The following is a 113921-nucleotide window of genomic DNA, read 5'->3' as shown; positions in this document are numbered from 1 at the left end:
AAGCCCTTTCACGCCGACCTTGAAAATGTTGAAAATTATGATTTATAGATGTACTGTATAAATATACAGTTATGCGATGGGGCTATTATGAAAATTGAATTAACCATTGATCGTACTAAAGAACTTCCAAAGGGCGCTGTCTCTGCTTTGGAAAAGGAGTTGCTGAAACGGCTTAGTGAAGAGTATGAAAATTGCAATCTGGTTATCCGACGGACGGGCTCCGATGGGCTAAGCGTATTCGGTGGTGATAAAGAGGATAAAAAGAAAGTTGAGAAAATCCTTCAGGAGACATGGGAAAGCGCTGACGACTGGTTTTACTGAAATGCGTTGTCACTGAGTTTCCGTGTGAATGAAGGGGGTAGGGGAGTGGAAGAACCAGAAGAATTGCCAAACAAGGGGTATGTAGTCATCAGATGTCACGATGGGGTCATCGTCGCCAGACTGCAAAGTTTTCCTGAATGTGAAAGGGCTTTAATGTACCGCCGTGGTGGGCAGGTATCATTTATGCCTATTCAGGATGATGAGATTATTGGCACACCATCCCTTTTTACACAGATGCTCGAGCGAGCCGGTTACCGGGTTTCTCCAGCTTCTGATATATTGTCTTAGCCAGCCTGAACAACTGGCAGTCTGCTGCGCCACGGAGAAAACCATGGCGCAAAAAAAATCGAAAAACCTCACTTTCCTGACGTCTGTCGACGCCAGCTTTTTTGTGCATCTTGCCGCTGGGCGAGGTTTCGCATGAAAAAAGGCTGGTTCAATCACGTTAACCTCTCCGAAGCACAGGCAAATGAGCTGGTGGCCCGGTACCGCGCCAATGGTGTCGAGACACAAAAGAGCCTTGCTCCCGACTATCTGACATGGATAGTCAGCGCGCTATTACCTGAATCAGCTAAGCCGCCTCGTGCAGATAAAACTTACCAGTGGAGGCACTGGGAGTGAGTATACAAATTTATCCAATCGTGCCGATGGGCAAGCCCCGTATGACTCGCGTCGACAAGTGGAAAAAGCGCCCTGAGGTTATGCGTTACCGGGCGTTCTGCGATGAGGTGCGGCTACGTGGCGTAGCCCTGCCTGAGTCTGGTGCGCATATCACGTTTGTCCTGCCTATGCCCGCCAGTTGGAGCAAAAAGAAACGCCAGCAACATAACGGCCAGCCACACCAGGCTAAGCCTGACTGCGACAACATGTTGAAAGCGTTAATGGATGCCATCTTTGCTGATGATGCACACATATGGGATTGCCGTATAACCAAAGTGTGGGGAGAAACCGGGCAGATCATAATCCGGGAGGCGGCATGCGCGCCTTGCTGAAACCGGATATTGCCCGTGAAATGGGCGTGGTGCTTCTGCGCCCCGGCAAAGAGCTAATGCATATCTTCACTTCTGGTCGCGTACTGGTGGAGCGTCAGCCAGAGAATATGGCTGAGCTTCCTTCGGGCGCAGTAGCTCCTGCCCGGCAGATGCTTATTGATGATCCGGCATTGTGCCCGTTCTTCACTCACCAGAAGGTTATTAATGCGGCTGGTGGTATTAATGGGCTTGAGGCCTGGTTACGGCGCCGCGGTAAACAGTGCCAGTGGCCGCACTCAACTTATCACCACAAAGAGCTGGTTACGCATCGCCATGCCGGTGGCGCCGCACTGCTTTGCTGGCACTGCGATAACCAGTTGCGTGAAGCCCCCAGCCAGGAACTGGATCAAATCGTAGCCAAAAATGCCGCCACCTGGATTTTGCGCGCCATTCGCGGTGAGTTGCGATTTACCGACGACCACGAAGTAACCCTCCCGGAGCTGTGCTGGTGGGCCATTCTCCGGGGAGTTACTGATGTCATACCGGAAGAAGTTTCACGCCGCGTGCTGGGTTTGCCCGTTGAAACAATGCCGTCTGTTATGCGCGAATCCGATATTGTCCCGTCTCTGCCAGCCACCAGCATACTGGCGGAGAAAGTCAAAAAGGCGGCATTACCTCAGCCACCAGCCATAAAGCCCGTGGTTTCAGTCACGGTTGATCCCGTGGCGCCGCAGACACTTTACGCGCGACCAAAACACATCCGCTGGGAAAATCCAAAGTTCCTGGCCTGGGTGAAGACCCAACCGTGCACGTGCTGCGGCAACCCCGCCGATGATGCCCATCATCTGATTGGCTGGGGGCAGGGTGGCATGGCGACCAAAGCCCACGACGCGTTCACCATTCCACTCTGTAGAAAACACCATACCGAGCTTCACAACAGCCCGGCGGCGTTCGAGCGCCAGTACGGCACACAACCTGAACTCATTATCAAATTGCTGGACCGTGCCTTTGCGCTCGGCGTTCTGGCGTAAAGGAGCAAACATGACACCACGTCAACGTCGTCAGCATTTAGCCAGTATGGGTATTGTCGCAACTGCACCGCGCAAAACTTACCTGGGGAAATTCACTCCTTTAACATCTGTTCAGTCAGCCTGGGTAAAGTCTTTACTTACGGTCTGGGGCGAATGCGTCAGGGGAAATACTGGCCCTAAAAAACCTCGCGGGCACTCCTGCTGGAATGGGATGAGAGGGAGGAACTGGTCAGATAAAGCTCTGGAGCGTTTTACTGCTGCGTTGAACCAGGCGCGCAGCGAAGGTTTCAGGGGACAACTTGCAATGAATCGTGCGCATGAAATTCTCTGGCCCCGGCCGTCAGTAAGCGTAATTGATGAGGCAATTCGTAAGGATGACACTGATTTTGTAGAGCAGAGCGTTTTGCTGGCGATGGATTTAAATGACCCGGTCTATCTGGTGGGTCTCCAGTATTATACTACACGGAAAAAAATCTCAGATATTACCCGTGAGCTGCGGGCAATTGCGCCATGGCTGACTATCGACGAGGCCAGAAAGCGTGTCCGCTGGTGTCTGGAAATATTCAGGGCAAGAGTTTTTCTTTCTGCTCGTAAACTTCTGGTAGAAAGCGCATGAATGTTCTTTTTTGCTATTTGTATTGAAAACGGGCCAGAAAAGTGTTTTATTTAGGCATGCTTGGCAGAGCTGCGCCACGATGGCAGCGATGAGAAGCGACAATCTGACATAATCGAAAAGCCCGCACTGCGGGTTTTTTGTTTTCCGGCGATACGACAGGGGTATTCGCGGGGTGCATTGCACCAGTACCCCTGTCACATCGTCGGAAAGGAGACTCATAAAGCCTCGCATCACGCGGGGCTTTGCTGTTTCTGGAGTGTGTGAGTCATTTGACAGTCTGGCGGCTGTGCAACCTTTAAACTCAGCGATAATTCTGACAGGTAAACTGCTAATTTAGTGGCTGCGGTCTATTAGTTAACTGAGTTGTTACAGGGGCAGACGTTGAAAAAGTTAATTTCAATTTGCGTTATGTTTATCATCTCAGGATGTTCCGGCATTTCTAATGTGGGGATGAGCGTTGCTCCCAGCCGTGCTTTTCCTGGTTTACATCAATGTGAAAACAAAGAAGAGCAGAGGGATATTGTTTCAGACAATAAACCTTACTGGGGATCTGACGATGGGCCGGGAAGTGATTATCAGACTTGTGGAAAAAGGAAGTAATAATTAGCTTGTGTAATATCTGAGAATGCCTCGCACACCGCGGGGCTTTTTAGTTTGTTACCATCGATGAAGGCGACGAATTACCCAATCGTAAGGCGCTTGCGCAGAGTTCGCTCTCTTTGGTCGCTGGTCCTTCCCTATAGTGGTCTGGTTGTGATTGCTCCGGTGGTCGAAGCTCAATTGTTGACGCTATATGAATGAAAAGTTACATTATCTGAGTGGTGAATCCCCCTTTGCGGTGGGGCATTACTGGTAGCCTTTGAGTTTAGATGCATGCGGAACGTTGCAGCCAGTCAACGTTTCACCGGGAGGCACCCGGCGCCACATGATAGAAGTCTTTTCCTGATATTTTGCAGCCTGTTCGTCCGAGCAGGCTTTTTTTTATTCTATTTAGAAGGATTAGCAGAAAACGCACCGCAGCACTCTGGATGAAAAAGCTTTAGCGAAATTCCTTTATCACTTTTTGCAGTGCTGCTTCATAGAGTCGAATTTCTTCGACTGAATTGCTGGTTTTATAAATGAGATTGTACTTTTGGGTAAGATGTTCAATCAGCATACTTCTGCTGATTGGTAATGTTGAGCCTGAATGAAGGATCTCAAAGAAAGCTCTGCCGATGATGCTGTCTTCATTTTCCATTATTTATCCGACAGAAGAAAAAGTTAGCATGACAGTATCTCTTAATAATTGAAAGAATTATTACGGCTTAACAGTTAATTCCATCCGTTTTGAACGTTTTTTCATTCTCAGGCCCCGGACAATCGACCCTTACGCCTCGTTGTTAATTGTAGTCCGAGGGCCTGATCTTCCCTTTCTCACATCGCACAGCACTTCCCAAAAGCGGAGGTGGAGTATGTATCGAATGGACAAAATCACAACTGGTGTGAGCTACGGTTTTGCCGGAGCAAACGGAGGGTTCTGGGTGCTCCAGCTACTGGATAAAGTCTCGCCCTCGCAGTGGGCAGCGTTAGGTGTTCTCGCAAGTATTCTTTTTGGTCTTCTGACGTATCTGACCAATCTCTATTTCAAAATAAAAGAGGATCGGCGCAAAGCCGCCAGGGGTGAGTGATGGGTAAAGCTAAAATCGCTGGTGGTGTTATCTGCTCAGTGATGGCAATCATCGCTATCGTCGTGAGCAACGGGCAGGTGCGAACCAATCAGCGCGGACTTGAGCTTATCGGTAATGCAGAATCCTGCCGACGTGATCCTTACGTTTGTCCCGCTGGTGTTCTGACGGACGGCATAGGCAACACTCACGGCGTAAAAGCCGGTACGCGTAAAACTGATACGCAGATTGCTGCTGACTGGCAGGCAAACATTCTTGATGCTGAGTCATGCGTAAATCGCTACGGCAATGGACACAACCTGTCCGATAACTCTTTCAGCGCTGCAGTTTCTGTTACGTTCCGTGCCGGGTGCGGCAATCTTCGTAGCTCTCAGATGTTCGCCCTGTTCCGTAGCGGCAACGTCACCGCAGCCTGTAATCAGTTTTCTCGCTGGGTATGGGGCGGCGGTCAGGTATTACCGGGGCTGGTGGATCGCGCCGGAAAAGAAAAGACTCTCTGCCTGGATGGTGCATGATGCAAGTTCGTTATCTCATTGGGATCAGCGTTTTTATACTGAGCATCTTCGGCGGTCTGGCATGGTCTGCATTTCACTACAGCGACAAAGCCGCAACTGCTGAAAGTGAAAACCGCGTACTCAAGTCAGACAATGCTCTGCAGGGGCAGGTAATAGCCACTCAGGCATTCAACATAAACCGCTTCAATAAAACCGCTGAGACCGCCGCGCTGGCAAACGCAATTGTGGCCGGGAACAGCGAAACAACGGTAATCAAATACCGGGAGATATTACGCCGTGATAAAACCTGCGATCTGCCTGTTCCTGATGATATTTCTGGTGGGCTGCTCGAATACACGAACCGTTTACGTGCCGGGGCAATGCACGCCGATTCCACCAGGGCTGACTCAGCCGATATTAGCGCCACTCCCACCAGCACCCTGACATATTGCCAGGCGGTGTTGTGGATTCAGCCGCTGCTGGCCGCTATCGAAATAGCGAATAACCAGTTAGCAGGTATCCGAGATATCGAGCAACTACGACAAAACCCTCCAGAGGAAAAACCATGACCGTACGTGCCAAGTTCCGCTGTCACTTTATCCAAAAAGCTGACGACAATTCTCATTGCACTGTCCACATGAGCCCCGTTACCGACGACACGCCAGAAAATAAAACCTGGTCGAAGTACACCCCTGGCGGTTTGCTGCAAATGCACATCTCTAACCCTGCTGCGTTCAGCCAGTTTGAGCAGGGCAAAGAGTATTACATCGATATCCAACCGGCAGGTTGATGGGCAGGCATTACAGCAGGCATTCACTGAGTGCCTGCGATAATGCAAGAATGAGCATGGGCTTGCAGCCTGCCCGACTTACTGACGCCGCTGAACGGGATTATTTCACCCTCAGAGAGCGAATCGAAACCATCACCAAACAACTGACGGGCCTGCAAGCGTATGTGCGTGAGCAGTGTCTGAAATAAAAAAAAGCCCCATCGTGGTAGGGCTCAATCATGCAGATCATTTTTATGGGCTTTAAGCGGGCCAGCCAGAACTGATGAGAGGAGTTACACCTCATCCTTGAGAACAGTCCTGGCGAGGCGCTCTTGCCTTATGAGTCGGACTAAGTTTTGGTAGAAACTCAATATTTAACAAGCGTAAGCGCGAGAAGAAACTAATCAGGATATTCTATTCGGATTTATCCTGGGGTGCTGGTATCCATATCGTTACAGCAGGCATTCCCAGAGTGCCTGTGATAATGTCATTTATGGCTAGGGTCGTTCCCGAACGGCGAAACCGTCGCGCCTGCCATTGATAATATGACGAGCAACTTAGTCGAGGTTGTTATGGATATGCCAAAGACATGGCACTTGCGAAAGCAGAAGTGCCATCTCGTTCAAATCATAAAAGACGGAGACGATGAGATCGTTGTATATAAGAACTGGATAAGAAGCAGTCAGCGATGGAATTACGTCGTAGAAGAAAGATGGCAAGTTGAAGTAATGATCCAGCAAGAATAAATCACAGGTCGCTAAGGCGGCCTTTTTTATTGGAGATGCGTGACTCCTTCGAAGAGGGCCGTCGATACAGCCAGAGACATCGCTGCGGGATTATCTCACCCTCAGAGAGCGAATCAAAACCATGACCAATTATCGTAAGGCCTGCAAGCGTATGTATGTGAGCAGTTCCTTTACCAGGATAAACCGAAAGTCAATAACTTATTGATTTTATTATTTTTCTTGATAAATGCGAATAAAATCAAGGTATTGATAAATTTTGACGATTGGTTTGATAAATAAAATTTGCTAATTCCTATTAATGCCATAGTCTCAATGATGGTTCTGTCAGTAAAGCCAACACCAAAGGGCAGAGCCTGTTCTCCCGGCCAGATTTCCTGTCTCCTTTTGGGTGGCTCCAGGGATGCAGGATGCATCTTGCCCGGCTAACACTAACCAAGGCCGCACTGAGTTTGTGCGGCCTTTTCTGATGATATGTATCAGATGCTCAATTACATGCAGCAGACCTGTAGCAAGGTATAAAATGAGAAAGGTATTGGTGTTCTTCAATGCTCAGCCAGTTGTTGTGGTAGAAACCATTAAAGCTGTGACAACTATCCTGCGAAATTATCCAAATGGTGAAGAAATCCATCTCAAGATTATGCGTGTAGGGAGTTACTCGGTTACGGGCGATCAAACTGAAATTTATGTTGCTTCTGACAGAGAACTCTCGTCAGAAGAGATAGTTAGTGCAGCTAACAGGCTTCTTTAGGAAATATCCAGGATGATGATTCCTGAGCGCGTTCTGAGAAGATAACCTATGATTTATAAAAGGTTATGTGGAAAAGGAGATCGTGCATGAAACACGAAGAACTGGAGCGTAAAGCTGAGGAAGAAATTTCTGCTCTTATTACTAAAAAAATTGCTGAGCTGCGCAAAAAAACAGGCAAAGAGGTTTCTGAGATCGAGTTTATCCCGAATGAGACCATGTCTGGCCTTGAGGGTTATCAAGTAAAAATAAAGCTTATGTAAAGTACAAAAGGCTGCTTAGGCGGCCTTTTTTATTGGCATTACAGAAAGCATTAACAAGGCTGTGAGTGATGCTGTTGCTAATTCGATCAAACCGGGTGGTGTGCTGTACGCCTTCCGCACCAGAACCTGAACACCTCCGTTTGAACGTCAAAATACCTCTTCATGCAAATGATATTTATTATCATTTAATGGGTCCTTTCCGGCGATCCGACAGGCTACGGGGCGGCAGACTCGCAGGATTTCGCTATTTATGAGATTTTCCCGGTTTTTGTCGTTTCCGTTCTTCTTCTGCCTCCGGGCCTTTTGGTATCAGCAAATTCATCTTTTTAGAACGGAAATGGGAGTGGCGATTTTTCCGCAAATATCACGCTAACGCTTCCTTACCCCTTTTATCCCGGAGTGGCATATGGAGGTGACGAAAAAACAGCTCGCCGACATATTTGCGGTCAGTGTCAGAACAATCCAGAACTGGCAAGAGCAGGGCATGCCTGTTGCCAGCGGTGGCGGCAAAGGCAATGAAGTGAAATATGATTCTGCCGTTGCAATCGCCTGGTTTTCCGCCCGTGATGCCGGGATTGAAAACGAGAAACTTCGCAGGGAAGTTGAGGATCTTCGCAGAGCGGAAGAAGCCGATCTCAAACCCGGCACAACGGAATATGAGCGTTATCGCCTGACACGCGCACAGGCAGATGCTCAGGAACTTAAAAATGCAAAAGATACCGCTGAGGTGGTTGAGACCGCATTCTGCACGTTCGTGCTGTCGCGGATAGCCGGTGAAATTGCCAGTATCCTGGACGGGATCCCTCTGTCGGTTCAGCGGCGTTTCCCGGAACTGGAGAACCGCCACATTGATTTCCTCAGGAAGGACATAATCAAAGCCATGAACAAAGCAGCTGCGCTCGATGAAATGATACCGGGGTTGCTGAGTGAATACATCGAACAGTCAGGTTAAGGGATTACAGCACTCGGCACGCGCGGGGCTTCGCTCACTGCACCGACCGGAACCGCAGACAGCTGTAGAATGGGCTGATAATAACTATTACCTTCCCAAAGAGTCCGCATACCAGGAAGGGCGCTGGGAGACCCTGCCTTTTCAGCGGGCGATCATGAATGCTATGGGCAATGACTATATTCGCGAGGTCAATGTCGTTAAATCTGCCCGCGTTGGCTATTCCAAAATGCTCCTGGGTGTGTACGCCTATTTCATCGAACATAAGCAGCGCAATTCCCTGATCTGGTTGCCTACCGACGGCGATGCAGAGAACTTCATGAAGTCGCATGTTGAGCCGACGATTCGTGATATTCCGAAACTACTCTCGCTGGCACCGTGGTACGGCAAAAAGCACAGGGATAACACACTCAGCATGAAGCGCTTTTCGAATGGTCGCGGATTCTGGTGCCTCGGGGGGAAAGCGGCGAAAAACTACCGTGAAAAATCGGTGGATGTTGCCGGGTATGATGAACTGGCCGCGTTTGATGAAGATATTGAGAAAGAAGGTTCTCCCACCTTCCTCGGGGACAAGCGTATTGAAGGATCTGTCTGGCCCAAATCTATTCGCGGTTCAACACCAAAGGTCAGAGGAACCTGCCAGATAGAGCGTGCCGCCAGCGAGTCAGAACACTTCATGCGATTTCACGTTGCCTGTCCGCATTGTGGGGAAGAGCAGTATTTAAAGTTTGGCGATAAGGAAACACCCTTCGGATTTAAGTGGACACCTGGCGAGCCTTCCAGTGTGTTTTATCTCTGTGAACATAACGCCTGCGTTATCCGGCAGCAGGAACTGGTTTTTACTGATGCCCGGTACATTTGTGATTCCACGGGCATCTGGACACGTGACGGGCTGAGCTGGTTCTCTTCATCAGGTTCGGAGATCGATCCGCCGGATAGCGTGACGTTTCATATCTGGACCGCGTACAGCCCCTTCACTACGTGGGTACAAATCGTTAAGGACTGGATCAAAACAAAAGGGGACACCGGGAAGCGAAAAACCTTCGTCAATACGACGCTGGGTGAAACCTGGGAAGCAAAAATTGGTGAACGGCCTGATGCCGATTTACTGGCTGAACGTAAGGAGCATTTCACCGCTGCGGTACCTGAGCGTGTCGCTTACCTTACTGCCGGTATTGACTCCCAACTGGACCGTTATGAGATGCGTGTCTGGGGATGGGGGCCGGGTGAAGAAAGCTGGCTTATCGACAGGCAGATCATTATGGGACGCCATGACGATGAAGCCACCCTTCTCAGGGTGGATGAGGCGATCGATAAGCGTTACTCACGCCAGAATGGCGTTGAAATGTCGATATCCCGCGTCTGCTGGGATATCGGGGGTATTGATCCCACGATTGTGTATAACCGTTCCAAAAAACATGGGCTTTTTCGGGTGATCCCGATTAAAGGGGCATCGGTTTATGGTAAGCCAGTCGCGAATATGCCACGTAAACGCAACAAAAACGGCGTTTATCTTACAGAAGTGGGTACTGATACCGCGAAAGAGCAGATTTATAACCGGTTCTCTCTCATACCCGAAGATAACGTTCCCCTTCCCGGGGCAGTTCACTTTCCTCACAATCCTGAGGTCTATGATCTTGCTGAGGCGCAGCAGCTAACCGCTGAAGAACTCGTGGAAAAATGGGTTGCGGGTGAACGAAAAATTCTTTGGGACAGTAAAAAGCGGCGAAACGAGGCGCTCGACTGCTTTGTTTATGCCCTTGCAGCGCTGCGTATCAGTATTTCCCGCTGGCAACTCAACCTGGATTCACTGCTTGCGAGCCTGCTTGAAGAGCAGGGGTGCAAGAAACCTGACAAAACCCTGGCGGACTATGGCCGGGCATTATCTGGAGAAGAATAATGGCGACACAGGCTGATCTGGATGCCGCCCGCGCTGCACTGCATGACCTGATGACCGGGAAGCGGGTGGCAACCGTGCAGAAAGATGGCCGCCGGGTGGAGTTCACTGCCACGTCGGTTGCAGACCTTAAAAAATACATTGCCGACCTGGAATCTCAGGTCGGCGCCACTTCACGGCGCCGGGGACCGGCAGGGTTTTATGTATGAAAATGCCAGCATTAGTAGGGCCGGATGGTACAACGTCGCTTCGCGAATATGCCGGGTATCACGGTGGTGCGGGCGGTTTTGGCGGGCAGCTTCGCGCCTGGAACCCACCCACAGAAAGTGCCGATGCTGCGTTGCTGCCCAATTTTGCCAGGGGAAACGCCCGCGCCGATGACCTGGTGCGTAACAATGGATACGCCGCAAATGCCGTTCAGCTCCATCAGGATCACATCGTCGGGTCTTTTTTCCGTCTCAGCCACCGCCCGAGCTGGCGTTTTTTAGGCATCGCGGAAGAGGAGTCACGGGCATTCTCCCGCGAGGTGGAGGCGGCCTGGAAAGAGTTTGCGGAGGACGATAACTGTTACGTCGATGTGGAGCGAAAGCGCACCTTCACCATGATGATCCGTGAAGGGGTTGCCATGCATGCCTTTAACGGCGAATTGTGCACGCAACCGACATGGGACACTGGCGCCTCCCGCCTGTTCCGCACCCAGTTCAAGATGGTCAGCCCGAAGCGCATCAGCAATCCGGGTAACACGGGAGACACCCGCAACTGCCGCGCCGGGGTCTCGGTCGACAATAACGGTGCGGCGGTGGGTTACTACGTCAGTGAGGATGGCTATCCCGGCTGGATGCCACAAAAGTGGACATATATCCCCCGCGAACTGCCGGGGGGCCGGGCATCGTTTATTCATGTATTTGAACCCATGGAAGATGGTCAGACACGCGGTGCCAATGTGTTCTACAGCGTCATGGAACAGATGAAAATGCTCGATACGCTGCAGAATACCCAGTTGCAAAGCGCCATCGTCAAAGCCATGTACGCCGCAACCATCGAGAGTGAACTGGACACCCAACAGGCGATGGATTTTATCCTCGGTGCCGATGGTTCGCAGCAGAATAAGCTGACCGGGTGGATTGGCGAGATAGCCTCCTACTATTCCGCTGCGCCGGTTCGTCTCGGCGGGGCGAAGGTTCCGCATCTGATGCCCGGCGATTCGCTGAATCTCCAGGCTGCCCAGGACACGGATAACGGCTATTCAACATTTGAGCAGTCATTGCTGCGTTACATCGCCGCCGGGCTCGGGGTGTCTTATGAGCAGCTTTCACGCAACTACTCGCAGATGAGCTATTCGACGGCGCGCGCCAGTGCTAATGAGGCCTGGGCCTATTTTATGGGGCGCCGTAAGTTTGTTGCCTCGCGTCAGGCCTGCCAGATGTTCCTGTGCTGGCTTGAAGAGGCGGTCGCACGGCGTGTTGTGACGTTGCCGTCAAAAGCCCGGTTCAGTTTTCAGGAAGCAAGGAGCTCATGGGGAAACTGTGAGTGGATCGGCTCCGGCCGTATGGCCATTGATGGTCTTAAGGAGGTTCAGGAAGCGGTGATGCTGATTGAAGCCGGGTTAAGCACTTACGAAAAAGAGTGCGCGAAACGCGGTGAAGATTATCAGGAGATATTCGCCCAGCAGGTGCGTGAATCTCTTGAACGGCGGGCTGCAGGCCTTAAGCCTCCCGCATGGGCTGCCGCTGCATTTGAATCAGGGCTGAAAAACAACACGAAGGAGGAGACCAATGACGCCAGAGCTGCGTAATCTCCCGCATATCGCCAGCATGGCTTTCAATGAGCCGCTTTTACTGGAACCCGCCTACGCGCGGGTTTTCTTTTGCGCGCTCGCGGGCCAGATGGGGATCACCCGCCTGACGGACGCTGTCTCCGGGATAAGCCTGGATGCCGGGCAAATGGCTGAGCCTCTGGCTCTTTTCGGTGATGACGAGGATGCAGAGCCTCGCCCCGTGCGGTCCTACCAGGTCACAAACGGTATTGCCGTGCTCCCTGTATCGGGCACGCTCGTCAGCAAAACCCGTTCCCTGCAGCCTTACTCAGGCATGACGGGGTACAACGGCATTGTTGCCCGTCTTCAGCAGGCCATGAGTGATCCGGGCGTCGACGGTATTTTGCTGGATCTTGATACACCCGGCGGCACGGTGGCCGGTGCGTTTGATTGTGCCGACATCATCGCCCGCGTCCGGGATATTAAACCTGTCTGGGCGCTGGCTAATGATATGAACTGCAGTGCAGGGCAACTGATTGCCAGTGCTGCATCGCGACGGCTGGTCACCCAGACTGCCAGAACGGGGTCAGTTGGCGTGATGATGGCGCACAGCAATTACGGCGAAGCACTTAAGACTAATGGCGTTGAGGTCACGCTGATTTACAGCGGTGCCCATAAAGTCGACGGCAACCCTTACGGCAAAATCCCGAAGGCCGTCCGGGACGATTTCCAGTCGAAAATCGATGCCACACGTCAGTTATTTGCTGAAAAGGTCGCCGGGTATATGGGGGTGTCAGTTCAGGCCATTCTGGATACAGAAGCTGCGGTATTTACCGGGCAGGAATCCGTTGAACAGGGTCTGGCTGACGAACTCGTCAACAATATCGATGCGCTGGGCGTCATGCGCGAGGCACTCGATAAACGAAAAGTCACTTTCTCAGGAGTCAACATGTCTTCAACCACTGCATCTGCAGCAGCACTTCCGGCACAGGCGGCCAGCACCTCAGATACTGCAACGGTGAGTAGTGCCACAACGGTGGCCACGCCTGAAACGATCAGTACTACAGCCACCACGGCGTCTGTCGATATCAGCGCAGAGATTGCCGCCGCGGTTTTGGACGAAAATGCCCGAATTATGGGCATTCTCAACTGCGAAGAAGCGAAAGGCCGTGATTCCACTGCCCGCGCACTGGCCGAAACGCCGGGCATGACCGTTGACGCCGCACGGCGCATTCTCGCGACAGCCCCACAAAGCGCCCAGATGCGCTCTGACACCGCGCTCGATCAACTTATGGCGACATCACCAGGTGCGCTTTCCGCTGGCTACGCGTCAGATGAAGCTGGTGATGATTTGTTAAACACCCCCGTATAAGAGGCTCTCATGGCTATTACTGAAAACTTTGAACACGTTCAGCCGCTCGGCAACAGTGATCCGGCGCATACCGGTTATGCCCCTGGCGAACTGGCCGCTGCAACCCCTGCGATGACACCGCTGATGCTGGATGCGACTTCCGGAAAACTGGCGGTGTGGGATGGTGCACATGCGGGCGCGGCAACCGGCGTCCTGGCGATTGCCGCGGATCAGAACAGTACTGAGCTTTGCTATTACAAGTCAGGTTCCTTCCGCTATGAGGATGTGCTCTGGCCGACCGCTGTCACGGATGAAAACATCAAACGTAATGCTTTTGCGGGTACGGCGATCAGTATCATTTAACCCTCGCCTGAACAGCACTCACCAACCATAAGGGCCGCAGACGCGGCTTTTTTTTCGGGAAAAATCTATGTCCATCTACACTACTGCTCAACTGCTGGCGGTCAATGAGAAGAAATTCAAGTTTGATCCGCTGTTCCTGCGGATCTTTTTCCGCGAAAGCTTTCCGTTCACCACCGAAAAAGTGTATCTCTCCCAAATCCCGGGCCTGGTGAATATGGCGCTTTACGTGTCGCCGATTGTCTCCGGCAAGGTCATCCGTTCACGCGGTGGCGCAACATCCGAATTTACCCCCGGGTATGTCAAACCAAAACATGAAGTTAACCCACAGATGACCCTGCGCCGTCTGCCTGATGAAGACCCGCAGAACCTCGCTGACCCTGCCTACCGTCGCCGTCGTATCATTCTGCAGAATATGAAAGATGAAGAGCTGGCGATTGCACAGGTGGAAGAAAAACAGGCCGTTGCGGCGGTGCTGAGCGGCAAATACACCATGACGGGCGAAGCTTTCGAACCGGTTGAGGTGGATATGGGCCGCAGCACCGCAAATAACATTATCCAGGCGGGCGCGGCGGCATGGTCCACCCGCGACAAGGAGACATACGACCCGACTGATGATATTGAAGCCTACGCGCTGAATGCCAGTGGTGTGGTCAACATCATTGTCTTTGACCCGAAAGCCTGGTCACTCTTCCGGTCATTTAAACTCGTCCGCGAACGGCTGGATACCCGTCGCGGGTCAAACTCCGAGCTGGAAACAGCGCTGAAAGACCTTGGCGAAGCGGTGTCTTACAAGGGCATGTATGGTGATGTTGCCATTGTGGTGTATGCCGGGCAATACGTTGAGGACAATGTTAAAAAGAGCTACCTGCCGGATTTTACCATGGTTCTGGGCAACACCCAGGCCCGCGGTCTGCGAACCTACGGCTGTATTCAGGATGTGGATGCCCAGCGGGAAGGCATTAATGCTTCCACCCGTTATCCGAAAAACTGGGTTCAAACGGGTGATCCGGCGCGCGAGTTCACCATGATCCAGTCAGCGCCGCTGATGCTGCTGGCAGACCCGGATGCGTTTGTTTCTGTGAAACTTGCCTGATACCGGCCCTTCGGGGCCGTTTCTTTTATGGAGTCATCCCGATGTCAAAAAAAGAAGACCTGATTGCACGCCTGAAAGCGCTTGGCGCTGAACTGGGGCGGGAAGTGAATCTGTCAGGCTCAAACGAAGAAATGGCACTTCGAATCGCCGAGCTTGAAGAGGAACTTAATGATGACGATGGGCTGCCGGGGCCAGATGTGGTTACTGGTGGAACAGTGGATGCCATCAGTATTAATACCGCCCCTGTCACGAAAGAGCCCGGCCTTGCTGTGCAGGATATTGCAGATCTGGTGACTGTTAAAGCGCTGGTGACCCTGCATATCAATGCCTTGCATGAGACATCAAATGAGCTGGTGGCGATTGCCGAAGCAGGTGTAACGGTCCGCGTGACACAGGATATCGCCGCCGACCTGGACCGGAGCGGACTCGCTACTATTGAGTGAACAGGGGGCGGTGTGGCTGATTTCGATAATATCTTTGATACCGCAATGGCGCGTGCTGATGACACTGTGCGCAGCACGATGGGGACCGACGCCGTCGTCACATCGGGCGCTCAGCAGGGCGATATTTTAAAGGGTGTCTTCGACGATCCTGAAAATATTGGCTATGCAGGCGCGGGTATCCGTGTGGAGGGATCCAGTCCCTCCTTTTTTGTGAAAACGTCAGCGCTGCACGGGCTCATGCGTCTTGATACGTTGAGTATCAACAGTCAGCAGTACTGGGTTGATCGTATCGGTCCTGATGATTGCGGTTCATGTCATATCTGGCTCGGTAGCGGTGAGCCGCCTGCAACATCCCGCCGTGCTGGCAGGGAGGGAGCAAATGTCCGTCAAAGGCCTTGAACAGGCAATAGCCAATCTAAACGCCATCAGTAAAACCGCGGTGTCCCGCGCATCTTCCCAGGCCATCAACCGAATCGCCACACGTGGCGTATCCAGGAGCGTGAAAGTTGTCGCTGCTGATACCCGCGTGCCGCGCAAACTGGTTAATCAGCGCGCCCGGGTTAAAAAAGCCAGCGTATCAAAACCGGTGGCAACTATCCGTGTGAATCGCGGGAATTTGCCCGCCATCAAACTGGGTGTTGCCAGCGTCAGGCTGTCGCGGCGCAAACGAGACAGACAGGGGGCAAACAGCGTGCTGCGCATTGGTGCATTCCGGTTCCCCAATGCCTTTATCCAGCAGCTTAAGAACGGGCGCTGGCACGTGTTACGCAGAACGGCAAAACCGCGTTACCCCATAGAGGTTGTCAGCATCCCACTTGCCGCCCCCCTGACGACCGCATTCAGGAAAGAACTGCCGAAGCTTATGGAGTCCGATTTACCAAAAGAGTTGCAGGCAACCCTCAAAAATCAACTCAGGTTAATTTTGACACGATGAAAAACAGTGACATCCGGCTGGCTGTTATCGATGCCCTTGAGGCAGAAATCGGTGACGCAGCCCTGTATTTCGACGGACGGCCTGCCGTTTTCGAGGAAACTGATTTTCCTGCAATTGCGGTGTATCTGACAGATGCAGCGCCAACAGGCGAGGAAGTGGACGTCGAACTGTGGCAGGCCGTACTGCATATCGAAGTGTTTCTTCCGGCCCAGGCCCCTGATTCTGAACTTGATGAATGGGTCGGGACGCGTATTTTCCCTGCGCTGAATGACATCCCGGCGCTACGAGAGCTGCTGACGCTGATGAATATTCAGGGATATGACTACCAGCGGGATGACGTTCTCGCGCTGTGGGGCTCTGCAGACCTTAAATACACCATTACTTACGAAATGTGAGGCAACTATGGCAACACCTAATCCGCAGGCACCCGTTAAAGGTGCCGGGACAACACTCTGGTTGTACACCGGTTCAGGCACAGCGAATCCGCTGGTCGATACCGACTGGACGCGGCTGGCTCAGGTCAAGGAACTGACGCCCGGCGAACTGACGGCAGATTCATTTGACGACACGTATATTGATGATGCCAATGCCGACTGGACTGCTACCGGGCAGGGGCAGAAATCTGCGGGTGACACGTCTTTTACCCTGGCCTGGAAACCCGGCGAGCAGGGACAAATTGCGCTGGTGCAGTGGTTTGAAGACGGCTCAAACCGCACGTACCGCATCAAATACCCTAATGGAACGGTGGATGTGTTTTCTGGCTGGGTCAGCAGCCTGGGTAAAGCCGTGACGAACAAAGAAAACATTACCCGCACGGTCAAGGTCACTAACAGCGGGAAACCCTCACTGGCAGAAGACACAGCCACACCCGTTATTGCTGTTACCGGAGCGTCGTTTGATAAATCGACAGCGGCTGTGGCCGTGGGGGCAACCACAACCCTGAACCTGTCCGTTCTGCCTGCCAGTGCGACCGATAAATCATTCCGCCTGGCGTCATCCGACCCGTCAAAAGCGACAGTCAGCGTGGCCGGTAGTGTTGTTACCGTCACGGGTGTTGCAGCCGGGATTGCCGAAATTCTCGCGATTACGAATGACGGCTCGTTCGCGGCTGTCAGCAAAATCACCGTATCCTGATCGGAGTCATTCATGTTCCTCAAAACTGAGCCGCTGGAATACAACGGCGAAACCATCACGCTTTATGAATTATCAGCGCTGCAGCGCATTGAGTTCATCGGCTACATTGCTGAGCTGAACAAGTGGGTGCCTGCTGACACCACTGAAATGAGCGAGGAAACGCTCGCAGGGATTGTGACAGCCATTAATGTGAAGATTAGCGCGCGGATCGTCGCCATGTCACTGTGGCAAAAAGCAGGATTAAAGGGGCCATCCGTTGAAGAACTGCATCAGGAAGTTCTTTCTGGCTGGCCTTTGCCTGCTATCTCCGAAGCGGATTTCATTGTCCGTAACCTGTCCGGAATGTTGCCCGTTGCGTCCGCAGTGGGTGACGAGGACGCCGTTGAAAAAGAGGAACAGACCCCGGAAAAGCTTACGCCGCAGCCCTGAACTTCGCCCTTAAACTTGCCCGTGAGTTCCGCAGACCTGACTGGCGTGTGATGATGGCGCAGATGTCCTGCACCGAACTGAGCGAATGGGAGCAATTTTACGACGTCGAGTATTTTCAGACGGACCTGATCGATACCCATTTCTCATGCCTTAGCCACCACATCACCAATATTGTGTGCAAAGACCACGGGCTCACTCCCGCAGATTTCAGCCTGCTCAATCCCCAGACACGTCCGGAACCGGACACCGAAACGTCCGACGAGGCCATGATGCTGGCCGCCGAAGGCATTACAGGAGGAATACGTTATGGCCCAGGCGGTGGGTGATCTCATTGTCAATCTGGATTTAAACGACGCTAAATTTACCGAGCGGTATAACTACGTCAAACGGGGGCTGGAAGGGATCGGGTCTGCGGCAAACGATGCGGCACTGGAAGTACAGAGCGCATTCAGTCGTCAGGAAATTGCTGCAAAAAAAGCGGGAATTTCGATTGGCCAGTACAATGCCGCTATGCGCAGCCTGCCCGCGCAATTTACTGATATTGCGACGCAACTGGCTGGCGGCCAGTCTCCATTTCTGATTCTGCTCCAGCAGGGTGGGCAGATTAAAGACCAGTTTGGCTCCACCCGAGGAGCACTTATAGGTGTCAGTTCTTATCTTCGCACAATGGCTGGAATGATTAACCCAGTCACACTCGGCGTCGGTACTCTTGCCGTTGGTGTTGGTGCGTTGATTTATAACTGGTATCAGGCGCGACAACAATCAGAGGCATTTAGTCAGTCTCTTGCCAAGACGGGAAATGTCAGCGGGCAGACCGCTGACAGCCTGGCTCGAGTGGCTGCTCAGGTCGCCAAAAATGCTGACGTGAGCAAATCGTCCGCCGCCGCCGTAGCGCAGGCAACCAGCATCGGCCTGACAACAAACCAGATAAAGCAGGTCAGCGAGACAGCACTCATTATGTCCAGTACTACTGGCGAGAGTGTTAAAAATCTGGTGAATGAGCTTTCAAAAATTCCTCAGGACCCCTTAAAAGCCTTTGTAGACATCAACCAGCAATACAACTTCGCTAATCTCGCTCTTTATGAGCAGGTTAAACATATGGTTGATTTAGGCGATAAGGCCGGAGCCTCCAAACTCATCATTGATTCTCTCAGTGAAAGCCAGAGGAATTTTAAAGATAACTCTAAATCCAGCCTCGATGAGCTTGCGAACTACTGGCAGGGGCTGATCGATAAACTAAAAAATTATAAATTCTGGTCGGATAACGTTGCGGATAGTGCAACAACAGTAAAACTACCTCAATTCACCCCCGGCACAGGCTCGGTAGTGGTTGATGGTATCAACGACACTATGGCCCAGGGGAATAAAGAACGCCAGCAAGCTTTAGATAACCAGATTGAGAAAGAAAACCATCTTGCTGTGATTAAGGAACAGCAACGCAATGCTACTGCTGAATTAAACCGGCAACAGGTCTCGGCAAATATTGAAGCTGATAAATTTCTGGAATCAGCCAGGACAAACGCTCAGATCCGTAACGACCTGCAGACGAAATATCAGCGGCAACTTGAACAGGGGCTTATCACACAGGACAAGTTCAATAAGCTAACCGCCGCGATCAATGAAAAATATAAGGATCCCAAAACCCCAAAAACAACGGTTCCGGCAGGTGACAAAGCAAGCGACAGGGAAGCGGCTGAACTTATCGCCCTGCAGGCACAGCTTAAAGTGCTGCAGCAGCACACCGGATTAAATGACGTCATCAGTCAGCAGCGTAAAGACCTTTGGAAAACCGAGGCTCAGTTCTCTGTGCTGGAAGAGGCGGCAGGCCAGCGCAAGCTGTCAAAAGAGGAAGAATCGCTGCTGGCAAACAAAGCGCGCATTCTTGCCCTTGCACAGCAAAAAGCCCTTTTAGGCGACCAGATCACCGCACAGGAACAGCTTAACAAGCGGATGGATACCGCGACGAAATACGCCAATCAGATGTCAGCGAAGCAGTCGGCCTTAACCGATTCTGCGACATTAAGCGACCGCGCCGCCGGGCGAAACCTTGCGTATGCACAACTCAGGAGCGGATGGGAAAATGCCGGGGGCAAGACGACTGACGTCGATTATCAGCGTGAACTCGCCGCATTAAATCAGTATTACGCCGCTGAGGACAGTCTTCGCGGTGACTGGCTCAGCGGCGCTAAGAAAGGGTTCGCCGAGTATCTGGATTCAGCAACAAACGTATATTCTGCCATGCAGAATGCCGCATCCAGTGCACTTGGCGGCATGAGCGATATGCTGACTGAACTGGTGACCACCGGGAAGACTTCCTTCAAAAGTTTCACCGTTTCCATCCTCAAATCGATAATTCAAATCATTAATCAGTTGCTGGTGGCCTGGGCCGTTCAGAAAGCCATGGGGTGGGTTGCTGGCTCTTTCGATGGCCCGCAGGGCGGTGGAATAGGTAGTCCCAGCTTTGTTGGCCCGGTACAGGCCTGGAAAGGCGGCTATATCCCTGAATACGACGGCGGCGGTTATACCGGACCCGGCGGTAAATTCGAGCCAAAAGGGGTTGTTCATGGCGGCGAATTTGTCTTCACCAAAGAATCTACTGCTCGCCTCGGCGTGGGAAACCTTTATCGCCTGATGCGAGGGTATGCCTCTGGCGGATTCGTCGGGAATGCCACATCGGGCAGTATGCAGACTGGCGTCAGCGTCTATGCGCCCGTATCTGTCACGACGCCACAATCCTCTCAGGGTCAACAGGGTTCGGCAAATGCTGGTGCGCTTGGTCGGGCTTATCAGCAGGTTGTCGACAAATCTATTCGGGAAGGCATTGAAAGAGAATCCCGACCGGGTGGAATGATTTGGGCTCTGACCAAAACGAGGTAAATATGGCTATTGATGCGTTTGCCTGGAAAATTCAGGCATCGGGACAGCCTGCTGTCACCGTCAAAGATAATATCCGTAAGGTTCAGTTTGGTGACGGTTATACGCAGGTAAGTGGAAATGGGCTTAATTCGGAGACCCTGAATTACGCATTTTCCTATACAGGGAATAAAGATACTGCACTTGAAATTTATGCATTTCTCCGGAGCCATAAAACAAAATCATTTTCTTTTCAGCCCCCCTATGGGGAACTTGCGTTATGGCGTGTTCAGGCTGACAGCCTGCAACTCATCGTTAAAAGTAAAAAACTAATTACCATCACTGCAACCTTTGAACAGGCGTTTGCACCATGAGTCTGAATAATGATTATCAAAAACTGGAGCCGGGAAATGAAATCCGGCTTTTTGAAGTTGATGGTACCTCTTTTGGCGTGGGGGCAGTGCTACGATTCCATAGCCACAATATTGCGCATACCCCGGCAGAAATAACTGCAGCAGGTAGTGATGAATCAACGCTTCCGGCTAAATCCATCTGGTGGCAGGGTAACGAATATAAAGCCTGGCCCTGCCAGATTAACGGACTGGAAAAATCGACTACCGGCAGTGGCGCCACGCCAAAACTGACAGTGGCGAACCTTGACGGCTCCATCACTGCGTTGTGCCTTGCATATGACGACCTGTTGAAAGCGACGGTAACGATACACGACACGCTGGCGCAGTATCTGGATGCGCGTAATTTCCCTTCCGGCAATGCCACGGCAGATCCCACTCAGGAAAAGTTGCAGGTCTGGTATATCGACGGGAAAAATACCGAAACATCAGAGGCTATCGAGTTTCGGCTAACCAGCCCGATGGACCTGCAGGGGGTAATGATCCCGACCCGTCAGCTTCATTCTCTCTGCTCCTGGTGTATTCGTGGTAAGTACCGCAGCGGTGATGGCTGTGACTATGCAGGCACGAACTACTTCGACAAAAACAATAACCCGGTGGCAGATCCTTCACTGGACCAGTGCAACGGCACCCTGACCGCCTGCAAACTTCGTTTCGGGGAAAATAACGAACTTTCTTTTGGCGGATTCCCCGGCACGTCACTCATCAGGAGCTGATATGCGTCAGAAAACCATAGATGCCATCATGGCGCATGCCGCCGCTGAATATCCTCGTGAATGTTGTGGTGTGGTGGCACAGAAAAGCCGCATTGAGCGGTATTTCCCGTGTCGGAATCTTGCCGTGGCGCCGGAGGACAATTTTGTCCTTTGCCCGGAAGACTACGCCGCCGCCGAAGACTGGGGAACGGTAACGGCTATCGTGCATAGCCATCCTGACGCAACGACGCAGCCCAGCGAACTGGATAAGGCGCAATGCGATTTGATGGCGGTGCCCTGGCACATCGTCAGTTGGCCGGAAGGTGACCTTCGCACAATCAACCCGCGCGGCGAATTACCACTGCTGGAGCGTCCTTTTGTGCTGGGGGTTTACGATTGCTGGGGGCTGGTAATATCCTATTATCGGCAAACGTATGGTATTGAACTGCCGGATTACCGCGTTGATTATCCGTGGTGGGAGGACCAGTACCCAGACAATCTCTACCAGGACAACTGGTACGCCTGCGGTTTCAGGGAGGTTACCGGTACGCCAGCACCCGGCGACGTGCTGATCATTCAGGTGCAGGCCAATAAGTGGAACCACGCCGGAGTATTGCTGGAAGGCAACATGCTGCTTCACCATCTGTACGGACACCTAAGCCAGCGGGTACCGTACGGTGGCTACTGGCAGGAAAGAACGATGAAAATTTTACGCTATAAAGATAAATTACAGACTGCTTAAGCGTGATTTTTTTCGTTAACTTCACCAATAAAAATGCTATTCACCGTTGCGATACCTTTTTTCACTGGTAGGATTGGTCCTTTCTATTACTTATGGGAATAGGGATGTGATTAAGTTATTACCAATATTGGCAGCTATTATGCTTGCTGGTTGTGCAACTAAACCTGTTGCGAATGATCAGGCAAAAGACGCTCCATCAAAGCAAATTATCGATTCATCTTTATTATCTCCAAAGACTGGAACAGGGAAGGTAATTATTAAACGCGACTCAGGTTTTATGGGGAGCGCCTGTATGAGCAGGGTCTATGTTGATGGTAAAGAGATTGCGGACTTAGATACCGCTCAAAAGGTAGTTGTATATCCGCCTGTTGGCGAACATATTTTTAGCGCTTGGCCAAAAGGTATTTGCGGAGGTGGAATGAGTGAACAGTCTGGGAAGGTTACCGAAACAAAAACTTTGATGTATCGCATTGGTTACGGTACGAATGGTGACTTTGGTATACACCCTACTGCTTTTTAGTTAATTTCGCAGAATGTTAACCCATCGTAAGGTGGGTTTTTTATTTTGGAGATAAAAATGCAAGAAATAATGACGCAGATAGAATTGGGTGGTTTGCTTGGTAAATATTTTGGTAAAACACATCATCGTTTAATTAGTACTATTCATGAGGCGCCACGTGCTTTGGCCGCTACCATTAAAGGCTTTGAGCAATTCATGCTTTCCAGTAAACGCCGTGGATTAACTTATGCAGTATTCCGAGGGAAAAAGAATATTAAAGAAGATGATCTCGGTTTTCCAGTTAATGAAGAGATAATTCGTATTGTTCCGGTAATTATAGGAAGTAAAAAAGCAGGGTTGTTACAAACTATTCTGGGAGCTGCTTTGGTTGTTGTGGGGGCCGTAACTCAACAATATTACTTAGTAGCAACCGGTGTTTCTTTAGCTGCAGGGGGCGTAATCCAAATGCTTTCACCTCAGCCTGCCGGGCTCACCAGCAAACAGGATGCCGATAACCGTGCTTCCTATGCGTTCGGCAGTGTGACAAATACAGCCACGCAGGGTTATCCTGTACCTCTGTTGTACGGCAAGCGCCGCATCGGTGGAGCAATCATTTCCGCAGGAATTTACGTTGAAGACCAGCAATAAAAACACCTCAATTTAATAACCGCCGACTGGCGGTTTTTTTATGGGCAAAATATGGCAAATAAGAAAATTCAGGGGCGAAAGGGCGGATCTTCATCTCCCCGTTCGCCGACAGAACAGCCCGACGATCTCCAGTCGGTAGCGAAAGCAAAAATCCTGCTGGCGCTGGGTGAGGGCGAATTTTCCGGCGGCCTAACAGGGCAATCTATTTTTCTGGACGGTACGCCGCTGCTGAATGCTGACGGTTCGTCAAATTTCAGCGGTGTGGCCTGGGAATTTCGCTCTGGTACGCAGCCACAGACCTATATTCAGGGGATGCCCGGTAGTGAAAATGAAATCAGCCTGGGCAGTGTGGTTGTTTCCAGCACTTCGCCGTGGACCCGAACACTGACCAATACACTGCTTTCTGCCGTTCGCCTGCGTCTTAAATGGCCGTCAATTTTCAGGCAGGAAGATGATGGCGATCTGGTGGGTTACAGCATTAATTACGCCATTGATCTGCAGACAAACGGCGGCGCGTTCCAGACGGTAATCAACACCTCAGTCAGCGGCAAAACGACAAGCGGTTACGAGCGCAGTCATCGCATCAATTTGCCAGCCGGTGCCACAACGTGGACGGTTCGCCTGCGCAAAATTACGGCAGATGCAAACAGCGCGAAAATCGGCGACACGATGACGCTCCAGAGTTACACGGAGGTTATCGATGCCAAGCTTCGCTATCCCAACACAGCACTGCTCTATATCGAATTCGACTCCAGACAGTTTAACGGCTCCATTCCGCAGATATCCTGCGAGCCCCGCGGGCGTGTTATCCGCGTCCCTGATACCTACGACCCTGAAACACGCACCTACAGCGGTACATGGTCAGGGGCGTTTAAGTGGGCGTGGACTGATAACCCGGCGTGGATATTTTATGATCTGGTGGTAACCGATCGTTTTGGGTTGGGCGACAGGCTGACGGCAGCTAACATCGATAAGTGGATGCTGTACCAGGTTGCACAGTACTGCGATCAGCTTGTCCCTGACGGGAAGGGCGGAGACGGTATGGAGCCTCGCTACACCTGCAATGTTTATGTGCAGGACCGTAACGACGCATACACAGTCATGAGGGATTTTGCGGCTATTTTCCGGGGTATGACGTACTGGGGCGGCAATCAGATTGTTGCTCTGGCTGATATGCCGCGTGATGTCGATTACAGCTACACCAACGCAAATACCCTTGACGGTAAATTCACTTACAGCAGCAGTACCTCAAAAACCCGGTATACCACTGCGCTGGTTTCATACTCCGACCCGGCGAACGGCTACGCCGACGCAATGGAACCTGTCTTCGAGCAGGATTTGGTCAGACGCTTTGGCTTTAACCAGCTTGAACTGACAGCTATTGGCTGCACCCGGCAATCGGAAGCGAACCGCAAAGGGCGCTGGGGCATTCTGACCAATAACAAAGACCGCGTGGTCACCTTCTCTGTTGGTCTTGACGGGAACATCCCACAGCCGGGATACATCATTGCGGTCAGTGACAGGGACCTGGCCGGAAAAGTGACAGGCGGCCGTATCAGCGCGGTAAGTGGTCGTGTACTGACGCTCGACCGTGTGCCGGATGCCGTAGCGGGTGATCGCATCATGGTGAACCTCCCGACAGGCGCATCACAAAGCCGCACCATTCAGGCTGTCAGCGGTAATAAAGTCACCGTTTCGACGGTGTTCACTACAACGCCAGAAGCCCAGGCGGTGTGGGTGGTTGAGTCGGATTCGCTTTATGCCCAGCAATACCGCGTCGTCAGTGTTACGGAAAACGACGACGGCACATTCACCATCGTGGGTGCCGCACATGACCCGGATAAATATGCCCGTATCGATACAGGCGCGGTTATCGATCAGCGCCCGGTAAGCGTCATCCCGCCGGGTAATCAGTCTGCACCTTCGAATATCGTCATTTCCAGCTACGCCGTTGTGAATCAGGGGATCAGCCTGGAGACAATGCGCGTCAGTTGGGACCAGGCACCAAACGCTATTTCGTACGAGGCCCAGTGGCGGCGTAACGATGGCGACTGGGTGAACGTACCCCGCAGTTCTACCGCGTCGTTTGAGGTGCCGGCCATTTACACCGGACGTTATCTCGCGCGGGTGCGGGCTATTAACGCGGCTGAAATTTCCTCCGGCTGGGGATATTCAACCGAGACAACACTGACCGGGAAAACGGGAAACCCGCCGAAACCTGTCGGTTTCACGGCATCGGACAATGTGGTTTTCGGCATTGAACTGAACTGGGGATTCCCTGCGAACACGGACGACACGCTGAAAACGGAAATTCAGTACAGCGCCACGGGGACGACTGATGATGCGTTTTTGCTGGCGGACGTGCCTTATCCGCTGCGCAAATATCAGCAGATGGGCCTCAAAGCGGGGCAGATTTTCTGGTACCGCGCACAACTGGTGGACAGGACCGGGAACGAGTCGGGTTACACCGACTGGGTGAAGGGACAGGCCAGTGTTGATGTGTCTGATATCACTGATGCCGTGCTTGAGCAGATCAAGGACACTGAACTGTTCAAGGATCTGATTGAAAATGCCGTGGAGAAAAGTGAAAAGGTTGCTGAACTGGCAGAGGCGGTAAGTCAAAACGCCGACCAACTGGCGGCGGCAGTGGGTGCGAACCGGCAGACGGCAGAAGCCATCATTGGTAATGCCCTGGCCATCGCTGACATAGTTGTCAGGCAATCTGCACAGAACGGGGCGAACAGTGCAACGTTCACCCAGTTGCGGGAGGTCATCGCCACCGAAACACAGGCCCGCGTTACGGACGTGACGCGCCTGGAGGCGAAAACCGACCAGAACTCGGCACAGGTAACGCAACTCACGCAGGCGCTTACTGACGAGACGCAGGCCCGCGCCACGGCGGTTGATACGCTGACGGCGCAGACGGAAGAGAATACCGCTGACGTAACGCAGCTCACGCAGGCTGTTTCCACGCTTGACAGTTCTACCGCATCCCGTTTCGACGAACTGTCAGGGAAAACGGCTAATGCTGCTGGTGGGGTGCAAAACACGGCGATTGCACTGATTCAGAACACACTGGCGCAGGTCAACACACGGATGACGATGAGCGTTCAGTTTGGCGCTAACGCAGCGGGTATTCAGCGCGTTGATAACGTGATGGTGGATGCAAGCCGCGCCGTTGCGGAGTCTCTGAAAACCCTGGATGCCACGGCTGGCGGTAACGCCAATATCACGGATTTCGCAAAAACAATTTCTGATTTTTCGCAGACCTCTGCAACGAAAATCAACTCACTGAGCGTTACGGTAAACGGCCAGGCTGCGGCAATTACCACGAATGCCCAGGCGGTAGCGGATATCAACGGCAACCTGAACGCGATGTACAGCGTCAAAGTTGGCGTGGATGTGAACGGCGTGCAGTACGCGGCAGGGATGGGTCTGGGTGTGCAGAATACGCCTGGCGGCATGCAGTCACAGGTTATCTTCCTTGCTGACCGCTTCGCTGTTATGAGCCAGGCTGGTTCAGCCGTCACGCTGCCGTTTGTTATTCAGAACGGTCAGACTTTCATTAACGATGCGTTTTTCCGTGATGCCAGTATTCAGTTCGCGAAAATCACCGATTCATTGAAGTCGAATAATTTCGTTTCTGGTCCGAATGGTGTCGGGTGGAATTTGCCAAAAAGTGGCAATGCTGAACTCAACAACGTAACGGTTCGTGGGACTGTTTATGCGACGGACGGGGAGTTTACCGGGAAAATCAATGCGACCAGCGGCTCGTTTAAGGGCACCGTTCAGGCCGACGCATTTGTTGGCGATGTGGCTAACGCTCAGGTATTCGCCGATACATCACAGGACAGCAGTTCGGTATCACGCACTTTCACTTACACGGACAGCACCAACAGCAATCTTGATAAGCACGTCACACTGATGGCTGTTTTTCGGGTGACAGGTTCGTCAGGCTCCGCGACGGCGACATTTAACATTGCAGGCCAGACTAAATCGTATTCCGTGTTATCAACCAACACTACCACGGTGTGTTTGATGTTTTCCGCGCGGGTTACAAGCCGTGTCGTTAACTGCTCGATCTCTTTAACTGCGCAGGTGGGTGTTTCGTCCACGGTGACTATTTTCTCACCTACCATGCTTATTGCTCGCGGCGGCGGCGCGTTCGTACAGACTAACTAACCCCAACTCATATAAATATGAAACCCGCCCCGGCGGGTTTTTTTATGTCTGGAGAAAATATGATTTACACAACTGGCACCATAGCCATCAGCGGCAATACGCTGACGGGTACTGGCACGAACTTTACAGCGGCAGGCTCACTGATCCGCGTTGGGTGCACCCTGGTCACTCTGGCGAACCCGGTACAGGTATTCCAGATAACGGCAATCAACAGCGCAACCCAACTCACCGTAACGCCAGCGGCAAACCCGGCAATTGCAGCCGGTACCGCTTACGCCATCCTGCTGAGCGATTCGCTGAGCGTTGACGGACTGGCGCAGAATATTGCTGAGACGCTGACGCTGTATCAAAAAAATATGAGCGGCTTCGCTGACGTGATGAACGGGGCGGGTGACGTCACTATCACGACTAACGGTGTACCAGTAACAGTTCCCGGCCAGAAATCGCTGGCAAAAAAAGGGGCTAACTCAGATATCACAAGCCTGTCGGGGCTAACGACCGCATTGTCACTTTCACAGGGAGGGACCGGGGCGACAACCAGAGACGCTGCGCTGTCCAATCTGGGTATCACCTATGTCGGCTCAGGAACAAACGCCAGCGTGATAAAAATTGGCAATATTTATCAAATGGATTTCCTCATAAGTGGCGGGGCACCAGTAGGAGCATATAATCCATCAGTGGTGGGAGGTCTGACTTATTACACTCACTACTATAAATTAGCCCTGCCGATGGCATTACCAAACGGCATTATGGTCGCTCTGGCAAATATCATAGGTGACAGGTTTGGTAATCAAAACCCCGGATACAATGCAGACGTAAAAACATGCAGAGACAACGATAACGGCACCGGGCTATTGACAACATATTTAACTGTCAGCGTTAAAGCAGTTCAGACAGGCTGGATCCCGTATTTTAATGTAAGAGTGGTGGGGTATTGATATGAAATATTTTTACAGCATCAGCACGCAGGGATTTTACCTCGATAACGGTATGCTGGATGCGTATAAAGCGGCTGGCTCACTACCTGCGGACCTGAGAGAAATCAGTGAGGCTGACTATCTGGCGTTTTTTAATCCTCCTGCTGGTTACGTGGGGATATTTGATGAGAACGGCCCACGCGTTTCGCGACTGCCAGAACTGGACCCGGTGGCGATAGCAGAAAATCAGCGGCGGCTGTTGCTGTCAGAAATCGCCCCGACCATTTCTGTATGGCAGACAAAAATCCTGGTGGGTATGAAACTGAGTGATTCAGAGACTGCAGCCCTGCATGCCTGGTTGAGTTACAGTGATGCGCTGAATGCGCTGGATATCACCGTGCCAGATATTCAGTGGCCTGAAAAACCCGACCCAACCTCCTGAACAGCACATTGCGCTGCACTGAAACCAAAAAAATCTGCTGCTTGAGGGCAACAACAATCAGCTCTTGGTTGAATCGTGATTTTTCATCAGCGCCACAATCCGTTCAGAAAAGTGTTTATCATGCCGGAATTCTGTTTCTGAATAGATCAGAATTTTAGAGTAGTGTCATAGCTAACTGTGCAAGGAAATGAGAAAACATGTAATATTGCAATTCCTTCATTACATTGAAATGTGTATCTTCGATTTTTATGACTAATTCTTCTTTTAAGGGTGTACAGGCGTTGAGAGGATTTGCAGCGCTTAGCGTCGTGTTGTTTCACTTCCGGTGGAATATCAATGCGGTTAATCCAGGTTTAGGCGATAAGCTTTTCGGCTGGGGGGCAACCGGTGTAGATCTGTTCTTTCTTATAAGTGGCTTTGTCATAACTCTGAGTGCGGCCAGATCCCCTCAGGGAATAAGAGGAATGCTAAGTTTTTTGAAAAAAAGAGCATTGCGAATATTACCTGCCTACTACATTATTTTGTTGTTCACTTTTTTCCTAACGGGTGCAATGAGTACGTTTCACTATCAAGACAAAACAGCTAATTTAATAAGTGCAATTACTTTTATGCCGATTATGTCTGACCACGCACCTTTCTATGTAGATGACAACGGAGTGTATGGCATAAGATGGACATTGAATTATGAAGTTATGTTTTATATTTTCATTTCAGTAGCTTTGCTTTTTACAAAGCGTTGGATATGGAGTGGGGTTTTCTTTGCGATAAGTTTAATTATACTTCCTATATTGTTAGGGTACTCATTAATTTTAGAGCCAGAAGGTTATAAAACATCACATCCATTACTCGGCCTAATAACGAATCCAATAATCTGGTTGTTCATTGTAGGTATGATGCTTGGTTTGCTCCTACCTTACCTGAAATGGGTCTCTCCTAAGATTATGGCGTGCGCTACCTTTTTTAGCATAGTTTCCGCAGCATATTTTTTCAGCCATGGTTTGTTTACGGGGCATGGAATACTTAGTTCAGGATGGATTTATGCTTTGATACTAATCAGCGTAGTGCTGTCGGAGGATGTCATTGGTAAATATGTTCCGAGTGTTTTACTATGGCTGGGAAATATATCATTCTCACTCTATCTTATACATACCTTAATGAATAATGGAATTGGGAGTCGCTTTTCAATTATCGGTCTAGAAGACGGCTACGGAAGATTTTTACTTTCACTGGCTCTCTCTATCGCACTATCCTGGCTATCGTGGCTTTATATTGAACATCCACTTTCACATGCAAAAAAAAGGACGGGCAACCTTAGGGATACATTGCCTTAAATAATCATCATCGAGCATTTATTAATGCGTTAGAGAGATAATTATTAATACAGAAGCAATAGATAATGCCCATCATGATTTATTTGTGATGGGTATTACGCTTATCAATTACAGGTCCATTAAATCTGTAATTAATGCTGCTATCGTAGATACGCCCTTCGAGTCAACATTAATTCATCGTCTGGTAGTACTAGTAATGATTCCCTTTCCGACAGCGAAAGAATCAATCTTCTTGTGACCTACCCCCCATTGCTTAAGATACCTCGATGTAAGTATGCATTTCGAACGTCTGCCCCTCGCTCATAGCAGACGGCTTAGTATATCTTGTAAGTATTAACGAATCGGGTCGATTAACTCCCATCCTTGATTTTTAACATTACCCACGGCACGTGTAACAGCGTGCCAGACAAAGTTATCAGCCGATACTGCACCATCGGCTGCAATTTCTCCCGCTTCCTTCCCGCCATTGTCCTGTCGCATCCATTCCCGGGCTGCTTCCGGCGTCAATACCAACGGTCTCCTGTCGTGAATATCGACCATGCCTTTATCAGCAGCGGAAGTCACAATGAGAAACCCCTCAGCCTCGTCGCCACGTTCGAACGGGGTGCTGCCGATCGCAGCCATGAAAATCGGTTGGCCGTCAGCGCGGTGAATGAAGTATGGCTGTTTCTTGTCGCCTTCCTTTTTCCATTCAAACCAGCCGTCAGCAAAACAAATAGCCCGGCCATGCTGCCATAACGGTTTAAACATTCTGCTGGTGGCTGCCGTCTCGACGCGAGCATTAATCAATGGTGCTTTATCCCACCACCCGGGAGCGTAACCCCAGATTACAGGATCAAGATGTAGTTTCTCGTCACGTTCAGTGAGCAGGAGAACTTTCGTGCCAGGAGCGACGTTATATCGGCCAATCGGCTCGGGGTCATAAGCTATGTCGCGTTCGGCTTCTTCCACTAGGTATACCAGATATTCTTCACGCGTTTGCGCCTGGGCAAATCGTCCGCACATGTGCACCTCCAGCCAGTCAGACTAAAAGTATAGAGAAAGAGAAAAAAGCGGCGCGCACCCGTAAGCGGATTAAGATTTAAAAGTGGTTCGGAATGTAATTTTTTGGCTCTAATCAATAAGCAGTCGGGGCAAGCTTTAGGAAATTAACACGGGCCGAAAATAGGTTATTTCAGTGAAAAAACCACACTAAGTTTGTCCGATTTTGGTCCGAATATGTCCGAATTACTTAGCAACTTGCTGATTTTAAAAGGGCACAAACACATGCTTGATTGGTTAATTAATGTGCAGATTGCCTATTAACTTATTGAAAATAAAGGGTTGTGATATATCTAGGCGAGAAAAGGAATCGTATTCGGTCTTTTTTTGGCTCTTAGTTTCCCAAAAGAGCCAAATCAGGGCATACAGAAAACAGTCAAAATTTCCTGCATACGATCTAAACCATAACATACTCTGCACCGCGGGCGTCCAGGTATTTTTGGGCATTTTAAGTTCTTATAGCCAGAAGACGTTGCGCGAAATTCTCGTCCCGCTCCTTAACGATAGGTCAACAGCGCCATTCCTGTAGGTTGAGACGTTCTGCTATGGGGCTCGCCCCGGTCGTCTGGCATGATAAGCGCGGCCTCGATGTTGTGATGATGATTCGAAATCTGGTAAGTCGTGCTGCTGTGGAAAGGCAGCGCATCAGAAAATTCATTTGCGCGGCGTCTGAGGTGTCAAAACATGTATCTGAGGGGCAACCTTATGTCTGTGGTGTTATCTCAGGGGAGACGAACCCTGGACGAAAAATAGGCGTGCGATTCATTACTGCAGAACCCTATCATCTGGTTATTGGCTTTAAATACTCACGCCGGCCCATTGCATATAGCGGTAACGACCAGTTCACGATTGATGAATATCATCGACAGATCGAGACCTTCAATAAGCTCAACAGCGAAATTTGTAAATAAAAATCCCTCAGGAGAAGGAAATCCGCTCTTCTCCTGAGGGAAGCAATTGCTTGAAAGCTAATAAATTCTTCGTTACGACCCTTAGTTTGCTAATTATAAAGAATATATGCTTTGAGAATCGTCCTGGTTTTCATTAAGCAACAATTAGCCAGCTATAGTCATTGCATCCATGCTTCATTATTATTCCCTGGTAAGCTTCATTCACCGCTCTGTCCGAGCGGTTTTTTTTTGCCTGAACAAGCGTTAGACAGCAGGCCTGGCTGGCAAAGTCTCGAAGAGAAATGGGTGAGCGGTGAGTGGGTTTCCATAATGGCGCCGCCGCTTTCTCCTTCAACCTTGTCATGATGCCTGAACATAACAAGAGACGATGACCGAAAGGCTGTGCTAATGTCGTATGCAATTTAAACAACTGAGGATAACGACATGAGCAAAGATGTTGTGGTAATACTCCCCGGTGGAAAGGTCGATCACATCTCGGTGGCGGACGACCTAAAGAAGGTCAGCTACAGAAATGATCAGCGCTCCTTCCTTGATATGCCGATCGAAACGTATGTGCTGGATGGCAAAGAGTTCCTGATAGCCAAGTTTTCTGAATTAGTCACTACGCGTGAAACTGAACAGGCCATTCGTCAGTTTTATTAACCTGCCACCAACAACTGGATTAAACCGTGGTCTGTACGGGAAAATGATTTTCCCGTGTTCTGCAGATGGCGCATAAATTATTTTGCACGTGTTAGAAAGGCCTCACGTCGAGGCCTCACATCAGGAGGCTTTTTTAGGCCATCTCCGTCTGACTGGAATACAGGCTTTTGCCGTAAGACGTGAACCACACCCTGAACAAATTGCACCGTGAGGGTAATTTTTATCCGGGCAAAATTGCGTGAAAAAAAACGAATTTCCTTTGCAGACAGGACAAACGAATTTTAAGGTTGGAATAGCCCCTCCGGGCCGTTAAATGGAAAAACCACAGTAGCATGAAAAAAAAGCCTTGAAAGATATATCGTTACGTTTTAGCCGTATCATCTCGTTTTTTACTATATGAATGCGCTGCATCAATTTGTGTGCTGACCAGCAGAACCGCTATGCGCGCCAGACAAGAGCACGTTATTGGTTGAATGTTGGTGTGGAGATATTTAGTAAATAATAGGAATAAAATAATAATTACTGGCAATGAAAATGAGAATAAAAAAGGTATTGATACCAACAGTAATAACAAAGAGCAGTGGTGATGCCACTGCTCTCAATATTTAGCGGAAAAAATCGGCCAGACTGCTATTCATATCGTCGAGTAACTGGAAGCGGCGGCGATATTCGGCACGTTTCTTACTTGGGATACTCTCAAGCGGTTTCCGTTCCAGCATTAATGGCAAACGCCAGCGCCAGGCATTATCTTTCTCACCATCAATAGAGGCCCAGAACTCATCATAGCTGGCATGGAAATGGCGGCCTTTGCTAAAGCGGTAACGCAACGCGCGAAAGACGTGACCATCATCGCTAACGCCATAAACCGCGCTAATGCCGGTGTGCGCGCACATCTGCCACAGCACTTCTATCAGCAAACGTTTAGGGAAAATACCGTAGCAGGCACGTGTTGCCACTTTGATGACTTCATGGGAGATGTTTCTGCGGGGACCCTGCAGACCGCCAATCACTAAGGCACGCTGGCCTTTTTCCTCGATCACGCTGAATGTGGCGCTCGCCAGCAGGACATTGTTGCCGTCATACAGCCACAGGGTGCTTTCGCCTTCACGCTCTGCTTTATGGGCGCAGGAGGCAAAAACGTTAAATTCGGTATCATCTTTACCTTTGCACTGCAAGATGTGCTGATGGTTGACGGCGGTCATTGCATCGGCAGCCCTGGCTGACAGGCAACTGTCAACCCACTGATAGTGGCTAACAATCGCATCGGCACGCTTTGCCGCATTGAGCCCCAGCGTCAGATATTGACGATGCGATTTACTCGGCAGTGTCACCTGAGCATTCAGTAAACGCTCAAATCCCGGACGTTGCGATAATGCGCTCAGCATTTTTACCGTTGAAGACCAGAACAACAGCGAACGGAGCAGGAATTTAAGGCGATAATTTCGTTTAGTCCAGATAGGGCCAGGAACCAGACGTCCGGAGACCAGCTCGCGAATAATATGCTGATGGTGATTTTGCAGGTGTTTTTCTTGCAGACTGATATTAGACACGGTAGGGCCCTCTGAATGTTCAATAGCTATTCTAGGGATTACGCCGTGGCAAATTAACCTGAACACTGTGGTTTATTTCGGGTTCGTTTAACGAGGATTTAAGTTGCACCGAATTTGAACATGATTACGCAGAGTCAAGTCCCCTTTCTATACTAAAAATAAGGGGGAGTTATGTATCAACGTATCGATGGGAATACCTGGCGGCATATCTGGATCGTAGGTGATCTGCACGGCTGCCATCAGCGTCTGTTGAATGAACTGCGCGAGCGCCACTTTGATCCCTATAAGGATTTACTCATATGCGTTGGCGACTTAATTGATCGTGGCCCTGACAGTCTGCAGTGCCTACAATTGCTTAAACGACCGTGGTTTAAAACGGTCAGGGGAAACCATGAGCAGATGGCTATCGACGCGCTTAACGCGGGGGAGATGACTCTCTGGTCATTCAATGGCGGCACCTGGTTCAGTAACCTCAGCGAAAAGGAACAGCACAGGGCTTACAATGCGCTACGGGAATGCGAGCAATTGCCTTACATTATTGAGCTCCACTGCGCCAGCGGGGTCAATATTATCGCCCATGCCGATTACCCGTCCGATCATTACGCGTGGCAAAAACCCGTAGACAAAGAATCGGTACTCTGGCGTCGTGAGCGTTTGAGTGAACATCTGGCGGGGAAGGGGGGAGCCATTGCCGGTGCAGACCACTTTTGGTTTGGCCATACGCCGCTTAAACATCGCGTAGATGCCAGCAATCAGCATTACATTGATACCGGCGCCGTCTTCGGCGGTGAAATGACGTTAGTGCAGGTACAGTAGTTAAAAATCACTGTACTCCTGGGCAGGGCGCCAGAAGCCGTCAATAAAATCTTCTACCGGATAGCATCCGCCATAGCGCAGACGTTGTACTTCCATAGCGACAAGACACTGTTGTTCGGTATTAAAGACATCCACAACGATGTCCTCACACCCACCGTCCAGGTAGCAAACAAACAAGACCAGAGCGAACATTCCATCCTCGGTTCATTACAGCATGATGTAATTGTAGGGGATGATTGGAGGCAGGGGAAATGAGGCAGGTAAATAACCCGTCTCATGGACGGGTTCCCATTGAATCAGGCAAGACGCATGACCCAGGTATCAGATTTCTGATCGTAATGCTCGCGGTATAAAACTGAATGTTCGCCGTCAAGGATCGCCGGAATGCTGGTTTCCGCGTCCCAGGCGTCAAGCTGCATACATAAATCCGGGTCGGATTTACAAGGGATACGCAACGTTCGCTCACCCTGTTTTTCTCCTTGCAGCTCGGCATCATCGATTTCGAATGCGCCAATGCGCACGTTGGCTTTCGTCATAATGCTCTCCGTTGATGGTAGTCATGTGGTACGACCAGTGCAGCCGCCCAACATTCAGCCTGGTACAACACAGAGCAAGATGCCAGTCAGAAAATGCTGTTTTTTTGCTCGCCGTCACGTATTGCTGGCGAACAAACGACCATCCCTTACCAGTTCGCGTGGATAGCTGTTTTTAAGTCTGCTGCCCACTTTTTTCGCCAGACCCAGCGGTTGGCGCTGATAAGTCACGATAACATCATCTTTTGCCGGAGGGGTTTCCGGATAAACATCGCGCCCGCGATACCACTCTTCCGCCTCCTGATGCGTGAGTTCAAAGGCGAGCGGGTTATCCACTCCCGCCAGGGCGATGACGGCCTCATGCTGCCAGCGATAACCTTTATTATGGCTTTCAGCGAGCTTGATACCAGGCCGAGAGAAGCGCACTTTGCCTATAAGCGGCTCGATCTGTGCCGGGAAGAGCCAAACCTCTTTATCCCGTTGCCACAGTACCAGGTCTTCGTGCCAGTGCAGGCCAACGGCGGCCGCTGCGTTAACTAACTGAGCCTCTTCCTTAGGCTTCATACGGGCAAACGGGAAGTTACCTACTTTGTAGCCTGGGGAGGGCAGCGGTGCGATTGCCGCGGTTTTACGCAACCGTGCGACAAAGAACCCTTCGCAGTCATATATTTGTGGGAAGACATGTAAAAAACCTTCCTCCGTCAGCGCTTGTTGCGCGCCCGTAAACAGCGTATCAAGGGGCAAAAATTCCACTGCGTCAGGATATTGCGCTTTTAGCCAGTGGCATATGGCTTCGTTCTCGTCGCGATTTAGCGTACAGGTTGAATAGACCAGCGTGCCGCCCGGACGCAGGGCATGAAAAGCACTATCGATCAATTCGCGTTGGGTTGCGGCAATCTCAAGATTACTGGCATGCGACCAGTTCTTTAATGCATCCGGATCCTTACGCACCACACCTTCGCCAGAACAGGGCGCATCAAGCAAAATGGCATCAAACATCTCTGGTAGCGCGGGGCCGAAGACGCGGCCATCGAAATGGGTTAACGCGACATTAGATACACCGCAGCGGCTGATATTGGCGTGCAGTACTTTCACGCGGCTGGCGGAATACTCATTGGCGAGGATGGCGCCGCGATTGCCCATACGCGCGGCAATTTGGGTGGTTTTTGAACCCGGGGCCGCCGCAACATCCATGACTCGTTCCGGCATTTCGCCATCGGCAAACAGGGCGCTAACCGGCAGCATGGAACTGGCTTCCTGGATATAAAACAGGCCGCTTAAATGTTCCGCGGTGCTACCGAGCGGCAACGCCTCTTCATCATCCCGCTCAATCCAGAACCCTTCGGCACACCACGGAATTGGCGTCAGTTGCCAGCCATAAGGCGCAATCAGCGTCAGAAAATCCTCAACGGCAATCTTGAGCGTATTAATTCTTATACTGCGTCGTAAAGGCCGCTGGCAGGCCGCGATAAATGCGTCGAAGGAGAGATGGGCTGGCAGCAAATCACGCATTTGTGCCAGAAATTCGTCAGGAAGATAAACAGCGTTTTGAGCCACAGGTTATACCAAGGAAAGCAGAGAGGTGCGCAGTGTAACATACTCGCTCCGGCGCGGGCACGCCGGAGCGGTAGGGCATTAACGTGGCAGGGCGGTACCCCATTGACGCCACTCTTTAGGCTCGCTTTCCTGCAACAGGAAATGTTTGCCTGGTTGCGCTTGTGGTGCCAGCGGGATCCCCGGCGGCGTGGCAAAGGCCACACCACCGCGAATAAACTGGTTAAAGGTACCGGTTTTCACCACGCCGCCGGTCAGGCCAAAGTCCAGCGAATAGCCGGAAGCCAGCCAGAAGACGGAATTATTTCGCACCAGGTGCTGATAACGTTTACTGATCCGCAAGCCAACCATTACTCGATCTGACAGGGAACCGAGCATCAGGCCTGTGACAGTACCCACTTCGATCCCACGGAACAGCACAGGCGTGCCAATATTCAGCGAACCGGCCTCCGGTGCTTCAACCACCACGTTCAAACCGTCCAGATAACGGGAGTCGGTGATTGTGGTTTCCTGGATTTCAAAATCGCGACGCGCCTCGCCGTGACCGGGTTCAACATTGATATAGGGCTGCAGGATCGTATCAAGATGCTCAACACCCGCCGCAGAGATTTGCGGTGTGACAACAGAAAAACGGGTGCCGCCACGGGCAAAAGTCTGTACATATTCAGGGTAAAGCACCCCGGTTGCCTGGACTTCGCTTCTGTCGGCAATGAGCTGGAGATTCGAAATCTGTCCGATATCAATGCCCAGATAGCGAATCGGCATACCCGTAGCCAGTTTCCCGGCATCATAGGTGTGCAGGGTTATCTGACTTCCCACGGCGCGTGCGGCGGTTTCTGAGGCGTAAAGGATACGTTTGTCACCTTTGCGTGCGCTGGCACTGGCGCCGCTGAGATTATCGAAACTGATGGCTCCTTTCAGAGCACGGGATAATGGCGACGCCTGCACCGTCAGGCCGCTACCGTTCAACTGTACTTTCGCCCCGCCTTCGGCCCAAAAAACGCTATTGCTGGTCAGCAGCGAACGATATTCCGGCTTGATATGTACCTCGATATCAAACGCATCGGCGCGGGGGCGCACGGTAATGATCTCGCCGACTTCAAATTTACGGTAGAGCACCACCGAGCCTGCCTGCACATCCGGCAGAGTATCTGCGGTGAGCGTCAGGGTGGTTGTCGGCAGGTCGCTCAGGCTGTTTTCCAGGGCTTTATCGAGATTAGCGAACAAGGGATAGCTGGACTTCATCTCGCCTTTGCTGCCGGGCAGAATACGAATACCGCCGCTGAGCCATTCGTTGGCGCTGGCGGCGAGAAACTCCACGCCATCCAGCCCCATCTTGACGTCAATACGACTGTTGACCACAAACTTGCTATCACCGTGCACCAGTTCGCGGTACTGCGGATCGATAGCCAGCGCAAACGAAACGCCTTTATTGGTTAAATTTCGCTCCAGCACCTGGCCGACTTGTACGCCATGTAAAATCAGCGGTTGTCCCGCGTCAATGCCATAGCTTTCCGGTGCGGTGAGCGTCAGGGTGATGACCCCGGGTTGCTGCAACAGATTTTTTGTCGCCGGAAGCACCACAAAGTGATTGCGAGGTTCACCTTCGCCAGGAACCAGCTCCAGCGTAGTGCCTGTCAGAAGCGAACTGACATTGGGGTTATCAAGTGAAATTTTGGGGCTGCGCATTTCGATACGCGTATTGTCGCGCAGTAAATTAACGACGCCCGGATCCACCGTCATTTCACCGGTCACTGCGCCACCAGGGTTGAGATTGAGTTTGGTTAACTGCCCCACCTGTAACCCCTGATACATCAGGGCAGTCGAGCCCGCTTTCAGCCCATCTCCGCCTGGGAGATCAAGCTTGATCAACACGCCGCGTTGGCTATGGGCGAGATCTTCGTAAAGACCGTACTCATCATCCTGGGCCGCTGGCTGTGATGAGTCCGGAGAGTCGAATGCAATCGCGCCATTAACCAGCGCGGCGAGGCTTTCAAGCTCGACTTTTGCGCCACTCAGGCTCACATCCGCTTTGACACCGGAAATATTCCAGAAGCGGCTGCCTTTTTTCACCAGATTGGTAAACCGTCGCTCTATCAGCACATCAATAGTGACGCCTTGTTTGTTGTTATTGATGGAGTAATCGTAAACGCGCCCGACCGGAATTTTTCGGAAATAGACCAGTGACCCGCTGTTAAGCGAGCCCAGATCCGGGGCATGAAGATGAATCATCAGTTCGCCATTATTCAGGCGATATTTAGGCTGCGTGTCGAGGGCGGTGAAATGCTCTTGCGGCTCCCCTTTACCGGGCATCATACCGATATAGTTACCCCCGACCAATGCATCCAGCCCGGAAACGCCCGCCAGCGAGGCTTTTGGCGTGACCAGCCAGAATTGCGTCTCACTGCGTAAGGCATCTTTCATATTGGCTTTGATGCTGGCGCGCACTTCGATTTTTTTCAGGTCATCGCTCAGGCGAATATCCTGAACGGTGCCCACTTCAACACCCTGATAACGAATCGGCGTTCTGCCTGCGACGATACCGTCGGCAGACATAAAATCGATGGTGATGGTATTACCGCGATCTTTATAGCTTCCCCAAACCAGCCAGCCTGCAATCAGCAGCGCAATGACCGGCAGCAGCCAGAAAGGTGAAATGCGGCGTTTTGTTTTTATACGCGCTTCAGTCGGCGAAGCGGGGGTTTCCTGACTCATGTGCATCCCAAAGTAAGCGGCTGTCCAGCCATTCCACAGCAAGAATAGTCAATATTACGGCTGCGCCGAAATAAAACGCAGCCGGTCCCATGGTAAAAGCAAGTAACTGGTCGCGGTTAATCAGTGACATTGTCAGTGAGATGACAAACAGATCGAGCATGGACCAACGCCCAATCCAGGTCACAAAGCGCAGAAGCAGGATGCGTGTACGTAACCCCTGTTCAAATTTGAAGTGGATGCTAAGAAGCAGTGTAAACAGCACGATAACTTTGGTAAACGGCACCAGAATACTGGCGATAAACACGACGCCTGCAACGGCAACATTACTGTTTGCCAGTGACATAATGCCGGACAAAATCGTGTCTTCCTGTCGTGCCCCATTGACGTAAACCACCGAGATGGGAAGAAGATTAGCCGGAAACAGAAAAATTAACGACGCGATAAGCGCAGCCCAGCATTTTTGTACGCTCTGACGGCGGCGATAGCGCAAAGGGATATGGCAACGCGGGCAGCGACCTCGCGGATCCGGGAAGCCGGTGAAGTGACATCCCAGGCAGATGCGCAACTTTTCATCAGGACGATTTGCCGGTCGTTGCGGGTAGAAACGCTCCCAGAGCTGCTCCACGTTCAAGTGAATCAGCGTCAGAATGCTTAAAATCACCAGAGCAACAAAAGCGATAAGGCCAACACCTGGTTGCAGAAAGGCATAGTCCTGCACTTTGATCGAGGCAACACCGATGCCCACCAGATAAATATCCAGCATGACCCATTCTTTTAGCTTTTCCAGCATCAGCAGAACCGGGCGGAGATTCATCCCCAGTATGTTACCGAACCATAAGTAGGCGATCGCGGCGACCAGCACCAGCGGGGCTCCCACGGTACAAAACAGTACCATCGCGGCCGTGAGCGGATCGCCCTGTGCGGTCATCTGCCAGATCCCCTGGAGCAGGTTAGCGTCGATGCGTGTTCCCAGCAGGTAGAAGTGCAGCAACGGCTCGCTCCATGCGAATGGCATGAGCAGTATCATCGTCACGGCCATTGCGGCCAGGCGGGTTAATGACCAGTCTCGACCGTCGCGAATTTTCGCATCACAACAGGGGCAGAATGCACTTTGGTGCGATTTCATGACCGGAAGGGCGAAAAGCGTATCGCATTGCGGACATCGCTGATAATGTGCGCGGGGCAAGGCGTCGCCGATGGCGTGGACGGCCATTTTTTTAGCAGGCGTTATCTGTCGGTTTTTCAGGGCCATTGCATGCATATGAATAAATCAGGAATAAATCTATCTTAACTCATGATGGGAACTTCTTGAGCATCAATGCATTTAATGCTTATTTTAATAGGCTAAACTGCATGACCGAAGTAAGACATAAAGTGATTGGATAATGAACAAAATAGAATTTTACGCGGATTTAAACCGTGATTTTCAGGCGTTAATGGCAGGTGAAACCAGTTTCTTAGCGACACTCGCTAACACCAGCGCGCTGCTTTTTGAGCGACTGAGCGACGTGAACTGGGCCGGTTTCTATCTCCTTGAAGGGGATACGCTGGTATTGGGGCCGTTCCAGGGCAAGATTGCCTGCGTGCGTATTCCGGTTGGACGCGGCGTTTGCGGTACTGCTGTGGCACAAAATAGCGTGCAACGCGTGGAAGATGTTCATCAGTTCTCCGGGCATATTGCCTGTGATGCTGCCAGTAATGCCGAAATCGTACTGCCCATTACACTGAATAATCAGATTATTGGCGTACTTGATATCGATAGCGTCGCGTTCTCGCGCTTTACTGCAGAGGATGAACAAGGGTTGCGTGAACTGGTTTCGCACCTGGAAAACACGCTTGTACAGACCGATTATAAAAAATTCTTTGCGAGCGTCGCAGGATAATCAACGGATAACGTAGCATTTACGGATAGCGTCATTATAATGACGCCTGTTCATGCCTGCGGCTTGTTGGCAACGTCCGTTGTAATCAGGAAATTTCATGGAAAATCAACCTAAGTTGAATAGCAGTAAAGAAGTTATCGCCTTTTTGTCCGAACGTTTTCCTCACTGTTTCAGTGCAGAAGGCGAAGCGCGTCCCCTGAAAATCGGTATTTTTCAGGATCTAGTAGCACGAGTTGAGGGCGAGATGAATCTCAGCAAAACTCAGCTTCGTTCCGCTTTACGTCTTTACACTTCAAGCTGGCGTTACCTGTACGGTATCAAAGCTGGTGCGACCCGTGTCGATCTCGACGGTAACCCGTGTGGCGTTCTGGATGAGCAACACGTTGAGCACGCCCGTAAACAGCTTGAAGAAGCCAAAGCTCGCGTTCAGGCGCAACGCGCTGAACAACAAGCGAAAAAACGCGAAGCCGCCATTGCAGCAGGTGAGACGGAAGAGGCTCCGCGTCGTGAGCGTAAACCTCGTCCGGCACCGCGCCGTAAGGAAAATAGCGAGCGTAAACCTCGTACTGACAAACCTGCCGCAAAACCCCAGCGTGCGCCACGAGAAGAACGTCATACGCCAGTTTCAGATTTATCTGCACTGACCGTAGGTCAAAACCTCAAGGTTAAAGCGGGTAATAATGCGATGGACGCCACCGTCCTGGAAATCACCAAAGATGGCGTTCGCGTACAGCTTACTTCGGGTATGTCGATGATTGTACGCGCAGAACATTTGATGTTCTGAAACGGAGGCCTGGCCTGGCATGAACACTTTGTTTAAGCGCACAGCGTTGGCTGGTCTGTTATTAGTAACAGGCCAGGTTTTCGCAGTGGAAGATATTACCCGAGCCGATCAAATTCCGGTGTTAAAGGAAGAGGCTCAGCACGCGACGGTGAGTGAACGCGTGACCTCGCGGTTTACCCGTTCTCACTACCGTCAATTCGATTTGGAGCAAGCCTTTTCGGCAAAGATCTTCGATCGTTACCTCAATTTGCTGGACTACAGCCATAACGTGCTTCTGGCCAGCGATGTTGCACAATTCGCGCAGAAAAAAACGCAGTTAGGTGATGAACTCCGCACCGGCAAACTCGATGTTTTCTACGATCTCTACAATCTCGCGCAAAAACGCCGTTTCGAACGCTACCAGTACGCACTGAAAGTGCTGGAGCGTCCGATGGATTTCTCTGGCAACGACACTTTCAACCTTGACCGCAGCAAAGCGCCATGGCCGAAGGATGAGTCTGAGCTTAATGCTCTGTGGGACGGCAAAGTCAAATATGACGAGTTGAGTCTCAAGCTCACTGGAAAAGATGACAAAGAGATCCGCGATACTCTGACGCGTCGTTATAAGTTTGCCATTCGTCGCCTGGTGCAAACCAACAGTGAAGATGTGTTCTCGCTGGCGATGACCTCGTTTGCCCGCGAAATTGATCCGCATACTAACTATCTGTCGCCACGCAATACGGAACAGTTCAACACTGAGATGAGCCTTTCTCTGGAAGGTATCGGTGCCGTTCTGCAAATGGATGACGACTACACGGTTATCAATTCGATGGTAGCGGGCGGTCCGGCATCGAAGAGCAAAGCCATCAGCGTGGGCGATCGTATCGTTGGCGTTGGTCAGACGGGCCAGAATATGGTCGATGTCATTGGCTGGCGTCTCGATGACGTAGTTGCGCTGATCAAAGGTCCGAAAGGCAGCAAAGTTCGCCTCGAAATTCTGCCTGCGGGTAAAGGAACGAAGACGCGGATTGTAACGCTGACGCGTGAACGTATTCGTCTTGAAGACCGTGCAGTGAAAATGTCGGTGAAAACGGTCGGCAAAGAAAAAGTTGGCGTACTGGATATTCCTGGCTTCTATGTGGGTCTGACGGATGACGTCAAGGTTCAGTTGCAGAAGCTTGAAAAACAGAACGTTAGCAGCGTTGTGATTGATCTGCGCACCAACGGTGGCGGAGCATTAACGGAAGCGGTTTCCCTTTCCGGTCTGTTTATTCCGTCAGGTCCTGTGGTTCAGGTTCGCGACAATAATGGCAAAGTCCGTGAAGACAGCGATACCGATGGCGTAGTCTATTATAAAGGCCCGCTGGTGGTGCTGGTTGACCGCTTCAGTGCCTCGGCATCTGAAATATTTGCTGCGGCGATGCAGGATTATGGCCGTGCGTTGATCGTGGGTGAGCCCACCTTCGGTAAAGGTACCGTTCAGCAGTATCGTTCGCTGAACCGTATTTACGACCAGATGTTGCGTCCGGAATGGCCTGCGCTGGGTTCAGTGCAGTACACGATCCAGAAGTTCTACCGCGTCAATGGCGGCAGTACACAGCGTAAAGGCGTTACACCGGACATCATCATGCCGACGGGGACGCAGGTGACGGAAACGGGCGAGAAGTTTGAAGATAACGCCCTGCCGTGGGATAGCATCAATGCGGCTAACTTTACGAAGTATGGCGATATGAAGCCGTTTGGTCCGCAGTTGCTGCAGGAACATGATGAGCGTATCGCGAAAGACCCGGAATTCCAGTACATCATGAAGGACATTGCTCGCTTCAATGCCCTGAAAGATAAAAAGAATATCGTGTCGCTAAACTATGCGCAGCGTGAAAAAGAGAACACCGAAGACGATGCTATTCGTCTCAGTCGCCTCAACGATCGCTTCAAACGTGAAGGCAAACCGCAGCTGAAGAAACTGGAAGATCTGCCGAAAGATTACCAGGAGCCGGATCCCTATCTGGATGAGACCGTCCATATCGCGCTGGACCTTGCCCATCTTGAAAAAGATTCCCCGGCGGCTGACCCCGCTCCCGCAAAATAACCCTCCAGCAGGCACAAGAAATTGTGCCTGTTTTTTTAACAAGCTCCACATGGCGTAAGCATTGTGCTACAAAATGTAAAGTTGTGTCTTTCTGGTCACTTACGGCTCTCTGATGCTTGAAAATAGCCGGATTAACCATACGATGTGGGTAATCGCATAGTGCGTTTTGTTAATTAGAGGTTAAAAGAAAATTATGATGCGTATCGCGCTCTTCCTGTTGACTAACCTTGCCGTCATGCTTGTCTTCGGCCTGGTGCTTAGCCTGACGGGCATTCAGTCGAGCAGCGTGCAGGGATTATTGATTATGGCGCTGCTGTTTGGTTTTGGCGGCTCTTTTGTTTCACTGCTGATGTCGAAATGGATGGCACTGAAGTCCGTAGGCGGTGAGGTTATTGAACAGCCGCGTAACGACATGGAACGTTGGCTGATGAATACCGTTGCTACTCAGGCTCGCCAGGCGGGTATCGCTATGCCGCAGGTGGCTATCTACCATGCGCCGGATATCAACGCATTTGCGACAGGTGCCCGCCGTGACGCATCGCTGGTTGCTGTCAGTACCGGGCTTTTGCAGAATATGAGCCGTGATGAAGCCGAAGCGGTTATTGCCCACGAAATTAGCCATATTGCAAACGGCGACATGGTCACGATGACCCTGATTCAGGGGGTGGTGAACACCTTCGTTATCTTCATCTCGCGTATTCTCGCGCAGATTGCATCAGGCTTTCTTAGCGGCAACCGTGATGATGGCGAAGAGAGCAACGGTAACCCGTTGATTTACTTTGCGGTAGCGACCGTGCTGGAGCTGGTCTTTGGTATTCTGGCCAGCATCATCACGATGTGGTTCTCGCGTCACCGTGAATTCCATGCCGATGCGGGTTCTGCAAAACTCGTTGGTCGTGAAAAAATGATTGCCGCTCTCCAGCGTCTGAAAACCAGCTACGAGCCGCAGGAAGCCAGCAGCATGATGGCATTTTGCATCAACGGTAAAGGCAAGTCGTTAAGCGAGCTGTTTATGACTCACCCGCCGCTGGACAAACGTATCGAAGCGCTGCGTAGCGGGGCTTATCTCAAATAAGGCGTAAGCCTGAAATGAAAAAGCGCGTCATATGACGCGCTTTTTTTATACCGTACGCGGCTGTGTGATCCGCAAGCCGCTGACAATAGCGGCGACGGTCGCCAGTATGCCTGCCAGCAGGAGTGATGTATGCGTCCCGCTCTTATCAAACACGTTGAAGAGTAACGCCACCAGTGCCGCCCCGGAACTCTGCCCTAAGAGGCGCGCGGTACCGAGCATACCGCTGGCGCCACCGCTACGTTGACGCGGCGCGGAACTAATAATCGTATGGTTATTGGGCGACTGGAACAGACCAAATCCCGCCCCACAAAGGGCCATTCGCCAGATAATATCCGCATCCGTAGGGGCTGTGGGCAGCATCGCAAGCGCAAACAAGCCGCACGCCATCATGGCCAGCCCAAGCGCGCCCAATAATCCGGCATGGACACGTTCAATCAGATAACCCGCTAACGGTGCCATCACCATGGTCGCTAACGGCCACGGGGTTAACAACAGACCGGTTTCCACTTCGCTGCGCCCAAGCACCGATTGCATAAAGAAGGGGAGGGAAACGAGAGCCAGCATTTGTGCGCAAAAAGAGCAGATTGATGTACAGATCGATAATGAGAACAGCGGGATACGCAACAGGTCGACGGGTAACAGAGGCACCGGCAAACGCAATTGCCGACGTACAAAGAAGGTGCCGATCACCAGCATGGCGGCGATTTCAGCGAGCACCAGTGTGGTGGATTGCCCCTGGGCGAAGCCACTCATCGCGGTTATCAGTAAACCAAACGTTAGCGCGTTCATCACTGCGCTTGGGAGATCGAATTTCGGCATTGCACTGCGTGAGCCATTGGCGGGCAAATAGCGCAGCGCCAGGACCAGCGAGAGTATGCCCAGTGGCACATTAATCAAAAACAGCCACTGCCAGGAGGCGACAGAGAGAATAGCCGCAGCAATCGTCGGGCCTGCCGCCGAGGAGACAGCAACCACGAATGAGTTGATTCCCATCCCGCGTCCCAGTTGACGCTGGGGGTAAATCAGGCGAATTAATGCAGTATTCACGCTCATTAGCGCCGCGCCACCAAAACCTTGCGCGACACGAGCAAGCGTCAGCGTGAGTAATGAATCTGACAGCGCGCATAACAGGGACGTCAGCGTAAAAAGCACCAGCCCGCACTGGTAGACGCGACGGTAGCCGAACATATCACCGAGGAAGGACAACGTCAGCAGGGAGATGACAATCGCTATCTGATAGGCGTTAACGACCCATATTGAGCTGGCTGGTGAGGCGTGCAGATCCCGCGCAATTGTAGGCAGAGCAACGTTCGCAATAGCGCCGTCGAGTACGGCCATGGTAATGCCAATAACAATTGTTAAAATTGCCCCGTAGCGTTGTGGGACCGGTAAGCCGTCTGGTGTGGATTTATTCATGGGAAAAGCTGGGTTTTGCTTGTTCAATGATTTGTATAATGATTCTATCACCCGCATTTCGGTTTTATATCGCAGATTTGTAACGAAGTGACCAAACTCGGATTGCGACGGGCAGGCGAGAAATTTATAATAAAAAACTATTCTGATTTTTATAAAACACGGGCGATGAGGTGACTAATGGCTATTGCAGATTTGGATAAACAGCCAGACTCTGTGTCTTCTGTACTGAAGGTATTTGGCATTCTGCAGGCGCTTGGCGAAGAACGTGAGATCGGGATCACCGAACTTTCGCAGCGCGTCATGATGTCAAAAAGCACCGTATATCGCTTTTTGCAGACGATGAAATCACTGGGCTATGTTGCTCAGGAAGGGGAGTCAGAGAAATACTCTCTCACCCTTAAACTGTTCGAACTCGGTGCACGGGCGCTGCAAAACGTAGACCTGATCCGCAGTGCCGACATTCAGATGCGTGAACTCTCTCGCCTGACCAAAGAGACTATCCACCTGGGCGCGCTGGATGAAGACAGCATTGTCTACATCCATAAAATCGACTCTATGTATAACCTGCGCATGTATTCACGCATTGGTCGCCGCAACCCGCTGTATAGCACCGCGATTGGTAAAGTATTGCTGGCGTGGCGTGACAAGGAAGAGGTTGTGCAGATCCTTGAAGGCGTAGAGTACAAACGCAGTACCGAGCGCACAATTACCAGTACCGAGGATTTATTACCGATGCTCGATATCGTCCGCCAGCAGGGTTATGGTGAAGATAATGAAGAGCAGGAAGAAGGGTTACGTTGTATCGGTGTGCCAGTCTTTGACCGTTTCGGCGTCGTCATTGCCGGGCTGAGTATCTCCTTCCCGACGCTGCGTTTCTCCGAGGAACGCCTGCATGAGTATGTCAGTATGCTCCACCATGCTGCGCGTAAGATTTCTGAACAGATGGGTTATAACGATTACCCGTTCTGAGTGTGAAAACGCCGCCTTGATGGCGGCGTTTGTTTATCCATTATCGACAACGGTTTCGCTTTTGCGCAGTACCGGACATTGCGTGAGCCCGATAATTCCGCTGCTTGAGTGAACATATTGTGCTGTGCTGACGCCCCGGGCCGTCAGATATTTACACTGTAATCCCAGACCTGCGGCATTTTCATGGCTGCCAATCAGCACGCCATATCCACTTAGCAAAATACCAACCCAGACCAGTGCCACGACAATAATTGCCCGAATAAGAGTGCGCATTTTCATTCCTTGCGTTTGGATACTGTTTTCAGGCTACCGTTTTGGCGGTATACCGCACACCCGAGCATTCCTAAAAACTCCGATTAGAGATACAGTTAGTCGCGGTTTAAGGAACTAATGCTAACCTGGTAACATAGAGTGGAGTATCGGAGAGTGGAGTGAAAAAGTTTAGATGGCTAATACTGATCGCCGTACTGGTGGTCTGCCTGTTGCTCTGGACTCAAATGCTAAATGTGATGTGCGACCAGGATGTTCAGTTTTTCAGCGGCATTTGCGTCATCAATAAATATATCCCCTGGTAGGGGCTTTTTTGTCGTTAATGATGTCCTTCTGTCTTGCCAGTGGTAAAATGTACCTCTTTGGTTGAGGTGGTAAAATGAACGAATTAATGAATTCAGGCGCGCTTAATATCGCGTCTTTTGTCGTTTCGGTGGTGGTGTTGCTGGTTGGGCTGGTGCTGTGGTTCTTTATCAATCGTGCAAGCTCGCGGACGAATGAGCAAATCGAATTGCTCGAAGCAGTGTTAGATCAGCAAAAGCGTCAGACCGCATTGTTGCGTCGTTTGTGCGAATCGAACGAACCGGAAAAAGAAGTCGCTGCTCCGGCACCGGTTGTTGAGGAAGAAGGCAAAGACGACGAATTTATTCGTCTGGTTGCCGAGCGTTAATTCCGTAGGGTGAGGGGCTGTATGGCGCGTAAAAATCTCTGGTTTAATGCCGCACTTCCTCATCATCGTCCCGACGGATTTACTAATCTCACGCCAGGTGGTCATGCGCCTGGCGATGTAAAGCGTTGGCGGCAAGAGCGCAAAGCCGCAGGATTACCCCGTCCCCCCGCAGAGGGCTATGCCAGTTTTACTGCCCAGTGGTGGCAGCATGCAGAAATTCAGGGCGACGATGACAGGGTCTGGTGGTTAGGCCACTCGTCAATTCTGTTGCGCCTGATGGGACAGTATATTTTGACCGATCCGGTATTCTCAGATCGGGCATCGCCACTACGTTTTGCCGGACCGCAGCGACGAACACCGCCTGCACTGACCATTTCCAAACTCCCTTCGCTCGACACTATCGTTATCTCGCACAATCACTATGATCACCTTGATGTCAGAACGATGCGCGCGCTTATCCAACGTTTTCCACATGTGACGGTTTTTGTCCCCCTCGGGCTGGGAAACTGGTGCCGTCGTTTGGGGGCGAGCAATGTGACGGAACTGGACTGGTGGCAAAGCGTGGTATTCCAGGGGCTTGTGTATACGGCTGTGCCAGCTCAGCACTGGAGCATGCGCACCCCCTGGGATCGCAATAACGCCTTATGGTGTGGTTGGGTTGTGGAAAATAGTGCACATCGTTTCTGGTTTCCGGGAGACACGGGTTACTGCGAGGCGTTATTGACTATTCCCCAACGGTTAGGGCCGCTCAGCCTGGCAGCGCTCCCTATTGGTGCATACGCTCCTCGTTGGTTCATGGCCTACAACCATATGGATCCGCAACAGGCGGTAACGTTATGGCAGCAGTTGGGCAAACCGCTAACATTTCCTATTCACTGGGGTGTTTTTGAACTGGCGGATGAATCACTGGATGAGCCGCTGCGCGAGTTGCATAACGCATTAAGCGAAACGGCAGATGACATTACGAACTTCATGACGCTGAAAATTGGTCAGTCTTTTTCTTTGCAAAATACGGACGAGTAGCACTGGTACTAATTTATTATTTAGAAGAAGTTAAATATTTTTTATTTTTATCGAAACGTTTTTATTGCCTTTTAATGAGGCACTGTCATCAGACTTTCATTATTTTGGTGCATACTCCTGCTTAATTGCACAACAAATATTCGATGGTAAACCAACACATTTGATTAGTTACAAGAGGGGCGCATTTCAGACCTTCCTGATTAGCGAAAATTGGCATAGGTATGCGTTAATGCTGTTACTGATATAAGGTATGCCGGAATATTTTTATCCCCCCACGTGGACGAATGGAACTCATTGAGCTATGGTAAAAAAGATGGGTTATCAAACGGAGCCAGAAGGCGGGCTGCCTGTCGTTACGAGGTTATCTTGTATGCATAAATGTGCATCGGTTGTATTGATAACCTTAGAATTTGTGCGACGGATCCAGGCCTTTTTAAAAATGGCTTGCCATAATTTACGTTGTGTGTGATAACACGTTTTGGGTCAAACGAGGTACAGTTCTGTTTATGTGTGGCATTTTCAGTAAAGAAGTCCTGAGTAAACACGTTATCGTTGAATACCGCTTCTCTGCCGAACCTTATATTAGTGCCTCAAGCAGTAATGTCTCAGTTTTATCTCAGTTAATGCCTACGGGCGAAGTATATACATTAAGGAATATTGCAAATGGCAAAGATTAAAGGTCAAGTTAAGTGGTTCAACGAGTCCAAAGGTTTTGGTTTCATTACTCCTGCTGATGGCAGCAAAGATGTGTTCGTACACTTCTCTGCAATCCAGGGTAACGGCTTCAAAACTCTGGCCGAAGGCCAGAACGTTGAGTTTGAAATTCAGGACGGCCAGAAAGGCCCGGCAGCTGTTAACGTAACTGCTATCTAATTTCAAAACCACTGGTACTTGAGACGCCACTGGCGTATCAATGTCAGCGAAAAGCCTCGCCACCGTGCGGGGCTTTTTAATTTCTGGCTTCGCATTCCCCGATGCGCCGAATGGCGGTAAACTTGCGTCCTTTAAAGAGTCCCGGAGTTGCCATGCCCTTCTGTTGCCCACTTTGTCACGCCCCCTTGACGCGTTCCGAACATAGCTTTTCCTGTCCACAACGTCATCAGTTCGACATCGCGAAAGAAGGGTACGTCAATTTACTGCCCGTGCAGCATAAGCGTTCGCGGGATCCGGGTGACAGTGCGGAAATGATGCAGGCGCGCCGTGCGTTTCTTGATGCCGGACACTACCAGCCGCTGCGCGATGCGATCGCTTTACAGTTACAGACGCGCCTCCCTGCGCAGGCAGAGGCGATACTGGATATTGGCTGTGGGGAAGGGTACTACACTCAGTCCTTTGCTGAGATCGCGCAGCGTAAAGAGGCCCGGACGTTTGGCCTCGATGTTTCAAAAGCCGCCATTCGGGCAGCCGCGAAACGTTACCCTGAGGTGATGTTTTGCGTTGCCTCCAGCCATCGCCTGCCTTTCCAGAATGACAGCATTGACGCTGTCGTACGCATTTACGCGCCCTGCAAAGCAGAAGAACTGGTACGTGTGGTAAAACCGGGGGGATGGGTCATTACCGCAGCGCCTGGGCCACGCCACTTGATGGAGCTGAAAGAGTTAATTTACCGCGAAGTACAGTTACATGCGCCTGATAATGGCGAGATAGAAGGGTTTCGCGTCGTAGAGCAGCAATCACTGAGCTATCAGATGGAATTAACCGGTGCCGAGGCCGTCGCGTTACTGCAAATGACGCCCTTTGCGTGGCGGGCAAAACCGGATGTCCGGGAGACACTGGCAGCGAAAGCGCGCTTTAACTGTCAGACCGATTTTACCCTGCATTGTCTGCAGCGCGTTGATTAAGGCGCGAAGTGTGACCAGAGGATCTCAATACCGATCCCGATAAGAACGATACCGCCAAGAATTTCTGCCCGCTTGCCCAGCAGCGGGCCAATAAACCGACCAATCATCATGCCGAGTGTGGACATCACCAGTGTGGCGCAACCAATCGCCAGCGCGGTCGTCAGAATATTCACCTGCAAGAATGCCAGACCCACCCCTACGGCCATCGCATCAAGACTGGTCGCAATCGCGGTAGTGACCAGCAACCAGAAACCGTGGCGATGCGGCGCTTCCCCTGTGTCATCCGCCTCTGCGCGAAAACCTTCCAGCACCATTCTGCCGCCAAGGAACATCAGTAAGATGAAGGCAATCCAGTGATTCCACTCCAGTACAAACTGGCTGGCAAGCATCCCCAGACCCCAGCCAATAAGCGGCGTCAGCGTTTCAATAACGCCAAAAATCAGGCCAGTGCGGAGGGCTTCGGAGAATTTTGGTTTATGCAGGGTCGCCCCTTTACCGATTGATGCAGCGAAGGCATCCATCGACATGCCAAAGGCGAGAAGAATTGTGGCGGATAAATTCATGCGAGCGTCCTGACCGGGAGTTCCATATAACACACCACTGCCCCCAGTAAACAGCAGTTGATGTGTCAATGGTCTCGCCTGACTGGATAACTCTCAGTCCGTACGTGCCACGTTTTGCAACGAGTATGTTGACACGTACATTTCCAGCAAATGGAAATCGGCTACTCCCCAACGACGGGCGCAACATTAACATATTTTGAGAATATAAAACAACAACAGAGAATTATTAATCCATTTACCAATTGATAACGATTAACATTTAGATTTATAGGTGAATATAACGTTAAAAAGATTAAGCACTTTCCCGTGGGAAATATAGCAAAGGCTATAAGTGTGCTTATTTAATATACATTGTGGATGTAGGTGATTACATTTAACTTATTGAATTTTAATCATTAATTTATATATCCTTTCCAGGTCATCAATATTTTTCACCCGAATAAGCAAGCGCCTTTGTTCTAATTGCATCACCAGCACGCCATCCTCGGATAAGTTCATCTCCTTAATTCGGTTATATTCTATCCATACGCTGGAAAAGAAAAACCCCCGCGATTTGAAGATGATCTTCGGTGTGCGAATCCAAAAAAGGTAAATGGCTAATAATGCCAGCGCGGATAATAACCATGTGGTTAATGGCGTACCGTTATTTGTGACATTGTTGTAAATAAGGATAACCAACAGGCCAACAAAAATAGCCGCATCAACACGGCTGCGACGCAGCAAGGGGAGGGCAAGCAGGGTATCGCCGTGACGGCGGGGCAGGATAAGTTCATCGTAAATGGCAAATGCCAGCAGGGCGGCGATAAACAACATCAGTATGCTGTCCGTGAGCGTCATGGTTCCTCCTGATAATAAAAAACCGGGGCAAAGCCCCGGTTATAACACAACGGATTACAGACCTAACAGGCCAACCGCATACCCAACGATCCCGATGACGAAGAAGCCAACGATGATCCACAGCGGGTTCACTTTCTTACGTAACAGCCACATACAGGCGAAAGTCAACAGTAGCGGAACCAGACCTGGCATCAACTGATCGAGGATGGTTTGCACTGTCGTGACGTTTTGTTTACCTGTCTGGTCGGTAATACGCGAGACCACCAGCGGAATGTTAACGTGTGTCCACTTATTAACCAGTGCCCCCATAACAAAGAGGCCGAGAATGGATGCCCCTTCTGTCAGTTTCTGCAGGAAGCCGCCGCCCATATCCTGAACGATATCAATACCCTTACGATAACCATAGGCTACACCGTAATAGCGGGTTGCCAGGCGCACCAGGTTAAACAGTAAGAAGAACAACAGTGGCCCAAGCAGGCTGCCGCTCATGGCAATACCCGCGCCAAGCGCTGCGAATACCGGACGTACGGTACCCCAGAAAATGGGGTCACCCACGCCCGCCAGCGGCCCCATCAGACCCACTTTGATACCGTTGATGGCACCATCGTCAATCTCAGCCCCGTTCGCACGCTGTTCTTCCATCGCCAGCGTTACACCCAGTACCGGCGCTGCAACATAAGGATGGGTGTTAAAGAATTCCAGGTGACGCTTGATAGCTTGTTTACGCGCGTCGTTGTTCTCCGGATACAGGCGTCTGATAGCCGGTACCATCGAGAAGCAGAAACCCAGCGCCTGCATACGTTCGAAGTTCCATGAACCCTGAAACAGGTTAGAACGGATGAACACGCCACGAATATCACCCGGAGTGAGTTTTTTCTCAGTGGTAGTTTTAGTCGTCATATCAACCATTTCGCTCACCTGTTAGTCCAGTTCGTTATCGAGATCGTTATTACCAGCAGCCTGTGCAGGCCCGCCAGCAGAGCGGTTATATTTCGGGCTCAGTTGGATATAAAGGATGGCCATCACGGCACCAATCACACCCAGCGCAACGAGGTTGAAGTTAGTAAACGCCGCCGTCACGAAACCAAGGTAGAAGAACGGCATCAGGTAGCCTGCGCGCATCATATTGATAACCATCGCATAACCAACCACCACGATCATGCCGCCAGCGATGTTCAGACCACTGGTTACGACTTCCGGAATGGCGTTCAGCATACCCTGAACTTCACTGGTCCCGACGGAGATAGCAACGATAACGGCCGGGATAGCGATACGCATGGCCTGAAGGAACAGGGACGAGACATGGATCCAGGACAACGCCGTGAGGTTGCCGTTGTTTGCCGCCTTATCCGCCGCGTGCTGGAAGGCCACGGTGATGGTACGCACGATAATGGTCAGTACCTGGCCTGCTGCTGCCAGTGGGATAGCCAGCGCAATACCAGCGCCGATACTTTGATGACCCGCGATAACCAGGACGGTTGAGATAATAGAGGCGAGCGCGGCATCGGGCGCGACCGCCGCACCGATGTTCATCCAGCCCAGCGCAATCATCTCCAGGGTACCGCCGATGATAATACCGGTTTTCATATCCCCCAGGACGATACCCACCAGCGTACAGGCCACTAACGGACGGTGAAACTGAAATTCATCGAGTACCGATTCCATACCGGCAATACACGCGACGACGAACACCAGCACAATCTGAAGAGTGGTAATCTCCATTGTACTTCTCCTATGCTAAACAAACGTAAGTGTGAAACTGAGTCAACCAACCCGGCGCGGTTACTTCGCGACCTTATTGATCAAATCCATCATTTTCAGTTTCGGGTCGTTAGAAACTTTGCGAACTTCCAGCTCGATATTGCGTTCGTTGAGCTTTTTGAAGGCCGCAATGTCTTTTTCATCCACCGAAACCGCGTTGTTCACCTGAGTTTTCCCCTGCCGATAGGCCATACCGCCGATATTGACGGTGGTGATTTTCACACCCTCTTCAACAATGCGCAGTACGTCAGTTGGATTGGTAAACAACAGCATCACCCGCTCACCCGCGTATTTCGGGTTGTTGTAAACACGGATCATCTTGGCAACGTCCACCACGTGCGCCGTCACCCCGGGAGGCGCAACCTGTGTGAGCAGCGTCTTACGTACGTTATCGGCTGCAACTTCATCACTGACGACGATAATGCGCGTCACGTTTGTTTCTTTGGTCCAGCGTGTTGCGACCTGACCATGGATCAAGCGGTCATCAATACGTGCAAGACCAATGACCATATAGTCATTCGGTCCCATCGGTTTTACTGGAGCCGTAGGTTTAGGGGGCGCAACGGGCGTCGGTTTTTCCACAGGTTTGGCTTTCAGCGCTTTCACGCCTTCGCGTCCTGTTTCCACCGCGACAGCTACCAGTTCATCAAAGGTTGGGTTGTCGTCTCGCGCCATCAGTGTTTCCACGAGCATAGGAATATTGACGCCAGCCACCACTTCATAATGCTCTTTATCGACGACAATGCGGCTGGCAGCATTGAACGGGCTACCACCCCATGTATCAACGAGAAATAGCACGCCCTGATGTGTATCGAGCTTTTCCAACTGCGCGTTGTATTTCTCGATTAACGTCTCGGCGTTTTCACCGGGAACGAAATCGATCCAACCGACGTTCTCTTGCTCACCCAATAGCATTTCGGCGGTTTTGAGTAACTGTTCCGCAGCCCAACCATGTGTGCCTATCACAATAGCAATGGTCACTTGCTACCTCCTTCGTTTTTGTCGTTAACACATCATTAACTGATGCGTTCTGAATCTCTCTGACAGCCCGAATCGATTCAGACAGGGCTTAGAAAGAAAAAACTAAGACTTCCGGGAATTATTTTAGATAGTGAAAAAATAATTTATGTGATGAACATCCGTAATTTAGCTTTAGCGTACGGGAAATTTCGGAGCGAAAAATATCTCTCAAAATGCAAATTCAGGTAAATCTTTGCAAAACCCAAAGTCTCTCTGATATGTTTAACATCCGTTTACATTATCAGGAGTACAGGGCATCAGCCCGCCGTATGGACCGTCACCGACGCCAGTTCCCCCTTTGGCCTGTTTGCGCCAGCCATTCTTTAACCTTGAACCCCCTTGTTGTCATCATGCCTGCGCACCCCTACGCGCGGACTCATCATGCCTTTAGCAGGAGCTTGCCATGGAATTCTTAATGGACCCCTCAATATGGGCGGGGTTGTTGACACTTGTTGTTCTGGAAATTGTTCTTGGTATTGATAACCTGGTATTTATCGCCATCCTCGCCGATAAATTGCCGCCAAAGCAGCGAGATAAAGCGCGCCTGATTGGCCTCTCTCTGGCGCTGGTGATGCGTTTAGGCCTGTTGTCTCTGATCTCCTGGATGGTCACGCTGACAAAACCGCTCTTCTCCGTCATGGATTTCACCTTCTCTGGCCGTGATTTGATCATGCTCCTCGGGGGGATATTCCTGCTCTTTAAAGCGACGACCGAGCTACATGAAAGGCTGGAGAATCGTCAACACGACGAAGGACAGGGTAAAGGATATGCCAGTTTCTGGGTGGTAGTAGTACAGATTGTTATTCTTGATGCTGTCTTCTCGCTTGATGCGGTGATCACAGCGGTCGGGATGGTGAACCATCTGCCGGTCATGATGGCAGCCGTGGTCATTGCCATGGCGGTGATGCTGCTGGCATCCAAACCGCTGACCCGCTTCGTTAACCAGCATCCAACGGTGGTGGTGCTCTGTCTGAGCTTCCTGCTGATGATTGGTCTGAGCCTGGTCGCGGAAGGTTTTGGTTTCCATATTCCGAAAGGCTACCTGTATGCGGCGATTGGTTTTTCAATCATTATCGAGCTGTTCAACCAGATTGCCCGTCGCAACTTTCTTCGTCATCAGTCAACGCTGCCGCTGCGTGCGCGTACCGCCGATGCGATTTTGCGGCTGATGGGCGGCAAACGTCAGGCCAGCCAGACGCAGGATACAGACAGTCAGTCGCCGGTATCGGTGCCGGAAGGCGCGTTTGCCGAAGAAGAACGTTACATGATCAATGGCGTATTAACGCTGGCTTCCCGCTCGTTGCGTAGCATCATGACGCCGCGCGGTGAAATCAGTTGGGTCGACGCTAACCTGAGTGTGGAAGAGATACGCCAGCAGCTTCTTTCCTCACCACACAGCCTGTTCCCGGTCTGTCGTGGGGAACTGGATGAGGTGCTGGGTATTGTTCGCGCGAAAGAGATGCTGGTGGCGCTGGAAGAGGGAACGGACGTTGCAGCAATGGCGTCGGCCTCGCCCGCGATCGTCGTGCCGGAAACGCTGGACCCGATAAAACTGCTGGCCGTATTGCGCCGTGCCCGTGGCAGCTTCGTCATCGTGACCAACGAATTTGGCGTGGTACAGGGGCTGGTAACACCGCTGGATGTGCTGGAGGCGATTGCCGGTGAGTTCCCTGATGCTGACGAAACGCCGGAAATCGTCGCTGACGGCGATGGCTGGCTGGTTAAAGGCGCCACCGATTTGCATGCTCTGCAACATACTCTTGGCCTGGACACTTTGGTTAACGAAAACGAGGATATCGCCACCGTTGCGGGCCTGGTGATCGCCATTAATGGTCAGATCCCCCGTCCGGGTGACAAGCTGGAGCTTGCGCCGCTGCATATCAGCGTTATCGAAGCCAATGACTATCGCGTCGACCTGGTACGTGTTGTTAAAGAGCGACCGCTTCACGACGAAGAAGAGTAATTTCCCTATGGCATAAGCGGCATCATTAGCCCTTTACGCCGTGCTGGCGGGGAAGTCCACCCTGCCAGCCAACGCGGAAACTCTTTAATTGGCATAGGCTTCGCGTACAGAAATCCTTGCAATATATGCACCCCCCGTTGCCGCAGATGCTGCGCCTGACGGGGGTTTTCTACCCCTTCCGCCACCAGTTCAATATTCAGACGTTGCCCCAGGGCGATAATCATATCCGTCACCGTCGAGTTCACCGCATCCGTACCGATAGCCATGGTGAAGGACTTATCAATTTTTAAGACATCCGGGCGCAGTCTCTCCAGCCAGGACAGTGAACTGTTGCCCGTGCCGAAATCGTCAATGGCGATTTTGGCCCCTCTGCGATGAAGCTCGCGCACCATACGGTAATCCACGTCATGCAGCGCATCGCGCTCGGTAAGCTCTATGGTTAATTGTTGCACCGGGTTCGCGTGATACCAGAGGCGATTAAGATCCTGGAGCAACATGCCATGGCGCAAGTGGCTCGGCGCGACATTGATACCAATCTGAAATGTACTGTCCGCCGGAAAAAGCCCAAGCTGGCGCTGGGTTTCCGCCATCACATAGCGTGTCAGTGGGGCGATTAAATTGTGCTGTTCGGCGATGGGAATAAAAACATCGGGAGGGATCCAGCCCTGACGAGGGTTGTTCCAGCGCAGCAGTATTTCGACGCCAATACAGGTGTTATTGTTCGCCTCCAGAAGCGGCTGGCAAAATAGCTCAAATTCCCGTGCGGCAAGGCCCAGATTGATCTCGCCGGAAAAGCTCATACGGCTGGCCGTGGCCAACCAGGCAATATAACCAATCAGTAAACTCAGCAGCAGCCCCAGCGGTAATTGCGACGGCAAATGACGCCATGCCAGTGCGCCTGCTCCCGGCCCGGTCACGCTGACGATAAAGGGAAAATGTTCTGATTCCTGTTGATAACGCTCTTCATTATTCAGCTCCGGCAGACGATTACTGACGCCGCTACCATAGGTCAGATGACGGTCATTCATGCTCAGGCTGGCGGACGTAATCAAGGGCTCATCAGGTTCCAGCATTAAATTGGTCAGCAAATCGATATTAACAACCTCGATAATGCCGCTCTGACCGTCGGTGGCGGCGGGATACCACATGATCATCACCGGGCTGTTTTTTAAAAGCGACTGATCGGTGGAAAGCATCATGACTGGTTTCGTCGACGGTAACGCGGGTTGCAGTTGCTTAATGGGCACATCCCGATAACCAAAAATGCTCGAGCAGTACAGAATCCCGTCTTTTATAAGCCCGATGTCACGCACGGTCTGCAAACTGGCGGCCTGAGTGCGCAATTGCAGGTGAGCATTGGCGCAAGATGTCCCGACGAGGGGCAGAATCACGTCACGTTTGTGTTCAAGAGGTAAGAGTAATTTATCCAATGATTCAACAGCATGTGCGGTGAAAGCGACAATTTTCTGCTGATTAATATTGCGCTCCGAAATAAAGAGAATGGCGAGAGTGGAAATGAGCGTCACCATTGCCAGAGCTACGCAAATTGCTAAGCGCTTGCGCAGATAGCTTTTAATAATTCTCTGTGCTGTTTGCATGCCGTGACCGCCTTAAAAGCCACTGGCCTGGAATTTCCGCCAGAACAAAGAAAGTGTAGTTGGGAAAGCGGGAATGCGATGAGAAAAGGCACGGAATTTAGCCCTTCCGTCGTAGAAGGGCTGGAAAAGAGTATTAGTCGCACTGAACCTTAATGGCGAGGCCGCCACGAGAGGTTTCACGATACTTAGCGTTCATATCTTTGCCGGTCTCGTACATGGTTTCGATAACCTTATCCAGTGAGACTCGGGGGGCGCTGGTACGGCGCATGGCCATACGGGAGGCATTAATGGCTTTGACGGAGGCGATAGCATTACGCTCAATGCAGGGCACCTGTACCTGACCGGCTACCGGATCGCAGGTGAGGCCAAGGTTATGCTCCATGCCGATTTCCGCCGCCACGCACACCTGTTCCGGGCTGGCGCCCAGTAACTCCGCAAGGCCCGCCGCCGCCATTGAGCAGGCGACACCCACTTCACCCTGGCAACCCACTTCGGCACCGGAAATCGATGCGTTCATTTTGTACAGTGCGCCAATCGCGCCTGCGGCAAGGAAATAGCGGATATAAATGTCCGGGCTGACGGATTCGATAAAGTGGTCATAGTAAGCCAGCACTGCCGGGACAATACCACAGGCACCGTTTGTCGGCGCTGTCACCACACGCCCACCGGCAGCGTTCTCTTCATTCACTGCCAGCGCGAACATATTGACCCAATCGATCACATTCATTGGATCACTGGATAATTTATCGCTGGCGACCAGCATACGGCGCAGCGCCGAGGCGCGACGCGGGACGCGCAGTGGGCCAGGCAGCACGCCTTCTGTATTCATCCCGCGATCGATACAGGCACGCATGGTCGCCCAGACATGACCAAAGTACGCTTCGATCTCCTGCCTGCTATGCAGCGCGAGTTCGTTTTGCATCACCATGCCAGAGAGTGACAGGCCGGTCTCTTTGCAATAATTCAGCATATCGCTGGCGGATTTGAACGGGTAGGGAACGGTCACTTCGTTGAGCACTTCTTTACCAAAATGCTCTTCATCGACAATAAAACCGCCACCGATGGAGTAATAGGTCTTGCTGTAGACTTCGCGCTCACCATTCCACGCGTGGATGCTCATGGCATTTTCGTGCAACGGCAGGTTGTCGCTGTGAAAACGCATGCCGTTATCCTGCGGGAAATCGACTTCCCGGCGGCCCTGCGCCAGCAACAGGCGGCCCCGGTTTTCCACATCGCGAATAAACGCAGGGATGGAATCAATGTCTACCGTGGCCGGCTCATTGCCAGCCAGACCCATAATAATGGCGATATCGGTATGGTGGCCTTTACCTGTCAGCGACAGTGAGCCATAAACGTCCACCGCGACGCGGGTAACGCTTTCCAGTAATCCTTTTTCGACCAGGTCATCGACGAACTGTTTCCCGGCTTTCATCGGGCCAACAGTGTGGGAGGAAGAGGGACCAATACCCACCTTAAACATGTCGAATATACTAATCACATTAACACTCCTGACAGGGTTACCGGGGGTTCCAGTAACGATGTAATAACTGCGCATAGTGTAAGAGGGAAGCGTGCAGGCAGCTTAATTATTCACATGAATTAAACTAATGCCTGACCTCGATTTTACTAATAGCGCGCGGCCACATTCCGCTGTCTTAAAAATGCTTCGTGATAAGTATAGTCAAGGGCGAAGCCCCACCTGCAGCGCCAGCTCACGAATTATGCCTGCGGTCATGCCCCAGACAAAATAATGCTGATACCAGGAGAGCCAAACCCGGTGCGCGTTGCCCTGACGGTGAATGTCCAGCGGGTGATAGCGCCCCAGGCGTAACGCCTCGGCAAGCGGCATTTCAAACACCGAAGCCACCTCATCTTCGCTGGCATGGTAGTGCAGGTCAGGGGGAATGATCCCCACAACGGGCGTCACGCGAAACCCGGTGACGCTGTCAACCGGCGGTAGCACACCGATAACCTCGACGGAGTCGGGCGGGATGGCGACCTCTTCTTGCGCTTCGCGCAGTGCCGCGGCAATCAGCGAGGTATCGGTATCATCAACGGCCCCGCCGGGAAAGGCGACCTGCCCGGCGTGTTTTCGTAATCGCGGCGAGCGCTGTGTCAACAGTAACCCTGGCTGCTCGCGCCGCACTACCGGCACCAGCACTGCCGCCTGCCGCGCATTTGCGGCGGTGGGGTGTAGCTGGGGGCGTAAAAGCTGAAAACGCGAGAGAAAATCATCGAGGGTTAAGTTTGGCTGCGCCACGGTTTAGCTCTCCAGTTGCTGCAAGATACGGTTAACTTTATCAAATGTTTCCTGATATTCAGCCTCTTCGTTGCTGTCCGCCACGATGCCGCCCCCCGCTGAGCAGAAGATTTGCCCCGCCCACGCCGTCAGGGTACGAATGGTGATGCTGGTATCCATGGCGCCGCAAAAACTGATGTACCCAATGCTGCCGCACCAGGCATTACGCCGTTGCGGTTCCAGTTCATCGATAATCGCCATGGCGCGAATTTTGGGCGCACCGGTAATCGACCCACCCGGAAACGCGGCGCGTAGCACATCACTGGCATGCAATGTGGCAGGCAGCTTTGCTGTCACCGTACTGACCAGATGGTGAACCGCCGGAAAGGGCTCTACGGCAAACAGCGTCGGCACGCGCACGGAGCCGGGCACGGCCACCCGACCAATATCATTGCGCATCAGGTCGACAATCATCAGATTCTCGGCCCGGTCTTTCGTTGATGCGGCCAGTTTTTGCGCCTGTTGCGCATCGTCCCGGGCGTCAGGCAAGCGCGGGAGCGTGCCTTTAATGGGACGCGTCTCGATAACATCATCCTGAAGCTGAATAAACCGCTCCGGCGACAGGCTTAAAATCGCGCCTTCTTCCAGGCGTAAAAAAGCACTGAACGGAGCGCGATTCGAGCGGTTCAGGCGGCAAAAAGCCTGCCATTCATCACCGACATAATGCGCCTGAAAGCGCTGTGCAAGATTAACCTGATAACAATCGCCGCTGTGCAGCCAGGCCTGTACCTGACGAAATTTCTCACCATATTCAGAGCGCGTCATGTTTGCCTGCCAGGGGGAGGTCAGGCTAAACGGGACGACGGACGGCGGCGTTTGGGCGTTAAGCCAGGCCAGACGTGTCTGCGGCTCCCGGTAGCTCAGCAGCGTGACGTGCTGTTTATGGTGATCCACCACCACGGCCCAGTCATAAATCCCTATCGCCATATCCGGCAGCAAAATGTCTTTTTGCGCGAATGCGGGCAGTTTTTCAAAGCGACGCCCTAAATCGTAACCGAACAGTCCGAGCGCCCCGCCCTGAAACGGCAGATCGTCGTTAGCCTGTGGGCGGATCCCGGCCTTGTCGATGGCCTGCTTCACCAGGCTAAACGGATCCTCTGTGGACTCGCGCGCGCCATCCGCATCGGCGATGGTGGTCTGTTCACCCCGGGTGACAAGCGTTGAGAGAGGATCGGCGACCAGAATATCAAAACGGTTGCAGGCATGGTCCGCGTGACCAGAGTGCAGCATCATCGCCCACGGCAGATGATGTATCAGAGAAAAATAGTGCTCTGCGGCATCGGGATGCCACGGTAACGGTATAACAGCGGGGGAAAACGTCTTCATCAGTCCTGGCTCTTTACGCGATCGCTGGCGCATAGCCACGGCGCATGAAATAATTAGCGCGAATAATTTAGCAGGAGTTCACGATGTTTGCAGGTTTACCTTCCCTCAGCCACGAACAGCAGCAAAAAGCCGTCGAGCGTATTCAGGAATTAATGTCACAGGGCATGAGCAGCGGTCAGGCCATCTCGCAGGTGGCGGATGAATTACGCGCCACCCATAAAGGCGAACGTATTGTGGCGCGCTTTGAAGACGAAGATGAAGACGAGTAAACCCTGAGTGCGGAGGCGGTGAATGGAAAACGTGATGCCTGAGACAGTACCGGATGCGATCCTTGCGTTTATCACCGAGGCCGTTATCCCCGGCGATCTCACGCTTCCTTTTCACTACCCACAGCCAGAGCAATGGCACGCGTGGCATTGCGGTTTTCGCTGGCACGGCGTCACCGGGGAAAGCCTGGTGGCTGACACCGCCGGGATGTGGCAACCCGGCTGGTATTTGATAGCCCTTAATGGCCTGGACGATCCGTTCTTTATCGATTTGAACGAAGCGGCAGACGGCTACCCGGTCTATTATGCCGCACACGGCGCGGGTCGCTGGCAGGCAGAACGCATCGCACCCGGTTTGCACGCCTTCCAGTCCCTTTTACGTCAACTATGCCATGCCGATGAGGCGACCACGCTGGCGTTACTTGACGCGCATACCGAAGCGGACAGTCCATTCTGGCTTGAGGTTCGGGAAGCGCGCCAGGCAGACGATGGCGACGACGATAACGTCCCTGACGTAGATCCGCAGGACTGGCAGGCGGGGCGTCTGCTCATTACCGATATCGGCCCGCAGAAAATCAAAGTGGTTCAGGTCCTCAGAAAAGCGCTGAATTTACCGCTGGCTGACGCGCTGAGTTTTGTCGCCAGCCCGCCGATTTGTGTGGGGGAGGATTTTCGCCTGCGCTTGCGCCCACTGGAGCGCGAGTTACAGGCCACTGGCGCACGCGTTACCTTTGTGCCTGCGGGCCCGGTGCTGGAAACTCTGCGGTTAAATATGGCGCTTGGCATCGACGCGCTGATTGCCTGCGTGAAGGCCGGGCAGGGTAAATCGCTCTACTATGATGTGTATTCAACACACGACGGGGCTTTTCAGGTGGGCGATGCGCTTTATGTGGTTGCCAGCGATGACGCCGAAGCCGCGGCAGCGACGGGGCGATACCACCACTTTGCCTGTATGGGCGAGCATTTTCAGTCCGTTGTGGAACTGGCGATCCAGCAAAAACCTGACGCCCGCGACAGTGAAATTATCCGCGCACTCAACCATTACCTTGAGTACGACGACTTTTTGGATATGGAATAAATTCCGGCGCGGGATGCGCGCCGGATTGTGTCCTGTCAGACGGCGGCAACAATTTTAATTTCGACTTTGTACTTCGGGTTCATCAACCCGGCCTGAACGGTGCAGCGTACAGGCGCATGACCGGCGACAACCCACGCGTCCCAGGCTTTGTTCATCGCCGCGAAATCACTTTTATCCACCAGAAAGATTGTCGCATCCAGAATGCGCGTCTTATCGCTACCCTGTCTGGCCAGCACGGCGTCAATCTGCGCCAGGGTGTTGGCGGTTTGTTCAAAGGCGTCGGCATCAAGATTTTCCGGCACACCCGTGTAGTAGAGCGTCTGGTTATGGATAACTGCGTCTGACCAGCGGGCGTCGGCATCAATGCGGGTAATGGTCATATTTTATTCCTCATGGTTTTCCTTATGATTGCGGGCAAGACTGCCACAGACTGGCGCAAAACCCAATGCCCTGACATAATCGCTGGCGATTTATCCAGTGTGGGGGCAGTGTGACGGACGATTTTGCAACAGACGGTCAGTTGGCCAAAGCGATACCGGGTTTTAAACCCCGTGAACCACAACGTCAGATGGCCCATGCCGTCAGTGACGCAATTGCCCGCACACAGCCGCTGGTGGTAGAGGCGGGCACCGGGACCGGGAAAACTTATGCCTATCTGGCTCCGGCGTTGCGCGCCGGCAAAAAAGTGATCATCTCAACGGGATCGAAAGCCCTACAGGATCAGCTTTACAGCCGTGATTTACCGACCGTGGCAAACGCGCTCAAATTCACCGGCCATACCGCGTTGCTTAAAGGACGTTCAAACTACCTCTGCATTGAGCGACTGGAACAGCAGGCGCTGGCGGGGGGCGATCTGCCGGTGCAAACCCTCAGTGACGTCATTTTATTACGCTCCTGGTCAAATCAGACCAAAGATGGCGACATCAGCACCTGTGTCAGCGTGGCGGAAGATTCTGCCGTCTGGCCGCTGGTGACCAGCACCAATGACAACTGTCTGGGCAGCGACTGTCCGATGTACAAAGACTGCTTCGTGGTAAAAGCGCGCAAAAAAGCGATGGATGCCGATGTGGTGGTGGTCAACCATCACCTGTTCCTGGCAGACATGGTGGTGAAAGAGAGCGGTTTTGGCGAGCTTATCCCGCAAGCCGAAGTGATGATCTTCGATGAAGCGCATCAGCTTCCGGATATCGCCAGCCAGTATTTCGGCCAGTCTATCTCCAGCCGCCAGTTACTGGATTTAGCCAAAGATTTCACCATTGCCTACCGCACCGAGTTACGTGATACCCAGCAGTTGCAAAAATGCGCCGACAGGCTGGCGCAGAGCGCACAGGATTTTCGCCTGCAATTGGGTGAACCGGGGTATCGCGGCAACCTGCGGGAACTGCTGGCCGATGCCCATATCCAGCGGGCGTTGCTGCTACTCGATGACGCGCTGGAACTCTGTTATGACGTGGCAAAACTGTCGCTTGGACGTTCGGCCCTCCTCGACGCGGCGTTTGAGCGCGCAACGTTGTACCGCGCACGGCTCAAACGGCTAAAAGAGATCAATCAGCCCGGTTTTAGTTACTGGTATGAGTGCACCTCTCGTCATTTTACCCTGGCGCTGACGCCGCTTACCGTGGCGGACAAATTCAAAGAGGTGATGGCGCAGAAAAGCGGTAGCTGGATTTTTACCTCGGCGACGCTCTCGGTGAACGATGATCTGCACCACTTTACTGCGCGGCTCGGCATCGAAGAAGCGCAAACGCTGCTGTTGCCAAGCCCGTTCGATTACGCCCGCCAGACACTGCTTTGTGTGCCACGAAACCTGCCGCAGGCTAATCAACCAGGAGCGGCCCGCCAACTGGCGGCAATGCTCAAACCGATCATTGAAGCGAACAATGGTCGCTGCTTTATGCTCTGTACTTCCCACGCCATGATGCGTGATCTCGCTGAGCAGTTCCGCGCCACCATGACGTTGCCCGTTTTGCTGCAGGGAGAGACCAGCAAAGGGCAGTTGTTGCAGCAATTCATCACCGCGGGAAATGCCTTGCTGGTGGCGACCAGCAGTTTCTGGGAAGGGGTGGATGTGCGTGGCGACACGCTGTCGCTGGTCATTATCGACAAACTGCCGTTTACCTCGCCGGACGATCCGCTGCTCAAAGCGCGGATGGAAGATTGCCGCCTGCGCGGTGGCGATCCATTTGATGAAGTCCAGCTTCCGGATGCGGTGATTACCCTCAAACAGGGGGTGGGGCGCCTGATTCGTGACGTTGATGACCGGGGCGTGCTGGTCATTTGCGATAACCGTCTGGTGATGCGCCCTTACGGCGCGGTGTTCCTCGCAAGCCTGCCGCCCGCACCGCGTACGCGGGATATTCGCCGCGCGGTTGCCTTTCTTGCGGCCTCTGTGACGGAGTAATTTGGCGCAGACTGTGTTAATATGCGCGCCATTTTGTTTTACCGGGACTGCGATTACCCATGCGAATTCTGGCCATTGATACCGCCACAGAAGCCTGTTCCGTCGCGCTGAACAACGACGGAACCCTCTTTGCTCATTTCGAACTTTGCCCACGTGAACACACGCAACGTATTCTGCCGCTGGTGAAGGATGTTCTCACCGAGGGCGGCGTTGCGCTGTCTGAACTGGATGCGCTGGCCTTTGGCCGTGGTCCGGGGAGCTTTACCGGCGTGCGCATTGGTATTGGTATTGCACAAGGGCTGGCGCTGGGCGCGGAGTTGCCGATGATTGGCGTCTCTACGCTTGCGACGATGGCAGAAGGCGCCTGGCGTAAATCTGGGGCCACCCGTGTGCTGGCAGCCATTGATGCCCGTATGGGCGAAGTCTACTGGGCGGAATATCAGCGTGATGCCGACGGCGTCTGGCACGGCGAAGAGACCGAAGCGGTCCTCAAACCGGACGCGGTGACCGCGCGCCTCAGCGCGCTCTCCGGCGAGTGGGCAACCGTCGGCACCGGCTGGCAAGCGTGGCCGGATATGGCAAAAGATACCGGCCTGACGCTGACAGACGGCGGCGTATCGTTGCCGGAAGCACAAGATATGCTGCCTATCGCGCACCATCAGCTTTCGCTGGGGCATACCGTTGCCGTTGAGCATGCCGAGCCGGTTTATTTGCGTAACGAAGTGGCCTGGAAGAAACTTCCGGGCCGGGAATGAATCTCAGTAATTACAAGGCTGAGTGAAGGAGTCGCATCATGGCGAGTCAAAAAAGAGGTATGCGCTGGTTACTGGTGGGTGTGGTCGCCGCAGCGTTAAGTGGGTGTGTTTCTGTGCCTGACGCGATCAAAGGAACCAGTCCGACGCCGCAGGATGATCTGGTGCGCGTGATGAATGCGCCAAATCTCTATATCGGTCAGGAAGCCCGTTTCGGCGGCAAAGTAGTGAAAATTGAGAATCAGCAAGGGAAAACCCGCCTTGAGATAGCCACCGTGCCGTTAGATGATGGGGCGAGACCGATCCTGGGCGCAACCTCTGTCGGGCGTATTATGGCCGACGTGAACGGTTTCCTCGACCCGGTGGACTTCCAGAACCAACTGGTGACCGTCGTCGGGCCGATTACCGGCATCTATGACGGCCAGGTGGGCGGCGCTGCCTATAAATTCGCGGTGATCCGTGCTGATGGCTATAAACGCTGGCATATCACAAAGCAGGTCGTACTGCCGCCGCAACCGATGGATCCGTGGATGATGGGGCCACACCCGTGGCATCGCGGGTACGGCGGTTGGGGCTGGTATAATCCCGGCCCCGCCTATGAACAGAGTGTTGTAACAGAGTAACGCTCTGTTCTGCATGAAAAATGAAACAGCGGCTGGTCCGCTGTTTCTTTATTTGAAAACCATAACAAAAATAATTAGTGATGCGCTTCGCAACCTTCAATTCGAACAATTAATAAACTGGTACGCTGAGTTAATATAATGTTAACGACTTGTTTATTAACAGGGGTTGTGATGACGACAAATACACAGTTTAGAGGTGATGCATTGAAGAAGGTTTGGCTAAACCGTTATCCCGCCGATGTGCCTGCGGATATTAATCCCGATCGTTATCAATCCCTGGTTGAACTCTTTGAACACGCGACGGCGCGATACGCCGACCAACCTGCGTTCGTCAACATGGGGGAGGTGATGACCTTCCGCAAGCTGGAAGAGCGTAGCCGCGCTTTTGCCGCATACCTGCAACAGGGCTTGGGGTTGCAAAAGGGCGATCGTGTGGCGCTGATGATGCCGAATCTTCTGCAGTATCCGGTGGCGCTGTTCGGTATTCTGCGCGCGGGCATGATAGTCGTGAACGTCAACCCGCTGTACACACCGCGCGAACTGGAACATCAGCTTAACGACAGCGGCGCATCCGCCATTGTGATTGTCTCCAACTTCGCCCACACGCTGGAAAAAGTGGTCGACAAGACGCAGGTTCGCCATGTGATCCTGACCCGCATGGGGGATCAGCTCTCTCCGGCGAAGGGCACACTGGTTAACTTTGTCGTCAAATATGTGAAGCGCCTGGTGCCGAAATACCATCTTCCGGATGCTATCTCGTTTCGCCGTGCGCTGCAGGCGGGCTACCGTTTGCAGTATATCAAGCCGGAAGTCACGACCGACGATCTGGCGTTTCTGCAATATACCGGCGGGACGACCGGGGTAGCCAAAGGGGCGATGCTGACGCACCGCAATATGCTGGCCAACCTGGAACAGGTGAATGCAACCTACGGTCCGTTGCTGCATCGCGGTAAAGAGTTGGTGGTCACCGCGTTGCCGCTCTACCACATTTTCGCCCTGACCATGAACTGCCTGTTGTTTATCGAGCTGGGCGGACAGAACCTGCTCATTACCAACCCGCGCGATATTCCGGGGCTGGTGAAAGAGCTGGCGAAATACCCTTTCACCGCCATGACCGGGGTAAACACCCTGTTTAACGCATTGCTCAACAACGACGATTTCCACAAACTCGATTTTTCCTCGCTGCACCTCTCTGCGGGCGGCGGCATGCCCGTACAGCAGGCCGTTGCCGAGCGCTGGGTGAAACTTACCGGCGAATACCTGCTGGAAGGCTACGGTCTGACAGAATGCTCGCCGTTGGTGAGCGTCAACCCGCATGATATTGACTACCACAGTGGCAGTATCGGCTTGCCGGTCCCGTCGACAGAAGTGAAGCTGGTGGACGATGCCGGCAATGAAGTTCCACCGGGTGAACCGGGTGAATTGTGCGTGAAAGGCCCGCAGGTCATGCTGGGTTACTGGCAGCGCCCGGCGGCGACCGATGAAATCATCAAAGATGGCTGGTTGTACACCGGCGATATCGCGGTGATGGATGGCGAAGGCTTTATGCGTATTGTCGATCGCAAAAAAGACATGATCCTGGTCTCCGGCTTTAACGTCTATCCGAACGAAATTGAAGATGTCGTAATGCAGCATGAAGGCGTTAAGGAAGTGGCGGCCGTAGGCGTGCCTTCCGATGCCAGCGGCGAAGCGGTTAAAATTTTCGTAGTGAAAAAAGACGACTCGCTGACCGAAGAAGCGCTTATCGCGTTTTGTCGCCGCCAGTTAACGGGTTACAAAGTGCCGAAAAGGGTGGAATTCCGCGCTGAGCTACCGAAATCCAACGTCGGTAAAATTTTACGACGAGAATTGCGTGACGAAGCGCGCGGCAAAGTAGACAATAAAGACTGAGCTATGCGTTAGTCGCCAGAACGCCGGTTAATCCGGCGTTTTTTGTGGGCGCAAACTAAAGAGAAGACGATTTGAATTACCAGATGATCACGACGAACGAGGCGCTGGCAGCGCTGTGTGAAGCTGCGGCTGGCACCGATGCTATTGCGCTTGATACTGAATTTGTCCGCACCCGTACCTATTATCCCCAGCTTGGTTTAATCCAGCTTTATGACGGGGAGAATGTGGCGTTAATCGACCCGTTAACCATCACTGACTGGGCACCGTTCCGCGATCTGATTACCAATACTCAGGTAATAAAATTCCTCCACGCCGGTAGTGAAGACCTCGAAGTCTTCCTCAACGCTTTCGGCGCCATGCCGCAGCCGATGATCGATACTCAAATTCTCGCGGCCTTCTCCGGGCGTGCGCTCTCCTGGGGTTTTGCGGCAATGGTGGAGCAGTACACCGGCGTGGCGCTGGATAAAAGCGAGTCGCGCACTGACTGGCTGGCCCGTCCGTTAACGACACGTCAGTGCGATTATGCGGCGGCCGATGTCTGGTATCTGCTGCCTATCGCGCGAAAATTGCTGGCTGAAACCGAAGAAGCAGGGTGGCTCAATGCCGCACTGGACGAATGCCGCCTGATGATGCAACGTCGTGGCGAAATTCTGGCGCCGGAAGAGGCATGGCGTGACATCAGCAACGCCTGGCAGTTACGTACCCGCCAACTGGCATGCCTGCGTTTGCTGGCGGACTGGCGTCTGCGTAAAGCCCGCGAGCGTGACCTGGCGGTCAATTTCGTTGTTCGTGAAGAGAATCTGTGGGCCGTGGCGCGTTATATGCCAGGCAGCATGGGTGAGCTCGACAGCATTGGCCTTTCCGGTAGCGAAATCCGTTTTCACGGTAAAACGCTGCTGTCTCTGGTTGCACAGGCGCAGGCACTGCCGGAAGACGCGCTGCCGGAGCCGCTGTTGAACCTGGTGGATATGCCCGGCTATCGCAAAGCCTTTAAAGCTATCAAGGCACTGGTGCAGGACGTTAGCGAAAGCAAAGGGCTGAGCGCAGAATTAATTGCTTCTCGTCGGCAAATTAATCAGTTACTTAACTGGCACTGGCAATTAAAACCGCAGACAAATTTACCGGAATTAATCAGTGGCTGGCGTGCGGAATTGATGGCTGAGCGGCTCAACGCATTATTAACGGAATATCCGCGTTAATCCCTGTATATAAAGACAGGGGTTAAGCGTTAATAAAAGAAAAAAGGCAGAGGGTTTCTGCCTTTTTTATTACTCCTGGCGCAGCGATCTACTGCCGGATTATTTCGTCTCTTCTGGTTCTGGCAAGGTAACGTTGAGTTCCAGAATGGAAATATCGTCACCACGTTGTTCCAGTTGGACTGAAACCATTTCCGGATCGATTTGAACATATTTACAAATCACCTCCAGAATATCCCGCTTTAGCTGCGGTAAATAATGTGGTTCAGCGTCACTGCGACGGCGTTCCGCAACAATAATTTGCAGACGCTCTTTGGCGATGCTGGCGGTGTTCTTTTTTCTGGAGAGAAAAAAGTCGAGTAATGCCATAACTTATCCTCCGAACAGGCGTTTGAGGAAACCTTTCTTCTCTTCATCAATGAAGCGGAAAGGACGATCTTCTCCCAGTAGACGTTCAACGGTATCTGCGTACGCTTTGCCTGCATCGGCAGTGGTATCCAGAATAACCGGTTCCCCCTGGTTGGATGCGCGAAGGACTGACTGATCTTCGGGGATCACGCCAACCAGCTTAATGCGCAGGATCTCCAGCACGTCTTCCATGCTGAGCATATCACCTTTATTAACGCGCCCCGGGTTGTAGCGGGTCAACAACAGGTGTTCTTTAATCGGTTCCTGGCCGTTTTCGGCGCGGCGTGATTTGGACGCCAGGATGCCGAGGATACGGTCAGAGTCACGGACGGAAGAGACTTCCGGGTTGGTGGTGATGATCGCTTCATCCGCGAAATAGAGGGCCATCAGCGCGCCGGTTTCAATCCCCGCCGGTGAGTCGCAAATAACAAAGTCGAACTCCATTTTCTGCAGCTCATCAAGCACCTTCTCAACGCCTTCACGCGTTAACGCGTCTTTGTCGCGCGTCTGCGAAGCCGGGAGAATATAAAGATTTTCCGTACGTTTATCTTTAATCAGCGCCTGATTCAGCGTCGCATCGCCCTGAATGACGTTCACGAAGTCGTACACGACGCGACGTTCACAGCCCATGATGAGGTCGAGGTTACGCAGGCCGATATCAAAATCAATAACGACGGTTTTCTTTCCCTTCTGGGCCAAACCGGTTGCGATGGCCGCGCTGGAGGTGGTCTTACCCACGCCCCCTTTACCCGAAGTAACAACAATAATGCGTGCCATAGGAGTTCCTTGTTAAAAGGGCTTAATCTAACGGTTGAATAGTCAAAGCGTTATTCGCTAAACGTAAGCGCGCCGCTTTGCCATAAAAATCGGCCGGGATTCGATCGCTCAGCCAGTATTCCCCTGCGATGGATACCAGCTCCGCCGTGAGGTGAGTACAAAATATTTGCGCATCCTTGTCGCCGCTTGCGCCAGCCAGCGCGCGGCCACGCATCATGCCGTAAACATGGATATTGCCGTCGGCAATCAACTCTGCGCCTGCGCTGACGTGACTGGTGACAATCAGATCACAGTTTGGCGCATAAACACGCTGCCCGGAACGAACAGGAAGATCAATCAAGCGTGTTTTTGTGACCGGAGTAACAATGGGGGCCTCGGGGACAGGAACAGCAACCTGACGTTGCGGCTTTTCTTTGCCTTCGGTCAGAAGCGGCAACCCGGCACGTTCGATGTCGGCTTTCAGTTCGCTGTCTTTACAGCCGCTGATACCGACAACCCGTAACCCCGTCGCCAGAATAGTCTGTTGAATCGGCGACCAGTTGACCGGGCCCTCAAGGTCAGAAACATTAATAACAACAGGAGCATGTTTTAAAAAAGCGGGAGCCTGAGCGATTTTGTCTTCTAACGCCTGGCGAATAACCTCGGGTTTTGCATCATGCAAGTGAACCACAGATAAGGTAAAACTACTGCCTTTTAGCTCGATGGGCGTGTTTGACATCCTGACCTTACTCATTTTGCTATTATCACTCATGAGTGAGCGATATTCCGAAGACTATCAAGCATGTTATAGTCACTATTATATTCAGGCAAGTAACCACCCCTTAATTCAGAGCAAAAGTATGTTTTGTGTGATCTACCGAAGTTCCCGACGTGAACAGACTTATCTGTATGTCGAAAAAAAAGACGATTTTTCACGCGTGCCGGAAGAATTAATGAAAAGCTTTGGCCAGCCTCAGTTAGCCATGTTATTGCCCCTCGACGGACGTAAAAAACTGGCCAGTGCGGATCTGGAAAAAGTAAAAGAGGCGTTACGTACGCAGGGATATTATTTACAGATTCCACCGCCGCCAGAAAATTTGTTGAAACAACATTTAGACAGCGAATGATAGCCATCCCCGCCAGTCAAAGTGGCGGATCGATTCCGCCATTTGCTTTCCTCTTGCATACGCATTGAATGACAAAGTTTGCTATTTGACAAACCGCCATGTGGCGCGGATAGTCATTTTTCGCACTTGTTCAATGCGTTACTTAGGGGAAAGACATGTACCAACATCATAACTGGCAGGGCGCACTCCTGGATTACCCGGTGAGTAAAGTCGTGTGCGTTGGCAGTAACTATGCGAAACATATTAAAGAAATGGGCAGCGCCACGCCGGAAGAGCCGGTGCTGTTTATTAAACCGGAAACCGCCCTGTGCGATATTCGCCAGCCGCTGGCGCTGCCACAGGATTTCGGTTCCGTACATCACGAAGTTGAACTGGCCGTGCTCATTGGGGCAACGCTGCGTCAGGCTACCGAAGAGCATGTACGAAAAGCCATTGCCGGTTATGGTGTGGCGCTGGATCTCACGCTTCGCGATCTGCAGGCCAAAATGAAAAAGGCGGGTCAGCCGTGGGAAAAAGCGAAAGGCTTTGATAACTCCTGCCCGATCTCCGGTTTTATTCCGGCGGCAGAGTTTACCAGCGATCCGCAGAACACAACGCTTGGGCTCAGCATCAATGGTGAAGTCCGCCAGCAGGGGACCACTGCCGATATGATCCATAAAATTGTGCCGCTGATTGCTTACATGAGCCGCTTCTTTACGCTCAAAGCCGGGGATGTCATTCTGACCGGTACGCCGGAAGGTGTTGGCCCGCTGCACGGCGGGGACGAACTGGAAGTGAGCTTCAACGGCCTCTCGTTAAAGACCCGCGTATTATAAGTCGATTTGCCGCCTGAACGGCGGCAAAACTTGCATCCCCATGCCAGACTGGTTATAAGGTGCTCCCTGGTTTTAAATGGCGAACTGATTTATGAGCGACACACCTTTCTGGCAAAGCAAAACTCTTGAACAAATGACGGACGCGGAGTGGGAATCGCTGTGTGACGGCTGCGGTCAGTGCTGCCTGCATAAGCTAATGGATGAAGATTCCGACGAGATCTATTTCACCAACGTGGCCTGTCGCCAGTTGAACATCAAAACCTGCCAGTGTCGTAACTACGAGCGTCGCTTTGAGTATGAGCCGGACTGCATCAAGCTGACGCGCGATAATTTACCCACCTTTGAATGGTTGCCGCCCACTTGTGCCTATCGTCTGCTGGCCGAAGGGAAGGCGCTGCCGGTGTGGCATCCGCTGCGTACCGGTTCGAAGGAGATGATGCACAAACAGCGCATCACGGTTCGCCATATTGCGGTAAAAGAGTCCGAAGTCCGCGACTGGCAGGATCATATCCTCAACAAGCCAGATTGGGCGCAATAATCTCTTTTGTTATACCGCGACTTGCCTGAGATGATTAAAAAGTCATTTAAAACAAGACCCTAAAATGTTTTCATGTCTTAAATAAGCTAAAACATCAATGGGGTCTGTCATGAATAAATTCATTGTGCTGGTAGCGGCAGGTGCTCTGCTCGCAGGATGTACGGCGTCTAAACCCTCTCCACAGCGGCACGCTATCGCCTTTACGGAAAATCACAGCTCAACGGACGGCGGTGTCCGGTTCTCGGCAAGTGGTACATATCGCAACATCATTCCCGCCTTTGAAGAAGCGTACGATAAAGGAAAATTGGACCGCATAGTGGGTCATGATGTGCATTACGCCATTAAGTATGCCGGAATACTCAGAGAGCAGGCCAGCCGTCATCTCACCGAAACATATGACAGATCTGGCGATAGGGTACAGGCGGATTCGAAAGATGCCGACTCGATAGGCAATGAATTATCGGCAACGTATCTGGATGGTTATAACGGGGTGTATTAGACCAGTCTTATCAAGGGTGTATCGCGCCGCTCGGTGAAGTAACACCTACGGGAAGCGTATGCAATTTCGCGGCAATAAAAAACGCTCCCGAAGGAGCGTTCTGTTAACGACCGAAGAGGTCGCGTTTTTTCGGTTTGAAGGGCTGTGCGATGAGCACCAGCGCCGCCACAACAAAGTAAGCGACAAAGATACCTAACAGCCATTGCGGCATTTCCAGCGACAGGAACTGCCACTGTTTTTCAGCACAATCGCCCGAAGCAACAAAGACCTGCGGAAGCCACTTATCCAGTGGCAGCCACGAAGGGAAACGCGCAGCAAAGTCGCAGGTCATAAAAGGAGAAGGGTGAAGCTGGATCATGGTGTGTTCATACGTCAATTGGATACCGCGCCAGGCGCTGTACAACCAAATTAAGATGGCGACGTAGCGCAACGGCGTCTTCGGCGCAATCGCACCGACGATACCCGCACCCATCACACCAAAAAGGGCAGAACGCTCATAAATACACAGGACACAGGGTTTCAGCAGCATGACGTGCTGGAACCACAACGCCACTAATTCAAGTGCCAGTGCGGTGAACGCCATTAATAGCCAGGCGCCGCGCCCGCGAGAGCACTTGTTTAAATATCGCAACATAATCATTTCCCTGGGACATGCGTAGACACAGCAGTGTAAACGAAATCACTTAGCAAGCCACTATTGCATAAGAAAATAATACGTAATCGGATGTTTATCATGCGAAAAGTCAAATCTTGCTGTCAGGAATGTAAGCAAAGCGCTAACAGGAAAAGCATTTATGATAAATGTGGTAAATGACTTTCAGTAAAGAGGGAATAGCCGTGAATAAAATGGGGAGTAAACCGTACATCGGGTGAATCTTTCAAATTGGATCGGCGATCCCCTTTTTCTTCATTTCGCCTGCTATCTGCCCCCGAAGTGGTCTGGTATGATGAGTGATCTTTGCTTAGTTGTATAATGGAAATCTCACTATGGTTATAAAGGCGCAGAGCCCGGCGGGTTTCGCGGAAGAATACATCATTGAAAGTATCTGGAATAACCGTTTCCCTCCGGGGTCGATACTTCCAGCAGAGCGCGAACTCTCCGAACTGATTGGCGTCACTCGTACTACATTGCGTGAAGTGTTACAGCGTCTGGCCCGCGATGGCTGGCTTACTATTCAGCACGGTAAGCCCACAAAAGTAAACAACTTTTGGGAAACGTCCGGGCTCAATATTCTGGAAACACTGGCGCGTCTGGACCATGAGAGCGTTCCACAACTCATCGATAACCTCCTGTCGGTGCGTACCAATATCGCGACCATCTTCATCCGTACCGCATTCCGCCAGCATCCAGAAGACGCCTTAGCCGTGCTGGCCAGCGCGCGCGAAGTGGAAGATCACGGCGATGCGTTTGCTGAACTGGATTACAACATTTTCCGTGGACTGGCTTTTGCCTCCGGCAACCCGATTTACGGCCTGATCCTCAACGGTATGAAAGGGTTGTATACCCGCATTGGGCGTCATTACTTCGCAAGCCCGGAAGCACGCAGCCTGGCGCTCGGTTTTTATCACCGTCTGGCAGAAATCTGTGAGCAAGGTTTGCATGACCAGGTGTACGAAACCGTGCGTCGTTATGGGCATGACAGTGGTGAGATCTGGCAGCGCATGCATAAAACACTGCCTGGGGATTTGTCCATCAACGGGCGTTAAGCAAAGCGAAGCCCCTCCGGCGGAGGGGCTTTTTGCTATCAGAGGGTATTGCTGCGGGCAGGGCAGCGGTCCAGCAGTTCTACACTGCCATCTTCGTTTTGCTGTTCCAGCAGTACATCAAACCCCCACAGCCGATGCACATGTTTGAGCACTTCCCGGCGGCCTTTGTCCAGCGGGGCGCGATTGTGCGGAATATAACGCAACGTCAGAGAACGATCGCCGCGCAAATCCACATTCCACACCTGGATATTGGGCTCCAGGTTGCTCAGGTTGTATTGAGATGACAATTTCGAGCGGATCTCACGATAGCCCTCTTCGTTATGAATCGCGGCAATCTCCAGATAATTATTGCGATCGTCATCCAGCACGGTAAAGAAGCGGAAATCACGCATGATTTTGGGCGACATAAACTGGCTGATAAAGCTTTCATCTTTAAAATCGCGCATGGCGAAGTGCAGTGTTTCCAGCCAGTCGGAACCGGCAATGTCCGGGAACCAGTATTTGTCTTCCTCCGTCGGTGACTGACAAATCCGTTTAATATCCTGGAACATCGCAAACCCTAGGGCATACGGGTTAATGCCGCTATACCACGGACTGTTGTAAGGCGGCTGGAACACCACGTTAGTGTGGCTGTGCAGGAATTCCAGCATAAAGCGGTCTGTCACTTTCCCTTCGTCGTACAGATGATTGAGAATGGTGTAGTGCCAGAAAGTGGCCCAGCCTTCGTTCATCACCTGGGTCTGTTTCTGCGGATAAAAATACTGGCTGACTTTACGCACGATGCGCAAAATCTCACGCTGCCATGGCTCCAGCAGCGGGGCGTTTTTCTCCATAAAATAGAGCAGGTTTTCCTGCGGCTCAGAAGGGTAACGGCGCGCTTCGACAACGGCTTTCTCTTCTTCACGTTTAGGCAGGGTGCGCCATAGCGTGTTGACCTGGCTTTGCAGGTACTCCTCACGGCTTTTCTGGCGGGCTTTCTCCTCCTGCAGGGAGATCTTTTGCGGACGTTTATAACGGTCAACGCCGTAATTCATCAGCGCGTGGCAGGAATCGAGCAGTTTTTCCACCTCTTCCACTCCGTAGCGCTCTTCACAATCGGTGATGTAGTTACGGGCGAAAATCAGGTAATCGACAATCGAGCTGGCATCCGTCCAGCTACGGAACAAATAGTTATTCTTAAAGAAAGAGTTATGCCCATAGCAGGCATGCGCCATGACCAGCGCTTGCATGGTGATGGTGTTCTCTTCCATCAGATAGGCGATACAAGGATTGGAGTTAATGACAATCTCGTAGGCCAGACCTTGCTGTCCATGCTTATAAAGTCGCTCGGTTTCAATAAATTTTTTACCGAATGACCAGTGGGGGTAGTTAATGGGCATCCCGACACTTGAGTAGGCGTCCATCATCTGTTCGGAGGTGATGACTTCGATTTGGTGCGGGTAGGTATCCAGGCGGTAAAGTTTCGCCACCCGGTCGATCTCTGCGAGATACACATCCAGTAGATCGAAGGTCCAGTCAGGTCCATCACTGAGACGTATGGTGTCCTTATTCATGGAATCAATCGTAGCCATTAGCGCGCCCTCGTTGTTAGCAACTCTCTCTGTATGGAGAGTCTCATTTCAAGCATAGAACACACAATAAAAACTGTACGTGACGTCGCTTTTTTTCTTCGCGATAACACCTTGCAAGAGAGGGGTAAAAAGCTTCTTTGGCAGAATTTTATTCTGCGGCGAAATGTCGCGCAGCAGGAGATTCTAAATATCCTGACGCCTTTATTTACGGAAAGGTGTGAGGGGTGTCACCATAAAAAAGCCATATGTTGAATAACATTTTCATCTGAGTTATCAATTTGTAATCAGATGATTGTGCTTTACACATGGGAGCAGGTTATGCGAGTCGTTGTACTGGGAAGTGGCGTGGTGGGGGTTACCAGTGCCTGGTATCTGAGTCAGGCGGGACATGAGGTGACGGTCATTGACAGGGAATCTGGCCCGGCGCTGGAGACCAGTGCGGCGAACGCAGGGCAAATCTCGCCTGGCTACGCAGCGCCCTGGGCGGCACCAGGCGTACCGTTGAAAGCGATTAAATGGATGTTCCAGCGCCATGCGCCGCTGGCAATTAGTCTCGATGGCACCTCCACTCAACTCAAATGGATGTGGCAGATGCTGCGTAACTGCGACACTCGCCATTATATGGAAAACAAAGGCCGCATGGTGCGGCTTGCAGAGTACAGCCGCGACTGTTTAAAGCTGTTGCGTGAAACCACCCAAATTCAGTACGAAGGGCGTCAGGGCGGGACGCTACAACTGTTCCGTACCCCAGAGCAGTACGAAAACGCCACCCGGGATATTGCCGTACTGGAAGACGCCGGGGTGCCTTATCAACTGCTGGAATCGGCCCGGCTGGCAGACGTGGAACCGGCGCTGGCGCAGGTTGCGCACAAGCTCAGTGGTGGTCTGCGTTTGCCAAACGATGAAACCGGCGACTGCCAGCTCTTTACTCAGCAACTGGCGCAGATGGCGGCGCAGGCGGGCGTCACATTCCGCTTCAACACCCCGGTCGACAGGCTCCTGTACGAGGGCGAGCAAATTTACGGCGTCAAATGTGGCGATGAAGTGGTGAAAGCCGATGCTTACGTCATGGCGTTTGGTTCCTATTCCACGGCGATGCTAAAAGGAATTGTCGATATCCCGGTCTATCCCCTGAAAGGTTATTCGCTGACTATACCCATTGCGGAGGAGGCGGGCGCGCCGGTTTCGACTATCCTCGATGAAACCTACAAGATTGCGATTACCCGTTTTGATAACCGTATTCGTGTTGGTGGAATGGCGGAGATCGTCGGCTTTAATACCGAGCTCCTTAAACCACGCCGCGCCACGCTGGAGATGGTGGTCAAAGATCTCTTTCCGCGCGGCGGACATGTGGAGCAGGCAACCTTCTGGACCGGGCTGCGTCCGATGACGCCAGACGGTACGCCGGTGGTGGGGCGTGCTCCGTTTAAAAACTTATGGCTGAATACCGGGCATGGCACGCTGGGCTGGACGATGGCCTGTGGGTCAGGGCAACTGTTGAGCGACCTGATTTCCGGCCGCACGCCAGCCATTCCCTTTGAGGATTTGAGTGTGGCGCGCTACCAGCCGGGTTTTACCCCATCGCGGCCGCAACATTTGCACGGTGCTCACAACTAAACCGTCCACATTAAAACAAGGAGAACGTATGTCTCGTCCTGTCCAGGCGACTGTCGACTTACACGCACTTCGGCAGAACCTGCAGGTAGTCAGGCGTGCCGCACCACACAGCCGCGTCTGGTCAGTGGTGAAGGCTAACGCCTACGGTCATGGAATCGATCGTATCTGGCGTGCGCTGGAAGGCACCGACGGTTTCGCGCTGCTTAATCTGGAGGAGGCGATCCTCCTGCGCGAGCGCGGCTGGAAAGGGCCGATTCTGATGCTGGAAGGCTTTTTCCACGCCGATGAGCTGCCGCTGTTTGATAAATATCGCCTGACCACCAGCGTGCACAGCAACTGGCAGGTTAAAGCCCTGCAGGATGCCCGGCTTCATGCGCCGCTGGATGTTTACCTGAAAATGAACAGTGGCATGAACCGGCTGGGCTTTCAGCCTGAGCGTGTGCAAACCCTCTGGCGGCAACTGCGGGAGTTGAGCAATGTGGGCGATATCACTCTGATGGCCCATTTTGCCGATGCGGAAAAACCGGACGGGATTGCCGGGGCGATGACACGCATTAACCATGCGTCGGAGGGGCTTGATTGCCCGCGTTCGCTGTCAAACTCCGCCGCCACGCTTTGGCACCCGGAAGCTCACGGCGACTGGGTGCGCCCCGGCATCGTGCTGTATGGCGCGTCCCCGTCCGGGGAGTGGCAGGATGTGGCTGGCAGTGGCATCAAACCGGTCATGAGCCTGACAAGCCAGATTATTGCCGTGCAAACGTTGCGTGCGGGGGACTGTGTGGGCTATGGCAGCCGCTATCGTGCCTCACAGGAGCAGCGTATCGGCATCGTAGCCTGCGGTTATGCGGACGGTTACCCGCGTCTCGCCCGAACCGGTACACCCGTGCTGGTGGACGGCATTCGCACCGGGACGGTAGGCGCCATTTCGATGGACATGCTGACGGTTGACCTGACGCCGTGCCCGCAAGCGGGCATCGGTACGCCAGTTGAACTTTGGGGTAACGAGATCAAAATTGATGAAGTGGCCGCTTGCGCAGGGACGGTTGGCTATGAATTAATGTGCGCACTTGCACCGCGCGTCCCCGTTGTGACAGTGTAACAATGGTGAGGCGGTCACTCCGCCTCGTCATCCGCGACCCGGACACCGACCTTACGCACCGCGTCCTCTTCTTTCTCTGCAACCGTCCAGATCATGCCGGCAAACTCCACCTGATCGCCTACCACGGGCGCTGCCCCGAGCAGTTGCTGAACAATCTCACCGAGTGTTTGTTGTTTATCACGGTACTCCAGTCCCTCTTCCAGACCATAAATCAGCGCCACATCGGCAAACTTCGCATCGGCTTCGAGAATAAAATCCCCAAAGAAACGCTGATCCAGCGAGACGGGAGGAGACTGGCTAAACAACTTACCCAACGCGGGCAGGTCGCGTTCACGACCAATCACGCACAGCACGTCACCTTCACGCAACCGCGTGCTACCGGTCGGATGGAGCAGCGAATTATCGCGAAACAGGGCGGCAATACGCGTTTCGGAAGGCATGTGCAGGTCGCGAAGGGCGGCACCCACGCACCATTTATCGGCGCTCAACTGGTAGACAAACTGCTCCCACGGATTTTCCGGATGGATATCCAGCCCGACGCGGGAAACCGGCCAGCCCACGGGTGGGACCACGACTCTGGCTTTTTTCGCCGCCCACGACAGCGATGTCCCCTGGAATAGCAGCGAAATCAGCACCACAAAGAAGGCGACATTAAAAAACAGCCGCGCATTGTCCAGACCGGCCATCATCGGGAAGACGGCAAGAATGATCGGCACCGCGCCCCGCAGCCCCACCCAACTGATGAAAATGCGCTCGCGCAGATTGAAACCGCGAAACGGCAGCAGCCCGGCGAATACTGACAGCGGACGGGCGAAAAAGATCATCCACGCCGAGAGGATCAGCGCCGGAATGGCAATCGGCAGCAAATCAGATGGCGTGACCAGCAGCCCCAGGACAAGGAACATGCCGATTTGCGCCAGCCAGGCCAGACCATCGAAGTTTTGCTGAATGGCGTAACGATTACGTATCGGACGATTGCCCAGCACAAAACCACACAGATAGACCGCCAGTATCCCGCTGCCTTCAATGGCGGTGGTCACCGCGAACACCAGAATGCCGCCGCTCAGCGCCAGCAGAGGATAGAGCCCGGCGGGCAGGGAGATGCGATTGATCATCTGTTGCAGCAAATAGCCGCCCGCGAGACCTAACACGATACCCAGCCCAAACTGCTGAATAATGTGCACGACAAACATCCAGCTCAAGCCCGCATGATGCTGCTGAATCATCTCAATCAGTGTGATGGTCAAAAAGACCGCCATAGGATCGTTGCTGCCGGACTCAATTTCCAGCGTTGAACCGACACGCTCGTTCAGCCCTTTCCCGCCAAGCAGTGAGAACACCGCAGCCGCGTCCGTCGAGCCAACAATCGCGCCGATCAGCAACCCTTCCATGATATCAAGGTGGAACAACCAGGCCGCCATCATCCCGGTCAGCCCGGACGTGATAAGCACTCCCACCGTCGCCAGAGAGAGGGCGGGCCACAGCGCCACGCGAAAGGAACTCGCCTGGGTTCGCATCCCGCCATCAAGCAAAATCACCGCCAGCGCGAGGTTACTGACCATATAGGCGAACGGATAATTGTCGAACGGAATGCCGCCAATACCGTCAATGCCTGCCAGCATGCCAATGGCGAGAAAGATAACGAGGATCGGGATACCAAGACGGGAGGAGAAAGAACTTAATAAAATACTGCAGGTTACAAGTACTGAACCCAAAATAAACAGACTAATTACCGCCGCTGCATCCAATGTCGTGCGTCTCCTCTTACCCGGAAAATGGTGAAACCCATAACCGCTCAGTGCCTGAATACGCTGAGCAGTTATGGTTTAAAAACCCGATATATATTAACGGCAGAAATACAGATTTAATCAGTCGGTTAAACGTTTTTTTATGCGCCCAATACGGGATGACCGGAAATAGTCAGTCGTGAGCGCTCATCATGCTCTAATACCGCATGCGCGCCGAGAGGCAGCGTGACGGTCTCTTGCTCGTGACCAAATGCAAGCCCCGTTATCACCGGGATCGAGAGCCTGCTTCGCAGGTATTCCACCATCGTATTAAGATTGTAGCCCGCATCGTATTCATTGGGATCGGCGCTGGTGAAACTGCCCAGTACGAGCGCCTTCTGACGCGCGAGAATGCCGCAATGCAGCAACTGCAACAGCATACGTTCCACGCGGAAAGGATGCTCATTGATATCCTCAACCACCAGAATACCTCCCTCAATGGCCGGAAGCCACGGGGTGCCAATAAGCGAAACCAGCATCGCCAGATTCCCACCCCATAACGTGCCCTGGGTGTGACAACGTGGGCCTTCGCCGCGCCACTCGACGGTCAGTTCAGGCTGGCGCAGCGCCTGCCAGAAATGGCGCCCGGTAAATTCATTCAGTGTTGGTGCGCCGAAATTGCCAGCCAACATCGGGCCGCTAAAGGTGATCACGCCGCCACGGGCTAATAAGCCCATCTGCACCACCGTAAAATCGCTGTGTCCACAGATAAGTAACGGCTGGGATTGTTGTCGGCGAATAAGGCCCTGCCAGTCGATATCTTCCAGCAGGCGGCTTGCGCCATAGCCGCCGCGAACGGGGAGAACGATAATATCCGCGCCTTCGAGCGCGACCAGGCTGTTGAGATCATGGAGACGTTCGCTCTCCTGACCCGCAAAGCGTTGGTCGCGGCGGGTAATGACACCACGGTTATCCACCTGATGTCCCTGTAACTCCAGCCGTTGAACCCCAAGCGCTGCCGCCTGCTGATTAATGCAGTAACCGGAGGGCGCAATCAAATGAAACCTCGACATGGCAATTCCTTGCTGACATCTAATTGGAAACGGTTATCATGCCGCTAACCCTGTTTGTTGTCATCCATAGTGATGCGTTCACCAAAGAAGGATTGCGTGTGAAATTGAGATGGTTTGCTTTTTTAATTGTGCTTCTGGCGGGTTGTAGCTCGAAACGCACGGACTACCGTAACCCGGACTGGAACCCGGAAGTCCCGGTAAAACGGGCCATGCAGTGGATGCCAGTCAGTGAAAAAGCGGGGGCGGCGTGGGGCGTCAGTCCGCGTCTGATTACCGCGATGATTGCGGTTGAGTCAGGCGGCAACCCCAACCTTGTCAGTAAATCAAACGCCGTTGGGCTGATGCAGTTAAAAGCTTCCACCTCCGGGCGCGAAGTGTATCGCTATATGGGCTGGAGCGGTGAACCTACAACCAGCGAGCTGAAAAACCCGGAGCGCAATATCTCCATGGGGGCTGCGTATTTGAGCATTATGGAGCACGGCGTACTGGCGGGAATAAAAGATCCGCAAGTGATGCAATATGCGCTGGTGGTCTCCTATGTGAACGGTGCAGGCGCGCTGCTGCGGACATTCTCATCCGACCGGAAAAAAGCGATCGACAAGATTAACGACCTGAGCGCTGACGGCTTTTTTGAACACGTGGTAGAAAACCACCCGGCACCACAGGCGCCGCGCTACATCTGGAAAGTACAGAAAGCGATGAACGCCATGTAAACGCCATATCAATATGAAAAGACCCGCCTGGATAAGCGGGTCTTTTTTTTAGCGTACGCGGCTGGCGCGTTCGCGGGCCTCGCGTTCGAGCGCAAAAATAATACGCTGGAGTTCACGCTCAACGCCGGGGCTGACGTTAAGAAAGCGAAAACTCAGACGCGGCGTGGTAATGGTTTCGTTTTTGCCGTCTACCACTTTTCGCTCACCGATGGCGATAAGCTGTGCGTCAAAATAGAACTGTCCCCATGAGGCCATATCGAGCTCTATCTGGGAAAAGCGCATACCTGCCTGCAATCCTTCCGGAACAGTGCCATCCAGTAACGCGCCCATACCGCCGAGTGAAAGGTCGAACAGGCGGAAACGCAGCTCCGTCTTCTTGTCCGGCATTTTGGCTTTACAGAAATAGGCGGGGTGTAGCGGGGCGTTGATGCGAAAGTATTCGCGACGCTGAATGAAATAGAGGCTTTCTGGCAGTTCAGAAATGAAAGCGGGCAAAGCCTGATAATCGCCGCTGTGCAGTGTGGGAAGGGTAAATTCGACTTTGGCACCCTGGGTTTCGGCGGTGATGGTCACTTTTGTGGCGCGTTGCACTGCTGTGTTATCAAACTCCTGACTACCAAAGTCCATGATCAGTTCTTCGGGGTTCACTTCGAGGATCTTACTGATGAATTGCCCGCTCGACCACGCAATGCACACAGGTACCTGGCTCTTTTGCAAATCACGCAAGACGCCGAGTACGGCTAATGGACTATTTTTCAGGAACTGCTCACTGTACTTACTCACGCCGAAAGGCTCCTTGATCACTGACAGACAGTCTTGATGCACTATCGGCAATTCCGGAGAATTCTTAATACAAATTCATAAAAATTTTCTGAGGAATTGCAATTAAGTCCGTGAGATGAAAATGCTTTTCACGCTATCGCCTATACTCTAGTCAACGTGCGGGAATTATGCACGATACGTACATATGACGTTGTAGCAGGAGAAAAGTAAATGGGCATCATCGCGTGGATTGTTTTTGGTCTGATTGCAGGAGTTATCGCAAAATTAATCATGCCTGGCCGGGATGGCGGCGGATTCATTTTGACCTGTCTACTTGGGATAGTGGGGGCGGTAGTCGGTGGTTGGCTGGCGACCCGCTTTAATTTTGGCGGCGATGTAACGGGTTTCAACCTTCATAGCTTCCTGGTTGCGGTGGTGGGTGCCATCATTGTACTGGCTGTCTTTAGGCTGTTACGGCGGGGTTAATTGTTTCCGTAAATGAATAAGGCCGGTGAGTTTGTTCACCGGCCTTTTCTTTTATTATGCTTTTATTGTGTTACTGTGCCGCCGCTTTTTGCGGTTCGGCTGCCGTCTGGGTAACCGGCTGACTGGCAGGCAGACTGTCACAAGGCTGCTCTTTCGGACAGACCAGATCGAGCATTTTCAGCGTCACGCCGTTTGTCCAGCCGAAACCATCCTGCAACGGGTATTCTCCGCCGCCGCCACCTGTCCCGGTGCTGCTGACATCATACTTCTCAACCAGCTTTTTCTCGCGGTCATAGGTATGTTGCACGTTTGACAGGAAGCGCCATGTGACATCCATCGACAGTTTTTTCTGGTCGTAGTTTTGCAAACCGGCGACCGCGACCCATTGCAGGGGCGCCCAGCCATTTGGTGCATCCCATTGTTGACCACTGTTGACGGTGGTTGTGGAGATCCCGCCTGGTTTCAACAGCCGCGACTGCGTGGCTGCCGCTACTTTCGTCGCGCGATCTTTCGCCGCCGCATTCACATACAGTGGGAAGAGGGCGGCCGCCGTCAACTGATTACGAACCTTTTTGGTTTTCAGATCGTAATCGGCATACCAGCCCTCTTTATCATTCCACAGGTTGGCTTCTATGGCTTTCTGGCGGGCCGAGGCCAGCGCTTCATACTGGCTCGCTTTAGCGCTGTCGCCGGATGCCTGGCTGGCGCGGGCGATCATTTTTTCCAGCTTGAACATCAGCGCATTCAAATCCACCGGTACGATGCTGGTGGTGCGGATAGTCCCCAGTTGTTCGGGGTTATCCATCCAGCGTGAGCTGAAATCCCAGCCCGATGCCGCAGCGGAGCGCAGATCCCGGTAGATCTCTGTTGCCGGACGATTGGGGTTGTTCTTCGCGGTGGTAACGTCATCCAGCCAGGATTCCGGGCGCGGAGTGTCTTTATCATCCCAGTAGCGGTTCAGCACCGAACCGTCATCAAGCTTAACGACCCGCTTGCTGGCCTGACCGTTTTGCAGCCCCTCCAGCCCGTCCATCCAGTAGTGGTACTCTTTTTCCATCTCTGGCAGGTAGGTCTTGAGCACGTCATCACCGTCATGGGATGCCAGTAATTCAACCATAAATGCAAAGAAAGGCGGTTGGGAGCGGCTCAGATAGTAACTACGGTTGCCGTTGGGAATGTGGCCCCAGGTATCAATTTCATAGGCGAAGTTAGCCACCATATCTTCAATTTTGTCCCAGTGTCCGCTCTCCGCCAGGCCCAGCATGGTGAAATAACTGTCCCAGTAGTAGACCTCGCGAAAACGGCCTCCCGGCACCACATAAGGTTTCGGCAGGGGGAGGAGAGAGTCCCATTTACCGGCTTTGTCCGTCGTGCGCGTCAGCACGGGCCACAGGCCATCAATATGCTCACGCAGGTTTTGCCCTTCCGGGGGAACATACTTTTCCCCTTCTTTTGGCAGATCAAAATTGACGTTAACAAAGTGGCGAAGATCAAAGCTGGTCTGGTTTCGCTGCATACGGTAATCCGCAAGGATCATCAAGGGGTCACCCTTGGGAACGGCATCGGCGAAGGTTTTTTGATCGGGAAAGAGTTTGGCGCTTTGCACATCGCTAAACAAAGGGCCGAGCAGGATATCCGGCGACTGTGGGGTGTTGGGCGCATCTGCCGCCAGAGCCGACGGGATAAGTGAAAGCAGGGCGCCACCCAGTGCGATATGCATAGCAAGATACAAGGTGCGCTGACGGCGCAAATCTGGTCTTGTCATTAAATGTTCTCCTTAGCGGGTGAAAAGCGAGGCCGCAGTAGCCAACCTTGTGAAAACCTTAGTCGAATATCAGCCGAACGGCGTGCCCTGTGTGGCATTTTCCGCCCTTCCAGACAATTTACCTTGTTGCCCATCCCTATAAGTAAAAATTATGCCTTAATAGCTCTTTGCACGCATTTTGATCATTTCTTTAACTCAAATTAGGTATAAAACAGGTATTTCCGCAAATAAATAAGATTTCCGTCAAATAAAATAACGGTGATTGATCAGTTTTTCTTATTGAAAACGAATTGTCATATTTGTTTTGCATCAAATAAGCTGAATTGATTCATTTACTGGCCGTTCACATTGAGTTAGCGATGCTAAATAGTGTCGCACTGAAAACAATTTATTTAGCGGGGATAAAATATTTTCGCAGTTGATTATTTCGCTATGGTCAGACCAGGTGAATAATATTCACTTTGCAGGGTTTTGATATTTCACTTTATCGACCTGACGGGTCTTGACTTATCAGGCGTCATTCAATATTCCGCACAGTAAATGTGGCTTTTTGGCTACTAATAATGAGGGGTTAAATATGCAAAATTAGCTTTTTAGGATTTATCTGATAACAGGGAGGGTGTGATATATTCTCACTGCGGTTTGATGGATAAAATCATTAAATACAGTGGCTTGATCTTCATTCGAAGGGGCTTTCGGCTCTGCCTGGCTATGATTTCTACTATCAGAAGACCTAAGTGAAATTATTTCTTGAGAATTATCTTAATTTAGATAAATTTTAAATATTCATTTTTCATTAAGGCTGAGATGATATTGAATTGTATCGTCTCGTCTGTAAAATTTAGACACGATTATCATTGATGAAGTCATATTTCGCTGCCTTGCTGGTGCAACGGCTCGTGCGGTAGCTATGCCTTTAATTCATTATTTGATCGGTTTGCAGGGTAAGGGAGAGACTTATTTTGAAAGAATGAAAAAGTTCTTTCCTAAACGTTCCAGTTCCACACAGTAATATATTTGCAATGGAAATCACCGTTATGAAAATGCGAAATGTATTAGCCCTTCTGTTTGTTTTTGCACTCTCCGCATGTAAAGCACCACCGCCGGCGACGCCCACAGACGACACGATTGTGACCAGCGAGGTGAATGGCACCACACTTACCCACCGCTATGCGGTAAAACCACCGAAAGAGTTTCAACCCATCAAAGAGAACTACCGTGCACTCTATCCTGCGTCGCTGATGAGCACGCCGGATTACGGCGGCAAAATGATCCGTCAACTGCAAACCGGTAAAACCTACATTGTACTGGGCCAGGTTGAACACTTCTGGATGGCTCTGGCCGATGAAGGTCAGGAAGAGTTGATTGGTTATGTCCCGATGCGTGCTGTGGTGAAAAGCGAGTTGTACGACGAAACGGTACGCAAGCAAACCCCGCGCCTGAGAACCCGCCAGAAACAGACCTGCGTGTCGGTTGATGGTAGCAGCAAAGCGTGTAAAAACAGCAACTCAGGTACCTGGATTCTTAACTAATTCGCCATCATGAGCGATGGATATGAAAACTAACTTCGTGGTACGCCAGCTCATCCTGGCGTTTTTCCTTACGCTGACCACCCTGGTCAGCGGTTGTGGATCGACTTCACATAGCGTACCTGCCAGTTACACCCTTCAGTTCCAGGCGCACCCGCAGGTCAACGCATCCGCGCCGCTCAAAGTCAGGGTTTTGCTGTTGAAATCCGACGCGACATTTATGTCCGCCGATTTCTGGTCGCTACAAAACAATGCGGGAAACACCCTTGGGGGTAACCTGCTCAACAGCGATGAGTTCTTCTTACTGCCCGGTCAACTGACAAAAACACTCACCGGCCAGGCTACCCCGGAAGCACGCTATATCGGCGTGATGGCGGAGTATCAGGCGCTGGATGGCAAAAAATGGCGGATCTCCATTCCGCTTCCCGTGCAGGGTGAAAGTCGCTTTTATGAATTCTGGAAATGGTCGTCTGACTCACTTGAAGCCAGCGTTTTTCTCGACGTGAACGGGATCCGCGTCGTTTCCAGATAGCGCCCAGTCTTAACAGGAAAACAGCATGAACAAAGCAGAAAAGGTCGTCTGGACCGAGGGTATGTTTCTGCGTCCTCATCATTTTCAACGTGCGGAAAGCCACCTGCATAGCCACATTCGTGAATGGGGGGCGTTACAACGGCCCTGGCTATGGGGCTTTCTGGACCTTGAACTGGATGACGCAATGTTGCGCCAGGGCTGTATCGCGCTGAGTTATGCCAGCGGTCTGCTACCGGATGGCACCTTTTTTTCCTTTCACGATCCGCGCCATGCGCCCGCGCCATTAGCCATTGGGGATAACGTGACCAATGAGCGTGTCGTGCTGGCCTTACCTGCCCGCCGGGGTGGGCGTGAAGAAGTTATCTTCAGCGAAGATAAAGAGTCACTGGCGCGCTACGTGGCCTGGGAAGCCGAAGTGGATGATGACAACGCCATTTCCGTTGGCCCGGCGGCCGTGCAGTTTGGTCGTTTACGCCTGAAACTGATGCTGGAAAAAGATCTGACCGCCGAGTGGACGGCGATGGGTGTGGTTCAGATACTGGAAAAGCGAAACGATAATCACATTCGTCATGATTCGGCCTATATTCCGCCGATGCTCAACGCCACCAACAGCGCGCCGCTGTACGCGATGATCAACGACCTGCAAAGCCTGCTCTCCCAGCGTAGCCAGCAGTTTGCCCAGCGTCTGCGCCAGCCTGGCCGCTTCAATACCACGGAAATGGTCGAATTCTCTCTGCTGGCGTTGATCAATCACCACGTCGGCTTGATTTCGCATCTGAAAACCTTGCCGCTGCTGCACCCGGAAGAGCTGTGGCGCGAATGGCTGGCCTTTGCCACCGAATTAACCACCTGGACATCCGCGCGTGCGCCGGAAGAGGTACTACCGGTTTATGACCACGACAACCTCGCCGGCTGCTTTAGCCGTCTGGTGCTGATGTTACGTCAGGGGCTGTCGCTGGTGCTGGAAGAGCATGCCATTCAACTGCCGCTTACCGAACGCACCCACGGACTCAATGTCGCGACGCTGCCGTCCACCAGCATGGCGCGGGAGTTTGGTTTTGTCCTGGCGGTGAAAGCCAATGTGCCGGGCGAGATGCTGCAAACCCATTTCCCGGCGCAGATGAAAGTCGCCCCGGTCACCAAAATCCGCGATCTGGTGCAACTCCAGCTTCCCGGTATGAAGCTGCGGGCAATGCCCGTCGCGCCGCCGCAAATTCCCTGGCATGCGGGCTACAACTACTTCGAACTGGAAAAAGGGGGCGAGCTGTGGAGCGAAATGGAGAAATCCGGCGCCTTTGCGCTGCATCTGGCAGGTGAATTTCCAGGACTGGACATGGAATTTTGGGCCGTCCGTAGCCCGAAAGATTAATAGCGAGCGCAAGATATGCAGGAACAACACGCTAACGGCCGTGATGCCGATGTTGCGGGCGCGGGGGGTAACAACCCTCTGGTGACCGCCGCTAACCCGCTGCTTAACGCGATACCGCAGATTCGCCACTCTGTTTCACACGACGACCAGGCCGGTCTGCGCCAGCAACTGATTGATGAAATTCGCCGTTTTGAAGTGCGCTGCCAGCAATCGGGTCTTGCGTATGAAGTGATTGTCGGGGCGCGTTATTGCCTGTGTACCGCGCTGGATGAAGCGGCGGCGCTGACCCCCTGGGGAAGCCGTGGCGTCTGGTCCGGCAGCGGCCTGCTGGTGACCTTTCACAACGAAACCTGGGGTGGCGAGAAATTTTTCCAGTTGCTGGCGCGCCTGTCGCAAAACCCGCGTGAGCATATCGTCCTGCTGGAGCTGATTAATTTTTGCCTGTTGCTGGGCTTCGAAGGTCGCTATCGGGTCATGGACAATGGGCGAACCCAGCTTGAAACCATCAAGCAGCGTTTGTGGCAGATGATTCGCGGCGTACGGGGAAATTATCCGCCGCCGTTGTCGCCGCATCCGGAAGATCAGCCGGTGCTGCGCAAACTCTGGCGCCCAATGATCCCGCTGTGGGCCTGTGTGGCGCTGGCCGGGTTTCTTGCCTGCCTGTTTTATATCGTTCTTAACTGGCGACTTGGCGATAACACGAACCCGGTACTGGCAAAAATTTACCAGACCACATTGCCAGAAGCGTCCATTGCCCAACCTGCGCCATCGTTGCCGCCTGTGCTTAACCTGCGCGGCTTCCTGAAACCGGAGATCGACGCCGGGCTAGTCGCGGTGCGCGATGAAACGGATCGCAGCGTTGTCACCCTGAAAGGCGACGGGCTGTTTGCGTCGGGGTCAACGGTGGCACGTGAAAACTACGCGCCGGTGATTGACCGCGTCGCGCAGGCCATGAACAACGTCAGCGGCAAAATTCTGGTGGTGGGCTACAGCGATAACGTGCCGATCCGCAGCGCACGCTTTGCTTCCAACTATGAACTGTCCCTCGAACGCGCGCGCTCTGTACAGTCGCTGTTGCAAAAACATTTAAGTCAGCCGGATCGCGTGAAAGCGGAAGGGCGGGGTGAAATGAACCCCATCGCGCCGAACAATACGGCGGAAAACCGCGCCCGCAACCGCCGCGTGGAGATAACGTTACTGGTTTCGCCGGGTAATACGGCAGCCGAACTGAACGGATTGCCACAAGGAAACTAAGGATGAATAGTCTGCTTTCAATTCTGACGAACCGCATATTGTGGGGTTTTCTTGGGATGACAGCGCTGGCAGCGGTGATATGGATGATAGGTCCGCTGCTCTCTGTCGTTGATTCACGCCCGCTGGAATCTGAACAAAACCGAATTATCACCATCGCGGTGATGTATTTCATCTGGGTGCAAAGCCACATTATTCCGCGTCTTTACAACGCGTGGCTGAACCGCAAACTGATGGACAACCTGAAAAGCGACAATGCGCCGAAAGAGACGGCGGATCACAAACGGTTGAACAGCGAAGAGCAAATCCTCGCTGACCGTTTTGAAGAAGCGTCTCAGGTGCTGAAAAAAGCGCATTTCAACCAGCCGGGTCAGCGTGGCGGGCAATGGACCCAGCGTTTCAGCACGCAGTACCTGTATCAGTTGCCCTGGTATGTCGTCATTGGTGCGCCGGGCGCCGGGAAAACCACCGCGCTGGTCAACTCCGGGCTGCAATTTCCGCTGGCCGACAAATTTGGCAAAACGGCGCTGCGTGGGATTGGCGGTACGCGCAACTGTGACTGGTGGTTTACCAATGAAGCCGTTCTGCTGGACACCGCCGGGCGTTACAGCACCCAGGAGAGCGAGCAGGCGCAGGATGCCAGCGAATGGCTGAAATTCCTCGGCCTTCTGCAAAAATACCGTCGCCGTCAGCCCATCAACGGGGTGATTGTCACCGTGAGCGTTGCCGACCTGCTCACCCAGTCAGGCGATGCCTCACGCGAACAGGCGCTTAATTTACGCAAACGCCTGACCGAACTGCATGAACAACTTGGCATCCGTTTTCCGGTCTATGTGCTGGTGACGAAAGCGGATCTCCTGAAAGGCTTTCGCGCCTATTTTGCCGGGTTCGATAAAGCCCAGCGTGACCAGATCTGGGGTTTTACCTTCCCCTGGCAGGAGGGCAAGCAGGCCGATTTTGACCTGATGGGGCGTTTTACCCAGGAGTACGCGTTACTGCAACAGCGCCTCGATGCGGCCTTACCGGATATTTTACTGCACGAGAGCGATCCGAAAGCGAGAGCCGAAAGCTACCTGTTCCCTCAGGAATTTGCCGCGCTGCGTCCGCTACTGGCCGATTATCTGCAAACGCTGTTTGCCCGCTCGAACTTTGAAACCGAATTTTCACCGCGCGGTATCTATCTGGCGAGCGGTACCCAGGAAGGGTTGCCGTTTGACCGGGTGATGGGAGAACTGGGACGTTCACTCTCGCTTCCTCGTGGTAATACCGGTGACAGTTGGGATAGCGTCAGTAAAGAGGAGCCGGTACCCGGCGGTAAAGGACAAAGCTTCTTTATCAAAAACCTGCTGCAAAACGTTATTTTTCAGGAAGCCGGTATTGCCGGGCAGAATCGCTGGTGGGAAATGCGCAACCGGGCGGTCATGTGGGCCGGTTATGCCGCGCTGCTGGTTCTGCTGGTGGTGATTAGCGGTCTGTGGCTGACAAGTTACAACAACAACAAAACCTATTTGCAGGAAGTCGAAGCCAAAGTGCCTGGTATCAGCCAGGAGATTAAAGCGCTGCGCGAGCGTTCGCAAGGCGATGTCTTTGCCTTACTGCCGCTGCTAAACAGCCTCGCGGCGCTGCCGCAAAGTGAGGACTTCGATGTTAACAGCCCGCCACTGACTCGCCGTATGGGGCTGTATCGTGGCTATGACGTCTCTGACGCATCGCAGGCGTTGTACCAAAAAGCGTTGCAGGAGCTGCTGTTACCGGATGTGGCGTCACGCATCACCACCTGGCTGCGAAATGATAACGGCAGCGATGTGGAATACAGCTACGAAGCGTTAAAAGCGTATCAGATGCTCTACCAGCCGAAACATTATGACGGCAAGTTCCTGCATCAGTGGGTCATGCTCAACCTGGAGCGCAATCTGCCGCAGAACATGACGCAGGCCCAGCTTCGTCGTCTGGAATGGCATTTGACCCAACTGCTGGAGCCGCAAATTCAGTCCTCGCCGTTTGCCAAAGATGAAGCACTGATTGCCAGGGAGCAGGCGTTAATCAACCAGCAACCGCTCGCGGCGCGCGTCTACGGACGCCTGAAACGTCTGCTCGCGGCGGATGAAAACCTCAAGCCGGTTTCGCTGACCTCGCTGGGTGGCCCGCAAAGTGAGCTGGTGTTCTCGCGCAAGAGCGGTAAGTCGCTCAATGACGGTATCCCCGGTTTATATACCCCGGACGGTTACTGGCAGCATTTCGATAAGCAGATTGGCACTGTGACCAACGCGCTGCATACCGATGATGCCTGGGTACTTGGTTCCACCGTCAAACAAGAAGATCAGCAGCAGACGGATAACGCGGTACGCCAGCTTTACGCGCGGGATTTTATCAACCAGTGGGACAGCTTCCTGAGTGATATTGCGCTCAACAACAGTGCCAATCTTTCACAGCGTATTAATACAGCACGGCTGCTATCGGGCAACAGTTCGCCGCTGCGCCAGTTGGTGGTTAACTTAAGCCAGGTATTGACGCTGACCCGTGACACCCCGGAAGAGGGCGAAAAAAAGCCGGAGGAGGGCAACAGCACCAGCCGCACACTCAACGTGTTGTTTGGCAATCGTGATAACGCGAACGCTGCGCCTGCCGCCGCGACGGCACAGACGCCGGAACAGCGGGTAACGGAACACTACGCGCCGATTATCGAACTGGCTAAGCCGCTGGAAAAAGGCGGCAAAACCATCGTGTTTGATGATTTTTTAAAACAGGTTGATGAACTTTATCGCTATCTGACAGCGGTACAGGATGCGGCCAACAGCGGCATGCCTGCCCCCGGCGGTGAAGCCATCAGTCGCCTGCAGGCCAGTGCAGGGCGTCTGCCCGGCGGGTTGCAGTCCATGTTCAGCAATATGGCGGTGGGCGCCAGCAGCGATACGCAAAGCCGCGAGCTGGAAAATGTCCGCAAGCGTATCAGTGTCGAAGTGGGCGGTTTTTGCCGCCAGGCCATCGCCGGTCGTTACCCGCTGGTTCGTAACGCCAGCAGTGAAGTGACGCCAGACGATCTGGCGCGCATGTTTGCCCCTGGCACCGGCCTGATGGACAGTTTCTTTCGTGACAACCTGACCAGCAAAGTGGATACCACCCAGTCACCCTGGCGCTTTATGCCGGGCATTGATGGTAAGACCTTGCCAGGTAGCGAAGGATTACTGGCGCCGTTTCAACAGGCGCAATCTATTCGTGATGCGTTTTTTGCCGGGGGAAGCACGACGCCCTCTTATCGTGTGACGGTGCGTACCGTGAGCATGGACAACGCGATTTTGAACCTCACGCTGGATGTGGATGGGCAGATTCTCCGTTACAGCCACGGTCCACAGGCGGTGCAACTGGTGAACTGGCCAGGGCCGGGCGGAACCAACCAGGTACGGATGCAGCTTGGGCTGACGAACGGCACCACCTCGACGCTGGTGACCAATGGAGCATGGGCGCTGAACCGCTTTGTTGACAAGGCGCGTGTGACACCGGGCAGCAGTAGCCTGAGCCGCCAGGCAACCTACAACGTTGATGGACACCAGGTCACGCTTGAGTTCATCCCTGGCAGCATTCGCAACCCGTTTCAGCTTCCCCGTTTCGCATGCCCTTAACCGCAAGGAAAGTCGAATGACTACGACGAGTGCAATTAGCTGGTATGGAAAATTGCCCAGTGCCGGCGACTTCTTACAGCGACGTTTCCCGGACGCGCTCCAGCGTCAATGGTCCCACTGGTTTCAGGTGGGGCTACTAAACTGGCAAAAAGAGCAAGAGCGTGCGGCGGACAGGCAATTCGGCAATGCGCCGATATGGAATTTTGTCGTGCCGCCAATGTTAGGTGGTCAGCAGGTGCAGATGGGCTGTCTGTTACCCGGTCGCGACAGCGTCGGGCGGCAATATCCGCTGTGCGCACTGCTGGCGATAAACCCGCTGGAGTGGTCTCCACGCCAACTGGCGCAGTCGGGGGACTGGTATGAGCAACTGGGGCGAACCCTGCTGCATGCGATCCGCAACAGTTACTCCGCTGAACAACTTGATCAGGCGCTGCTGTCGATTCCCACGCCGCAGCCCGTGGTAGAAGAAAACCGCTCGGAAATCCTTGATGTTATCGGTTACGAAGGCGACGCGGCGCCGACGTTGAGCTGGCGTCAGGCAGCGGAATGTTTTGACCCGCTGCGCCAGACCAGTTTCTGGTGGACCAACCGTAGCGATGGCTATCCGCTCTATACGCATGTGCACAGCGGCAATTTTACCGGGCAGCTTTTTACCATGCTGTTCGATCCGGCAGGCGGTGCACGACCGGGGCGCCATGGTCTTTATCCTCCGATGTTTGATTAAGCGAATCTGTGTATGACTCTTGAAACCTTACTTGAACCCATCAGCCCGACGCAGCCCTGTGGTGAAAACCTGGAGTATGACGCTGAGTTTCAGGCGCTGGAACAGGCAAGCCAGGGCAAAGCGGAACAGCAATTTGGTGACACCATTATTCCCGCAGAGCCGGCAGACTGGACGCGTGTTGAAAAGCTGGCCACCGCGCTGCTGTCACGCACCAAAGATCTGCGCGTCATGCTGGCGCTGACCCATGCCTGGACGCGTCGCCGTGGTCTGGAAGGGTATGCAGACGGGCTTTCACTTATTGGCCAGGCACTGGCCCTCTACTGGGATGATCTGTGGCCCGCGTTGACAGAAAACGGTGAAGAAGATCCGTTTTACCGTATTAACGCGCTGGCAGAACTCAGTGATAAATCCACACTCACCGCCACGCTGCGCCAGTCCATTTTACTGCGTAGCAATGGCGATGAGCTGACAGTCCGCGACGCTCAGGCGCTACTGGACGGCAGCAAAACAGAGTGCCCCAATTTTCCGGGCGGACGCGTACGGCTGGTTGACGAACTGGCGCGCGCCGGAAAAGAGGCCACCAGCGTCATGATGCAAATCGAAGGGCGGTTGCTCACCATCCGTAGCTGGCTGGTGGAACGTCTTGGGGAGAGTGGTGCGCCGGAAATGGAACAACTCATTAAGACCGCAACCTTGATTAACCGCGCAGGTCGCGCAGGCGACGAGGCGCAGCCCGACGAGACAGCAACAACTTCTATTCCTCAGGCGTCGGCGACGACACCCGCCGCAGCGCCTGTCAATCATACGGACTGGCGGAGCGTGCAGCTTAACAGTCGCGCCGATGCGCAACTGATGCTGGAAAAAGTGAAGCTCTATTTTGCTCAGCATGAGCCAAGCCATCCCGCCCCGCTGATGATTGACCGCGTACAGCGGCTGATCGAACTGGATTTTATGGCGATCGTTCGCGATCTGGCGCCGGATGGCGTGCAGCAACTGGAAAACATATTTGGGCGTCACCCATAACCTTTGACGACAGGGTGAAACAATCCCGATAGCGTCACCGCGCATCTTCGATGGAGAACATCATGGCAACGAGTAACAGTGGACAAAAATTTATCGCGCGTAACCGCGCGCCACGCGTTCAGATTGAATACGACGTGGAAGTGTATGGCGCGGAGCGCAAAATTCAGCTTCCGTTTGTGATGGGGGTGATGGCCGACCTGGTGGGTAAACCGGTTGAGAATCTGCCTTCTGTTGACGAACGTAAGTTCCTTGATATCGATATCGACAACTTCGATGAACGCATGAAAGCCCTGAAACCGCGCGTGGCTTTCCAGGTGGACAACACGCTGACCGGGGAAGGCAAATTGAACGTCGATCTGACCTTCGACAGCATGGAAGATTTCCTGCCGGATGCGGTGGCACGCAAAGTCGAGCCGCTGAATTCCCTGCTCGAAGCCCGTACTCAGCTCTCCAACCTGCTGACCTATATGGACGGTAAAAACGGCGCGGAAGAGTTGATTGCTAAAATCCTGAAAGATCCGACACTGCTGAAATCGCTGAGCCAGATGCCGGACAACCGCGATAGCACGTCAGGTAAAGAGGAGTAAATCATGAGCAATGTAACCCAACAGCAAGACTTGCCGCAGGGCGAAACATTCAGCCAGGACGAGTTTAGCGCGCTGCTCAGCAAAGAGTTTCGCCCGAAAACGGAACAGGCGCGTTCAGCGGTCGAGTCTGCGGTACAGACGCTGGCCCAGCAGGCGCTGGCTAACACCGTCACCTTCTCCTCGGACACTTACCGCACGATTCAGAATCTGATTGCCGGGATTGATGAAAAACTCTCTCAACAGGTCAATGAGATCATTCACCACGAAGAGTTTCAGAAACTGGAAAGCGCCTGGCGTGGGTTGAGCTATCTGGTCAACAACACTGAAACCGACGAAATGCTGAAAATCCGCTTTATGAGCATTTCGAAGCCGGAACTGGGCCGCGTTCTGAAACGCTACAAAGGTGTCGGCTGGGACCAGAGCCCTATCTTCAAAAAAATCTACGAAGAAGAGTACGGTCAGTTCGGTGGCGAACCCTTTGGCTGCCTGGTTGGCGATTACTATTTCGATCACAGTCCGCAGGATGTGGAACTGCTGGGTGAGATGGCGCGTATCGGCGCGGCGGCGCACTGTCCGTTTATTACCGGTACCGCACCGAGTGTGATGCAGATGGAATCCTGGCAGGAGCTGGCGAACCCGCGCGACCTGACCAAAATTTTCCAGAACACCGAGTACGCAGCCTGGCGTTCGCTGCGTGAATCGGAAGACGCCCGCTACCTGGGGCTGGTGATGCCGCGCTTCCTGTCACGCCTGCCGTACGGTATTCGCACTAACCCGGTTGATAGCTTCGACTTTGAAGAAGAGACCGATGGCGCTAACCACAGCAACTACTCGTGGGCGAACGCGGCGTATGCGATGGCGACGAACATCAACCGCTCCTTCAAAGAGTATGGCTGGTGTACCTCGATTCGCGGTGTCGAATCCGGCGGGGCGGTGGAAAACCTGCCATGCCACACCTTCCCGAGCGATGACGGCGGCGTGGACATGAAGTGCCCGACTGAAATCGCCATCAGCGACCGTCGTGAAGCCGAGCTGGCGAAAAATGGCTTTATGCCGCTGATTCACCGCAAAAACTCTGACTTTGCCGCCTTTATCGGTGCCCAGTCGCTGCAAAAACCGACGGAATACCATGACGCCGATGCGACCGCAAACGCGCGTCTGGCCTCCCGCTTGCCGTACCTCTTCGCCTGCTGCCGTTTTGCGCACTATCTCAAGTGCATTGTGCGCGACAAAATCGGCTCTTTCCGCGAGCGTGATGAAATGGAGCGCTGGCTGAACGACTGGGTGATGAACTATGTCGATGGCGACCCGGCGAACTCCTCTCAGGAGACCAAAGCGCGCAAACCGCTGGCCGCCGCCGAAGTGCAGGTGCAGGAGATTGAAGATAACCCCGGTTACTACACCGCGAAATTCTTCCTGCGTCCGCATTATCAACTGGAAGGACTGACTGTCTCACTGCGTCTGGTATCAAAACTGCCGTCGCTGAAAACCAAAGAGGCATAAGAGCGGAGACGCCGCAGGCTGGCCGTGAACATGCCTGCGGCACCGTGCATCATACATACTGTTTCATCCATTGGTTAGCAAGGAGCACACCATTATGTCTGGTTCACCCGTTCAGATAGCGGAGGGGATGTTAAAGATTTTAAATCCCGAGAAGCAAAGCGCAGCGGATATCGTCTTGCAGGCGGCCATCGATAGCTTTGTCTCTTTACCACAGGATATGTGGACCCTGGCAAAGGACATGTTTGATACCGAGAACAGTGGCCTCAATGAGAGGGAGCGCATTCGCCTGGGCGAGCTAACGAAACGTGGGGTGACGTCCAAAGACTTCTGGCAACTTATCTATATTGTCATCAATCGCTATGTCCACGGCTTAAATCACGAGCAGTTGGAAAAAATAATGCTAAAAGTGGCTGGCTCTCAATTAGGTAAGTTGGCCTTTAAAACGGTTTTTGCCAGTGAACTGGCCTCCTGGTTCGGCACATACATCATCCCGCGCTTTTTACTTTCTGCCAAAATAACCGGTGTGCTGGGTGTCGGGGCCATGATTTCACGGTCCATTTATAGCTCACGGGATCTAAAAGAGCTTAATGAATCTATTTACTATGCCTTGCGCGAGGCGGGCGATCTGGATTTGCTTTATTTTATGGTAGAGGACGTACTGGAACCGTGGATTGAGGCGATTAATTATCTCAGTACCAACAGAATGTTCACCGAGCAGATCATTGACCATTTTGTTGCCAGGGCGCCAAAGGCGTGAAGAATACAGCAAACGGTATTTTCATCCTTATGCCTCAGGCACCACAGAAGCAGGGTGGTTGGCCCTTAACGATGAGTGAGTTTATTCTTATAAATCCTGCGAACAAGAAAAAACAAACCGCAGACAACCAGGAGAAACAGCACTTTTCCTGTTAATGCGCCGGTGGAGTAGGGATTGAGCGATTCATATTTAAGAACCAACCAGAGCGATTGAATGATATCCACAAGGGTATACGCTCCGGCAAGCAGTAAAATAAACATTGCAGTCAGCGCGAGGAATTTTTTCATTTTCAATCCTTAAATTTGAAAGGGCAGGGAGTGAAAGAATAATAGCATGTCATTCGATGTAGTAAAAACCAGTGTACAATATGAAAAGTGTTATTCGGACTCATGCGATGCTGTTGCCATAGAAGTACTTTTCAAAAACAATAATCATCATTAACGAAAAACAGACAGTATGGTTATTGATATGTTTTTTAAGGACGACGGTCATATTTTCCCCGGTTGCGCTGCGCTTACCGGGGCTACATAAGGAACAGGTTCGGTGAGGTTTGCCGCATCCGGGAACAGGGAGCTGGATATGAAAAAACGTTACATCGCACTTAGCCTGCTGTGTTGTTTCGCGACGGGACTGGCAAACGCTGAGACCTATGAATACCCGCGAGCAGAGCCGCTACCCCAGGATGACACCGCGAATTTTCTGCGAGATACCGGGTTATTGACAGGGTTTGACGTCAATATGAGCAGTGAGCGTTTTGCGCAAGCCTGGTTCTCGAAAACCAACGAACGGGAGCGGATCAAGGCTGAAATGTATTTTCTTGGCGTGATGGATGCGACGGAAGGAAAAACCTGGTGCAGTTATCAACGGCTACTTCCCTCCTCAGCCCATGAACATCTCTCTTCCCGTTTTGCGAATTTAACACCGCAGGAGCGTAAAACCCGGGCATCAACCCTTATTGTTGAATCACTGTCTGCTGTTTTTCCCTGCAAAAAAGAGCAGAAAAAATGAGCTTGTTTTATAAAACGTTAAAACAGCATCATTATTCTTTGGCGCGGCGTAAAGAACGCACGCGTAGCGATATATGTAGTGATATATCTGGAACTGCCCATCACAATAATGTTATGTAAATTAAACTCTTCCCAGGCTATCCGGAAAACGGGTTTCGGGAACACAATATAATCTATTTTTAGAATTATTTTATTAGACAATTCACAGCGTTAATCTTCGCGACCCTTGTTGTTCAGAGGGTGCAAAGCATATCCGTCAGGGTCATGATGGCGGATATGAGGGAGAGGTAAAATATGGACGGTTTTAGCTGGCCCCATATTTACCCATTAGTTCTATACCATCAGCGATGACTGGTATATACACGCTTTTTCGAAAGCAATAATCATCATTAACGAAGAGTAAATATTATGGCTATTGATATGTTTCTGAAGGTCGATGGCGTTACGGGTGAGTCGAAAGATTCTAACCACACCGGCTGGACTGATATTACTTCTTTTTCCTGGGGCGCTTCACAGCCAGGGAATATGAGCGTCGGCGGCGGCGGTGGTGCCGGTAAAGTTAATTTCAATGACCTGCATGTAAACGCATTAATTGACAAATCCACAACGGCAATCCTGAAACACTGCGCCAGCGGCAAGCACTTAACCAAAGTTGAGCTTTCTGTCTGCAAAGCGGGCGGTCAACAGGTTGAATATGCGCGCATTACGCTGGAAGAAGTGTTAGTAACTTCCGTGCAGTACACCGGTGCGGATAACGGCGACACCGTTGGCGTAACTTACGCATTCCAGGCTGCGAAAGTGAAACAGCAGTACTGGGAGCAGTCTTCTTCTGGCGGTAAAGGCGCTGAAACCAGTGCCGGCTGGAATATCAAAGAAAACAAAGAAGCGTAAGGTCTTTTGCAGCGATCCCGAAAGGGATCGCTGAAAGCGTTAAGGGGAGTGTATGGCAAATTATCTCATCTCCATAAAGCGTCTCTGGCAAACTGACAGTTCAACGATCAGTACCTATGATATTTCCGGCAGTACGATAAGTGGTTATATCCTTGAACGCCCCGGGCCTGATACGACGGAATCCGGGCTAAGAAAAAGGATTCCGGAAGGATCTTATAGATTGCAGTGGCATAATAGTAATATTCCCACTGTACAATCACATAATCCTGTTCCTTTGCTTTATAACTCATCCGTTCCAGTCTCACGTTATATCTTAATTCATAATGGGAATTACCCTGACAATACAGATGGCTGCCTGCTTATTGGCGCATCAAAAGGTGATAACTTTGTCGGCAACAGCGTAACGAAATTGAATGAGCTGAAAAATTTCCTGACGCAAGAAGGTATTGAGAATTTTACAGTAACGATTACATCATGTTATGTAAATTGCAGTAATTAGAAAGGGATGGGTCATGCTCAAGACATTTATTGTTATCAGCACGTTGTTTTTTGCTTCACTCTCCACCGCCGCAGAACAGACCCTGCACCAGGGTATTCTTCAGGTCTACTGGCTGCCCGTATGGAGCGACGATGGTCAGCGAAATACGCCAGAACTGAAATACCGTTATTTCGTCACTAAAGATGGCGACAATGTCGAGAAGGTCATCAACCTTAATGTTGACAAAAAAGACGCTGAACCTGAGCAACTCAAGCGTTACTTTACCCATCTTCCATCTGAGTTTTTGACCTGGAAAGAGGGGCACATTGAGCGTGCTGGTGCTATTACGGTCGATAAACTTACCGGATCAACAGAGTGCGATCATCGTTACTTTACTGGCGAGTTGAAGCATTTCACACCTGCGGTTAAAAACGCTGTTGATACCAATATAATTGAAAAAAACGCGGGTTGTGAAGCCTTCCCCTGGATGATGACCTATACCCTAAAATCAGGGGTAGAGAATAAGCACTTCAAGCAACAACCCGATGACGGGGCGAAAGATTTACAGCCTGTCACTCCCGGAACGCCACTGGTAAAAATAAAAACAATCAACGCTAACTGGATTCAGGTTGCGGTACGTGATGAAAATAAACCCGGTCTGCTGGGCGAGGCGCGGGGATATATTAAACTTAATGATTTACAACCCATTAATTAAGCCACTGAGGCTTCACTGGCATTTTTATTTTCCAGCACCAGCGTTATCAGAACTGACCCTTTTCGGAACGCTAATAACTCCAGCAGGAATACGCTATGCGATTCACAATAGTTACCAATAAACCCGGCCATCAACCTCCGCAAAGCCGCTGCGATTTTTATCCGCCGGGAGGCACCATTGGACGCGGAACGGACAATAACCTGGTGCTGCCGGACAATGAGCGCGCCATTTCGCGCCTGCAGGCGATCGTACATATCGCCGGGAATGGTGAATGCCGCATTACTAACCGTGGCAATGTGACCCGAGTCGTACTCAACGACATTCCGCTGGAGCGGGGCCGCCAGGTTGAACTGCAGGATGGCGATATCCTGGATATTGACGAATACCGCATTGAAGTGACCGATTTGATCCTGGACACCCAGCCAGTCAGCCGTATGGCGGCGAATGTGCAGGCAGGACTTACGCCCGATCCGGCCCCGGTGGAGAAAAAAGAGAACGCCACCACCGCCGTGCCAACGGAGATCTGGGACAGTCTGATGCAGGAGTTTTCCATCTCCGACAGCATCTCCAGTAACCGTGCGAAACCAGAGCCCCAGGCGCTCAATCCGTTTGCCGCGCCGAAAGAGCCGGAACGCAACCCGGAAGACCCGCTGGCCTTATTGAGTAAAAACGAATCCGCTGCCGCGCCGCGTACCATCGACACGGACAAGCTGTTTAACGACGAACCGCTGTTCAAAAACGACAGCATTTTCGCCGATGTCACGCCGTCAACGCTGGTGCCGCCCGTAGAACCCACGGCTAAACATGACGCACCCGCGCCGGATGAACTGGATCCGTTAGCTCTCTTTGGCGGTGCCGGGGCGAGCACGCAGCAGGCACGAGATGACGACCCGCTGGGGCTACTCAGTGGCGCCGTGCCGCTAAGCCATGTAGATGATGTTGCCCCGTCTGAGCCGAAGAAAGCGGAACCGGCCTGGCAGGCACCTGTCCCGCCGCAGCCTGAACCGGTCGTGCCGCATGACGATATCGTGCCGCACACCGAGCCAGAGGATGTGCAGCCGCTGTTTGTTGCGCCGGAACCCGTGGCGCCGGAAGCCAACAGCGAGATGCCGGAATATGTCCCCATCACGTTACCCACGCCGCAAACCGTACAGCGTGCCGCCGCCCAGACGCCAAAAGGCCGCTTGCGTATCGACCCGGTACAGAGCGAAAGCGCGCAATCTGCAACGACCAGCAGCGGTGAGAGCAGCGGTGATGTCCTTAAAGGCGAACTGCTGGATGCGCTGCTGGAAGGGATGGGGCTCAGTGATATGCAGCCCACGCCGCAGTTTGATCGGGAAAACATGCGTCAGCTCGGACAGATGTTGAGCATGTTTTCGCAAGGGACAGTGGCGCTGTTGTCATCACGCTCAATCCTTAAACGTGGGGTAAAAGCGGACATGACGATGGTGCTTGATGACGCCAACAACCCGTTTAAATTGCTGCCTTCCGGCAAAACCGTGTTGATGCAGATGTTCGGTACCCGTATGCCCGGCTTTATGCCGCCGAAAAAGTCGGTGCGCGATGCGTTGATCGACTTACAGGCCCACCAGTTAGGGATGATCTCCGGTATTCGCGCCATTATCGCCGCCATGCTGCAATCCTTTAACCCGGAACTGCTGGAAGAGGACGCTAAACGCGACGGCGCCACTGCGCGTCTTGGCATGCTCTCCAATCGCAAAGCGGCGCTGTGGGACTATTTTGTGCGTTCTTACGCTGAAACGGCTGGTGAAATCGATGACGACTTCCACACGCTGTTTGGCGAGGCGTTCCTGCACGCCTACGACATGGAAGTAAACCAGTACAAAGATTCACAAAGCGCATCGGAAGAACAACAATGAATATCAGCACCGCCTCAATGTCCCGACAGGGCGCGCGTGCGAGTAACCAGGATCAAACCGGTGAAAGCATTGGCGAGCGCGCCGCATGTTTCGTGGTATGCGACGGTATTGCCGGGCTTCCCGGCGGCGATGTGGCGGCCGAGCTCGCCCGCAATGCCATCATCACCCGCTTCGATGGCGACCAGCATCTGAATGCGCAATACATTCGCGAGTATATCAACGAAGCCAACAATGCCATTCGCACCGAACAAAAAGCGGCTGAGCAGTTTCAGCGTATGGGCACCACCATGGTGAGTCTGTTTATTGACCGTGATTACCATCTTGCCTACTGGGTACATGCGGGAGACAGCCGACTTTACCTGTTTCGCCGCGGGTGGCTGTACCACGTCACCACCGATCACAGCCTGGTACAGCAGATGAAAGACGCCGGACACCAGACCGAGGGTATCAACAGCAACTTGCTCTATTTCGCGTTAGGGCTGGGTGATGATGAGCGCGAAGCCAGCTACAGCGATGTGGTACCGATTGAAGATGGCGATGTGTTTTTGCTCTGCACCGACGGTTTCTGGCACGGGGTGAGCGAAGAGCAGATGAAACAGTCCCTGCATATGGTCAATACCCCCCATGAATGGCTGACATTAATGAATCAGATACTGCTGCGCACCAACGTGGAAAGTCATGATCAGCAGGACAATTACAGCGCCGTAGCGGTATGGGTTGGTGCTCCACAGGACACCACGCTTCTGCACTCGCTGGCGCAAGCGTCGCAGTTTTTCCCTCTTCGTGATTGATACAGGCTTACAAGGAATTTTATGAAACTTTGGCTTCCGGGGCTGGCGCTGTTCGCGGTCTGTTTTGGCGCTCAGGCTGAAAACTACCGTATCGTGCAGTCTCCTACACAAAAACTGGATATCTGGATCGACGACATCGCGGATAACTCGCCGAAAAGCTGGTGTGCGCGGGAATTACCGCTGCGTATCGTGGCGAATGGCGATAAAAAAGTCACCGTGCTCGACAGTTTTATGCCGCGTCTGGGCGCGCTGCTCGAAAATCAGTGCGGCACGCTGGCGCTGGTGCGCTGGAAATTGACCGATGCGCAAAACAACACGCTGGCCCAGGGGACCGCAAGCAAAGCGAAAGACTGGGCGCCGGTTGTCACTCCGGCGGCTGCGGCGACAAGTACGCCGCCTGCGACCAATACCGCCAGTGGCTTACAACTGCCGGAAGGACGTCCGGAAGATAACTCCCCGGCGGCGAACCGCACGCCGTGGCAGGAGTTTACTCTCCAGGATGGCTGCCATCTGCGGACATTCTGGCAGGGTGATAGCAGCAGCCCGGCGCTGTTTATCCCGGCCAAAGACGACGGCAAATGTGAGAAGGGCGGCTGGCTCAATGGTCGCAGTGATGTTAGCCAAATCACCAACGGCATTGAGCGTAAAACCACCATGACCTTTGTCCACGGTTTCCCGGTAAGCGGTCTGAGCGAGAGTGCGGACGCCGACCGTCTGTTGATCACCACAGTGAACAACGAGCGAATGGTGGCCAGCGAAGGCAGTCTCGGGCAGAGCTGGATGATCCTGCCTTATGTGCCTTCTCTGAGCGGCTGGCAGGCGAACGGCACCGTCGCCGTCGAAGTTTCTCGCGAGCTGGTCAACGATCAGGCCCGGCTGCAGGCACGGCTTGACGAGGTGCGTAAGGTCTGGACCCCGTGGTTCGCTCCCGGTACGACCCTCAACATTTTGCTGATTGACTCTCTGCGTCCACAACTGCGCGACCCGGCGGTCGGTACGTATAAGGCTGTGCACTAGTTTTCCCCCTAATCCTCAAGAGGGGACCGAGCGAGCACCTTACCGCGTAGGCCACCAGTGGCGCGATACTTACCGGGGCTACGGTACGAGGGTATGCGCTGAGCGCAAAAAACCACAATTTCATTCGTTTTACACAGAGGAGCGGTGATGAACACACTAGAGCAACAACTCGCGGGAGAATCCCTCCGGGAGAGTCTGGGGCAACTGGAAAACCGCATTCGCACGCAGCCCACCGATGCCGACCTGCGTGCGGCCTTTACGCAAATGCTCTGCCTTGAGGGCAACTGGCCACGCGCCCTGGCACAGCTTAAAAGCTGGCTGGCGCTGACGCCACAGGCGCAGCCGACCATCACCCTGCTTGAACAGACCATCAATGGTGAACGTCAGCGCGCAGAAGTGATGGCCGGACGGGCGCGTCCTGCGATGCCGGACAAACAATGGCCGTGGCTGGCGGCAATGGTTGCCGCCCTCGATCTTTCCGCTACCGAAGCCTGCTCACACCGCATTGGGGCGCTGGAACAGGCCGAGGCCATTCCCGGCGAACTGACCTTACAGGATGGCACCACCCACAGCTTCGACTGGCTGATGGATGGCGACTGCCGCTTTGGCCCGGTCTGCGAGGCCATCGTCAACGGACGCTACTTCTGGCTGCCGTTCAGCGCGATTGAAGAGATGGAGTTTCAAGCCCCGGCGAGCGTCATCGATCTGGTCTGGCGACACACCCGCATTCGTCTGCATGACGGTAGCGAGCAGGTGTGCCAGATCCCGGCGCGCTATCCGCTGGACAATCAGGTTGAAGACCGCTTCTTGCTCTCACGCACCACCGAGTGGCAGCCGCTGCCGGGCGAGGAGCCCCATTACATGGGGCGCGGCCAAAAAGTGTGGCTTAACGATACGGCGGAATTTCCGCTGCTCGATTTAGCCAGCCTGCGTTTTGCCAAAGGCGATGCGCATGAGTAGTCAGCCTCAGGACGACCGCGATCTGCTGCGTAGCGGCTGGCGCGCCAGAACCGGCAAAGAGTCGCCGGGGGCGCGCGACAAAATGCAGCCGTCATTGCTGGACCGCCTGACCGATGACGCGCCGGACAAAAAGCAGGAGCCGCTCAACAGCAATCTGGTCTCGCACAATGCGCTGCGTCGCCACGTACTGCGTGACCTGCAGTGGCTGTTCAACACCATCAATAACGAGGCGCAAAACGATCTCTCAAAATTGAGTCACGTGCGCCGCTCGGTCGCCAATTTTGGCGTGGCGCCACTGGCCGGTCAGCGCATGTCCGACATTGAATGGCAGGATATCCAGCGCAAGCTTACCGACGCGATTTTGCATTTCGAACCGCGTATTTTGCCTCAGGGGCTGATGGTGCGCTGCATCTCCGATACAAAGTCACTGGATCTACACAACGTCTTGTCGATTGAAATCAAAGGCCGCCTGTGGTGCGTGCCGTATCCGTTATCCTTTTTGTTTCGCACCGATGTCGACCTGGAAAATGGCCATTTCGAGTTAAAAGATGTGGGGTAAGCGTGGAGAGTAAATTACTCGAGTATTACAACCGCGAACTGGCCTGGCTGCGGGAAATGGGTCAGGAGTTTGCGGGCCGCTATCCGAAAGTAGCGGGGCGGCTGGGAATGCAGGGCATGGACGTCGCCGACCCGTATGTCGAGCGTCTGATGGAAGGGTTCGCCTTTCTGACCTCCCGCGTGCAGCTCAAGATGGACGCCGAATTTCCCCGGTTCTCTCAGCGTCTGCTGGAGATGATCGCGCCAAACTACCTTGCGCCCACCCCGTCAATGGCGATTGCCGAACTGCAGCCTGACCCGGCAAAAGGCGATTTAAGTAAAGGCTTTGTGGTGCCGCGCGGCACCATGATGGACAGCCAGACGCTCAAGAAAAATGGCGTCACCTGCAGTTACACCACCGCACATGATGTGACGTTACTGCCGCTGAGCATTAGCGCCGTCGAACTGGGCGGCGTATCCGCCGACCTGCCGCTGCTGCGTATCGGCCTCGGCCAGAGCGGGGCGGTCAGCGCACTGCGGATCCGGCTGCGCTGTGACGGTCCGGTGAAACTCTCACACCTTGATTTTGACCGCGTGGAGTTCTTTTTAAGCGGCCCGGATATGCAGGCACTGCAACTGCTGGAGCTGCTGATGGCGCACCAGGTCGGGGCACTGGCGCTGATTCCCGGTACTTCAACCGCGCCGCTGGTTCTGCCGGAAGACGCACTACGTCAGGAAGGGTTCGAGTCCGACCAGGCGCTGTTGCCGGACGACTTGCGTAACTTTGACGGTTACCGTCTGCTACAAGAGTATTTTGCTTTTCCGTCGCGCTTCCTCTTTTTCAGCCTGAAAGGGCTGCGTCCACTGCTGGCGCAGAGCGGTGATGCCACCACCTTTGACATCATCATCCTGCTGGATAAAGCCGATGATCAGCTTGAGCGCGTGGTGGATAAAAACCATCTGGCGCTGCACTGCACCCCGGTGGTGAACCTGTTCGCCAAAGTGGCGGAACGGCAAAAACTGAGCGACAGCCAGCACGAATACCATCTGGTGGTCGATAACATTCGTCCGATGGATTACGAGATTTACGCCGTTACCCGTATTCATGCCAGCGTTGACGGGCAACGTGATGATCAAGAGTTTCGTCCGTTCTGGCGCAGCCAGAGCCAGGATAACGGCAACTACGGCGCCTACTTTTCACTGCGCCGCGAACAGCGCGGCCTGTCCGAACATGCCCAGCGCTACGGTACGCGTACCGGGTATATCGGCTCGGAGGTATTTGCCTCGCTGGTGGATGAACAGCACGCGCCCTGGCGCGATGATCTGCGTTACATCACCGCCGAAGTGCTCTGTACCAGTCGCGACCTGCCGCTGATGCTCCAGCAGGAGATGGGCAAATTTGTGCTGCCGGACTCACTGCCGGTTAAAAATCCGCATCTGCGCAAAGGGCCAACGCCGCCGCGTCCGGCGCTGGCGGAAGGGTTCAGTACCTGGCAACTGGTGAGCCAGCTACAGATGAATTACCTGAGCCTGATGGACGGCGAAGAAGGGCAAGGGGCGGCGGCGCTTCGCCAATTGCTGGGTCTCTACACCCGGCTGGCGGAAGCTCCGGTGGCCAGACAAATTGACGGCGTGCGCAAATGCGTGTTGCAGCCGGTACACCGCCGGGTACCGGAGCCGGGGCCGATTGTCTTTGCCCGTGGCGTGAGTATCTCGCTGACGGTGGACGAACAGGCGTTTTCCGGTTTTAGCCCGTGGCTGTTCGGTAGCGTACTGGAGCGTGTCTTTGCCCGGCTGGTGGCGATGAACAGCTTTACCGAGTTCACGCTCTACAGCCAGCAGCGCGGCGAGGTGGGCTACTGGCCACCGCGGATGGGCAAAAGGGCGCTGATATGAGCGAAACGCTGACCCGTCTTTCGCCCGTGACGCGGGCAACCGCCATGCCGCCGTCGTTCTGGCAGAACGTGATGGCGGCGCCCTGGCGTTACGATCTGTTCACCCTGTTGCGCCGTGTTGATGCCCAGGGCGGCGAGCGTTATCCGCTGGGGCGCGCGCCGCTGCCGCGCTTTGAACCTCTGCGTATTGGTCAGAAACCGTCGCTCGGTTTTGCCCCTTCGACCCTGGCAGAGGTGCGTCAGCGCGACCAGTCATCTCTGTATGATGTGTCGATTTTAAGTTTTGGTCTGTTCGGGCCGAACGGGCCGCTGCCGCTGCACCTGACAGAGTATGCGCGCGAGCGGCTGGATCATCATCAGGATGAGAGCCTGACGGCGTTTGCGGACCTGTTTCATCACCGCCTGACGCTGTTGTTTTATCGCGCCTGGGCCGATGCGCAACCCACGGTTTCACTGGATCGCCCGGACAACAAACGCTTCGAGCGGTATATCGCTTCGCTTATCGGTATGGGGCAGCCGGGGCAACTGGAAAAGGGGTCTCTTAGCCCGCATGCCCGTTTCGCCCTGGCCGGACATTTAACGCGTAATGGCCGTGACCCGGAAGGGCTGGAGAAGATCCTGCGTGCCTACTTCAACGTGCCGGTGAAGGTGGTGGCGAATGTTCCACAATGGATGCCTCTGGGTGAGCGAGAAAGAGCGCGGTTACAGGGCGGGCGTCGTGCGCCGCGTCTTGGGGAATCGGCCTTTCTGGGGGCGGCGGTACGCGATGTCGCCCATAACTTTCGCATCGAGCTGGGGCCGCTGGATGCTGAAACCTACCGCCATTTTCTGCCCGGAGAGGCCTGGGTAACCCGGCTTCGCGACTGGGTTCGTCAGTATCTCGGCATTGAGTATCAATGGTCCCTGCGCGTGTTGTTACAGAGTCAGGATGTGAACGGCGCGGCGTTGGGCGGTTCAGGGCGCCTGGGCTACAGCGCCTGGCTGGGTATGCAGCCGCAGCCGCTTGCTCGCGGTGATTTGGTTTTCAGTCCGGAGCGGTGATCCCTCACCGTCTCCCAGGCGTTATCTCTTACATTCACGGAATCGATCATGTCAGAAATTAGCCGTGCCGTGCTCTTCGGCAAACTGGATACGCTGTTATTTTCCTCGCTGGAAAGCGCCACCGCCTTTTGCAAACTGCGCGGTAATCCGTATGTGGAACTGGTTCACTGGTTGCATGCGTTAATGCAACAAGACCAGGGCGATCTTCAGCAGGTGATTCGTCATTTTTCATTGAGCGAGGAAGCCTTAACGAAGGATATCGTCCACGCGCTGGATAGTCTGCCACGCGGTGCAAGCTCCGTCTCCGATCTGTCTGAGCATATTGATAACGCGGTCGAACGCGCCTGGGTCTACGGTTCGCTGAAATTTGGCGTCAACCGCATTCGCGGCGGCCACCTGCTGATTGGCTTATTAAAAACCTGGAGCCTGGCAACGGTCTTAAAAGGTATCTCGTCGCAGTTTGAACGGGTGCGCGTTGACGCGTTGCTCGATGATTTTGACGCCATATTTGCCGACAGCAAAGAAGCCGCGCAGTCTGTTGCTGTGCCGGAAAACGCAGCCGCCGCACCCGCACGTCAGGGGAGTCTGGCGCAGTACGGGCAGGATCTCACCGCACGGGCGCGTGACGGCAAAATCGACCCGGTGGTCGGGCGTGATGAGGAGATCCGCCAGATGGTGGATATCCTGATGCGCCGCCGCCAGAACAATCCGCTGCTCACCGGTGAAGCCGGGGTTGGTAAAACGGCGGTGGTGGAAGGGCTGGCGCTGCGCATTGCCGCAGGCGATGTGCCGGAACCGCTGCGTGATGTGCAGTTGTGGTTGCTGGATATCGGCATGTTGCAGGCCGGCGCGAGCATGAAAGGGGAGTTTGAGGCCCGTCTGCAGGCGTTGATCAACGAAGTGCAGTCCAGCCCGGTGCCGATCATGCTGTTTATTGATGAGATCCACACCCTGATTGGCGCGGGTGGCCAGCAAGGAACAGGCGATGCCGCTAACCTGCTCAAACCGGCGCTGGCGCGCGGCCAGTTGCGTACCATTGGCGCAACGACCTGGGCTGAGTACAAAAAATACATCGAAAAAGACCCGGCGCTGACCCGTCGCTTCCAGACGGTACAAGTGGCCGAGCCGG

General features: G+C 52.8%; 119 protein-coding genes, 2 pseudogenes and 1 riboswitch (1 of these 122 only partly in view). Of the genes and pseudogenes, 91 read left to right on the top strand and 30 right to left on the bottom strand.

The features are described 5' to 3' along the window. Window positions 1–87 precede the first annotated feature (87 nt). The 7 genes from C5523_RS16780 to C5523_RS27295 all read left to right on the top strand — a co-directional run bounded on the left by C5523_RS16780 (window position 88) and on the right by C5523_RS27295 (window position 3539). Entirely contained in the window at window positions 88–321 is a 234-nt protein-coding gene (locus C5523_RS16780; protein ID WP_108701581.1) for a DinI-like family protein, read from the top strand. Window positions 322–366: 45 nt separating this feature from the next. After that, window positions 367–609 carry a hypothetical protein gene (locus tag C5523_RS16775; protein WP_108701580.1) on the top strand — a complete coding sequence of 81 codons (243 nt, stop codon included), beginning with the start codon at window positions 367–369 and terminating at the stop codon, window positions 607–609. Window positions 610–741: 132 nt separating this feature from the next. Continuing rightward, window positions 742–942, top strand: a complete 201-nt coding sequence (locus C5523_RS16770; protein ID WP_108701579.1) for a hypothetical protein — start codon at window positions 742–744, stop codon at window positions 940–942. Window positions 943–944: 2 nt separating this feature from the next. After that, window positions 945–1313, top strand: coding sequence for a RusA family crossover junction endodeoxyribonuclease (locus C5523_RS16765; protein WP_108702346.1), 369 nt, complete (start codon window positions 945–947; stop codon window positions 1311–1313). Further along, window positions 1298–2323: a DUF968 domain-containing protein gene (locus C5523_RS16760; RefSeq protein WP_108701578.1), complete on the top strand. Its 1026-nt coding sequence runs from the start codon at window positions 1298–1300 to the stop codon at window positions 2321–2323. Before C5523_RS16765 ends, C5523_RS16760 begins: the two co-directional genes overlap by 16 nt. A 10-nt stretch (window positions 2324–2333) precedes the next feature. After that, window positions 2334–2939 carry a hypothetical protein gene (locus tag C5523_RS16755; protein WP_108701577.1) on the top strand — a complete coding sequence of 202 codons (606 nt, stop codon included), beginning with the start codon at window positions 2334–2336 and terminating at the stop codon, window positions 2937–2939. 381 nt (window positions 2940–3320) lie between these two features. Then, a complete protein-coding gene (locus C5523_RS27295; RefSeq protein WP_155525410.1) occupies window positions 3321–3539 on the top strand; it encodes a hypothetical protein in 219 nt (72 codons plus the stop codon). A gap of 439 nt (window positions 3540–3978) precedes the next feature. On the opposite strand, the gene C5523_RS27290 is transcribed toward C5523_RS27295, so the two are convergent. Beyond that, window positions 3979–4176: a hypothetical protein gene (locus C5523_RS27290; RefSeq protein ID WP_139223091.1), complete on the bottom strand. Its 198-nt coding sequence runs from the start codon at window positions 4174–4176 to the stop codon at window positions 3979–3981. A 214-nt stretch (window positions 4177–4390) separates the two neighbouring features. Between C5523_RS27290 and C5523_RS16750 the strand changes: the two genes are divergently transcribed. The 31 genes and pseudogenes from C5523_RS16750 (at window position 4391) to C5523_RS16595 (ending at window position 30688) form a co-directional block, all read left to right on the top strand. Beyond that, window positions 4391–4606, top strand: a complete 216-nt coding sequence (locus C5523_RS16750) for a class II holin family protein (RefSeq protein WP_047369739.1) — start codon at window positions 4391–4393, stop codon at window positions 4604–4606. Further along, window positions 4606–5118, top strand: a complete 513-nt coding sequence (locus C5523_RS16745) for a lysozyme (RefSeq protein ID WP_108701576.1) — start codon at window positions 4606–4608, stop codon at window positions 5116–5118. The genes C5523_RS16750 and C5523_RS16745 overlap by 1 nt, the downstream gene beginning before the upstream one ends. Beyond that, complete coding sequence (locus C5523_RS16740; RefSeq protein ID WP_108702345.1) at window positions 5118–5666, top strand: hypothetical protein; 549 nt, start codon at window positions 5118–5120, stop codon at window positions 5664–5666. The genes C5523_RS16745 and C5523_RS16740 overlap by 1 nt, the downstream gene beginning before the upstream one ends. Further along, the gene (locus tag C5523_RS16735; RefSeq protein ID WP_108701575.1) at window positions 5663–5887 is read left to right on the top strand and encodes a hypothetical protein; all 225 of its coding nucleotides are present in this window, start codon (window positions 5663–5665) and stop codon (window positions 5885–5887) included. Before C5523_RS16740 ends, C5523_RS16735 begins: the two co-directional genes overlap by 4 nt. Before the next feature lie 74 nt (window positions 5888–5961). Next, a pseudogene (locus tag C5523_RS16730) lies at window positions 5962–6075 on the top strand (lysis system i-spanin subunit Rz); the annotation flags it as partial. A gap of 1057 nt (window positions 6076–7132) precedes the next feature. After that, the gene (locus C5523_RS16720; protein WP_108701573.1) at window positions 7133–7360 is read left to right on the top strand and encodes a hypothetical protein; all 228 of its coding nucleotides are present in this window, start codon (window positions 7133–7135) and stop codon (window positions 7358–7360) included. 86 nt (window positions 7361–7446) lie between these two features. After that, window positions 7447–7620, top strand: a complete 174-nt coding sequence (locus tag C5523_RS16715) for a GnsA/GnsB family addiction module toxin (RefSeq protein WP_079496527.1) — start codon at window positions 7447–7449, stop codon at window positions 7618–7620. A gap of 406 nt (window positions 7621–8026) precedes the next feature. Next, window positions 8027–8572 carry a terminase small subunit gene (locus C5523_RS16710; protein ID WP_108701572.1) on the top strand — a complete coding sequence of 182 codons (546 nt, stop codon included), beginning with the start codon at window positions 8027–8029 and terminating at the stop codon, window positions 8570–8572. After that, window positions 8547–10469, top strand: a complete 1923-nt coding sequence (locus C5523_RS16705) for a phage terminase large subunit family protein (RefSeq protein WP_108701571.1) — start codon at window positions 8547–8549, stop codon at window positions 10467–10469. Before C5523_RS16710 ends, C5523_RS16705 begins: the two co-directional genes overlap by 26 nt. Beyond that, window positions 10469–10675, top strand: a complete 207-nt coding sequence (locus tag C5523_RS16700; protein ID WP_041852400.1) for a phage head-tail joining protein — start codon at window positions 10469–10471, stop codon at window positions 10673–10675. The genes C5523_RS16705 and C5523_RS16700 overlap by 1 nt, the downstream gene beginning before the upstream one ends. Continuing rightward, complete coding sequence (locus C5523_RS16695) at window positions 10672–12261, top strand: phage portal protein (RefSeq protein WP_108701570.1); 1590 nt, start codon at window positions 10672–10674, stop codon at window positions 12259–12261. The genes C5523_RS16700 and C5523_RS16695 overlap by 4 nt, the downstream gene beginning before the upstream one ends. Next, window positions 12242–13594 carry a S49 family peptidase gene (locus C5523_RS16690; RefSeq protein WP_108701569.1) on the top strand — a complete coding sequence of 451 codons (1353 nt, stop codon included), beginning with the start codon at window positions 12242–12244 and terminating at the stop codon, window positions 13592–13594. The genes C5523_RS16695 and C5523_RS16690 overlap by 20 nt, the downstream gene beginning before the upstream one ends. Before the next feature lie 9 nt (window positions 13595–13603). Beyond that, window positions 13604–13936, top strand: a complete 333-nt coding sequence (locus C5523_RS16685) for a head decoration protein (RefSeq protein WP_108701568.1) — start codon at window positions 13604–13606, stop codon at window positions 13934–13936. A 67-nt stretch (window positions 13937–14003) separates the two neighbouring features. Beyond that, window positions 14004–15029: a major capsid protein gene (locus C5523_RS16680; protein WP_108701567.1), complete on the top strand. Its 1026-nt coding sequence runs from the start codon at window positions 14004–14006 to the stop codon at window positions 15027–15029. A 41-nt stretch (window positions 15030–15070) separates the two neighbouring features. After that, window positions 15071–15472 carry a DNA-packaging protein FI gene (gene gpFI / locus C5523_RS16675; RefSeq protein WP_108701566.1) on the top strand — a complete coding sequence of 134 codons (402 nt, stop codon included), beginning with the start codon at window positions 15071–15073 and terminating at the stop codon, window positions 15470–15472. A gap of 12 nt (window positions 15473–15484) precedes the next feature. After that, entirely contained in the window at window positions 15485–15871 is a 387-nt protein-coding gene (locus C5523_RS16670) for a head-tail joining protein (RefSeq protein WP_108701565.1), read from the top strand. Then, the gene (locus C5523_RS16665; RefSeq protein WP_108701564.1) at window positions 15852–16406 is read left to right on the top strand and encodes a phage tail protein; all 555 of its coding nucleotides are present in this window, start codon (window positions 15852–15854) and stop codon (window positions 16404–16406) included. Before C5523_RS16670 ends, C5523_RS16665 begins: the two co-directional genes overlap by 20 nt. Next, entirely contained in the window at window positions 16403–16801 is a 399-nt protein-coding gene (locus C5523_RS16660; protein WP_108701563.1) for a phage minor tail U family protein, read from the top strand. Before C5523_RS16665 ends, C5523_RS16660 begins: the two co-directional genes overlap by 4 nt. A gap of 7 nt (window positions 16802–16808) precedes the next feature. After that, window positions 16809–17540 (top strand): phage tail protein, encoded by a 732-nt coding sequence (locus C5523_RS16655; RefSeq protein ID WP_108701562.1) that lies wholly within the window; start codon window positions 16809–16811, stop codon window positions 17538–17540. Window positions 17541–17552: 12 nt separating this feature from the next. Next, window positions 17553–17969 (top strand): phage tail assembly chaperone G, encoded by a 417-nt coding sequence (gene gpG / locus C5523_RS16650; RefSeq protein WP_108701561.1) that lies wholly within the window; start codon window positions 17553–17555, stop codon window positions 17967–17969. A gap of 50 nt (window positions 17970–18019) precedes the next feature. Then, window positions 18020–18295, top strand: coding sequence for a phage tail assembly protein T (locus tag C5523_RS16645; RefSeq protein ID WP_255423150.1), 276 nt, complete (start codon window positions 18020–18022; stop codon window positions 18293–18295). Next, entirely contained in the window at window positions 18276–20846 is a 2571-nt protein-coding gene (locus tag C5523_RS16640) for a phage tail tape measure protein (RefSeq protein ID WP_108701559.1), read from the top strand. The genes C5523_RS16645 and C5523_RS16640 overlap by 20 nt, the downstream gene beginning before the upstream one ends. Window positions 20847–20848: 2 nt before the next feature. Beyond that, entirely contained in the window at window positions 20849–21196 is a 348-nt protein-coding gene (locus C5523_RS16635) for a phage tail protein (RefSeq protein ID WP_103279693.1), read from the top strand. Further along, entirely contained in the window at window positions 21193–21948 is a 756-nt protein-coding gene (locus C5523_RS16630) for a phage minor tail protein L (protein WP_108701558.1), read from the top strand. The genes C5523_RS16635 and C5523_RS16630 overlap by 4 nt, the downstream gene beginning before the upstream one ends. A 1-nt stretch (window position 21949) precedes the next feature. Then, entirely contained in the window at window positions 21950–22669 is a 720-nt protein-coding gene (locus tag C5523_RS16625; protein ID WP_108701557.1) for a C40 family peptidase, read from the top strand. Window positions 22670–22775: 106 nt separating this feature from the next. Continuing rightward, window positions 22776–23189: a hypothetical protein gene (locus tag C5523_RS16620; protein WP_223878716.1), complete on the top strand. Its 414-nt coding sequence runs from the start codon at window positions 22776–22778 to the stop codon at window positions 23187–23189. Between the two features lie 57 nt (window positions 23190–23246). Then, window positions 23247–23816 carry a tail assembly protein gene (locus C5523_RS16615; RefSeq protein ID WP_108701556.1) on the top strand — a complete coding sequence of 190 codons (570 nt, stop codon included), beginning with the start codon at window positions 23247–23249 and terminating at the stop codon, window positions 23814–23816. A 51-nt stretch (window positions 23817–23867) separates the two neighbouring features. Continuing rightward, complete coding sequence (locus C5523_RS16610) at window positions 23868–27998, top strand: DUF1983 domain-containing protein (protein ID WP_108701555.1); 4131 nt, start codon at window positions 23868–23870, stop codon at window positions 27996–27998. A gap of 59 nt (window positions 27999–28057) precedes the next feature. Further along, complete coding sequence (locus C5523_RS16605) at window positions 28058–28936, top strand: hypothetical protein (RefSeq protein WP_108701554.1); 879 nt, start codon at window positions 28058–28060, stop codon at window positions 28934–28936. A gap of 1 nt (window position 28937) precedes the next feature. Beyond that, window positions 28938–29357 (top strand): tail fiber assembly protein, encoded by a 420-nt coding sequence (locus C5523_RS16600; protein ID WP_108701553.1) that lies wholly within the window; start codon window positions 28938–28940, stop codon window positions 29355–29357. 248 nt (window positions 29358–29605) lie between these two features. Beyond that, a complete protein-coding gene (locus C5523_RS16595; RefSeq protein WP_108701552.1) occupies window positions 29606–30688 on the top strand; it encodes an acyltransferase in 1083 nt (360 codons plus the stop codon). Between the two features lie 333 nt (window positions 30689–31021). Here the strand turns inward: C5523_RS16595 and C5523_RS16590 are convergent, their stop codons facing one another. After that, window positions 31022–31693, bottom strand: coding sequence for an SOS response-associated peptidase (locus C5523_RS16590; RefSeq protein ID WP_108701551.1), 672 nt, complete (start codon window positions 31691–31693; stop codon window positions 31022–31024). 581 nt (window positions 31694–32274) lie between these two features. Here C5523_RS16590 and C5523_RS16585 point away from each other — a divergent pair. Together C5523_RS16585 and C5523_RS16580 are read left to right on the top strand one after the other, a co-directional pair. Beyond that, window positions 32275–32640, top strand: coding sequence for a hypothetical protein (locus C5523_RS16585; protein WP_108701550.1), 366 nt, complete (start codon window positions 32275–32277; stop codon window positions 32638–32640). A 423-nt stretch (window positions 32641–33063) separates the two neighbouring features. Beyond that, window positions 33064–33282: a hypothetical protein gene (locus C5523_RS16580; RefSeq protein ID WP_039078747.1), complete on the top strand. Its 219-nt coding sequence runs from the start codon at window positions 33064–33066 to the stop codon at window positions 33280–33282. Between the two features lie 605 nt (window positions 33283–33887). Here the strand turns inward: C5523_RS16580 and C5523_RS16575 are convergent. Continuing rightward, window positions 33888–34832 carry a VirK/YbjX family protein gene (locus tag C5523_RS16575; protein WP_071195201.1) on the bottom strand — a complete coding sequence of 315 codons (945 nt, stop codon included), beginning with the start codon at window positions 34830–34832 and terminating at the stop codon, window positions 33888–33890. 171 nt (window positions 34833–35003) lie between these two features. On the opposite strand from C5523_RS16575, the gene pphA reads away from it, so the two are divergent. Then, window positions 35004–35648, top strand: coding sequence for a protein-serine/threonine phosphatase (gene pphA / locus C5523_RS16570; RefSeq protein WP_108701549.1), 645 nt, complete (start codon window positions 35004–35006; stop codon window positions 35646–35648). On the opposite strand, the gene C5523_RS16565 is transcribed toward pphA, so the two are convergent. The 5 genes from C5523_RS16565 to yebS form a co-directional block, all read right to left on the bottom strand. Next, on the bottom strand, window positions 35649–35840 hold the full coding sequence (locus tag C5523_RS16565; protein ID WP_039078749.1) for a YebW family protein: 192 nt from the start codon (window positions 35838–35840) through the stop codon (window positions 35649–35651). It lies immediately after the preceding gene. 104 nt (window positions 35841–35944) lie between these two features. Continuing rightward, window positions 35945–36184, bottom strand: coding sequence for a YebV family protein (locus tag C5523_RS16560; RefSeq protein ID WP_039078750.1), 240 nt, complete (start codon window positions 36182–36184; stop codon window positions 35945–35947). 114 nt (window positions 36185–36298) lie between these two features. Then, entirely contained in the window at window positions 36299–37738 is a 1440-nt protein-coding gene (gene rsmF / locus C5523_RS16555; protein ID WP_108701548.1) for a 16S rRNA (cytosine(1407)-C(5))-methyltransferase RsmF, read from the bottom strand. Window positions 37739–37816: 78 nt separating this feature from the next. After that, window positions 37817–40450 carry a PqiB family protein gene (locus tag C5523_RS16550; protein ID WP_155525409.1) on the bottom strand — a complete coding sequence of 878 codons (2634 nt, stop codon included), beginning with the start codon at window positions 40448–40450 and terminating at the stop codon, window positions 37817–37819. After that, complete coding sequence (gene yebS, locus C5523_RS16545; RefSeq protein WP_039078784.1) at window positions 40419–41702, bottom strand: membrane integrity lipid transport subunit YebS; 1284 nt, start codon at window positions 41700–41702, stop codon at window positions 40419–40421. The genes C5523_RS16550 and yebS overlap by 32 nt, the downstream gene beginning before the upstream one ends. A gap of 133 nt (window positions 41703–41835) precedes the next feature. Between yebS and C5523_RS16540 the strand changes: the two genes are divergently transcribed. The 4 genes from C5523_RS16540 (at window position 41836) to htpX (ending at window position 46260) form a co-directional block, all read left to right on the top strand. Continuing rightward, window positions 41836–42333, top strand: coding sequence for a GAF domain-containing protein (locus C5523_RS16540; protein ID WP_039078753.1), 498 nt, complete (start codon window positions 41836–41838; stop codon window positions 42331–42333). A gap of 97 nt (window positions 42334–42430) precedes the next feature. Then, a complete protein-coding gene (proQ, locus tag C5523_RS16535; protein ID WP_039078754.1) occupies window positions 42431–43117 on the top strand; it encodes an RNA chaperone ProQ in 687 nt (228 codons plus the stop codon). 19 nt (window positions 43118–43136) lie between these two features. Further along, window positions 43137–45185, top strand: a complete 2049-nt coding sequence (gene prc, locus C5523_RS16530; protein ID WP_108701546.1) for a carboxy terminal-processing peptidase — start codon at window positions 43137–43139, stop codon at window positions 45183–45185. 193 nt (window positions 45186–45378) lie between these two features. After that, a complete protein-coding gene (gene htpX / locus C5523_RS16525; RefSeq protein ID WP_039079541.1) occupies window positions 45379–46260 on the top strand; it encodes a protease HtpX in 882 nt (293 codons plus the stop codon). Window positions 46261–46305: 45 nt separating this feature from the next. On the opposite strand, the gene C5523_RS16520 is transcribed toward htpX, so the two are convergent. Beyond that, window positions 46306–47676: an MFS transporter gene (locus tag C5523_RS16520; protein ID WP_039079540.1), complete on the bottom strand. Its 1371-nt coding sequence runs from the start codon at window positions 47674–47676 to the stop codon at window positions 46306–46308. A 177-nt stretch (window positions 47677–47853) separates the two neighbouring features. On the opposite strand from C5523_RS16520, the gene kdgR reads away from it, so the two are divergent. Next, window positions 47854–48645 (top strand): DNA-binding transcriptional regulator KdgR, encoded by a 792-nt coding sequence (gene kdgR / locus C5523_RS16515; RefSeq protein ID WP_039079539.1) that lies wholly within the window; start codon window positions 47854–47856, stop codon window positions 48643–48645. 33 nt (window positions 48646–48678) lie between these two features. Here kdgR and C5523_RS16510 read toward each other — a convergent pair whose 3' ends face one another. Then, window positions 48679–48918, bottom strand: a complete 240-nt coding sequence (locus C5523_RS16510) for a YobH family protein (RefSeq protein WP_039079538.1) — start codon at window positions 48916–48918, stop codon at window positions 48679–48681. A gap of 158 nt (window positions 48919–49076) precedes the next feature. On the opposite strand from C5523_RS16510, the gene mgrB reads away from it, so the two are divergent. The 6 genes and pseudogenes from mgrB to rlmA all read left to right on the top strand — a co-directional run bounded on the left by mgrB (window position 49077) and on the right by rlmA (window position 52449). Beyond that, a complete protein-coding gene (mgrB, locus tag C5523_RS16505; RefSeq protein WP_072039749.1) occupies window positions 49077–49220 on the top strand; it encodes a PhoP/PhoQ regulator MgrB in 144 nt (47 codons plus the stop codon). 74 nt (window positions 49221–49294) lie between these two features. After that, entirely contained in the window at window positions 49295–49585 is a 291-nt protein-coding gene (locus C5523_RS16500) for a YebO family protein (RefSeq protein WP_039079537.1), read from the top strand. 21 nt (window positions 49586–49606) lie between these two features. Next, entirely contained in the window at window positions 49607–50608 is a 1002-nt protein-coding gene (locus C5523_RS16495; RefSeq protein ID WP_108701545.1) for an MBL fold metallo-hydrolase, read from the top strand. A 506-nt stretch (window positions 50609–51114) separates the two neighbouring features. Further along, window positions 51115–51259, top strand: a pseudogene (locus C5523_RS16485) (DUF2627 domain-containing protein). A 12-nt stretch (window positions 51260–51271) separates the two neighbouring features. Next, window positions 51272–51481 carry a transcription antiterminator/RNA stability regulator CspE gene (cspE, locus tag C5523_RS16480; RefSeq protein ID WP_001062678.1) on the top strand — a complete coding sequence of 70 codons (210 nt, stop codon included), beginning with the start codon at window positions 51272–51274 and terminating at the stop codon, window positions 51479–51481. 152 nt (window positions 51482–51633) lie between these two features. Beyond that, on the top strand, window positions 51634–52449 hold the full coding sequence (rlmA, locus tag C5523_RS16475) for a 23S rRNA (guanine(745)-N(1))-methyltransferase (protein WP_108701544.1): 816 nt from the start codon (window positions 51634–51636) through the stop codon (window positions 52447–52449). Here rlmA and mntP read toward each other — a convergent pair. The 5 genes from mntP to manX form a co-directional block, all read right to left on the bottom strand. Then, window positions 52446–53012 (bottom strand): manganese efflux pump MntP, encoded by a 567-nt coding sequence (mntP, locus tag C5523_RS16470; RefSeq protein WP_155525408.1) that lies wholly within the window; start codon window positions 53010–53012, stop codon window positions 52446–52448. The two genes, rlmA and mntP, sit on opposite strands and share 4 nt — an antisense overlap. 6 nt (window positions 53013–53018) lie before the next feature. Then, window positions 53019–53194: riboswitch (yybP-ykoY riboswitch) on the bottom strand. Between the two features lie 196 nt (window positions 53195–53390). Further along, complete coding sequence (locus C5523_RS16460) at window positions 53391–53849, bottom strand: DUF986 family protein (protein ID WP_079496712.1); 459 nt, start codon at window positions 53847–53849, stop codon at window positions 53391–53393. Between the two features lie 54 nt (window positions 53850–53903). Further along, on the bottom strand, window positions 53904–54758 hold the full coding sequence (locus C5523_RS16455; RefSeq protein WP_108701542.1) for a PTS mannose transporter subunit IID: 855 nt from the start codon (window positions 54756–54758) through the stop codon (window positions 53904–53906). A 12-nt stretch (window positions 54759–54770) separates the two neighbouring features. Then, window positions 54771–55571 (bottom strand): PTS mannose transporter subunit IIC, encoded by an 801-nt coding sequence (gene manY / locus C5523_RS16450; RefSeq protein WP_039079531.1) that lies wholly within the window; start codon window positions 55569–55571, stop codon window positions 54771–54773. 60 nt (window positions 55572–55631) lie between these two features. Next, entirely contained in the window at window positions 55632–56591 is a 960-nt protein-coding gene (gene manX / locus C5523_RS16445) for a PTS mannose transporter subunit IIAB (protein WP_107223337.1), read from the bottom strand. A 442-nt stretch (window positions 56592–57033) separates the two neighbouring features. On the opposite strand from manX, the gene yoaE reads away from it, so the two are divergent. Next, entirely contained in the window at window positions 57034–58593 is a 1560-nt protein-coding gene (yoaE, locus tag C5523_RS16435; protein ID WP_079496711.1) for a CNNM family cation transport protein YoaE, read from the top strand. A gap of 5 nt (window positions 58594–58598) precedes the next feature. Here the strand turns inward: yoaE and C5523_RS16430 are convergent, their stop codons facing one another. The 4 genes from C5523_RS16430 to pabB form a co-directional block, all read right to left on the bottom strand. Further along, window positions 58599–60191, bottom strand: coding sequence for an EAL domain-containing protein (locus C5523_RS16430; protein WP_108701541.1), 1593 nt, complete (start codon window positions 60189–60191; stop codon window positions 58599–58601). A 133-nt stretch (window positions 60192–60324) separates the two neighbouring features. Further along, complete coding sequence (gene sdaA / locus C5523_RS16425) at window positions 60325–61689, bottom strand: L-serine ammonia-lyase (protein WP_039079527.1); 1365 nt, start codon at window positions 61687–61689, stop codon at window positions 60325–60327. Between the two features lie 183 nt (window positions 61690–61872). After that, window positions 61873–62451 carry a CoA pyrophosphatase gene (locus tag C5523_RS16420; RefSeq protein WP_039079526.1) on the bottom strand — a complete coding sequence of 193 codons (579 nt, stop codon included), beginning with the start codon at window positions 62449–62451 and terminating at the stop codon, window positions 61873–61875. Between the two features lie 3 nt (window positions 62452–62454). Next, on the bottom strand, window positions 62455–63816 hold the full coding sequence (gene pabB, locus C5523_RS16415) for an aminodeoxychorismate synthase component 1 (RefSeq protein ID WP_108702343.1): 1362 nt from the start codon (window positions 63814–63816) through the stop codon (window positions 62455–62457). Window positions 63817–63899: 83 nt separating this feature from the next. On the opposite strand from pabB, the gene C5523_RS16410 reads away from it, so the two are divergent. Both C5523_RS16410 and C5523_RS16405 read left to right on the top strand, forming a co-directional pair. Beyond that, window positions 63900–64085 carry a YoaH family protein gene (locus C5523_RS16410; protein ID WP_039079524.1) on the top strand — a complete coding sequence of 62 codons (186 nt, stop codon included), beginning with the start codon at window positions 63900–63902 and terminating at the stop codon, window positions 64083–64085. Window positions 64086–64119: 34 nt separating this feature from the next. Then, window positions 64120–65160, top strand: coding sequence for a hypothetical protein (locus C5523_RS16405; protein ID WP_155525407.1), 1041 nt, complete (start codon window positions 64120–64122; stop codon window positions 65158–65160). A 35-nt stretch (window positions 65161–65195) separates the two neighbouring features. Here C5523_RS16405 and C5523_RS16400 read toward each other — a convergent pair whose 3' ends face one another. Then, window positions 65196–65540 carry a RidA family protein gene (locus C5523_RS16400; protein WP_039079523.1) on the bottom strand — a complete coding sequence of 115 codons (345 nt, stop codon included), beginning with the start codon at window positions 65538–65540 and terminating at the stop codon, window positions 65196–65198. Between the two features lie 110 nt (window positions 65541–65650). On the opposite strand from C5523_RS16400, the gene C5523_RS16395 reads away from it, so the two are divergent. The 5 genes from C5523_RS16395 to rnd all read left to right on the top strand — a co-directional run bounded on the left by C5523_RS16395 (window position 65651) and on the right by rnd (window position 72025). After that, window positions 65651–67561, top strand: a complete 1911-nt coding sequence (locus C5523_RS16395; RefSeq protein WP_039079522.1) for an ATP-dependent DNA helicase — start codon at window positions 65651–65653, stop codon at window positions 67559–67561. A gap of 59 nt (window positions 67562–67620) precedes the next feature. Further along, the gene (gene tsaB / locus C5523_RS16390) at window positions 67621–68316 is read left to right on the top strand and encodes a tRNA (adenosine(37)-N6)-threonylcarbamoyltransferase complex dimerization subunit type 1 TsaB (RefSeq protein ID WP_071195216.1); all 696 of its coding nucleotides are present in this window, start codon (window positions 67621–67623) and stop codon (window positions 68314–68316) included. A 38-nt stretch (window positions 68317–68354) separates the two neighbouring features. Then, a complete protein-coding gene (locus C5523_RS16385; protein WP_107223342.1) occupies window positions 68355–68936 on the top strand; it encodes a Slp family lipoprotein in 582 nt (193 codons plus the stop codon). A gap of 204 nt (window positions 68937–69140) precedes the next feature. After that, window positions 69141–70826: a long-chain-fatty-acid--CoA ligase FadD gene (gene fadD / locus C5523_RS16380; protein WP_155525406.1), complete on the top strand. Its 1686-nt coding sequence runs from the start codon at window positions 69141–69143 to the stop codon at window positions 70824–70826. 71 nt (window positions 70827–70897) lie between these two features. Further along, window positions 70898–72025 (top strand): ribonuclease D, encoded by a 1128-nt coding sequence (gene rnd, locus C5523_RS16375; protein WP_108701539.1) that lies wholly within the window; start codon window positions 70898–70900, stop codon window positions 72023–72025. Window positions 72026–72124: 99 nt separating this feature from the next. On the opposite strand, the gene minE is transcribed toward rnd, so the two are convergent. Genes minE through minC form a run of 3 tightly spaced genes read right to left on the bottom strand, consistent with a single transcriptional unit; the run spans window position 72125 to window position 73925 of the window. After that, a complete protein-coding gene (gene minE / locus C5523_RS16370) occupies window positions 72125–72391 on the bottom strand; it encodes a cell division topological specificity factor MinE (protein WP_039079511.1) in 267 nt (88 codons plus the stop codon). 3 nt (window positions 72392–72394) lie between these two features. Next, the gene (gene minD, locus C5523_RS16365) at window positions 72395–73207 is read right to left on the bottom strand and encodes a septum site-determining protein MinD (protein WP_039079510.1); all 813 of its coding nucleotides are present in this window, start codon (window positions 73205–73207) and stop codon (window positions 72395–72397) included. Window positions 73208–73229: 22 nt separating this feature from the next. Beyond that, window positions 73230–73925 (bottom strand): septum site-determining protein MinC, encoded by a 696-nt coding sequence (gene minC, locus C5523_RS16360; protein WP_039079509.1) that lies wholly within the window; start codon window positions 73923–73925, stop codon window positions 73230–73232. 121 nt (window positions 73926–74046) lie between these two features. Here minC and C5523_RS16355 point away from each other — a divergent pair, with 121 nt between their 5' ends. The 4 genes from C5523_RS16355 (at window position 74047) to C5523_RS16340 (ending at window position 76165) form a co-directional block, all read left to right on the top strand. Then, on the top strand, window positions 74047–74313 hold the full coding sequence (locus tag C5523_RS16355) for a YcgL domain-containing protein (protein ID WP_155525429.1): 267 nt from the start codon (window positions 74047–74049) through the stop codon (window positions 74311–74313). Between the two features lie 155 nt (window positions 74314–74468). After that, window positions 74469–75128: a fumarylacetoacetate hydrolase family protein gene (locus C5523_RS16350; protein ID WP_039079507.1), complete on the top strand. Its 660-nt coding sequence runs from the start codon at window positions 74469–74471 to the stop codon at window positions 75126–75128. Between the two features lie 91 nt (window positions 75129–75219). Further along, the gene (locus C5523_RS16345) at window positions 75220–75666 is read left to right on the top strand and encodes a YcgN family cysteine cluster protein (RefSeq protein ID WP_039079506.1); all 447 of its coding nucleotides are present in this window, start codon (window positions 75220–75222) and stop codon (window positions 75664–75666) included. Between the two features lie 109 nt (window positions 75667–75775). Continuing rightward, window positions 75776–76165: an Exc2 family lipoprotein gene (locus C5523_RS16340; RefSeq protein ID WP_039079505.1), complete on the top strand. Its 390-nt coding sequence runs from the start codon at window positions 75776–75778 to the stop codon at window positions 76163–76165. Between the two features lie 103 nt (window positions 76166–76268). On the opposite strand, the gene dsbB is transcribed toward C5523_RS16340, so the two are convergent. Continuing rightward, window positions 76269–76799: a disulfide bond formation protein DsbB gene (gene dsbB, locus C5523_RS16335; RefSeq protein ID WP_039079504.1), complete on the bottom strand. Its 531-nt coding sequence runs from the start codon at window positions 76797–76799 to the stop codon at window positions 76269–76271. A gap of 353 nt (window positions 76800–77152) precedes the next feature. On the opposite strand from dsbB, the gene fadR reads away from it, so the two are divergent. After that, window positions 77153–77872: a fatty acid metabolism transcriptional regulator FadR gene (gene fadR / locus C5523_RS16330; RefSeq protein ID WP_071195219.1), complete on the top strand. Its 720-nt coding sequence runs from the start codon at window positions 77153–77155 to the stop codon at window positions 77870–77872. 38 nt (window positions 77873–77910) lie between these two features. On the opposite strand, the gene C5523_RS16325 is transcribed toward fadR, so the two are convergent. Continuing rightward, window positions 77911–79443 (bottom strand): SpoVR family protein, encoded by a 1533-nt coding sequence (locus C5523_RS16325; RefSeq protein WP_039079502.1) that lies wholly within the window; start codon window positions 79441–79443, stop codon window positions 77911–77913. A gap of 318 nt (window positions 79444–79761) precedes the next feature. On the opposite strand from C5523_RS16325, the gene C5523_RS16320 reads away from it, so the two are divergent. Next, the gene (locus C5523_RS16320) at window positions 79762–81060 is read left to right on the top strand and encodes a D-amino acid dehydrogenase (protein WP_039079501.1); all 1299 of its coding nucleotides are present in this window, start codon (window positions 79762–79764) and stop codon (window positions 81058–81060) included. 28 nt (window positions 81061–81088) lie between these two features. Beyond that, window positions 81089–82159, top strand: a complete 1071-nt coding sequence (gene dadX, locus C5523_RS16315; RefSeq protein WP_071195221.1) for a catabolic alanine racemase DadX — start codon at window positions 81089–81091, stop codon at window positions 82157–82159. A 14-nt stretch (window positions 82160–82173) separates the two neighbouring features. Here dadX and C5523_RS16310 read toward each other — a convergent pair whose 3' ends face one another. Continuing rightward, window positions 82174–83907 (bottom strand): potassium/proton antiporter, encoded by a 1734-nt coding sequence (locus tag C5523_RS16310; protein ID WP_039079499.1) that lies wholly within the window; start codon window positions 83905–83907, stop codon window positions 82174–82176. Between the two features lie 140 nt (window positions 83908–84047). Then, window positions 84048–84959: a muramoyltetrapeptide carboxypeptidase gene (gene ldcA, locus C5523_RS16305; protein ID WP_108701538.1), complete on the bottom strand. Its 912-nt coding sequence runs from the start codon at window positions 84957–84959 to the stop codon at window positions 84048–84050. Between the two features lie 98 nt (window positions 84960–85057). Between ldcA and emtA the strand changes: the two genes are divergently transcribed. Beyond that, the gene (emtA, locus tag C5523_RS16300; RefSeq protein WP_039079519.1) at window positions 85058–85672 is read left to right on the top strand and encodes a membrane-bound lytic murein transglycosylase EmtA; all 615 of its coding nucleotides are present in this window, start codon (window positions 85058–85060) and stop codon (window positions 85670–85672) included. A gap of 48 nt (window positions 85673–85720) precedes the next feature. Here the strand turns inward: emtA and C5523_RS16295 are convergent, their stop codons facing one another. After that, window positions 85721–86455, bottom strand: coding sequence for a flagellar brake protein (locus C5523_RS16295; protein ID WP_039079497.1), 735 nt, complete (start codon window positions 86453–86455; stop codon window positions 85721–85723). A gap of 210 nt (window positions 86456–86665) precedes the next feature. Here C5523_RS16295 and C5523_RS16290 point away from each other — a divergent pair, with 210 nt between their 5' ends. Next, on the top strand, window positions 86666–86920 hold the full coding sequence (locus C5523_RS16290; protein WP_039079496.1) for a GlsB/YeaQ/YmgE family stress response membrane protein: 255 nt from the start codon (window positions 86666–86668) through the stop codon (window positions 86918–86920). A 70-nt stretch (window positions 86921–86990) separates the two neighbouring features. Here C5523_RS16290 and C5523_RS16285 read toward each other — a convergent pair whose 3' ends face one another. Beyond that, on the bottom strand, window positions 86991–88685 hold the full coding sequence (locus C5523_RS16285; RefSeq protein WP_071195223.1) for an alpha,alpha-trehalase: 1695 nt from the start codon (window positions 88683–88685) through the stop codon (window positions 86991–86993). 1037 nt (window positions 88686–89722) lie between these two features. Here C5523_RS16285 and C5523_RS16280 point away from each other — a divergent pair. The 10 genes from C5523_RS16280 (at window position 89723) to C5523_RS16235 (ending at window position 101580) form a co-directional block, all read left to right on the top strand. Further along, window positions 89723–90217, top strand: coding sequence for a hypothetical protein (locus C5523_RS16280; RefSeq protein ID WP_108701537.1), 495 nt, complete (start codon window positions 89723–89725; stop codon window positions 90215–90217). A 22-nt stretch (window positions 90218–90239) separates the two neighbouring features. Next, window positions 90240–90746 (top strand): type VI secretion system lipoprotein TssJ, encoded by a 507-nt coding sequence (gene tssJ, locus C5523_RS16275; protein ID WP_039079493.1) that lies wholly within the window; start codon window positions 90240–90242, stop codon window positions 90744–90746. Between the two features lie 25 nt (window positions 90747–90771). Continuing rightward, complete coding sequence (tssK, locus tag C5523_RS16270; RefSeq protein WP_039079492.1) at window positions 90772–92115, top strand: type VI secretion system baseplate subunit TssK; 1344 nt, start codon at window positions 90772–90774, stop codon at window positions 92113–92115. Between the two features lie 15 nt (window positions 92116–92130). Beyond that, window positions 92131–93369, top strand: coding sequence for a DotU family type VI secretion system protein (locus C5523_RS16265; protein ID WP_108701536.1), 1239 nt, complete (start codon window positions 92131–92133; stop codon window positions 93367–93369). 2 nt (window positions 93370–93371) lie between these two features. Then, entirely contained in the window at window positions 93372–96986 is a 3615-nt protein-coding gene (gene tssM, locus C5523_RS16260; RefSeq protein WP_108701535.1) for a type VI secretion system membrane subunit TssM, read from the top strand. Between the two features lie 16 nt (window positions 96987–97002). Beyond that, window positions 97003–97710, top strand: a complete 708-nt coding sequence (gene tagF / locus C5523_RS16255) for a type VI secretion system-associated protein TagF (RefSeq protein ID WP_039079489.1) — start codon at window positions 97003–97005, stop codon at window positions 97708–97710. Window positions 97711–97722: 12 nt separating this feature from the next. Then, on the top strand, window positions 97723–98733 hold the full coding sequence (tssA, locus tag C5523_RS16250; protein ID WP_071195225.1) for a type VI secretion system protein TssA: 1011 nt from the start codon (window positions 97723–97725) through the stop codon (window positions 98731–98733). Between the two features lie 62 nt (window positions 98734–98795). Continuing rightward, window positions 98796–99320 (top strand): type VI secretion system contractile sheath small subunit, encoded by a 525-nt coding sequence (gene tssB, locus C5523_RS16245; protein WP_039079487.1) that lies wholly within the window; start codon window positions 98796–98798, stop codon window positions 99318–99320. Window positions 99321–99323: 3 nt separating this feature from the next. Next, window positions 99324–100823, top strand: coding sequence for a type VI secretion system contractile sheath large subunit (tssC, locus tag C5523_RS16240; protein WP_107223407.1), 1500 nt, complete (start codon window positions 99324–99326; stop codon window positions 100821–100823). Between the two features lie 94 nt (window positions 100824–100917). Beyond that, a complete protein-coding gene (locus C5523_RS16235) occupies window positions 100918–101580 on the top strand; it encodes a hypothetical protein (RefSeq protein WP_052249280.1) in 663 nt (220 codons plus the stop codon). 65 nt (window positions 101581–101645) lie between these two features. Here the strand turns inward: C5523_RS16235 and C5523_RS16230 are convergent, their stop codons facing one another. Beyond that, window positions 101646–101867: a hypothetical protein gene (locus C5523_RS16230; protein WP_071195227.1), complete on the bottom strand. Its 222-nt coding sequence runs from the start codon at window positions 101865–101867 to the stop codon at window positions 101646–101648. A gap of 292 nt (window positions 101868–102159) precedes the next feature. On the opposite strand from C5523_RS16230, the gene C5523_RS27475 reads away from it, so the two are divergent. From C5523_RS27475 to tssH, 12 genes are all read left to right on the top strand, one after another. Further along, on the top strand, window positions 102160–102588 hold the full coding sequence (locus C5523_RS27475) for a Rap1a/Tai family immunity protein (RefSeq protein ID WP_172960902.1): 429 nt from the start codon (window positions 102160–102162) through the stop codon (window positions 102586–102588). Window positions 102589–102995: 407 nt separating this feature from the next. Then, a complete protein-coding gene (locus tag C5523_RS16220; RefSeq protein ID WP_039079483.1) occupies window positions 102996–103478 on the top strand; it encodes a type VI secretion system tube protein Hcp in 483 nt (160 codons plus the stop codon). Window positions 103479–103530: 52 nt separating this feature from the next. Then, on the top strand, window positions 103531–103977 hold the full coding sequence (locus tag C5523_RS16215) for a DUF5675 family protein (RefSeq protein ID WP_072039747.1): 447 nt from the start codon (window positions 103531–103533) through the stop codon (window positions 103975–103977). Window positions 103978–103990: 13 nt separating this feature from the next. After that, the gene (locus C5523_RS16210; RefSeq protein ID WP_108701534.1) at window positions 103991–104671 is read left to right on the top strand and encodes a hypothetical protein; all 681 of its coding nucleotides are present in this window, start codon (window positions 103991–103993) and stop codon (window positions 104669–104671) included. Window positions 104672–104766: 95 nt separating this feature from the next. Further along, window positions 104767–106551, top strand: coding sequence for a type VI secretion system-associated FHA domain protein TagH (gene tagH, locus C5523_RS16205; RefSeq protein WP_108701533.1), 1785 nt, complete (start codon window positions 104767–104769; stop codon window positions 106549–106551). Continuing rightward, window positions 106548–107342 (top strand): PP2C family serine/threonine-protein phosphatase, encoded by a 795-nt coding sequence (locus C5523_RS16200; RefSeq protein ID WP_039079479.1) that lies wholly within the window; start codon window positions 106548–106550, stop codon window positions 107340–107342. The genes tagH and C5523_RS16200 overlap by 4 nt, the downstream gene beginning before the upstream one ends. A gap of 21 nt (window positions 107343–107363) precedes the next feature. Then, window positions 107364–108359, top strand: coding sequence for a hypothetical protein (locus C5523_RS16195; RefSeq protein ID WP_071195231.1), 996 nt, complete (start codon window positions 107364–107366; stop codon window positions 108357–108359). A gap of 147 nt (window positions 108360–108506) precedes the next feature. Next, window positions 108507–109319, top strand: coding sequence for a type VI secretion system accessory protein TagJ (locus tag C5523_RS16190; protein WP_079496699.1), 813 nt, complete (start codon window positions 108507–108509; stop codon window positions 109317–109319). Continuing rightward, complete coding sequence (gene tssE / locus C5523_RS16185; RefSeq protein WP_071195232.1) at window positions 109312–109878, top strand: type VI secretion system baseplate subunit TssE; 567 nt, start codon at window positions 109312–109314, stop codon at window positions 109876–109878. Before C5523_RS16190 ends, tssE begins: the two co-directional genes overlap by 8 nt. Window positions 109879–109880: 2 nt before the next feature. After that, window positions 109881–111752: a type VI secretion system baseplate subunit TssF gene (tssF, locus tag C5523_RS16180; RefSeq protein WP_108701532.1), complete on the top strand. Its 1872-nt coding sequence runs from the start codon at window positions 109881–109883 to the stop codon at window positions 111750–111752. Further along, entirely contained in the window at window positions 111749–112792 is a 1044-nt protein-coding gene (tssG, locus tag C5523_RS16175) for a type VI secretion system baseplate subunit TssG (RefSeq protein ID WP_039079474.1), read from the top strand. Before tssF ends, tssG begins: the two co-directional genes overlap by 4 nt. Window positions 112793–112840: 48 nt before the next feature. Further along, window positions 112841–113921, top strand: partial view of a type VI secretion system ATPase TssH gene (gene tssH, locus C5523_RS16170; RefSeq protein ID WP_108701531.1) — the beginning only. 1532 nt of this gene lie beyond the right edge of the window; only the first 1081 of its 2613 coding nucleotides appear in the window; its start codon is at window positions 112841–112843; its stop codon lies off the right edge, out of view.

The sequence above is a fragment of the Phytobacter sp. SCO41 genome (assembly GCF_003073275.1).
Lineage (GTDB): Bacteria > Pseudomonadota > Gammaproteobacteria > Enterobacterales > Enterobacteriaceae > Phytobacter > Phytobacter diazotrophicus.
This window is presented reverse-complemented; position numbering and strand designations above follow the sequence as displayed.

Excerpts from the sequence above, each read along its gene's own strand:
- C5523_RS16495 (WP_108701545.1), top strand. The coding sequence starts at position 49,607 with ATGGCGCGTAAAAATCTCTGGTTTAATGCCGCACTTCCTCATCATCGT.
- C5523_RS16220 (WP_039079483.1), top strand. The coding sequence starts at position 102,996 with ATGGCTATTGATATGTTTCTGAAGGTCGATGGCGTTACGGGTGAGTCG.
- tssE (WP_071195232.1), top strand. The coding sequence starts at position 109,312 with ATGAGTAGTCAGCCTCAGGACGACCGCGATCTGCTGCGTAGCGGCTGG.
- cspE (WP_001062678.1), top strand. The coding sequence starts at position 51,272 with ATGGCAAAGATTAAAGGTCAAGTTAAGTGGTTCAACGAGTCCAAAGGT.
- gpFI (WP_108701566.1), top strand. The coding sequence starts at position 15,071 with ATGTCAAAAAAAGAAGACCTGATTGCACGCCTGAAAGCGCTTGGCGCT.
- C5523_RS16755 (WP_108701577.1), top strand. The coding sequence starts at position 2,334 with ATGACACCACGTCAACGTCGTCAGCATTTAGCCAGTATGGGTATTGTC.
- C5523_RS16410 (WP_039079524.1), top strand. The coding sequence starts at position 63,900 with ATGTTTGCAGGTTTACCTTCCCTCAGCCACGAACAGCAGCAAAAAGCC.
- C5523_RS16565 (WP_039078749.1), bottom strand. The coding sequence starts at position 35,840 with ATGTTCGCTCTGGTCTTGTTTGTTTGCTACCTGGACGGTGGGTGTGAG.
- C5523_RS16695 (WP_108701570.1), top strand. The coding sequence starts at position 10,672 with ATGAAAATGCCAGCATTAGTAGGGCCGGATGGTACAACGTCGCTTCGC.
- manY (WP_039079531.1), bottom strand. The coding sequence starts at position 55,571 with ATGGAGATTACCACTCTTCAGATTGTGCTGGTGTTCGTCGTCGCGTGT.
- gpG (WP_108701561.1), top strand. The coding sequence starts at position 17,553 with ATGTTCCTCAAAACTGAGCCGCTGGAATACAACGGCGAAACCATCACG.
- C5523_RS16215 (WP_072039747.1), top strand. The coding sequence starts at position 103,531 with ATGGCAAATTATCTCATCTCCATAAAGCGTCTCTGGCAAACTGACAGT.
- C5523_RS16680 (WP_108701567.1), top strand. The coding sequence starts at position 14,004 with ATGTCCATCTACACTACTGCTCAACTGCTGGCGGTCAATGAGAAGAAA.
- C5523_RS16690 (WP_108701569.1), top strand. The coding sequence starts at position 12,242 with ATGACGCCAGAGCTGCGTAATCTCCCGCATATCGCCAGCATGGCTTTC.
- tssB (WP_039079487.1), top strand. The coding sequence starts at position 98,796 with ATGGCAACGAGTAACAGTGGACAAAAATTTATCGCGCGTAACCGCGCG.
- C5523_RS16605 (WP_108701554.1), top strand. The coding sequence starts at position 28,058 with ATGATTTACACAACTGGCACCATAGCCATCAGCGGCAATACGCTGACG.
- C5523_RS16345 (WP_039079506.1), top strand. The coding sequence starts at position 75,220 with ATGAGCGACACACCTTTCTGGCAAAGCAAAACTCTTGAACAAATGACG.
- tssC (WP_107223407.1), top strand. The coding sequence starts at position 99,324 with ATGAGCAATGTAACCCAACAGCAAGACTTGCCGCAGGGCGAAACATTC.
- tssM (WP_108701535.1), top strand. The coding sequence starts at position 93,372 with ATGAATAGTCTGCTTTCAATTCTGACGAACCGCATATTGTGGGGTTTT.
- pphA (WP_108701549.1), top strand. The coding sequence starts at position 35,004 with ATGTATCAACGTATCGATGGGAATACCTGGCGGCATATCTGGATCGTA.
- dsbB (WP_039079504.1), bottom strand. The coding sequence starts at position 76,799 with ATGTTGCGATATTTAAACAAGTGCTCTCGCGGGCGCGGCGCCTGGCTA.
- fadR (WP_071195219.1), top strand. The coding sequence starts at position 77,153 with ATGGTTATAAAGGCGCAGAGCCCGGCGGGTTTCGCGGAAGAATACATC.
- tssA (WP_071195225.1), top strand. The coding sequence starts at position 97,723 with ATGACTCTTGAAACCTTACTTGAACCCATCAGCCCGACGCAGCCCTGT.
- C5523_RS16350 (WP_039079507.1), top strand. The coding sequence starts at position 74,469 with ATGTACCAACATCATAACTGGCAGGGCGCACTCCTGGATTACCCGGTG.
- C5523_RS16550 (WP_155525409.1), bottom strand. The coding sequence starts at position 40,450 with ATGAGTCAGGAAACCCCCGCTTCGCCGACTGAAGCGCGTATAAAAACA.
- C5523_RS16290 (WP_039079496.1), top strand. The coding sequence starts at position 86,666 with ATGGGCATCATCGCGTGGATTGTTTTTGGTCTGATTGCAGGAGTTATC.
- htpX (WP_039079541.1), top strand. The coding sequence starts at position 45,379 with ATGATGCGTATCGCGCTCTTCCTGTTGACTAACCTTGCCGTCATGCTT.
- C5523_RS16460 (WP_079496712.1), bottom strand. The coding sequence starts at position 53,849 with ATGACGCTCACGGACAGCATACTGATGTTGTTTATCGCCGCCCTGCTG.
- tagH (WP_108701533.1), top strand. The coding sequence starts at position 104,767 with ATGCGATTCACAATAGTTACCAATAAACCCGGCCATCAACCTCCGCAA.
- yebS (WP_039078784.1), bottom strand. The coding sequence starts at position 41,702 with ATGGCCCTGAAAAACCGACAGATAACGCCTGCTAAAAAAATGGCCGTC.
- C5523_RS16385 (WP_107223342.1), top strand. The coding sequence starts at position 68,355 with ATGGCGAGTCAAAAAAGAGGTATGCGCTGGTTACTGGTGGGTGTGGTC.
- rlmA (WP_108701544.1), top strand. The coding sequence starts at position 51,634 with ATGCCCTTCTGTTGCCCACTTTGTCACGCCCCCTTGACGCGTTCCGAA.
- C5523_RS16760 (WP_108701578.1), top strand. The coding sequence starts at position 1,298 with ATGCGCGCCTTGCTGAAACCGGATATTGCCCGTGAAATGGGCGTGGTG.
- C5523_RS27290 (WP_139223091.1), bottom strand. The coding sequence starts at position 4,176 with ATGGAAAATGAAGACAGCATCATCGGCAGAGCTTTCTTTGAGATCCTT.
- C5523_RS16400 (WP_039079523.1), bottom strand. The coding sequence starts at position 65,540 with ATGACCATTACCCGCATTGATGCCGACGCCCGCTGGTCAGACGCAGTT.
- C5523_RS27475 (WP_172960902.1), top strand. The coding sequence starts at position 102,160 with ATGAAAAAACGTTACATCGCACTTAGCCTGCTGTGTTGTTTCGCGACG.
- pabB (WP_108702343.1), bottom strand. The coding sequence starts at position 63,816 with ATGAAGACGTTTTCCCCCGCTGTTATACCGTTACCGTGGCATCCCGAT.
- C5523_RS16660 (WP_108701563.1), top strand. The coding sequence starts at position 16,403 with ATGAAAAACAGTGACATCCGGCTGGCTGTTATCGATGCCCTTGAGGCA.
- C5523_RS16740 (WP_108702345.1), top strand. The coding sequence starts at position 5,118 with ATGCAAGTTCGTTATCTCATTGGGATCAGCGTTTTTATACTGAGCATC.
- C5523_RS16540 (WP_039078753.1), top strand. The coding sequence starts at position 41,836 with ATGAACAAAATAGAATTTTACGCGGATTTAAACCGTGATTTTCAGGCG.
- C5523_RS16735 (WP_108701575.1), top strand. The coding sequence starts at position 5,663 with ATGACCGTACGTGCCAAGTTCCGCTGTCACTTTATCCAAAAAGCTGAC.
- kdgR (WP_039079539.1), top strand. The coding sequence starts at position 47,854 with ATGGCTATTGCAGATTTGGATAAACAGCCAGACTCTGTGTCTTCTGTA.
- C5523_RS16640 (WP_108701559.1), top strand. The coding sequence starts at position 18,276 with ATGGCCCAGGCGGTGGGTGATCTCATTGTCAATCTGGATTTAAACGAC.
- tssK (WP_039079492.1), top strand. The coding sequence starts at position 90,772 with ATGAACAAAGCAGAAAAGGTCGTCTGGACCGAGGGTATGTTTCTGCGT.
- C5523_RS16770 (WP_108701579.1), top strand. The coding sequence starts at position 742 with ATGAAAAAAGGCTGGTTCAATCACGTTAACCTCTCCGAAGCACAGGCA.
- C5523_RS16585 (WP_108701550.1), top strand. The coding sequence starts at position 32,275 with ATGGGGCTCGCCCCGGTCGTCTGGCATGATAAGCGCGGCCTCGATGTT.
- C5523_RS16780 (WP_108701581.1), top strand. The coding sequence starts at position 88 with ATGAAAATTGAATTAACCATTGATCGTACTAAAGAACTTCCAAAGGGC.
- C5523_RS16325 (WP_039079502.1), bottom strand. The coding sequence starts at position 79,443 with ATGGCTACGATTGATTCCATGAATAAGGACACCATACGTCTCAGTGAT.
- C5523_RS16510 (WP_039079538.1), bottom strand. The coding sequence starts at position 48,918 with ATGCGCACTCTTATTCGGGCAATTATTGTCGTGGCACTGGTCTGGGTT.
- proQ (WP_039078754.1), top strand. The coding sequence starts at position 42,431 with ATGGAAAATCAACCTAAGTTGAATAGCAGTAAAGAAGTTATCGCCTTT.
- yoaE (WP_079496711.1), top strand. The coding sequence starts at position 57,034 with ATGGAATTCTTAATGGACCCCTCAATATGGGCGGGGTTGTTGACACTT.
- C5523_RS16320 (WP_039079501.1), top strand. The coding sequence starts at position 79,762 with ATGCGAGTCGTTGTACTGGGAAGTGGCGTGGTGGGGGTTACCAGTGCC.
- C5523_RS16655 (WP_108701562.1), top strand. The coding sequence starts at position 16,809 with ATGGCAACACCTAATCCGCAGGCACCCGTTAAAGGTGCCGGGACAACA.
- C5523_RS16430 (WP_108701541.1), bottom strand. The coding sequence starts at position 60,191 with ATGCAAACAGCACAGAGAATTATTAAAAGCTATCTGCGCAAGCGCTTA.
- tssG (WP_039079474.1), top strand. The coding sequence starts at position 111,749 with ATGAGCGAAACGCTGACCCGTCTTTCGCCCGTGACGCGGGCAACCGCC.
- C5523_RS16355 (WP_155525429.1), top strand. The coding sequence starts at position 74,047 with ATGTTTTGTGTGATCTACCGAAGTTCCCGACGTGAACAGACTTATCTG.
- C5523_RS16285 (WP_071195223.1), bottom strand. The coding sequence starts at position 88,685 with ATGACAAGACCAGATTTGCGCCGTCAGCGCACCTTGTATCTTGCTATG.
- C5523_RS16590 (WP_108701551.1), bottom strand. The coding sequence starts at position 31,693 with ATGTGCGGACGATTTGCCCAGGCGCAAACGCGTGAAGAATATCTGGTA.
- C5523_RS16665 (WP_108701564.1), top strand. The coding sequence starts at position 15,852 with ATGTCCGTCAAAGGCCTTGAACAGGCAATAGCCAATCTAAACGCCATC.
- C5523_RS16610 (WP_108701555.1), top strand. The coding sequence starts at position 23,868 with ATGGCAAATAAGAAAATTCAGGGGCGAAAGGGCGGATCTTCATCTCCC.
- C5523_RS16635 (WP_103279693.1), top strand. The coding sequence starts at position 20,849 with ATGGCTATTGATGCGTTTGCCTGGAAAATTCAGGCATCGGGACAGCCT.
- C5523_RS16625 (WP_108701557.1), top strand. The coding sequence starts at position 21,950 with ATGCGTCAGAAAACCATAGATGCCATCATGGCGCATGCCGCCGCTGAA.
- prc (WP_108701546.1), top strand. The coding sequence starts at position 43,137 with ATGAACACTTTGTTTAAGCGCACAGCGTTGGCTGGTCTGTTATTAGTA.
- tssJ (WP_039079493.1), top strand. The coding sequence starts at position 90,240 with ATGAAAACTAACTTCGTGGTACGCCAGCTCATCCTGGCGTTTTTCCTT.
- tagF (WP_039079489.1), top strand. The coding sequence starts at position 97,003 with ATGACTACGACGAGTGCAATTAGCTGGTATGGAAAATTGCCCAGTGCC.
- C5523_RS16520 (WP_039079540.1), bottom strand. The coding sequence starts at position 47,676 with ATGAATAAATCCACACCAGACGGCTTACCGGTCCCACAACGCTACGGG.
- C5523_RS16195 (WP_071195231.1), top strand. The coding sequence starts at position 107,364 with ATGAAACTTTGGCTTCCGGGGCTGGCGCTGTTCGCGGTCTGTTTTGGC.
- C5523_RS16710 (WP_108701572.1), top strand. The coding sequence starts at position 8,027 with ATGGAGGTGACGAAAAAACAGCTCGCCGACATATTTGCGGTCAGTGTC.
- minD (WP_039079510.1), bottom strand. The coding sequence starts at position 73,207 with ATGGCACGCATTATTGTTGTTACTTCGGGTAAAGGGGGCGTGGGTAAG.
- C5523_RS16720 (WP_108701573.1), top strand. The coding sequence starts at position 7,133 with ATGAGAAAGGTATTGGTGTTCTTCAATGCTCAGCCAGTTGTTGTGGTA.
- C5523_RS16615 (WP_108701556.1), top strand. The coding sequence starts at position 23,247 with ATGCAAGAAATAATGACGCAGATAGAATTGGGTGGTTTGCTTGGTAAA.
- dadX (WP_071195221.1), top strand. The coding sequence starts at position 81,089 with ATGTCTCGTCCTGTCCAGGCGACTGTCGACTTACACGCACTTCGGCAG.
- C5523_RS16455 (WP_108701542.1), bottom strand. The coding sequence starts at position 54,758 with ATGGTTGATATGACGACTAAAACTACCACTGAGAAAAAACTCACTCCG.
- tsaB (WP_071195216.1), top strand. The coding sequence starts at position 67,621 with ATGCGAATTCTGGCCATTGATACCGCCACAGAAGCCTGTTCCGTCGCG.
- C5523_RS16340 (WP_039079505.1), top strand. The coding sequence starts at position 75,776 with ATGAATAAATTCATTGTGCTGGTAGCGGCAGGTGCTCTGCTCGCAGGA.
- C5523_RS16280 (WP_108701537.1), top strand. The coding sequence starts at position 89,723 with ATGAAAATGCGAAATGTATTAGCCCTTCTGTTTGTTTTTGCACTCTCC.
- C5523_RS16645 (WP_255423150.1), top strand. The coding sequence starts at position 18,020 with ATGATGGCGCAGATGTCCTGCACCGAACTGAGCGAATGGGAGCAATTT.
- C5523_RS16405 (WP_155525407.1), top strand. The coding sequence starts at position 64,120 with ATGCCTGAGACAGTACCGGATGCGATCCTTGCGTTTATCACCGAGGCC.
- C5523_RS16200 (WP_039079479.1), top strand. The coding sequence starts at position 106,548 with ATGAATATCAGCACCGCCTCAATGTCCCGACAGGGCGCGCGTGCGAGT.
- C5523_RS16595 (WP_108701552.1), top strand. The coding sequence starts at position 29,606 with ATGACTAATTCTTCTTTTAAGGGTGTACAGGCGTTGAGAGGATTTGCA.
- C5523_RS16600 (WP_108701553.1), top strand. The coding sequence starts at position 28,938 with ATGAAATATTTTTACAGCATCAGCACGCAGGGATTTTACCTCGATAAC.
- C5523_RS16500 (WP_039079537.1), top strand. The coding sequence starts at position 49,295 with ATGAACGAATTAATGAATTCAGGCGCGCTTAATATCGCGTCTTTTGTC.
- C5523_RS16750 (WP_047369739.1), top strand. The coding sequence starts at position 4,391 with ATGTATCGAATGGACAAAATCACAACTGGTGTGAGCTACGGTTTTGCC.
- minE (WP_039079511.1), bottom strand. The coding sequence starts at position 72,391 with ATGGCATTACTCGACTTTTTTCTCTCCAGAAAAAAGAACACCGCCAGC.
- C5523_RS16265 (WP_108701536.1), top strand. The coding sequence starts at position 92,131 with ATGCAGGAACAACACGCTAACGGCCGTGATGCCGATGTTGCGGGCGCG.
- mntP (WP_155525408.1), bottom strand. The coding sequence starts at position 53,012 with ATGAATTTATCCGCCACAATTCTTCTCGCCTTTGGCATGTCGATGGAT.
- C5523_RS16190 (WP_079496699.1), top strand. The coding sequence starts at position 108,507 with ATGAACACACTAGAGCAACAACTCGCGGGAGAATCCCTCCGGGAGAGT.
- minC (WP_039079509.1), bottom strand. The coding sequence starts at position 73,925 with ATGTCAAACACGCCCATCGAGCTAAAAGGCAGTAGTTTTACCTTATCT.
- ldcA (WP_108701538.1), bottom strand. The coding sequence starts at position 84,959 with ATGTCGAGGTTTCATTTGATTGCGCCCTCCGGTTACTGCATTAATCAG.
- C5523_RS16560 (WP_039078750.1), bottom strand. The coding sequence starts at position 36,184 with ATGACGAAAGCCAACGTGCGCATTGGCGCATTCGAAATCGATGATGCC.
- C5523_RS16210 (WP_108701534.1), top strand. The coding sequence starts at position 103,991 with ATGCTCAAGACATTTATTGTTATCAGCACGTTGTTTTTTGCTTCACTC.
- C5523_RS16235 (WP_052249280.1), top strand. The coding sequence starts at position 100,918 with ATGTCTGGTTCACCCGTTCAGATAGCGGAGGGGATGTTAAAGATTTTA.
- C5523_RS16745 (WP_108701576.1), top strand. The coding sequence starts at position 4,606 with ATGGGTAAAGCTAAAATCGCTGGTGGTGTTATCTGCTCAGTGATGGCA.
- C5523_RS16580 (WP_039078747.1), top strand. The coding sequence starts at position 33,064 with ATGAGCAAAGATGTTGTGGTAATACTCCCCGGTGGAAAGGTCGATCAC.
- C5523_RS16700 (WP_041852400.1), top strand. The coding sequence starts at position 10,469 with ATGGCGACACAGGCTGATCTGGATGCCGCCCGCGCTGCACTGCATGAC.
- C5523_RS16230 (WP_071195227.1), bottom strand. The coding sequence starts at position 101,867 with ATGAAAAAATTCCTCGCGCTGACTGCAATGTTTATTTTACTGCTTGCC.
- C5523_RS16685 (WP_108701568.1), top strand. The coding sequence starts at position 13,604 with ATGGCTATTACTGAAAACTTTGAACACGTTCAGCCGCTCGGCAACAGT.
- C5523_RS16715 (WP_079496527.1), top strand. The coding sequence starts at position 7,447 with ATGAAACACGAAGAACTGGAGCGTAAAGCTGAGGAAGAAATTTCTGCT.
- C5523_RS16630 (WP_108701558.1), top strand. The coding sequence starts at position 21,193 with ATGAGTCTGAATAATGATTATCAAAAACTGGAGCCGGGAAATGAAATC.